Source organism: Streptomyces sp. NPDC005302 (assembly GCF_040607345.1).
In the GTDB taxonomy this organism is placed as follows: Bacteria; Actinomycetota; Actinomycetes; order Streptomycetales; family Streptomycetaceae; genus Streptomyces.
This window is the reverse complement of record NZ_JBEXGN010000010.1, coordinates 113,067-225,523: the sequence shown is the minus strand read 5'-3', so window position 1 is coordinate 225,523 and position 112,457 is coordinate 113,067. Positions and strand designations below refer to the sequence as shown.

Annotated in this window: 107 protein-coding genes, 1 tRNA gene and 4 riboswitches (1 of these 112 only partly in view); of the genes, 58 read left to right on the top strand and 50 right to left on the bottom strand. The window is 71.8% G+C overall.

Annotation, left to right across the window (positions count from 1 at the left end; genetic code table 11):
• Positions 1–217 precede the first annotated feature (217 nt).
• The 4 genes from ABZT74_RS17810 (at position 218) to ABZT74_RS17795 (ending at position 3,127) form a co-directional block, all read left to right on the top strand.
• Positions 218–919: an SDR family oxidoreductase gene (locus ABZT74_RS17810; RefSeq protein WP_356435972.1), complete on the top strand. Its 702-nt coding sequence runs from the start codon at positions 218–220 to the stop codon at positions 917–919.
• Between the two features lie 69 nt (positions 920–988).
• Entirely contained in the window at positions 989–1,717 is a 729-nt protein-coding gene (locus ABZT74_RS17805) for a DUF2071 domain-containing protein (RefSeq protein WP_356435969.1), read from the top strand.
• Between the two features lie 222 nt (positions 1,718–1,939).
• A complete protein-coding gene (locus ABZT74_RS17800; RefSeq protein ID WP_356171377.1) occupies positions 1,940–2,566 on the top strand; it encodes a sigma-70 family RNA polymerase sigma factor in 627 nt (208 codons plus the stop codon).
• A gap of 270 nt (positions 2,567–2,836) precedes the next feature.
• On the top strand, positions 2,837–3,127 hold the full coding sequence (locus ABZT74_RS17795; RefSeq protein ID WP_356435967.1) for a hypothetical protein: 291 nt from the start codon (positions 2,837–2,839) through the stop codon (positions 3,125–3,127).
• A 69-nt stretch (positions 3,128–3,196) separates the two neighbouring features.
• Here ABZT74_RS17795 and ABZT74_RS17790 read toward each other — a convergent pair whose 3' ends face one another.
• A complete protein-coding gene (locus ABZT74_RS17790; protein ID WP_356171382.1) occupies positions 3,197–4,147 on the bottom strand; it encodes an ornithine cyclodeaminase family protein in 951 nt (316 codons plus the stop codon).
• Positions 4,144–5,112, bottom strand: coding sequence for an IclR family transcriptional regulator (locus ABZT74_RS17785; RefSeq protein WP_356171384.1), 969 nt, complete (start codon positions 5,110–5,112; stop codon positions 4,144–4,146). The genes ABZT74_RS17790 and ABZT74_RS17785 overlap by 4 nt, the downstream gene beginning before the upstream one ends.
• Before the next feature lie 167 nt (positions 5,113–5,279).
• Here ABZT74_RS17785 and ABZT74_RS17780 point away from each other — a divergent pair, with 167 nt between their 5' ends.
• From ABZT74_RS17780 to ABZT74_RS17760, 5 genes are all read left to right on the top strand, one after another.
• Positions 5,280–6,671 carry an amidohydrolase family protein gene (locus tag ABZT74_RS17780; protein WP_356435964.1) on the top strand — a complete coding sequence of 464 codons (1,392 nt, stop codon included), beginning with the start codon at positions 5,280–5,282 and terminating at the stop codon, positions 6,669–6,671.
• Entirely contained in the window at positions 6,668–7,747 is a 1,080-nt protein-coding gene (locus ABZT74_RS17775) for a membrane dipeptidase (RefSeq protein WP_356435962.1), read from the top strand. The genes ABZT74_RS17780 and ABZT74_RS17775 overlap by 4 nt, the downstream gene beginning before the upstream one ends.
• An 80-nt stretch (positions 7,748–7,827) precedes the next feature.
• Entirely contained in the window at positions 7,828–8,811 is a 984-nt protein-coding gene (locus ABZT74_RS17770; RefSeq protein WP_356435959.1) for an LLM class F420-dependent oxidoreductase, read from the top strand.
• A 243-nt stretch (positions 8,812–9,054) separates the two neighbouring features.
• A complete protein-coding gene (locus tag ABZT74_RS17765) occupies positions 9,055–10,404 on the top strand; it encodes a transaminase (RefSeq protein ID WP_356171395.1) in 1,350 nt (449 codons plus the stop codon).
• Positions 10,405–10,448: 44 nt separating this feature from the next.
• Positions 10,449–10,889 carry an Lrp/AsnC family transcriptional regulator gene (locus ABZT74_RS17760; protein ID WP_356171398.1) on the top strand — a complete coding sequence of 147 codons (441 nt, stop codon included), beginning with the start codon at positions 10,449–10,451 and terminating at the stop codon, positions 10,887–10,889.
• An 18-nt stretch (positions 10,890–10,907) separates the two neighbouring features.
• On the opposite strand, the gene ABZT74_RS17755 is transcribed toward ABZT74_RS17760, so the two are convergent.
• Positions 10,908–13,106, bottom strand: a complete 2,199-nt coding sequence (locus ABZT74_RS17755) for an FUSC family protein (protein ID WP_356436117.1) — start codon at positions 13,104–13,106, stop codon at positions 10,908–10,910.
• Positions 13,107–13,395: 289 nt separating this feature from the next.
• The gene (locus tag ABZT74_RS17750; RefSeq protein WP_356435956.1) at positions 13,396–13,734 is read right to left on the bottom strand and encodes a UBP-type zinc finger domain-containing protein; all 339 of its coding nucleotides are present in this window, start codon (positions 13,732–13,734) and stop codon (positions 13,396–13,398) included.
• A 429-nt stretch (positions 13,735–14,163) separates the two neighbouring features.
• Between ABZT74_RS17750 and proP the strand changes: the two genes are divergently transcribed.
• Complete coding sequence (gene proP / locus ABZT74_RS17745) at positions 14,164–15,660, top strand: glycine betaine/L-proline transporter ProP (RefSeq protein ID WP_356435953.1); 1,497 nt, start codon at positions 14,164–14,166, stop codon at positions 15,658–15,660.
• 158 nt (positions 15,661–15,818) lie between these two features.
• Positions 15,819–16,442 carry a GNAT family N-acetyltransferase gene (locus tag ABZT74_RS17740; RefSeq protein WP_356435950.1) on the top strand — a complete coding sequence of 208 codons (624 nt, stop codon included), beginning with the start codon at positions 15,819–15,821 and terminating at the stop codon, positions 16,440–16,442.
• A 163-nt stretch (positions 16,443–16,605) separates the two neighbouring features.
• On the opposite strand, the gene ABZT74_RS17735 is transcribed toward ABZT74_RS17740, so the two are convergent.
• Positions 16,606–18,060, bottom strand: coding sequence for an MFS transporter (locus ABZT74_RS17735; protein WP_356435947.1), 1,455 nt, complete (start codon positions 18,058–18,060; stop codon positions 16,606–16,608).
• A 185-nt stretch (positions 18,061–18,245) separates the two neighbouring features.
• On the opposite strand from ABZT74_RS17735, the gene ABZT74_RS17730 reads away from it, so the two are divergent.
• The 5 genes from ABZT74_RS17730 (at position 18,246) to ABZT74_RS17710 (ending at position 21,813) form a co-directional block, all read left to right on the top strand.
• Complete coding sequence (locus tag ABZT74_RS17730) at positions 18,246–18,701, top strand: MarR family transcriptional regulator (RefSeq protein WP_356435944.1); 456 nt, start codon at positions 18,246–18,248, stop codon at positions 18,699–18,701.
• 75 nt (positions 18,702–18,776) lie between these two features.
• The gene (locus tag ABZT74_RS17725; RefSeq protein WP_356435941.1) at positions 18,777–19,343 is read left to right on the top strand and encodes a 3'-5' exonuclease; all 567 of its coding nucleotides are present in this window, start codon (positions 18,777–18,779) and stop codon (positions 19,341–19,343) included.
• A gap of 252 nt (positions 19,344–19,595) precedes the next feature.
• Complete coding sequence (locus tag ABZT74_RS17720; RefSeq protein WP_356435938.1) at positions 19,596–20,294, top strand: beta-glucanase; 699 nt, start codon at positions 19,596–19,598, stop codon at positions 20,292–20,294.
• Between the two features lie 147 nt (positions 20,295–20,441).
• Positions 20,442–20,615, top strand: coding sequence for a hypothetical protein (locus ABZT74_RS17715; RefSeq protein ID WP_355879459.1), 174 nt, complete (start codon positions 20,442–20,444; stop codon positions 20,613–20,615).
• A gap of 451 nt (positions 20,616–21,066) precedes the next feature.
• Entirely contained in the window at positions 21,067–21,813 is a 747-nt protein-coding gene (locus ABZT74_RS17710) for an alpha/beta fold hydrolase (protein WP_356171419.1), read from the top strand.
• Between the two features lie 44 nt (positions 21,814–21,857).
• Here ABZT74_RS17710 and ABZT74_RS17705 read toward each other — a convergent pair whose 3' ends face one another.
• Complete coding sequence (locus ABZT74_RS17705; protein ID WP_355879465.1) at positions 21,858–22,082, bottom strand: hypothetical protein; 225 nt, start codon at positions 22,080–22,082, stop codon at positions 21,858–21,860.
• Between the two features lie 463 nt (positions 22,083–22,545).
• Positions 22,546–22,717, top strand: a riboswitch (cyclic di-AMP (ydaO/yuaA leader).
• 8 nt (positions 22,718–22,725) lie between these two features.
• On the opposite strand from ABZT74_RS17705, the gene ABZT74_RS17700 reads away from it, so the two are divergent.
• Complete coding sequence (locus ABZT74_RS17700) at positions 22,726–24,147, top strand: NlpC/P60 family protein (protein ID WP_356435935.1); 1,422 nt, start codon at positions 22,726–22,728, stop codon at positions 24,145–24,147.
• Positions 24,148–24,213: 66 nt separating this feature from the next.
• Here the strand turns inward: ABZT74_RS17700 and ABZT74_RS17695 are convergent, their stop codons facing one another.
• On the bottom strand, positions 24,214–24,531 hold the full coding sequence (locus ABZT74_RS17695; RefSeq protein WP_356435932.1) for a hypothetical protein: 318 nt from the start codon (positions 24,529–24,531) through the stop codon (positions 24,214–24,216).
• Positions 24,532–24,698: 167 nt separating this feature from the next.
• Here ABZT74_RS17695 and ABZT74_RS17690 point away from each other — a divergent pair, with 167 nt between their 5' ends.
• The 4 genes from ABZT74_RS17690 to ABZT74_RS17675 all read left to right on the top strand — a co-directional run bounded on the left by ABZT74_RS17690 (position 24,699) and on the right by ABZT74_RS17675 (position 29,531).
• Positions 24,699–25,229: a PadR family transcriptional regulator gene (locus ABZT74_RS17690; RefSeq protein ID WP_356171427.1), complete on the top strand. Its 531-nt coding sequence runs from the start codon at positions 24,699–24,701 to the stop codon at positions 25,227–25,229.
• Between the two features lie 85 nt (positions 25,230–25,314).
• Positions 25,315–26,490 (top strand): DUF2306 domain-containing protein, encoded by a 1,176-nt coding sequence (locus ABZT74_RS17685; RefSeq protein ID WP_356435929.1) that lies wholly within the window; start codon positions 25,315–25,317, stop codon positions 26,488–26,490.
• Between the two features lie 132 nt (positions 26,491–26,622).
• Positions 26,623–27,660, top strand: coding sequence for a hypothetical protein (locus ABZT74_RS17680; RefSeq protein WP_356435926.1), 1,038 nt, complete (start codon positions 26,623–26,625; stop codon positions 27,658–27,660).
• 368 nt (positions 27,661–28,028) lie between these two features.
• Positions 28,029–29,531 carry a SulP family inorganic anion transporter gene (locus tag ABZT74_RS17675; RefSeq protein ID WP_356435924.1) on the top strand — a complete coding sequence of 501 codons (1,503 nt, stop codon included), beginning with the start codon at positions 28,029–28,031 and terminating at the stop codon, positions 29,529–29,531.
• An 18-nt stretch (positions 29,532–29,549) separates the two neighbouring features.
• Here ABZT74_RS17675 and ABZT74_RS17670 read toward each other — a convergent pair whose 3' ends face one another.
• Positions 29,550–30,779: a SpoIIE family protein phosphatase gene (locus ABZT74_RS17670; RefSeq protein ID WP_356436114.1), complete on the bottom strand. Its 1,230-nt coding sequence runs from the start codon at positions 30,777–30,779 to the stop codon at positions 29,550–29,552.
• 346 nt (positions 30,780–31,125) lie between these two features.
• On the opposite strand from ABZT74_RS17670, the gene ABZT74_RS17665 reads away from it, so the two are divergent.
• From ABZT74_RS17665 to ABZT74_RS17650, 4 genes are all read left to right on the top strand, one after another.
• Positions 31,126–33,198 (top strand): DUF1996 domain-containing protein, encoded by a 2,073-nt coding sequence (locus tag ABZT74_RS17665; RefSeq protein WP_356435922.1) that lies wholly within the window; start codon positions 31,126–31,128, stop codon positions 33,196–33,198.
• Between the two features lie 230 nt (positions 33,199–33,428).
• Positions 33,429–33,860 (top strand): hypothetical protein, encoded by a 432-nt coding sequence (locus tag ABZT74_RS17660; RefSeq protein ID WP_081222575.1) that lies wholly within the window; start codon positions 33,429–33,431, stop codon positions 33,858–33,860.
• A gap of 149 nt (positions 33,861–34,009) precedes the next feature.
• Complete coding sequence (locus ABZT74_RS17655) at positions 34,010–34,591, top strand: AAA family ATPase (RefSeq protein ID WP_356435920.1); 582 nt, start codon at positions 34,010–34,012, stop codon at positions 34,589–34,591.
• A gap of 35 nt (positions 34,592–34,626) precedes the next feature.
• Positions 34,627–34,700: transfer RNA gene (locus ABZT74_RS17650), tRNA-Met, on the top strand.
• Here the strand turns inward: ABZT74_RS17650 and ABZT74_RS17645 are convergent.
• Positions 34,698–35,219 carry a hypothetical protein gene (locus ABZT74_RS17645; protein WP_356435918.1) on the bottom strand — a complete coding sequence of 174 codons (522 nt, stop codon included), beginning with the start codon at positions 35,217–35,219 and terminating at the stop codon, positions 34,698–34,700. The two genes, ABZT74_RS17650 and ABZT74_RS17645, sit on opposite strands and share 3 nt — an antisense overlap.
• A gap of 316 nt (positions 35,220–35,535) precedes the next feature.
• Between ABZT74_RS17645 and ABZT74_RS17640 the strand changes: the two genes are divergently transcribed.
• Positions 35,536–35,988 carry a flavodoxin family protein gene (locus ABZT74_RS17640; protein ID WP_356435916.1) on the top strand — a complete coding sequence of 151 codons (453 nt, stop codon included), beginning with the start codon at positions 35,536–35,538 and terminating at the stop codon, positions 35,986–35,988.
• Between the two features lie 81 nt (positions 35,989–36,069).
• Here ABZT74_RS17640 and ABZT74_RS17635 read toward each other — a convergent pair whose 3' ends face one another.
• The 3 genes from ABZT74_RS17635 to ABZT74_RS17625 all read right to left on the bottom strand — a co-directional run bounded on the left by ABZT74_RS17635 (position 36,070) and on the right by ABZT74_RS17625 (position 39,631).
• Entirely contained in the window at positions 36,070–37,719 is a 1,650-nt protein-coding gene (locus tag ABZT74_RS17635) for an FAD-dependent monooxygenase (RefSeq protein ID WP_356435914.1), read from the bottom strand.
• A gap of 104 nt (positions 37,720–37,823) precedes the next feature.
• Positions 37,824–38,993, bottom strand: a complete 1,170-nt coding sequence (locus ABZT74_RS17630; RefSeq protein ID WP_356435912.1) for a PP2C family protein-serine/threonine phosphatase — start codon at positions 38,991–38,993, stop codon at positions 37,824–37,826.
• A 170-nt stretch (positions 38,994–39,163) separates the two neighbouring features.
• Positions 39,164–39,631 (bottom strand): hypothetical protein, encoded by a 468-nt coding sequence (locus ABZT74_RS17625; protein WP_356435910.1) that lies wholly within the window; start codon positions 39,629–39,631, stop codon positions 39,164–39,166.
• 218 nt (positions 39,632–39,849) lie between these two features.
• Here ABZT74_RS17625 and ABZT74_RS17620 point away from each other — a divergent pair, with 218 nt between their 5' ends.
• The gene (locus ABZT74_RS17620; RefSeq protein ID WP_356436111.1) at positions 39,850–40,497 is read left to right on the top strand and encodes a TetR family transcriptional regulator; all 648 of its coding nucleotides are present in this window, start codon (positions 39,850–39,852) and stop codon (positions 40,495–40,497) included.
• A 133-nt stretch (positions 40,498–40,630) separates the two neighbouring features.
• Here ABZT74_RS17620 and ABZT74_RS17615 read toward each other — a convergent pair whose 3' ends face one another.
• Together ABZT74_RS17615 and ABZT74_RS17610 are read right to left on the bottom strand one after the other, a co-directional pair.
• Complete coding sequence (locus ABZT74_RS17615; RefSeq protein WP_356435908.1) at positions 40,631–42,205, bottom strand: MFS transporter; 1,575 nt, start codon at positions 42,203–42,205, stop codon at positions 40,631–40,633.
• A gap of 341 nt (positions 42,206–42,546) precedes the next feature.
• Positions 42,547–43,164 (bottom strand): GNAT family N-acetyltransferase, encoded by a 618-nt coding sequence (locus tag ABZT74_RS17610; RefSeq protein ID WP_356435905.1) that lies wholly within the window; start codon positions 43,162–43,164, stop codon positions 42,547–42,549.
• 103 nt (positions 43,165–43,267) lie between these two features.
• Here ABZT74_RS17610 and ABZT74_RS17605 point away from each other — a divergent pair, with 103 nt between their 5' ends.
• Complete coding sequence (locus tag ABZT74_RS17605; protein WP_356435901.1) at positions 43,268–44,026, top strand: siderophore-interacting protein; 759 nt, start codon at positions 43,268–43,270, stop codon at positions 44,024–44,026.
• A 73-nt stretch (positions 44,027–44,099) separates the two neighbouring features.
• On the opposite strand, the gene ABZT74_RS17600 is transcribed toward ABZT74_RS17605, so the two are convergent.
• From ABZT74_RS17600 to katG, 4 genes are all read right to left on the bottom strand, one after another.
• A complete protein-coding gene (locus tag ABZT74_RS17600) occupies positions 44,100–44,819 on the bottom strand; it encodes an FAD binding domain-containing protein (protein WP_356435897.1) in 720 nt (239 codons plus the stop codon).
• Between the two features lie 254 nt (positions 44,820–45,073).
• Positions 45,074–45,907, bottom strand: coding sequence for an ATP-binding cassette domain-containing protein (locus ABZT74_RS17595; protein ID WP_356435894.1), 834 nt, complete (start codon positions 45,905–45,907; stop codon positions 45,074–45,076).
• A 147-nt stretch (positions 45,908–46,054) separates the two neighbouring features.
• Positions 46,055–47,455 (bottom strand): dihydrolipoyl dehydrogenase, encoded by a 1,401-nt coding sequence (gene lpdA, locus ABZT74_RS17590; RefSeq protein WP_355879520.1) that lies wholly within the window; start codon positions 47,453–47,455, stop codon positions 46,055–46,057.
• Between the two features lie 179 nt (positions 47,456–47,634).
• Positions 47,635–49,857 carry a catalase/peroxidase HPI gene (katG, locus tag ABZT74_RS17585; RefSeq protein WP_356435890.1) on the bottom strand — a complete coding sequence of 741 codons (2,223 nt, stop codon included), beginning with the start codon at positions 49,855–49,857 and terminating at the stop codon, positions 47,635–47,637.
• A 524-nt stretch (positions 49,858–50,381) separates the two neighbouring features.
• Here katG and ABZT74_RS17580 point away from each other — a divergent pair.
• Both ABZT74_RS17580 and ABZT74_RS17575 read left to right on the top strand, forming a co-directional pair.
• On the top strand, positions 50,382–50,792 hold the full coding sequence (locus tag ABZT74_RS17580; RefSeq protein ID WP_355879526.1) for a Fur family transcriptional regulator: 411 nt from the start codon (positions 50,382–50,384) through the stop codon (positions 50,790–50,792).
• 46 nt (positions 50,793–50,838) lie between these two features.
• Positions 50,839–51,372 (top strand): GNAT family N-acetyltransferase, encoded by a 534-nt coding sequence (locus tag ABZT74_RS17575; RefSeq protein ID WP_356435887.1) that lies wholly within the window; start codon positions 50,839–50,841, stop codon positions 51,370–51,372.
• Positions 51,373–51,447: 75 nt separating this feature from the next.
• On the opposite strand, the gene ligA is transcribed toward ABZT74_RS17575, so the two are convergent.
• Entirely contained in the window at positions 51,448–53,541 is a 2,094-nt protein-coding gene (gene ligA / locus ABZT74_RS17570) for an NAD-dependent DNA ligase LigA (protein ID WP_356435885.1), read from the bottom strand.
• Positions 53,542–53,688: 147 nt separating this feature from the next.
• Here ligA and ABZT74_RS17565 point away from each other — a divergent pair, with 147 nt between their 5' ends.
• Both ABZT74_RS17565 and ABZT74_RS17560 read left to right on the top strand, forming a co-directional pair.
• The gene (locus ABZT74_RS17565) at positions 53,689–53,925 is read left to right on the top strand and encodes a hypothetical protein (protein ID WP_355879535.1); all 237 of its coding nucleotides are present in this window, start codon (positions 53,689–53,691) and stop codon (positions 53,923–53,925) included.
• Entirely contained in the window at positions 53,925–54,302 is a 378-nt protein-coding gene (locus ABZT74_RS17560) for a toxin Doc (protein WP_164370109.1), read from the top strand. Before ABZT74_RS17565 ends, ABZT74_RS17560 begins: the two co-directional genes overlap by 1 nt.
• 45 nt (positions 54,303–54,347) lie before the next feature.
• On the opposite strand, the gene ABZT74_RS17555 is transcribed toward ABZT74_RS17560, so the two are convergent.
• Together ABZT74_RS17555 and ABZT74_RS17550 are read right to left on the bottom strand one after the other, a co-directional pair.
• Positions 54,348–54,770, bottom strand: a complete 423-nt coding sequence (locus ABZT74_RS17555) for a metalloregulator ArsR/SmtB family transcription factor (RefSeq protein WP_355879539.1) — start codon at positions 54,768–54,770, stop codon at positions 54,348–54,350.
• A gap of 200 nt (positions 54,771–54,970) precedes the next feature.
• A complete protein-coding gene (locus tag ABZT74_RS17550) occupies positions 54,971–55,345 on the bottom strand; it encodes a hypothetical protein (protein ID WP_355879542.1) in 375 nt (124 codons plus the stop codon).
• Positions 55,346–55,643: 298 nt separating this feature from the next.
• Between ABZT74_RS17550 and ABZT74_RS17545 the strand changes: the two genes are divergently transcribed.
• Together ABZT74_RS17545 and ABZT74_RS17540 are read left to right on the top strand one after the other, a co-directional pair.
• Positions 55,644–55,955: a helix-turn-helix transcriptional regulator gene (locus tag ABZT74_RS17545; RefSeq protein WP_355879544.1), complete on the top strand. Its 312-nt coding sequence runs from the start codon at positions 55,644–55,646 to the stop codon at positions 55,953–55,955.
• A complete protein-coding gene (locus ABZT74_RS17540) occupies positions 55,952–57,604 on the top strand; it encodes a helix-turn-helix transcriptional regulator (protein WP_356435881.1) in 1,653 nt (550 codons plus the stop codon). Before ABZT74_RS17545 ends, ABZT74_RS17540 begins: the two co-directional genes overlap by 4 nt.
• A 28-nt stretch (positions 57,605–57,632) precedes the next feature.
• Here the strand turns inward: ABZT74_RS17540 and ABZT74_RS17535 are convergent, their stop codons facing one another.
• From ABZT74_RS17535 to sigK, 8 genes are all read right to left on the bottom strand, one after another.
• Complete coding sequence (locus ABZT74_RS17535; protein ID WP_356435878.1) at positions 57,633–59,264, bottom strand: cation acetate symporter; 1,632 nt, start codon at positions 59,262–59,264, stop codon at positions 57,633–57,635.
• Positions 59,261–59,707, bottom strand: coding sequence for a DUF485 domain-containing protein (locus tag ABZT74_RS17530; RefSeq protein ID WP_355879552.1), 447 nt, complete (start codon positions 59,705–59,707; stop codon positions 59,261–59,263). Before ABZT74_RS17530 ends, ABZT74_RS17535 begins: the two co-directional genes overlap by 4 nt.
• Positions 59,708–59,995: 288 nt before the next feature.
• Complete coding sequence (locus tag ABZT74_RS17525; RefSeq protein ID WP_356436108.1) at positions 59,996–60,565, bottom strand: hypothetical protein; 570 nt, start codon at positions 60,563–60,565, stop codon at positions 59,996–59,998.
• 419 nt (positions 60,566–60,984) lie between these two features.
• On the bottom strand, positions 60,985–61,476 hold the full coding sequence (locus ABZT74_RS17520; RefSeq protein WP_355879555.1) for a peptidylprolyl isomerase: 492 nt from the start codon (positions 61,474–61,476) through the stop codon (positions 60,985–60,987).
• Positions 61,477–61,728: 252 nt separating this feature from the next.
• Entirely contained in the window at positions 61,729–63,246 is a 1,518-nt protein-coding gene (gene glpK / locus ABZT74_RS17515) for a glycerol kinase GlpK (protein WP_164370102.1), read from the bottom strand.
• A gap of 24 nt (positions 63,247–63,270) precedes the next feature.
• A complete protein-coding gene (locus ABZT74_RS17510) occupies positions 63,271–64,125 on the bottom strand; it encodes an MIP/aquaporin family protein (RefSeq protein ID WP_081222549.1) in 855 nt (284 codons plus the stop codon).
• A 204-nt stretch (positions 64,126–64,329) separates the two neighbouring features.
• The gene (locus ABZT74_RS17505) at positions 64,330–65,067 is read right to left on the bottom strand and encodes an anti-sigma factor (protein WP_356435875.1); all 738 of its coding nucleotides are present in this window, start codon (positions 65,065–65,067) and stop codon (positions 64,330–64,332) included.
• Entirely contained in the window at positions 65,064–65,660 is a 597-nt protein-coding gene (gene sigK, locus ABZT74_RS17500; RefSeq protein ID WP_356171501.1) for an ECF RNA polymerase sigma factor SigK, read from the bottom strand. The genes ABZT74_RS17505 and sigK overlap by 4 nt, the downstream gene beginning before the upstream one ends.
• 369 nt (positions 65,661–66,029) lie before the next feature.
• Here sigK and ABZT74_RS17495 point away from each other — a divergent pair, with 369 nt between their 5' ends.
• The 6 genes from ABZT74_RS17495 (at position 66,030) to ABZT74_RS17470 (ending at position 70,811) form a co-directional block, all read left to right on the top strand.
• Positions 66,030–66,413 carry a hypothetical protein gene (locus tag ABZT74_RS17495; RefSeq protein WP_356435872.1) on the top strand — a complete coding sequence of 128 codons (384 nt, stop codon included), beginning with the start codon at positions 66,030–66,032 and terminating at the stop codon, positions 66,411–66,413.
• A 113-nt stretch (positions 66,414–66,526) separates the two neighbouring features.
• The gene (locus tag ABZT74_RS17490) at positions 66,527–66,889 is read left to right on the top strand and encodes a DUF6204 family protein (RefSeq protein ID WP_356435869.1); all 363 of its coding nucleotides are present in this window, start codon (positions 66,527–66,529) and stop codon (positions 66,887–66,889) included.
• A gap of 61 nt (positions 66,890–66,950) precedes the next feature.
• Positions 66,951–67,409 (top strand): MarR family transcriptional regulator, encoded by a 459-nt coding sequence (locus tag ABZT74_RS17485; RefSeq protein ID WP_356435866.1) that lies wholly within the window; start codon positions 66,951–66,953, stop codon positions 67,407–67,409.
• A gap of 76 nt (positions 67,410–67,485) precedes the next feature.
• Positions 67,486–68,244: an IclR family transcriptional regulator gene (locus ABZT74_RS17480; RefSeq protein WP_355879577.1), complete on the top strand. Its 759-nt coding sequence runs from the start codon at positions 67,486–67,488 to the stop codon at positions 68,242–68,244.
• 90 nt (positions 68,245–68,334) lie between these two features.
• Positions 68,335–69,591, top strand: coding sequence for a PP2C family protein-serine/threonine phosphatase (locus tag ABZT74_RS17475; RefSeq protein ID WP_356435862.1), 1,257 nt, complete (start codon positions 68,335–68,337; stop codon positions 69,589–69,591).
• A gap of 56 nt (positions 69,592–69,647) precedes the next feature.
• Complete coding sequence (locus tag ABZT74_RS17470; RefSeq protein ID WP_356435859.1) at positions 69,648–70,811, top strand: MFS transporter; 1,164 nt, start codon at positions 69,648–69,650, stop codon at positions 70,809–70,811.
• 15 nt (positions 70,812–70,826) lie between these two features.
• Here ABZT74_RS17470 and ABZT74_RS17465 read toward each other — a convergent pair whose 3' ends face one another.
• Together ABZT74_RS17465 and ABZT74_RS17460 are read right to left on the bottom strand one after the other, a co-directional pair.
• Positions 70,827–71,663 carry a glutathione S-transferase C-terminal domain-containing protein gene (locus ABZT74_RS17465; RefSeq protein ID WP_356435856.1) on the bottom strand — a complete coding sequence of 279 codons (837 nt, stop codon included), beginning with the start codon at positions 71,661–71,663 and terminating at the stop codon, positions 70,827–70,829.
• Between the two features lie 119 nt (positions 71,664–71,782).
• Positions 71,783–71,848, bottom strand: coding sequence for a putative leader peptide (locus ABZT74_RS17460; protein WP_323178258.1), 66 nt, complete (start codon positions 71,846–71,848; stop codon positions 71,783–71,785).
• Positions 71,849–71,884: 36 nt separating this feature from the next.
• Positions 71,885–72,029: riboswitch (SAM riboswitch) on the bottom strand.
• 156 nt (positions 72,030–72,185) lie between these two features.
• Here ABZT74_RS17460 and ABZT74_RS17455 point away from each other — a divergent pair.
• The 10 genes from ABZT74_RS17455 to ABZT74_RS17410 all read left to right on the top strand — a co-directional run bounded on the left by ABZT74_RS17455 (position 72,186) and on the right by ABZT74_RS17410 (position 81,557).
• A complete protein-coding gene (locus ABZT74_RS17455; RefSeq protein WP_355879589.1) occupies positions 72,186–72,320 on the top strand; it encodes a hypothetical protein in 135 nt (44 codons plus the stop codon).
• Between the two features lie 168 nt (positions 72,321–72,488).
• Positions 72,489–73,493: an amino acid ABC transporter permease gene (locus ABZT74_RS17450; protein WP_356435853.1), complete on the top strand. Its 1,005-nt coding sequence runs from the start codon at positions 72,489–72,491 to the stop codon at positions 73,491–73,493.
• A complete protein-coding gene (locus ABZT74_RS17445; RefSeq protein WP_356435849.1) occupies positions 73,490–74,347 on the top strand; it encodes an amino acid ABC transporter ATP-binding protein in 858 nt (285 codons plus the stop codon). Before ABZT74_RS17450 ends, ABZT74_RS17445 begins: the two co-directional genes overlap by 4 nt.
• 158 nt (positions 74,348–74,505) lie before the next feature.
• Entirely contained in the window at positions 74,506–75,531 is a 1,026-nt protein-coding gene (locus ABZT74_RS17440) for an ABC transporter substrate-binding protein (RefSeq protein ID WP_356435846.1), read from the top strand.
• Between the two features lie 90 nt (positions 75,532–75,621).
• Positions 75,622–76,395: a GNAT family N-acetyltransferase gene (locus tag ABZT74_RS17435; protein WP_356435843.1), complete on the top strand. Its 774-nt coding sequence runs from the start codon at positions 75,622–75,624 to the stop codon at positions 76,393–76,395.
• Between the two features lie 2 nt (positions 76,396–76,397).
• Complete coding sequence (locus tag ABZT74_RS17430) at positions 76,398–76,622, top strand: putative leader peptide (protein ID WP_356269230.1); 225 nt, start codon at positions 76,398–76,400, stop codon at positions 76,620–76,622.
• Between the two features lie 73 nt (positions 76,623–76,695).
• Positions 76,696–77,937, top strand: coding sequence for an LLM class flavin-dependent oxidoreductase (locus ABZT74_RS17425; protein ID WP_356435840.1), 1,242 nt, complete (start codon positions 76,696–76,698; stop codon positions 77,935–77,937).
• A 17-nt stretch (positions 77,938–77,954) separates the two neighbouring features.
• Positions 77,955–79,331 (top strand): NtaA/DmoA family FMN-dependent monooxygenase, encoded by a 1,377-nt coding sequence (locus ABZT74_RS17420; RefSeq protein WP_356435837.1) that lies wholly within the window; start codon positions 77,955–77,957, stop codon positions 79,329–79,331.
• Positions 79,328–80,416: an LLM class flavin-dependent oxidoreductase gene (locus tag ABZT74_RS17415; protein ID WP_356435834.1), complete on the top strand. Its 1,089-nt coding sequence runs from the start codon at positions 79,328–79,330 to the stop codon at positions 80,414–80,416. The genes ABZT74_RS17420 and ABZT74_RS17415 overlap by 4 nt, the downstream gene beginning before the upstream one ends.
• 16 nt (positions 80,417–80,432) lie before the next feature.
• Positions 80,433–81,557: an MsnO8 family LLM class oxidoreductase gene (locus ABZT74_RS17410; RefSeq protein WP_356435831.1), complete on the top strand. Its 1,125-nt coding sequence runs from the start codon at positions 80,433–80,435 to the stop codon at positions 81,555–81,557.
• Positions 81,558–81,659: 102 nt separating this feature from the next.
• Here the strand turns inward: ABZT74_RS17410 and ABZT74_RS17405 are convergent, their stop codons facing one another.
• The 13 genes from ABZT74_RS17405 to ABZT74_RS17345 form a co-directional block, all read right to left on the bottom strand.
• Positions 81,660–82,811, bottom strand: coding sequence for a homoserine O-acetyltransferase (locus ABZT74_RS17405; protein ID WP_356436105.1), 1,152 nt, complete (start codon positions 82,809–82,811; stop codon positions 81,660–81,662).
• Positions 82,808–84,166 carry a bifunctional o-acetylhomoserine/o-acetylserine sulfhydrylase gene (locus ABZT74_RS17400; protein ID WP_356435828.1) on the bottom strand — a complete coding sequence of 453 codons (1,359 nt, stop codon included), beginning with the start codon at positions 84,164–84,166 and terminating at the stop codon, positions 82,808–82,810. Before ABZT74_RS17400 ends, ABZT74_RS17405 begins: the two co-directional genes overlap by 4 nt.
• Positions 84,167–84,623: 457 nt before the next feature.
• On the bottom strand, positions 84,624–85,181 hold the full coding sequence (ssuE, locus tag ABZT74_RS17395) for an NADPH-dependent FMN reductase (RefSeq protein ID WP_355879623.1): 558 nt from the start codon (positions 85,179–85,181) through the stop codon (positions 84,624–84,626).
• A 49-nt stretch (positions 85,182–85,230) separates the two neighbouring features.
• Positions 85,231–86,007 (bottom strand): alpha/beta hydrolase, encoded by a 777-nt coding sequence (locus tag ABZT74_RS17390; protein WP_356435825.1) that lies wholly within the window; start codon positions 86,005–86,007, stop codon positions 85,231–85,233.
• Between the two features lies 1 nt (position 86,008).
• Positions 86,009–87,043: an LLM class flavin-dependent oxidoreductase gene (locus ABZT74_RS17385; RefSeq protein ID WP_356435822.1), complete on the bottom strand. Its 1,035-nt coding sequence runs from the start codon at positions 87,041–87,043 to the stop codon at positions 86,009–86,011.
• 144 nt (positions 87,044–87,187) lie between these two features.
• Entirely contained in the window at positions 87,188–88,528 is a 1,341-nt protein-coding gene (locus tag ABZT74_RS17380) for an NtaA/DmoA family FMN-dependent monooxygenase (protein WP_356435819.1), read from the bottom strand.
• 53 nt (positions 88,529–88,581) lie between these two features.
• On the bottom strand, positions 88,582–89,466 hold the full coding sequence (locus tag ABZT74_RS17375) for an ABC transporter ATP-binding protein (RefSeq protein WP_356435816.1): 885 nt from the start codon (positions 89,464–89,466) through the stop codon (positions 88,582–88,584).
• Positions 89,463–90,356 (bottom strand): ABC transporter ATP-binding protein, encoded by an 894-nt coding sequence (locus tag ABZT74_RS17370; protein ID WP_356435812.1) that lies wholly within the window; start codon positions 90,354–90,356, stop codon positions 89,463–89,465. Before ABZT74_RS17370 ends, ABZT74_RS17375 begins: the two co-directional genes overlap by 4 nt.
• Positions 90,353–91,243: an ABC transporter permease gene (locus tag ABZT74_RS17365; protein WP_356435809.1), complete on the bottom strand. Its 891-nt coding sequence runs from the start codon at positions 91,241–91,243 to the stop codon at positions 90,353–90,355. Before ABZT74_RS17365 ends, ABZT74_RS17370 begins: the two co-directional genes overlap by 4 nt.
• 2 nt (positions 91,244–91,245) lie before the next feature.
• A complete protein-coding gene (locus tag ABZT74_RS17360; RefSeq protein ID WP_356435806.1) occupies positions 91,246–92,274 on the bottom strand; it encodes an ABC transporter permease in 1,029 nt (342 codons plus the stop codon).
• Positions 92,275–92,305: 31 nt separating this feature from the next.
• Positions 92,306–93,880 (bottom strand): ABC transporter substrate-binding protein, encoded by a 1,575-nt coding sequence (locus ABZT74_RS17355; protein ID WP_356435803.1) that lies wholly within the window; start codon positions 93,878–93,880, stop codon positions 92,306–92,308.
• A gap of 489 nt (positions 93,881–94,369) precedes the next feature.
• Positions 94,370–95,308 carry a DsbA family protein gene (locus ABZT74_RS17350; protein ID WP_356435800.1) on the bottom strand — a complete coding sequence of 313 codons (939 nt, stop codon included), beginning with the start codon at positions 95,306–95,308 and terminating at the stop codon, positions 94,370–94,372.
• Positions 95,305–95,739 carry an Rrf2 family transcriptional regulator gene (locus ABZT74_RS17345; RefSeq protein ID WP_356435797.1) on the bottom strand — a complete coding sequence of 145 codons (435 nt, stop codon included), beginning with the start codon at positions 95,737–95,739 and terminating at the stop codon, positions 95,305–95,307. Before ABZT74_RS17345 ends, ABZT74_RS17350 begins: the two co-directional genes overlap by 4 nt.
• Positions 95,740–95,878: 139 nt before the next feature.
• Between ABZT74_RS17345 and ABZT74_RS17340 the strand changes: the two genes are divergently transcribed.
• From ABZT74_RS17340 to ABZT74_RS17310, 7 genes are all read left to right on the top strand, one after another.
• Positions 95,879–96,388, top strand: coding sequence for a cupin domain-containing protein (locus ABZT74_RS17340; protein ID WP_356171570.1), 510 nt, complete (start codon positions 95,879–95,881; stop codon positions 96,386–96,388).
• 74 nt (positions 96,389–96,462) lie between these two features.
• Positions 96,463–96,609: riboswitch (cobalamin riboswitch) on the top strand.
• A 125-nt stretch (positions 96,610–96,734) separates the two neighbouring features.
• Positions 96,735–97,805, top strand: a complete 1,071-nt coding sequence (locus tag ABZT74_RS17335) for an iron ABC transporter permease (protein WP_356171774.1) — start codon at positions 96,735–96,737, stop codon at positions 97,803–97,805.
• Positions 97,805–98,572, top strand: coding sequence for an ABC transporter ATP-binding protein (locus tag ABZT74_RS17330; protein ID WP_356435794.1), 768 nt, complete (start codon positions 97,805–97,807; stop codon positions 98,570–98,572). Before ABZT74_RS17335 ends, ABZT74_RS17330 begins: the two co-directional genes overlap by 1 nt.
• A 9-nt stretch (positions 98,573–98,581) precedes the next feature.
• Positions 98,582–99,583: an ABC transporter substrate-binding protein gene (locus ABZT74_RS17325; RefSeq protein ID WP_356435791.1), complete on the top strand. Its 1,002-nt coding sequence runs from the start codon at positions 98,582–98,584 to the stop codon at positions 99,581–99,583.
• Between the two features lie 224 nt (positions 99,584–99,807).
• Entirely contained in the window at positions 99,808–100,908 is a 1,101-nt protein-coding gene (locus ABZT74_RS17320) for an enoyl-CoA hydratase/isomerase family protein (protein ID WP_356435788.1), read from the top strand.
• Between the two features lie 108 nt (positions 100,909–101,016).
• Positions 101,017–101,163: riboswitch (cobalamin riboswitch) on the top strand.
• Positions 101,164–101,203: 40 nt separating this feature from the next.
• Entirely contained in the window at positions 101,204–101,425 is a 222-nt protein-coding gene (locus ABZT74_RS17315; RefSeq protein WP_355879669.1) for a CbtB-domain containing protein, read from the top strand.
• Between the two features lie 21 nt (positions 101,426–101,446).
• Complete coding sequence (locus ABZT74_RS17310; protein ID WP_356435785.1) at positions 101,447–102,205, top strand: CbtA family protein; 759 nt, start codon at positions 101,447–101,449, stop codon at positions 102,203–102,205.
• A 503-nt stretch (positions 102,206–102,708) separates the two neighbouring features.
• Here ABZT74_RS17310 and ABZT74_RS17305 read toward each other — a convergent pair.
• Positions 102,709–103,371, bottom strand: a complete 663-nt coding sequence (locus ABZT74_RS17305) for a hypothetical protein (protein WP_356435782.1) — start codon at positions 103,369–103,371, stop codon at positions 102,709–102,711.
• Here ABZT74_RS17305 and ABZT74_RS17300 point away from each other — a divergent pair.
• On the top strand, positions 103,307–105,778 hold the full coding sequence (locus tag ABZT74_RS17300) for a PAS domain S-box protein (RefSeq protein WP_356436102.1): 2,472 nt from the start codon (positions 103,307–103,309) through the stop codon (positions 105,776–105,778). The genes ABZT74_RS17305 and ABZT74_RS17300 overlap by 65 nt on opposite strands.
• On the opposite strand, the gene meaB is transcribed toward ABZT74_RS17300, so the two are convergent.
• The 5 genes from meaB to ABZT74_RS17275 form a co-directional block, all read right to left on the bottom strand.
• Positions 105,775–106,758, bottom strand: a complete 984-nt coding sequence (gene meaB, locus ABZT74_RS17295) for a methylmalonyl Co-A mutase-associated GTPase MeaB (protein WP_355879678.1) — start codon at positions 106,756–106,758, stop codon at positions 105,775–105,777. The two genes, ABZT74_RS17300 and meaB, sit on opposite strands and share 4 nt — an antisense overlap.
• On the bottom strand, positions 106,755–108,926 hold the full coding sequence (gene scpA, locus ABZT74_RS17290) for a methylmalonyl-CoA mutase (protein WP_356435779.1): 2,172 nt from the start codon (positions 108,924–108,926) through the stop codon (positions 106,755–106,757). The genes meaB and scpA overlap by 4 nt, the downstream gene beginning before the upstream one ends.
• Positions 108,926–110,734, bottom strand: coding sequence for a methylmalonyl-CoA mutase family protein (locus tag ABZT74_RS17285; protein ID WP_356435776.1), 1,809 nt, complete (start codon positions 110,732–110,734; stop codon positions 108,926–108,928). Before ABZT74_RS17285 ends, scpA begins: the two co-directional genes overlap by 1 nt.
• 171 nt (positions 110,735–110,905) lie before the next feature.
• Positions 110,906–111,964, bottom strand: a complete 1,059-nt coding sequence (locus ABZT74_RS17280) for an iron-siderophore ABC transporter substrate-binding protein (protein WP_356435773.1) — start codon at positions 111,962–111,964, stop codon at positions 110,906–110,908.
• On the bottom strand, positions 111,964–112,457 hold the 3' end of the coding sequence (locus ABZT74_RS17275) for an ABC transporter ATP-binding protein (RefSeq protein WP_356435770.1). 1,357 nt of this gene lie beyond the right edge of the window; only the last 494 of its 1,851 coding nucleotides appear in the window; the start codon falls outside the window, past its right edge — the gene reads right to left on this strand; it ends in the stop codon at positions 111,964–111,966. The genes ABZT74_RS17280 and ABZT74_RS17275 overlap by 1 nt, the downstream gene beginning before the upstream one ends.

The following is a 112,457-nucleotide window of genomic DNA, read 5'->3' as shown; positions in this document are numbered from 1 at the left end:
CCCCGGGATCGCGTGGGCGTGACCGCTGGTGGCAACCGCCGGCGGTCACGGGTGGCAGAGGACGAGCCGTCGCCGTACGCACGTCCGCAACCGCAGAGCCCGCCGCCCGCAACCGCCTGGAGCGCAGCGCCTCGCCGCCGCATCCGGGCACCGATCACCCGCCGAATAGGCAGACGACCGTGGACTGCCCGCGGAACCGGGCCGTGGGAGGTACGGCATGCAGATCAGAGGTGCGCGGATGCTGGTGCCCGGCGCCACCGGAGTGCTCGGCTCCGCTCTGGCGTCGCGTCTGCACGAGCGGGGCGCCGCGGTGGCCGTCGCCGGCCGCGACCGCGTCGCACTGGCCCGGGTGTCGCGGGCCTGCGGTGACGCTCCCGCCCACGCGTTCGACGCGTACGACCTGGCGGAGTGCGCGCGCACGGTGACCTGGGCGGCCGACGAACTCGGCGGGCTGGACGCGGTCGTCGTCTGCGTCGGAAGCGTGGCCTTCGGACGGGCGGAGGACGTGAGTGACGCCGTGGCCGAGCACCTGGTCACCGTCGATTCGCTCGCCCCGACGGCGTTCCTGCGGGCCGCGCTCTCCCTCGTGCGGCCGGGCGGGGTGATCGCGGCGGTCACCGGTGTCGTCGTCGACCGGGCTCCCGCGGGCATGGCGGACTACGCCGCGGCGAAGGCGGCCCTCGCCGCGTGGCTCCAAGCCGTCCGGCGCGAACAACGGACTGCCGGGACCACGGTTCTGGAGATCCGGCTGCCGCACCTGGAGACGGGCTTCGCCCGGCGCGCCGTGTCCGGGACTCCTCCCGTCCTGCCGGCCGGGCTGCCCGTCGAGTACGCGGTGGACGCGATCGTCGAGGCGCTCACGAGCGGCGCCCGGCTGGTGCGGCCGGGTACCGGCGCGACCCTCGACGTGGTCCGGTAGCAGGGGCGGACGGGGAGTCACGTGCCCGGCAGCGGAGTGTCCCGACAGCGCCACAGGACCACGCGTCCCGTGGAGCCGGTCACGCTGCTCGCGCCGAGGCCGGTGCGCAGGACGCTGTTCCGGCAGAACTGGCGCGACCTGGTGTTCCTGCACTGGCCGGCGGACCCCTTCCAGGTGGCCGGGCTGCTTCCGCCCGGCACCGTGCCCGACCTCCTCAACGGTCGTACGTACGTGGGGCTGGTCTTCTTCCGGCTCCGCGACCTCACCTTCGGCGGCACCCCCGCCGTGCCGTATCTGGGCTCGTTCGACGAAGTCAACGTCCGGCTCTACAGCAGGGACGCCCAGGGGCGCCGAGGCGTGGTGTTCCGTTCGCTGGAGTGCGACCGGCTGCTGCCCGTGCTGGCGGCCGACGCGTCCTTCCGGCTTCCCTACCGGTGGTCGCGCATCCACAGCCAGTGGTTCGACACCCGCCTGCTGTACCGCACCAGCCGCCGCGGCGCGCCCGACGCGCGGGCCAGGGTGTGGCTCGACGTCGGGACCGACCCGGTGGCGCCCGACCCGGTCGAGGAGTTCCTGACCAACCGCTGGGGACTGCACGGACGGGCCTTCGGGAGGTCGTACTACCTGCCGAACACCCATCCGGCGTGGACGTTCCGCCGCTGCGTCCTGCTCGACTGGGACGACTCGCTCATCGCGGCCGCCGGTCTGCCCGAGCCGTCCGAGGCGCCGTTCAGCGTGTTGTACGCCCCCGGTGTGCCGGTGCGGTTCGGTACCCCGACGGCGCTTCCCGGCACCTGAGCGAGGCCGGTTCGAGGCCCGGAGCGCCGGGGCCGAAGCAATACGATGCAAAGTCGATGCAAGTTGCCGGGGTGCATCGATATTGCGGATGGTGGCAGGGCCGGAATCGCGGATTCGCACCGTGTGCCCGGCACGCCCGACGCCTTCGGGACGGTGCTGCCGTGAGGAACGGCCGCAGGACCGGAGGCGGGACGCAACCGCACGGTCCGAGGAGCAGTCGCCATGACCGCACAGCAGACCACCGAGCAGCCGCTGCACGGCGCTCCGTGGGCGGCTCCGGTACAGGAGTCGCTCGACGACGAGGAACTCGCCGCCGCGTTCGTCCGCGGCGACGAGCAGGCACTCGCCGCCGCCTACCACCGCTGGGGCCGGCTGGTGTACACCCTGGCCCGGCGGTCCCTGGGGGACGCCGCCGAGGCGGAGGACGTCACCCAGGTGGTGTTCCTGGCCGCCTGGCGGGGGAGGGCCGGCTACGCGCCCGAGCGCGGCGCCCTCGCGGCCTGGTTCGTGGGGATCACCCGACGCAAGATCGCCGACGCGCTGTCGGCCCGCACCCGCCGTGCCGACCTGGTGGCGGCCGCCGGCGCAGTGATGGCGCTGCGCACCCAGGACCGGGCCGGTGAGCCGGACGCGGTACTGGACCGGGTGCTGGTCGGCCACGAGTTGTCGAAGCTCCCCGCTGCCCAGCGTCGGGTGCTCAGCCTCGCCTTCTACGACGACCTCACACAGACCCAGATCGCCCAGGTCACCGGCCTGCCGCTGGGAACGGTCAAGAGCCACGCGCGCCGTGGGCTGCACGGCCTGAGCCGCTGTCTCCAGGACTCCCGTGAGGACGGACTGCGGGCGTGAGGTGACGGCGGCCGCCGTCGGAGGAGCCAGGCCGAGGGCGTCGCGCCGGAGTCCGGCACTCCCGTGATCCGGCGGCGCGGAGCGCGTCCATGGGCACGCGGCCAAAGGACATGACCCCGTCGGTGCATCCGGCGGAGGGGCGGGCCGCGAAGCAGGAGCGAAGGACGGACGTCACGGTCCGGGATCCCGTCGGCGAGCCGCTGCTCGCGCCACGGGGACCGAGGACCGGCGACATCCTCGCGGCGGCTCCGGCAGGTGAAGAGGTGACACATGAGCGGCGCCCCGCTGTCGGGCCATCTCCCGCCCGCAGACCTCGCCCAGCACGTTCTCGACGGGACGCGCACCCCTTGGCCGCCCGAGGAACTGGACCACCTCGGACACTGCGACCCCTGCCGGGACCGGGCCCGGGCCTTCGAGCGCGTAGAGGCGGCGGCCCGCGACAGCCTTCCCCACGAACCTCTCGTGAACCCGCCCCCGCGCGTGTGGGCGGCGATTCTCGCCGAAGTGCGCGCCGAACGGACCGAGCCCGCACCGGGCACCGGTCGCCGTCGTACATCATGAACTCCCGGTCACAGGCGGCCTGTTGAGGGTTCGCCTGTCGGTGGGTGCGGAACGTCGCCGTGTGAACGGCTAGAGGGTGAGCCGGGTGCCCCAGCCCTCCGCGACCGCGACCGCGTGCGCGACGTGGGCCGCCGCGACATCGAGCGCGGCGTGCCCGGTCGATTTGAACAGCGTGAGTTCGACGTCGTCGCGGCGACCGGACCGGTCCCCGGCGAGGACCGCGCCGAGCGGGGTCACCCGGCGCTCGGGCGGCAGACCCTGCAACTCGTGCGCGCCGGACGGTGGTCGGGTCGTGGCGGCGCCGGGCCATTCGGTGAAGAGGGTGGCGTCGCGGACGGTTGCCGCGTCCACTTCGGGACCGTGCGAACCGCCCACCGAGCTGACGTGCGCGCCGGGGGCGAGCCAGTCGCGGTCGATCACGGGCCGTACGGCTCCGGTGCAGCAGAACACAGTCCCGGCCCCGCGCACGGCGTCCTCGATGCCGGGCGCGGCCCGGCCCGCGGGGTGCAGTGCCGCAGCGCTCGCCACCCGCTCGGGGTCGCGGCCCGCGACACGGACGGGGGTCTTGGGGTCGAGCGCCGCGAGCAGTGTCAGCTGGGCCCGTGCCTGGGCGCCGGTTCCGACGACCGCCACCGGGCCCCCGTCCGCGCGGGCCAGGGCGCGGGCGCTGAGGGTCGCGCTCGCGGCGGTACGGATCTCGGTGAGGGGTTCGGCGTCCATCAGGGCGAGCGGGCGGCCGTCCACCGCGTCGAACAGCGCGACGATGCCGAGGTGACTGCTGCGCCCGGGCCGTTCGGGGTCGCCGAACACGGAGACGAGTTTGGCGGCGAGCCCGAGGCCGGGCACGTGACCGGGCATGGCGCCGAGCAGACCACCCGGAGCGTGCGCCGCGATCCGTGACGGCGCGGAGACCTCGTCCCGGCTGACGGCGATCAGGGCCGTCGCCACGGCGTCCATGACCCGCCGCGGATCGAGCGCGGCCCGTGTCTGCGCGCCGTCGAGAAAGCGGATCTCGCTCATGCCGGACCTTCCGAGGACGGAGACGGGGATGTGGCTGCGGTCGGATCGGCGGCGGCCGTCGAAGGTGTCCCGTGAGAGGGCGAAGTGCCCGTACCCGAAGCCGAGTCCGCGGACGTGGCGTCCCCGGGGACCGAGTCCGTCCGGTCGGAAGCAGGACGCGCGATGCCGATCGAGGGTGACGTGGACGCTGAAGCCGCAGACGGTGAAGCCGGAGCGGGCGATCCGGGACCGGAGAGGATCCGGGCGAGTTCGTCCGTCGCCTCGCGCAGCAACTCCTGGAGCAGGCCGAGCCGGTTCTCGTCGATCTCCGCGGCCAGACCGACCACGGTCACGGCACAGACCGGCGCACCCGGACGCGTGACGACCGCTCGGCCGAGCGAGGCGACGGGCTGTTCGTTGCGCCCGTACTCGACGGCGAACCCGGTGCGCGCGGCCCGGTCGATGTCGGCCAGCAGCCCGTCGGGTCCGTCCAGCGGGTGACCGTCCGCCTCGGCGGCCCGCACATAGGGGGCCCGGTCGGCCGGTTCGAGTGCGGCGACCAGGGCGAGCGGACCGGCGAACCGGTGAACGGGCAGGGCCTCGCCCATCAGCCGGCTGATCATCGCCAGGCGGTCGGGCCGTACGACGTCGATCACGCGGGAGCGGTCGACCTCCGGCACCTGGAGGTTGACCATCATGCCGGTGCGCTCGGACAACGTGTCGAGCACCGGCCGGGCGAGCGCTCCGAGCGAGTTCCTGGCGGCCGAGGACGACAACCGCAGGACCGCCGTGCCGGGCAGATAGCGATCGCCCGCGCGCAGCACCCAGCCGCGCCGGACCAGATCGACGAGCACCCGGTAGGCGGTCGCCCGGTGCAGGCCGACCTCCTCCGCCAGGTCGGTGAGGCGCGGCGGCCGGTCAGCGCGCGCCACGGCCTCGACGAGGTCGAGGGCCTTGTCCACCGCGGTCCGTGTCTCTGCGGGCAATTCCGGCCCCTCCTTGTGATGCCGTCGGATGCGAGCGTACGGTAGCGCATGTTTCGGGCGGCGATACGTTTGTTACGCACACCGTAACAAGATCCCGGACGGGCGTCGATCGGCCGGCCCGGAGTCCGGCCGCGACGGGGTTCAGGCAGAGCTATGACGAGGTGAAGATGACGGACGAGGTCTCGGGCGCACCCGCCCCGCACGCTCCCGCGGTGGAGGGAACCGTCGCGGTGTACCGCGGCGCGACGCTGTTCGACGGGACTGGGCGTCCCGCCCGGCCCGGCACGTCGATCGTGGTCGACGGCCAGGTCGTCCGCGCGGTCGGCGACGACGCCGCGATCGCCGCGGAACTGCCCGCCGGCGCAAAGGTCTTCGACCTGGACGGCAGCTTCGTCGTGCCGGGACTGATCGACGCGCACCAGCACATCGCGACGCCGCCGGACCGCCCCGCGGCCGAGGCCGTGCTCCGCCGTCTCGTGCACAGCGGCGTCACGGCCATCCGCGACATGGCCGACGACCTGCGACAGGTCGGAGATCTGGCGCGGGCCACGCTCGTCGGTGAGATCCCCGGCCCCGACATCCGGTACGCCGCGCTCATGGCGGGCCCCGGCTTCTTCGACGACCCGCGCACCCACCAGGTGTCGCAGGGCGAGACGCCGGGCGCCGTGCCGTGGATGCAGGCGATCACGAAGGACACCGATCTGCCGCTGGCGGTCGCGATGGCCCGCGGGACCCACGCCAGCGCGATCAAGGTGTACGCGGATCTCGACCGCACCACCGTCGCCGCGATCACCGCGGAGGCGCACCGGCAGGGCGTCCCCGTCTGGGCCCACGCGACCGTCTTCCCGGCCTCACCCGGCGAGATCGTCGACGCCGGCGCGGACAGCGTCTCCCATGTCACCCTGCTCGCCTTCGAGGGCACGGACGAACCCCTCACGAGCTACAAGCACAAACCTCGCGTCGCGTACGAGAGGTTCGCCGCCGGCGACGACCTGCGCATCGAGGAACTGTTCGCCCTGATGCGTCGGCGCGGGACCGTCCTCGACGCCACCGCGGGCATGTGGGCGAGCGAGGCCCTCGCGGGCGACGGACCCGAGGACGCGGAGCGGGCGGCGGCCAACACTGAACTCGCCGCCGTACTCACCGCGCAGGCCCACCGGGCGGGCGTGGACATCGCGACCGGCACGGACTACGAGACCGACCCCGAGGCACCCTTCCCGGCGTTGTTCGACGAGCTGTCCTTCCTCGTGCGCCGCTGCGGGATGTCCCCCGAACAGGTGCTGCGCTCGGCCACGCTGATCGGGGCCCGCAGCGCCGGAGCCGAGGACGTCATGGGCAGCGTCGAAGCCGGCAAGCTCGCCAACTTCGTCGTCCTGGCGGACGATCCGCTGCGGGACATCGAGAACCTGCGGAGCGTCACGCTGACCGTGAAGCGGGGCCACCGCTTCGAGCGCCGAGCGTTCGACGGAACCGCCGCCGGCGCTGAGCGATCCGCCCCCGTCCCGTCCCCCGAGGCCGAAGAGCCCGGACCGAACCGCCGTGCCGAGGAGACCCGATGACCGACCTCCCCCTGATCGTCAACGCGCTCGGGCAGCTCGACAACCCGAACGCTCCCCGGTCGGCCGAGGCCGCCGCCGAGCTGAACCCCTCGAGCGAGCAACTGACCATCGACGCACGCACCCTGGCCGACGCCCACGCCTCGGGCCTCACCGCCGTCAACATCACGCTCGGCTACACCATGGGGGACCTGCCCCCGTACGAGCACACGCTGCACGAGATCGACGTCTGGGACGGGATCATCCGCGACAACGCGGCCGACCTCCTCAAGGTCCGTACGGTCGCCGACGTCCACCGCGCCAGGCAGGAAGGGCGGATCGGTGTCATCTACGGCTTCCAGAACGCGGTAGCCGTGGGGGACGACACGAGCCGCGTCGCCACCTTCGCCGAGCGGGGCGTGCGGGTCGTCCAGCTCACGTACAACCAGGCCAACCACATCGGCGACGGCTCGATGGCTCCCGAGAACCGGGGCCTGACCGAGTTCGGCCGTAGCGTCGTCGAGGCCCTCGACGAGCACCACCTCATGGTCGACCTCTCCCACAGCGGTGAACGCACCTGCCTGGAGGCGGCCAAGGCCGCCCGGCTCCCCGTGTCGATCAACCACACCGGCTGCCGGGCCGTCGCCGACCTGCCCCGCAACAAGACGGACGAGGAACTGCGCCTGGTGGCCTCGCGCGGCGGGTTCGTGGGCATCTACTTCATGCCGTTCCTGAACCCGTCCGGTCACGCGAGCGCCGCCGATGTCGTCGAGCACATCGTCCACGCGGTGAACGTGTGCGGCGAGGACCACGTCGGCATCGGCACCGACGGCACCGTCACCTCCATCGACGACCTCGACACCTATCGCGCGCACCTCGCCGAGCACGTGGCCCTGCGGCGCGAGGCCGGCGTCGGCGCGGCGGGAGAACGGGACGACACGCTGCCGTTCGTGCTCGACCTCCGCGGAGTCGACCAGTTCCGCGACCTGATCCGCCTGCTGGAGCAGCGGGGTTACAGCTCCAGGCGTATCGAGAAGATCCTCGGCACGAACTTCCTCGACTACGCGGACCGGGTGTGGGCACCGGAGGCCTCGCGGTAGCCCACCCGCGTCCCGTCCGGACAAGTCGGCTCCCAGGGGCCCCTGTTGTCCCCGCGCCGGGCGTGACTACGGTGGCAGGCATGAAGATCAGCGTGGTCGCCGCAGCGCGAGAGGACGACAGCCCGGTAGAGGAACCCCTGAGGGTCGCGACGGTCGCCGACCGGCTCGGGTACGACGAGGTGTGGGCGGGGGAGGGGCCCACCTGGGACTCGTTCGTACTCGCCACCGCCATCGGACAGGTCACGGAGCGCGTCTCCGTGACGGCCGGACCGGTGCCGGTCTCGGTCCGTGACCCACTGACCATCGCCAGAGGCGCCGCGTCGGCCGCCGCCGTGATCGGCCGTCCGGTCGGTGTCGCCCTCGGGACCTCCAGCAAGCGGGTCGTCGAGGGCGTGCACGGCCGCCCCCGCACCCGGCCCGCCGCGGAACTCGCCCGCTCCGCCGAGGCCGTCCGCGCCCTCCTGCACGGTGCGCCCGGCGAGCCGATCGTGCCCGGCAGCTCGTTCCGCCGCAGGCAACGGCCGCCGGGCGGCCCGCTCACCGTCGCGGCCTTCGGTGACCGGGCGATCGCGGCGGCCGCCGAACACGCGGACCGGATGCTCCTCGACGTCGTCTCCCCCGAGCAGGTCGCCGAGCTGCGCGCCAAACTCGTCGCCGCCGCCGAGCGCGTCGGCCGGACACCACCACGGCTCGCCGCCTGGCTGCCCGCGGCCGTCGACCCCGAGCCGGAATCGGTCCGCCAGATCCTGGGCAGTGTCGTCGGCTATCTGACGGTGCCGGGCTACAGCGACATGTTCACCACGGCGGGCTTCGGCGACTCGGTCGAACAGGCGCGGACCGGCACCGACCGGGAGACCCTCCTCGCGAAGCTCCCGCAGGAGGCCGCGACCACGGTCGGCCTGGTGGGCGACCTCGCCACCGTCGAGGCCAGGATCGCGGCCTACGCCGCCGCGGGGCTCGACGAGATCGCCCTCGTCCCCGCCACCGACGGTGACCCGGGAGGCGAACGCACCCTCACCGCACTGGCGGGCGCACGGAACGCCCCACGACCGAACGGCAACTGAAGGAACAGGCCCCTGGCAACAGGTGTGGGTGACCGGCCGTCGCGGGCAGCGCCTGCCCGCGACAGCCGGTCACCCACACCCCTTCGGCGTGTCCGAGAACGAACGCTCGGACGGATGGGTGCCGGCACCCGGTGCGCGCGATTCACGTGTCGAGGCGATCGAATCCATCGCCAGGTCTTGCTGTGGCGGCGCATCCGTTCGTAGCATCGCCGTATTCGTTCACCGGACCGGAGGAGCCCCTCGATGGACCGCACCCGCCTGCAGCAGCTCCTGGCCCGCGAGAGTGCCGAGGCCGAGCGCCGCAACCCGCGGTCCAGGGCCGCCTACGAGCGGGCCGACCATCTCTTCGGCAGGGTCCCGATGACCTGGATGAACAAGACGGCGGGCGCCTTCCCGCGCTATCTGGACACCGCTCGCGGCGCCCGTGTCACGGACATCGACGGGCACGAGTACGTCGACTTCTGCCTCGGTGACACCGGCGCGATGGCCGGACACTCCCCGGCGGTGGTGGCCGAGGCCGTGCAGGCCCGGTTCGCCGAGAGCGGGGGCGCGACCGCGATGCTGCCCACCGAGGAAGCGGAGTGGGTCGGCGCCGAACTGACCCGCCGCTTCGGACTCGCCCGCTGGAGTTTCGCGCTCACCGCGACCGACGCCAACCGCTGGTCCATCCGGCTCGCACGGGCGGTCACCGGACGCCCCAAGATCCTCGTCAACAGTTACAGCTACCACGGCAGTGTCGACGAATCGCTGATCGTGGTCGGCCCCGACGGCGAGGGCGCCGCCCGCCCCGGAAACGTCGGAGCCCCCTGCGACGTCACCCTCACGAGCCGCGTCGCGGAGTTCAACGATCTCGCCCAGCTGGAGCGCGAACTCGCCCACCAAGACGTCGCCGCCGTCCTCATGGAGCCCGCGCTCACCAACATCGGCATCGTCCTGCCCGAACCGGGCTACCTGGAGGGAGTCCGCGAGCTCACCCGCCGGTACGGCACCCTCCTGATCAACGACGAGACGCACACCTTCTCCGCCGGACCGGGCGGCTGCACCGCCGCCTGGAACCTGGAGCCGGACATGCTCACCATCGGGAAAGCGATCGGCGGGGGCATCCCGGCCGGTGCCTACGGGCTCTCGGCCGACCTGGCCGAACGACTGCTGGGCCGCGCGGACCTCGACCTGATCGACATGGGCGGTGTCGGCGGCACCCTCGCCGGGAACGCGCTCTCCGTCGCCGCGATGCGGGCGACCCTCGAACACGTCCTCACCGACGGGGCGTTCACCGCCATGGCGAAGCTGTCCGAGCGGTTCGAGACCGGGGTGCGCGCGAGTATCGAGAAGTGGCGGCTGCCGTGGTCGGTCAGCCGGCTCGGCGCCCGTACCGAATACCGCTTCGCCGATCCCGCGCCGCGCACCGGCACCGCGTCGGCAGCCGCCGCGGACACGGAACTCGAGGACTTCCTCCACCTCTACCTCGCCAACCGGGGCATCCTCCTCACCCCCTTCCACAACATGGCGCTCATGTGCCCCGACACCACCGAGCGGGACGTCGACCTGCACACCGAGGTCTTCGCCGGCGCCCTGGCCGAACTGGTCGGCTGAGCAGCGCCGTTCGACCCGCCGAGAGCCGGACGGAAAGGAACCGCGTGGACGAGATCGACAAGGCCATCCTGCGTGAGCTGCAGATCGACGGCCGTATCGCGTACGCCGAACTCGGCCCGAAGGTCGGCCTGTCGGCGTCGGCCGCCCGCCAGCGCCTGCAACGCCTGCTCGACTCCCAGGCGGTGCAGGTCGTCGGCGTCACCGACCCGATGGGCATGGGAGGTCAGGCGATGGCCCTGCTCGGCATCGGCGTCGACGGGGACCCACGAGCCGTCGCCGACATGCTCGCCGAACGGACCGAGGTCGTCTACTCCGTGCTGACCTCGGGCGGCTTCGACCTGTTCGCCGAGGTCGTCTGCCCGGGACCGCGCGAGCTGCTGGACTTCGTCAACGACGTCGTGCGGCCGGTCGAAGGGGTCCGGCAGGTGCAGTCGTTCCCCTACTTCGGGATCCACACGCACCGGTTCCTCTGGAACGTCGGCTGAACGATCGCCCCGCGGGAGTTACGGCGCCGCACTCCCCGGCGACGTCTTCCCGGGCGTGGCGACCTGAACGCCGAGCGGGCGGGCCAGACCGATCACGCCCTCGTCCAGGCGCTGGAGATGACGCAGGACCCGGCCCGTGACGCGGTCGTGGCGCGGGTGACCCGGGGCGTCCGGCTCCAGCATCGAGGCGAGACTCGCGCCCGTCTCCGCGACCCCGTCGGCGGTCTCGTCCTCGACCCGCGCGACGAGGACGTCGATGTTGTGGCTGATGCGCCGGCCCGCGAGCTTGAGCCGCGGGTCGGCCGCCACCGTCCGGCTGTAGGGCAGGAGTTCGGCCGTCGCCGCCAGCGACCGGGCGTGGTACGCGCAGGTCTCCAGCAGGGCGACGAGGTAACGGGCGGTCTGGCGGCGGGCCCTGAGCGGCGTGATCGGGTGCGTCAACGGCTGCGTGGAGGACCGCAGATCCTCCAGCGCCGTGTCGAGATCACGCGCCTTGTCCAGCAGGTCGAGCGCCACCCCGCCGCTCAACTGGTCGACCGCCGCGCTGCTGACGTCCCCGAGCCGGGCCAGCACGGTGGCGAGGAGCTCGTCGGTACGCCGGTCCGTGGGCACCGGCAGCACCAGGGCCGCCGCGACCACCCCGCAGGCCGCGCCCAGCGCCGTCTCCTCGATCCGCAGGAAGAGCACCGAGGCGCTGTAGGTGTTGAGCAGCGTGTACAGCAGGCCCAGCATCGCCGTCACGAAGAACGACATCAGGGCGTACGACAGCGGGGCGGTGAAGAACATCGCGAAGATGAACAGCAGCACCAGCGTGAACGCGATCCAGGTGTGGTTTCCGACCATGCCGGCGAGTCCGACACCCGCGATCACGCCGAGCACGGTACCGAGCAGCCGTCGATAGCCCTTGACCAGGATCTCCCCGGTCGAGGACGTGTTGAGGAAGACGACCCAGCAGGTCAGCACCGCCCAGTACCAGCGCTGGCTGGACAGGAACTCCCCGCCGACGATGGCGAGGGCCGAACCGACCGAGACCTGTACCGCGGCCCGGGTCGTCGGCCGCTGCAGCCCCTTGCGCGCCGACTCGTCCTCCTCGGCCTCCTCGGCGCCCGCGATGGCCACGTCCTCGGCGTCCAGCTCCTCGCGGGAACGCGTCGTCTCCGGCGAGTCGTCCGACTCGTCCTGGGGCCCGTCGAGCGCCAGCCGCAGACCGAGGACGGAACGCGCCGCCTCGCCGATACCGCGGAAGACGTCCTGCACGGCGGCCGAGGCACGCGGCAGGTTCTCCTCGTCCCGGTAGCCGAGCAGGCGGTTGCGGACCTGCGCGACACCGGTGCCCCGCTCACCGGAGGCCGGGCGGGCGACGAGTAGCCGCAGCGCCTCGAGGTCGCGCCGCAGGACAGCGGTGGTGTCGTCCTGCGCCCGCAGCCGGTCGCCCGGGGCGGGCAGCGGCGCGTCCGGCAGATGCAGGGTGAGCGTGTCGGCCCGCTCGGCGCTGCGGGCGGTGAGGATGAGGACACCGAGCCGCTCCGCGGAGATCTCGGCGTCGGCCACACGGCGCTGGACCAGTGAGGCGACCGTACTGTCGCTCGTGCCCTCCTCCAGGCGGCCCTGGATCATCATCGCGCTCTCGTGCAGCCGCGCGGTGTTCTGCCGAACGTCCTCCAGCGCCTTCTCGGCCCGGTCGGGAGTGGCGTCGAGGAGGTCGATCTGCGCGGACACCAGCTGGGCCAGCCGCGCGCGGAACGCCTCGCGCAGCCGCAGCAGGACGCGTTCGGGTGTCTCGACGACGAGGCCGAAGCGGACGACGGCACTGCAGACGAAGGCCACGGCGAGCGTCGCGACCAGGCCGGGGAGCGTGGAGAAGGTGACGCCGACGAACAGCGAGACGAAGTAGATCTGGAAGCCGATGAGTCCGAGCGCCCACCCGCGGTCCCCGAACCGGCGGCTGTAGACCGCCGTGAAGATGAGCGCGACGAAGAACAGGTCGCCCGCGACGACATGGTGGTTCAGCCATGCGCCCAGCGTCATCGCCACGATGGCCACGGGCAGGCCGAGCAGGAGGGTGCGGGCCTGATCGCCGCGCTGCTTCTCCTTGATCGCGAACGTGCCGACCATCGCGGTCATCGCACCGGCCACCATGTGAGTGACATCGGCACCGAGCAGGCTCAGGACGGCGAGCGCGAGCGCGATGGCGCCGACGGTCCGGAGGCCGGCCATGAGCCGCAGCAACCCCGGGTCGGAGGCCGCGTACCGGTCCCAGATCCCTGCGTACCGGTCCCAGATCCCCGCCCGACTCGGCCTGGTCACTGTCCTCACGCTGCGCTTTTCCCCGCTCCCGCGTCATGATCCGGAACTCCAGCATGGCATGCGGGGGTCACACGGTCCGCGCTGCCCCACCGTCCGGCACCCTCGGCCGCGGAACGCGGACCACCGCGTTCCGGCAGGGGGCGAGCCGCCGCGCGCCGACGGGGAGCCGGGGCGGACACGGCCGGCAGCGGACGGGGACTCAGCACGGCTCGGGCCGGAGGAAGACCTCGTCCTCGTAGCACCACGCCCAGGTCTCGCCCGGCTCGGCCGAGCGGACGAGCGGGTGGCCGGACCGCTCGTGATGGGCGGTGGCGTGCTGCCCGCGCGAACTGTCGCAGCAGCCGATATGGCCACAGGTCAGACAGGCGCGCAGATGCACCCAGGTGCTGCCCCGGGCGAGGCACTCCGCGCAGCCTCCCGCGCCGGAGAAGCCGATCCCGGGCACGGCCTGCTCCAGGTGGGAGCAGCTCCGTCCCTCCGGTCGTCCGCCGTCCGCGGCGACCACCCAGCCATGTGCCGTTGCCTCGTCGGGTGCCATACGTCGAGTCTCCCCGCCCGGCGCGGGCCACGCAGTCCGTCCTGGTCGCCGGCCGCGGCCGTTCAGAAGATCACGGTGCACCAGCGGTTGACGAAGGCGGACCGGTCCGGTGCGGGCGGCCCCGCGGACTGCCGCGCGGCCGGTACGGCCGGGGATTCGGGGCGACGTGCGGCCCGATCGGCCGACGCCTCCGTGTGCTGGGGACCGACGGCACTCGGCCCGTTGATCGGATCAGCTGGTGACATGGCCGGTGAACGAGCGAGCGCCTCGCGAGGACACGGCGCCGGAGACTGCGCGGGCCCGCGCGGCGCGTGACGAAGATCATCGTTGCCGCGAATCTGTTTGCATCTGCCACGAACGAGTAAACGAGTCTCTGGACCACTCCCGGGCTCAGAGCAGCGAAGACACAGAAGGCGGAGAGGACGCTTCATGGCAGTCACCGAGACCAACCCTGTCGATCCGGAGGCGGTCAAGCGTCATCGCACGCTGTTCAGAGCCGTACGGAGGCGCAGGAATCCGCCGCTGCGACGGACCGACATCACGGTCACGGACGAGGCGGCCGTCAAGCGCGCGGTGAAGGCGGCGTCGCTCGGCAACGCCATGGAGTGGTTCGACTTCGGCATCTACAGCTACCTCGCCGTCACCATCGGACACGTCTTCTTCCCGTCCGGGAACGGCACCGTCCAGCTCCTGTCGTCGTTCGCGACCTTCGCCGTGTCCTTCCTGGTGCGCCCGCTCGGCGGCATGGTCTTCGGGCCCATGGGTGACCGGGTCGGCCGCAAGAAGGTGCTCGCCATCACCATGATCATGATGGCGGTCGGCACCTTCGCCATCGGGTTGATCCCCTCCTACGCCACCATCGGCTTCTGGGCCCCGGCCCTGCTGATCCTGTTCCGTCTCGTTCAGGGCTTCTCCACGGGCGGCGAGTACGGCGGCGCCTCCACCTTCATCGCCGAGTACGCGCCGGACCGGCGCCGCGGGTTCTTCGGCAGCTTCCTGGAGCTCGGCACGCTCGCCGGGTACGTGGGCGCGGCCGGCCTGGTCACGGTGCTGACCTCCGCGCTGGGCAGCGACGGCATGGAGTCCTGGGGGTGGCGCGTGCCGTTCCTGGTGGCGGGGCCGATCGGACTCGTCGGTCTGTATCTGCGGCTGCGGCTGGACGAGACGCCGGCGTTCCAGAAGCTGGAGGACGAGTCCGCGCACAAGGCGTCCGACGCCGCCTCCGCGGTGGAGACGACCGCCAAGGGCGACCTCGCGAAGATCTTCCGTGACTACTGGCCGACGCTCATCCTGTGCGTCTGCCTGGTCGGCGCCTACAACATCACCGACTACATGCTGCTGTCGTACATGCCGACGTACCTGTCCGACGAGATGGGCTACAGCGAGACGCACGGGCTGATCATCCTGATCGCCACGATGGTGGTGCTCATGCTGATCATCAGTCAGGTCGGCAAGCTCTCCGACCGCTTCGGCCGCAAGCCGCTGCTGATGGCCGGCATGCTCGGCTTCCTGTTCCTGTCCGTCCCCGCCTTCCTGCTGGTCCAGCAGGGCAGCCCGGTGGCGGTGTCGGCGGGCATGCTGATGCTGGGTCTCTCGCTGGTCTGCATGCTGGGCACGATGTCGGCCGCCCTGCCCGCGCTGTTCCCGACCCAGGTCCGCTACGGCTCCCTCTCCGTCGGCTACAACCTCTCCGCCTCCCTCTTCGGCGGTACGACCCCGCTGGTGATCACCGCGCTGATCTCGGTGACCGGAAGCGAACTGATGCCCGCGTACTACGCGATGGCGGCGGCCCTCGTCGGCGTCATCGCGGTGGCCTGCATGAAGGAGACCGCGCGGCAGCCGCTGGCCGGATCGCCGCCCGCCGTCGGCACTCCGGAGGAGGCCGCCGAACTGGTGGAGCGTCAGGCGCCGGTCCCGCGGTTCTGAGTTCCGGGGCTCGTCTCCGGTCGGAGGCGACCGGGTGTGTGTGGTGCGCGGCAGCCGCCCCGTACGGCTGCCGCGCCCGCGGAAGCTCGCCGCCGTACGTCCCGGCCGGGCAGTCCCGGCTCTTGTGGGAGCGCTCCCAAGGCGTCAGGATCACGTCCATGAGCGCATCGCCGAGCATTCGCCCCTACCGGGCCGCCGACCGTTCCGCCGTCGCCGACGTCTGCGTGAGCACCGCGGACGAGGGAGGGGACTCGCGTGCCCGATACCCCGACGAGGGGCTGATGCCGGCGATCTTCGCCGAGCCCTACTGCCGGCTGGAGCCCGAGCTGGCCTTCGTCCTCGACGACGGGAGCGGTCGGGCGGTCGGCTACGTCGTCGGCACGGGTGACACCGAGGCGTTCGCGGCGCGCTTCCGGGAGTCGTGGATCCCGCGTGTCGCGCACCGCTACCCGGTCCCCACGGGCGCGCCGCGCTCGCCCACCGAGGAGATGATCGGGCTGCTGCACACCCCCGAGCGCATGATCCTGCCCGAACTGGCCGGCTATCCGGCGCACCTGCACATCGACCTGCTGCCGCAACATCAACGCCGCGGTCATGGAAGGGCGTTGATGCACACCTTCCTGACCGCACTGCACGACCGCGGGGTGCCCGCCGTCCATCTCGGCATGGTCACCGCGAACAAGGCGGCCCGGGCGTTCTACGACCGTCTCGGCTTCCACGAGATCCCCGTGGAGGACCCCGGGCCGCTCACGTATCTCGGCAGGGCCACGACGATCTCGTAGAACGAGCGCACTGAAAGGGAGTTGACGCGCGGCGGCACCGCACGGCCTTCCGTCGACATCCGGAAGGCCGTGCGGCGCTCGGGACCGTGCCTGGCGGTTCCAGCGGGCGGAGGACGGCCACCCGCCGGGACCGCCGTGAACGAGCGACCCGTCGGTCCGTGGTTCAGCGTGCGGCCGCGGTCACCTCGGTCGCGGCCGTGGGGCCCGCCTTGTCGGTGCCGGCCGCGGCACGGACCGCCGGGATGACGGCCGCGATCGCCGCGGCCACCAGGGCGACGCAGCCGCCGACGACCAGCCCGGTGCGGAAGCCGCTCTCGGAGGTGAAGGTGTAGCCGGCCGCCGAGGTCGTCATCTGCGCGAGGATGACGCCGACGACCGCCGAGCCGACCGAGGTGCCGAGCGAGCGCATGAGGGTGTTGAAGCCGTTGGCCGCGGCGGTCTCGGAGAGCGGCACGGAACTCATGATGAGCGCGGGCATCGCACCGTAGGCGAGGCCGACGCCACTGTTGATCACCATGCCGACCAGCATGAGGCCCCAGGCCGAGCCCATGAGGGCCAGCGACAGACCGTAGCCGAGGGCGATGACCAGGACGCCGCAGATCAGCGTGAACTTCGGGCCCCGGGCGTCGGTGAGCTTCCCGCCGTACGGGGAGACGATCATCATCATGATGCCGCCGGGAGCCATCCACAGGCCGGAGGCGAGCATCGACTGCCCCAGACCGTAGCCGGTGGCCTCGGGGAACTGGAGCAGCTGGGGGATGATCAGCATGCTGGCGTACATGCCGAAGCCGACGAAGATCGAGGCCACGTTGGTCAGCAGGACGCGGGGGCGGCCCGTCGTGCGCAGGTCGATCAGCGGGTCCTTGGTGCGCAGTTCCCAGGCGCCCCAGGCGAGCAGGACCACGACGGCGCCGATGAGCAGCCCGAGCGTCGTGGCGGAACCCCAGCCCCAGTCCGCGCCCTTGGAGACGCCGAGGAGCAGGAACACCAGGCCGAGGCCGAGCCCGAGCGCTCCGAGGGCGTCGAAGCGCTGACCCTTGGCGCTGGCCGGCACGTCGGGGATGAGGAACCAGATCAGCGTTCCGATGACGACGGCGAGGACCGCGGAGCCCCAGAAGAGGACCCGCCAGTTCGCGTACTGCGCGACCGCCGCGGAGATGGGCAGGCCGAGGCCGCCGCCGATGCCCATGGAGGCGCTGACCAGCGCGATCGACGAACTCAGCTTCTCCGTGGGCACCACGTCGCGCAGCAGGGCGATGCCCAGCGGCACCATGCCCATGCCCATGCCCTGCAGGCCGCGCCCGACGATCATCGGCGTGACGGACGAGGACAGCGCGCAGACGACGGAGCCGACCACGAGGGGGACGGAACAGGCGAGCAGCATCCGCCGCTTGCCCACCAGGTCGCCCAGCCGGCCGGAGACCGGGACGCAGACCGCGGCGACGAGCAGCGTCACGGTGATGACCCACGCGCTGTTCGCGGGGGTGGTGTGCAGGATCTCCGGCAGCTCGGCGATGAGCGGAGTGACCAGCGTCTGCATGATCGCCGCCACGGTGCCGGCGACGGCGAGTGTGGCGACCACACCGCCCGCTCGGGCGGTGGGCTGGGGGGCGTCCATGAGGGACTCCTCGGGTGTCTCGGTGTGTCTCTGGGTGACTGCCTGCGGGGCAAGGGATGTGCATCGTACACGTCGTATGTATCGCGCATGTGATGTGGCTCATGCATGCCTGTGTGGGAGCATGGTGGGGGCCGCGCCCATCCGTGCGACGCGCGGCCCGTGCGAGAGCGGAGGCGACAGGCGCGATGGTCAGGCCCACACATGAGGTCGAGTACGAGCAGATGCTGCTGAGCCGCCACGGCCTGATGCACCAGAAGGGCGGCCGGACCAAGGACGGCGTCCTGGAGCGCAGCGCGTACATCCTGCTCAGCCGCATCCGCGTCCAGGGGCCGATGTCGATCGGTGAACTGAGTGACGCCTTCGGGCTCGACGCCTCCACCCTCAACCGGCAGACCGCGGCCGCCATGCGTGCCGGTCTCGTCGACCGCATCCCCGACCCCGGCGGCGGCATGGCCCGCAAGTTCCGTATCACGGAGGAGGGTTCACGCCTCCTGGACCAGGAGCGGCAGGGTCTCATCAGCTCCCTGGACCGGGTCATGGCCGAATGGTCGGAGCCGGACATCGCCGCGTTCGCGTCGTACCTGCGGCGCTTCAACGCCGACATCGAGCGCATCGGCGGTCGTCGCTGGCCGCGTCCCTGACCGGACCGCCGGCCGGGGGACGGCCACCGGAAAATCCGGTGACCCGCCGGCCCGGCACCCCCTAGCCTCACCCGCATGGACAGGACCGGGGGACTGCTGAACGTCGTCGATGTCGAGGCGACGTGCTGGGAAGGAACGCCGCCGCCCGGTGCCGTGAGCGAGATCATCGAGATCGGCCTGACGGTCGTCGACCTGGAGCGGGGCGTACGACGGGCGAGGCACCGGCTGCTGGTGCGGCCCGCCCGGTCCACCGTGAGCGCCTTCTGCACGGAGCTGACGGGGCTGACCCAGGACGAGGTCGACCAGGGGGCCGATTTCGCCGACGCCTGCCGTGAGTTGGCCGCGCGACACCACGCGGGGGAGCGGCCGTGGGCGAGTTGGGGCGACTACGACCGCCACCAGTTCACCCGCCAGTGCGCCGCCGCCGACACGCGCTACCCGTTCGGTCACCGGCACACGAACGCCAAGGCCGTCTTCGCCGCCGCGCACGGTCTGCGCAAGCGGCCCGGCATGGCGCAGGCCCTTCGGATCGCCGGACTGCCCCTGGAGGGAAGGCATCACCGGGGCGAGGACGACGCCTGGAACATCGCCGCGCTGGTTCTCCGCCTCGCCGAGCGGGGCGCCTGGCCGGACGTTCCCTAGGCCCGCGACACCACGGCGAGGACCCTTGCCGTACCGGCTCGCCGCCCGCCGGTCCGGCGCCGACGATCGCGGTTCCGGCGCCCGCGCGGCGACGGGGCGGCCCGCCCGCGACGCGACCCCGCCGGGGCAGGGCGTCCGGCCCGTTCACTCCCAAGGGTTGTTTCCCGGCAGGTCCACGTGAACGGCGTGTGAGGCGGGTCTGCCGGGGGAGAACCTGGCCCGTACGTGAACGCCGTCGCCGAGGAGCCCCGCGTGTCCGATGTCGTCTTCACCGCGGATTTCGCCTCCACCCGTCAATGGGTCGCGGGCCGTTCGTGGGCCTATCCCGACGGCGGCCCGGTCAACCCGGGCGATGACAAGCTCGACCACCTGGTGGCCGACCCCGCCTACTGCCGAACGGGGGTCTTCCGTGCCACCCGCCGCTCCGACGGGGCGTGGGACGCGGGGCTCCTCACCACCGAGGGCAGCGAGGACGCGTTCATGGTCCGCACGGGGGACGTGCTGGAGGCCCGGGTCAGACTGCCCACGGCCCTCGGCGCGTGGCCGGCCATCTGGACGTGGCGGGACGGCGGCCAGGAGATCGACGTCTTCGAGTACCACCCCGACAACCCCGACCTGCTCGAACTCTCCAACCACGTCCGGGAAACCCATCACTACTACCGTGATGAGGCGGTTCGGCCCGGGGCGTGGGTGGATCTCGTCGTCGAGTTCGGCGCGCACCACGTCGTGTGGTGGGTGAACGGCGTCCGGGCCTTCGCCGACCGGCGCGGCGTGGGCAGGCACTGGGAGGCGTATCTCATCGTCAACCTGTCGGTGTGCGGCGGGCGTTACCACCCGCCGCCCGCTCCCGACGTCTCCGAGATGGACTTCGCGGTGGACGGCCTGATCGTCCGCAGGCCCGGGTCCGACGAGCCGGACGGGGTGGCGGTGGACGTCCGCCTGCTCGACTGACCCAGCGGGGCCGCCGTGGACGAAGTCGGTTGACCCAGAACGACATTGGGCCCGGGCGAGTGCATCCGGCGGGCGGTGTGGCGCGGAAGTACGGCATCAGTAGCGACGTCGCGTTCGTGCGCGTCGCACCGACAGGTGCCGAGGGCCATGACGAATCCGCAACCGGGGCGAGAGTCTCCCGAGGCCGCGTACATCGGTCACGTGGGCAGTTGCCGCACGTGTCGGCGGGAGTCGGGCCGCTGCCCGAACGCCGAGCGTCTGTGGCGGCTCTACCAGGAGTGGCGCGGCGGCTACGGCACCCGTCCCGGGGGAGCCGAGTGAGACCGTGTGAACGGCCCGCCTCGAACGCCCGCACTCGTCCCGCTCTCGCGACCGCACACGGCCCGGACGACGTGGGGGAGCGGTAGTTCCCCCTGCCACCCGCCTCCGGTCGAGCTGGACAGGGACGACCGGAGGCGGGTCCACCCGGGGTCGATCCGCGGCGGGCCGCGTGCGTATCCGGCACCCGGCTCCTCGCGCGCGACGGGACGGCTCCGGCACGGCGGCTCCGCCGGAGTCGTGCCGCCGTCCGTGACGCTCGCGCTATCCTCGGCGACCGCTCGTGACGTCGCGACGGCCGGGCCCGCACGGGTGCCTGCGTGTCCCTGCTCCGACGGGCGGAGGCCGCACCAAACCGTCGTCGCCTCGGCTACGGATATCCAGTGACCGGCGGCACAATCGCTCGTCGGCCTAGGGTGAGGCGTCGAGAACGCTCTGACGGTGAAGAGGTGTCATGCGAGGCTCTGCGCGGATGTCCGCCCGTGACGGACAGCGTCCCGGGGCGGCCCGGGCACTGACGGCGCTGGTGCCGCACCGGCTCACCGGCGAGAACGCGGGACCGACGCGGGCCGCGGTGCTGATCCTGCACGGGGGCAGGGCGGACAGCCTGGCTCCCTCCCGGCCCTGGCATGTCTCCGGGCTGCGTATGCGGCCCTTCGTGGGCTCCGTCACGCGGGCCGTGCCGGACGAGGACGTCTTCGTCGGGCAGGTGCGCTACCGCGTACGGGGCTGGAACGGAGCCGCCGCCGATCCGGTCACCGACGTACACCGGGCGCTCACCGAGCTCACGGAGCTGGTGGGAGACGTGCCGGTGGTACTGGTCGGCCACTCGATGGGCGGCCGTGCCGCGCTGCGCGCCGCGGCCGCGCCCCAGGTCCGGGCCGTGGTCGCCCTCGCGCCCTGGTGCCCGCAGGGCGAGCCGGTGGCGCATCTGCGGGACAAGCGGGTGATCGTGCTGCACGGCGACCGGGACCGGATCACCGAGCCCGCGGCGTCCTTCGCCCTGGTGCGCCGGGCCGCGAAGGAGGGCTCCTCCGCGAGCGCCGTACGGGTCGCGGGCGGCGACCACGCGATGCTGCGGCGCGCGCGGACCTGGCACGAGGCCACGGGCTCGGCGGTCGCCGCTCTGGTGTCCCGGGCCGACGGCCCGGACGGACGGCTTCCCGCCGAGGGGCCGAACGGCGAACCCGGCGTCCTCTAGGACCGCGTCCCGCCCCGCACGAGGCGGCCCCCGCCGGCCAGCCTCTAGACGGAGTCCAGCCGGTCCGCGGGATCGGGGCCGGGGGCGAAGGAACGACGCGAGCCGGCCGTCACGCGCGGGGCGGACCCGGGAAGCGGACCGCCCGTGGACGGATCCCAGCTGAGGATCCACTCGAAGTCGCGCTGCAGCCGCCTGGCTTCGCTCCGGACGAGTGTCGGTATGTCGCCGCGTTCGGAGATCAGTTGGGCGTAGATCGGTGCATCGTGCACGTGGGGACCTCGACTCGCTCTCAGGGCCTTCCGCGGGCCTTCCTTGCCTCGACGTTAGGGCCGCGAAGCCGACGCGGTGGTCATCCGGCCGGGTCGGCCAGAACCGGTCACGGCGTGACCATCGACAGCCGCCGATGTCGAACGAGCCGTCAGGGAACGCCAGTTCTGTTCGCACCCCGAATGGCCCGTTCCGGGCCCACCCGAAGCCCCGGTCCGCTGTGGAGACTTGGTGAACGGACCTGGGCGAAGGCGGACTCGCGGACGGGGCCCGCAGTCGAACGCGGTTGTCCCGACGGCCGATTCGCGCACGGGGTGTGCTCCCGTCGTCGCAGAGCGGGGCGATGCGATGAAGGTCACGAAAATGTATCGGACATCTGGGACGTGGATCTTCACACGGGGGTCACAACATGGCTAAGTTGACGACCAGGCCGCCCGACTCCCTCCGGCGAAAGCTCGCCGGGCGGTGCGGCCTCCGCCGAGTCCGGCCCGCCCTCGTGGCAGCCGGAGCCGGGGACCCACCGAACCTGGGGTGAATCGGCCAACCGCCTTACGAGGCACAGGCCGTAGGGCATACCTTCCGGAACCGTCCGCCCGAACCCGACAGCTAACCCGGTAGGCGGACGACGGAAGGAGTGCCATCCCCATGGCGCCGGAACGCACCCAGCCCAGTGGCGACGAAGTCCGCCGACGGCTCGCATCCCTCTACGACCGGGCCGAGGACGACACCGGCAACTTCAACGCCACCCGCGCTCTGGCGGGCCTCTCCTCACGCCAGGGCGACCGGCGCGCCGTGGCCCGGAGGCTCATCGACCAGCGCCCGGCCGGGGACGAGCGCGGAGGGATCGACACCGCCCAGAGCGACCTGATGCGCCAGTGGTTCGACGGGGCGCGCTCCCGGCTCGGACCCACGGTCGCGGCCGTCCTGCCCGTCGACCGGCAGCCCGACCGCGGGCGTGAGGCAGGCCGGCCCGGTGGAGCTGCGGGACGCCCCGAACTCCCCGCCCAAGGCGCGCGCGCCGTCGCCGAGTTGACGGCGGCGCCCGTACGGGAACTGGCGGCGGGCCCGGTCGCGGAACTCACCGCGGCACCCGTCGCGGAACTCACCGCGCGCCCCGTTCTCGAACTGACCGCGGGCCCGGCGTCCGAGCCGACGACCGGGCGCGCCCTCGCCGTGCCGGACAGCGGCTCCAGGGCCACCGGACCCCTCCCCGTGGTGTCGGCACCCGCGCCCGCCTCGGATGCGTCCTCCCCGCGTTTCCGCAAGGACCGAGCCCGGCGCAAACTGGCCGCCGCGCAGGACCTGCTGACCCGGCACAACGCGCTGCGGAGCGTCGAGGCGCCGGTCCCGTACCCGTCCGTGGAACCGCCCGCCGTGGAGACGGCCGTCCCGGCGGCCCCGTACTGGCCGGCGGAGAACGTGCCCGTGCCGGCCGCCACGTACGCGTACGCGTCGGTGGCGAGTGCCGCCTGGCCGGCCGTGGAGGCCGGGCACCCGCAGGTGGCGAGCGCCCCGCTTCCGGTCGCGGCGGTCGAGTACCCGCCGGTGCGGGAGCCGTGGTCCGCCCCGGCCGTCGACGACAGCCGGCGCCCGTGGCCGGCGCCCGTGAACGAGCCCGCGCCCGGGGCTCCCTGGTCCGCCGGCCCGAACCCCGGCTTCGACACCGGAAGCATCGCCGCCGTCGTGGCGCCGCCGGTCACCGGGTACGACACCCGGGCCGCCGAGGCCGTGGCGTTCGCCCGCGCGCAGGTCGGCAGGCCGTGCGTGTGGGGAGCGTCCGGGCCTGGTTCGTACGACCCCTCCGGCCTGACCCAGGCCGCCTGGCGCAGCGCCGGTGTGCTGCTTCCGCGGTCGACGTCCGACCAGGCGCGGATCGGACCGGCGATCGCCCTGGCGGGTGTCCAGCCGGGCGACCTGGTCTTCTTCCACGGGGACCTGAGCCACGTGGGCCTCTACGTCGGCGACGGCATGATGGTCCACGCGCCCAGCCCCGGGGGGCGGATCACCGAGGAGTCCGTCCAGCACGCCGGGCAGGCGGCGATCCACAGCGTCGTACGGCCGGTCTGAGCGGCGGGGTCGGCCGCGGGCATCCCGCGGCCGACCGGACCCTCGGACTCCCCGGCCTCGCCGGAATCAGAACTCGCTGTCGATTCCCGTGACGGCGGCCGGTCCCAGTGGAGCGTCGTTCTCGGACAGGCCGCTCTCGCGCAGCGCGCCGGAGACGAGCCGAACGGCCTCCGCCTCGGCGGTCCGCCGGTCCGCCGCCTCGACCTCCAGCCGGACCGAGAACGTGTGGTTCTCGTCCACGGTGAGCAGGCTCAGCTCCTCGGTCTCGCCCAGGTCCGTGTTCTGCGGGTCCTGAGGGCGCAGCCTGCGTTCCACGTCTGCGCGGGAGGCGTCCGAGACGCCGTGGACGAACGTCCCGGGAACGGTGATGACGTAGGTGGTCACAGGAACTCCTCGCGTGCGTGCCCCGCGGGCCTGGGTGCGGTCGGCAATGTGATCGCCCGTATACCCCGCATTGTGACGGCCACCCGCGGCTTCTTCGCGTCGGGCGCCCTTCGCGGCGTGGTCACGTGTGTGCCGTGCGGTGTTCGGGTGGCGATACGGTCGGACTCATGGCTGATGCTCGGTTGACCACCGCCTCGTTCCTCGTGCTCGGCGTCATCGACAAGCTCGGCGAGGCCAGCGCGTACGACGTCAAGGGCGAGGCGGCGCGCACGGTGGCGCCCTTCTGGTCCGTTCCGCACGCCCAGGTCTACGCGCAGTGCGACCGCCTCCTGGAGGCCGGCCTGTTGTCGCAGGTGCGCCAGGAGAGCGGACGCAACCGCCGGGTGCTCACGCTGACCGACGAGGGCAGGGCCGCGCTGCGCGACTGGCTGGACGACACCGCCTTCGTCCCGGTCGAGGCGCGCGAACGCGGCATCCTCAAGCTCTGGTTCGGCGGACGGCCCGATCTCCTCGGTCCCGTACAGCTCGGCGAGCACCGGCGGACCCTCGGCGACTACGAGGAGCTCGCGGAGAGCGTGGGGGAACTGCTGACCCGTGGACAGCGCGACGCCCTGGAGTTCGGCATCCGGTACGAGCGGATGATGGTCGACTTCTGGACATGGGTGCAGCGGCGGGACGAGGACGCGACGGACCGTTGACCCCGGCGCCCGGGCGGCCCTACCGTCTCGATAGTCCAAACGAGACTATTGATGGTCGGGTCGCGACCACGAACAGGGAGCCGCCGTGCGTCGTCCGACGGGCACCACATGGCGCCGGATAGCCGTCATCGCCGTCTCGGCCGTGTGCGTGGGATACGCGCCCGTCGCGATGACCGAGCTGTGGCCGTACGCGCGCCCCGGCGCCCCGGCGTTCGGCGAATGGATCCTCGGGCGGGTGGTCTCGCCCCGCTATGTCGCGGACGCCCTGGCCACCCGGATCGAGCCGTACCGCCACAGCCTCGTCCCGCTGATCGTGCACTCTGTCCTCGGCGGCCTGCTCATGCTCCTCGGTCCCGCGCAGGTGCTCACCGCCGTGCGTCGGCGGACCCGCCTGCACCGCGCCCTCGGGGTGGTCTTCGCGGTCACCGTCTACGCGTCGATGGCCGGCGCCGCGCTGTACCTGGCGCGGACCGCGCCCGCGGACGCGTTCAGCGGGGCCGCCTTCTGGATCGTGCTCGCCACCATCCTGGTGGGCACCGTCCTGAGCGTGACGTTGGGCGTGCTCGCCGCCGTCGCCGGCCACCCGGACCTGCACCAGCGCTGGATGCTCCTCTGCTACGGGTTCCTCCTGACGGCACCCCTGCTGCGGTTCGAGTGGGGCGGCCTGCCCATGATCATGCCCGGCCTCTCCATGGCGGAGATCAACCGCGCGGCCACCATGCACCTCGGCTCGGTGGTGGCCTTCGGCGCCCTGATCGCCTCGCGTTCCCTGGACCGGCGCCGCAAGATCGCCGGCATGTCCCGGTCGTGGGCCCCGCTGCCGGTCCTGGCCGTCGCCCATCTCGCCGGAGCTGCCGCCCTCGCCTGGATCGTCCGCTCCTCCCTGGATTTCGGCGCCCCAGGACGCCGGCTGCTGCTCGCGTATCTCCTGCCGTACGCCGTCACCTACGCGGTCATGGCCTCCTGCGCCCTGCGCACCGGTCGTGAAGGCCGCCTCTGGGCCCGGGAGGAGTGGCGCCTGCACTGGACGGCCCTGTGTCTGGCGCCGGTGCTGTCGGCCGCCGCCGCTCCGCTCTTCGAGCGGACGCTGGGCCTCGACCGGCTCACGGCGGTCTCCGCGGGAGCGGCGATCGGCTGCGGCGCGCTGGCGACCACGGCGACCCTGGTGGTCAGCCTGCGCGTCATGTACGCCCGGGAGGTCCTCAAGCGGGCCGCACCCGCTCGCGTCACGGCCACCCCCCTCACCTCACCCGTCTCCTAGCGGCACACCGCACACCGCCCGCCGTACGCACCGGAACGGGACCCGCGTGTCCGCCGGGCCCGGCCCTGAGCCGTCCCCGACGCCCGTCCGGCCCGACCACTTCGTCATCGACCCCGTCCGGAACGGAATCCCATGGCCGACGCATCCGACCTGCCCCCGCACGACGACACCGAGGAAGACCCGCGGACCGCGCGATCCCCTGCGGATCCGACCGGCGCGGCCGGCGACACGGCGGCGGCGGAACCGCCCGCCGTGGCGGAGCCGGCCCCGGCGGCCGCAGTGCGCGAGGCTCCGGGCAACGACGCGGAACGTGCCGCCGCGCCTCCGGCCGGGGGCGGACGGCCGCTCACCGCGGGTGTGGCGATGCTGGCCACCGCCGTGGCCGTGGTGAGCGTCATCGTCGGCGGGCTCCTGATGGCCGTCGGTCTCACCGGACACGTCTTCGGCGCCTGGCGCTCGCCGGAGTCGCTCACGCCGGGGCTGATCGGCGCGGGGATGCTCGGTACCGCGCCGGGGCTCTTCGCCGTGAGCCGCGCCCGGGCCTGGCACGAGGTCCGTTCCCTGGTCCTCCCGCTGGCGGTCGTCCTCGTCGGCCTCTTCGCGGTGAGCCTGCTCAACGCCGGGCACCTCTACATCGCCCGCGGCGGCTCCGTCGTCCCCGTCCTGTTCAGCCTCGGCTGGCTGTTCGTCCTCGGCGTGCTCTGCGTGTTCGCCCTCGTCGCCCTGGCATGGCAGTACTTCGCCCCCGCCCAGCCGTCCGGTCCGCGCACCGCGCCCCTCCCCGGCTGGTCGAAACCGGCCCTGGCGGTGCTCGGTTCGGCCTGGCTCGGCATCGGCGCGGGCCTGCTGACCCGGCCGGGATTCTGGGCCGCCTTCGTGCCCTGGAGCACCAGTCGTGCGGACGCCCAGGCGCTCGGCGTGTGGGCGCTCGCCCTCGGCGTCGGTGTCCTCGGTGCCCTCGCCGAGGACGACCTCACCCGCACCGGCGCGGCACTGATCGCCCTTCCGTGCACCGCTGTCACCGTGGCCGTCGTCCTCGCCTGCCGCGCCGCCGCCGTCCACTGGCACTCCGGCCCGGCTCTCTCCCTGGTCTGCATGGTGGGGGGTCTGCTGTTCGCCGGCGCGAGCGGGCGCGTGCTCCTCACCAGGACCTCACCGGCACGGTCGTAGCGGCACCCGCCCGCGTGTGCCGCCGGTCCACGGAGCCGGCGCCGGTCCGTCGGTACGGGGGCTTCGGGCCCGCCCGAGCCGTGGCACGCCGATCCCCGCGCCAGGCTAGAGTCCTCGCGTGCCGCACGCGCTCTCGGCGTGCACGGCGGTCCGGCGGTCCACGTACCCCGGCCGGCCGCGGCACGGATTTCGGGCAACGACGCCCGACCGGCGTTCCGTCGCCCCACACCCCCGGCACCGTACTGCCGCGGCGAGGGATGCACCGAGGACGCCTCGTCCCCCCGGAGACCGAGCGTGACGGGACGAACGAGCACGACGCGCGGTGTGTCCAGGGTCTGGACGCGGGCGCCCGACACGGAAACGGTTGCATGTTCTCATCGTTGTCCGCGGCCTCCCGGCTGCGTCCGCACGCCCCCGCCTGGCTCTCCGACCCGAAGGTCTGGCGCACCGAGGTGCTGGCGGGACTGGTCGTCGGGCTCGCGCTGATCCCCGAGGCGATCTCGTTCTCCGTCATCGCCGGGGTCGACCCGGCCGTCGGACTGTTCGCCTCGTTCACCATGGCCGTGACGATCGCCGTCGTCGGCGGACGCCGGGCGATGATCTCCGCCGCGACGGGTGCGGTCGCCCTGGTCATCGCTCCGCTCAACCGCGAGCACGGCTTCGGGTACCTCGTCGCCGCCGTGATCCTCGCCGGTGTCCTCCAGATCGTGCTGGGCGCGCTCGGGATCGCCAGGCTGATGCGGTTCGTACCGCGCAGCGTGATGGTCGGCTTCGTCAACTCCCTCGCGATCCTCATCTTCCTGGCGCAGGTGCCGGAGCTGACGGACGTGCCCTGGGCGGTCTACCCGCTGGCCGCCGCCGGGCTCGCGCTGATGGTCTTCTTCCCGAGGATCACGAAGGTGGTTCCGGCGCCGCTGGTCTCCATCGTCGTCCTCACGGTGATCACGCTCGCGGCCGGCATCGCGGTGCCCACCGTCGGCGACCGCGGTGACCTGCCCTCCGCGCTTCCCGTCCCCGGTCTGCCGGACGTGCCCTTCACGCTCGACACCCTCACGACGATCGCGCCCTACGCTCTCGCCATGGCGCTGGTCGGCCTGATGGAGTCGCTCATGACGGCCCAGCTCGTCGACGAGATCACCGACACGCGGTCCGACAAGACGCGGGAGTCCGTGGGCCAGGGCATCGCCAACATCGTCACCGGCTTCTTCGGCGGCATGGGCGGCTGCGCGATGATCGGCCAGACGATGATCAACGTGAAGGTCTCCGGCGCCCGCACCCGCCTGTCCACCTTCCTGGCCGGAACGTTCCTGATGGTGCTCTGCGTCGTCTTCGGGCCCGTCGTCTCCGACATCCCGATGGCCGCGCTGGTCGCCGTCATGGTCATGGTGTCGGTCGCCACCTTCGACTGGCACTCCGTCGCCCCGAGGACGCTGAAGCGGATGCCGGCGGGGGAGATCACCGTCATGGCCGTCACGGTCGCCTGCGTGGTGGCCACCCACAACCTGGCCATCGGCGTGGTCGTCGGTTCCGTCACCGCCGTGGTGATCTTCGCCAAGCGGGTCGCCCACGTCGCCGACGTCACCTCGGTCACCGACCCCGACGGGACGAGCGTCGTCTACCGGGTCACCGGCGAGCTCTTCTTCGCCTCCGCCAACGAGCTCGTCACCCGCTTCGACTACGCGAACGATCCCGGTCAGGTCGTCATCGACCTGTCCGCCACCCACGTATGGGACGCCTCGTCCGTGGCCGCCCTGGACACGATCGAGGCCAAGTACGCCCAGCGCGGCAAGAACGTCGAGATCACCGGCCTGAACGAGCACAGCGCCCGCATCCACGGCACCCTGAGCGGCGAACTCACCGGCAGCCACTGAGCGCTCGTGCGGACCCGCTCAGAGGCGCAGGATCACCAGGGCGGTGTCGTCCGTGGCGCCGCCGGGCGGAAGCAGCTCCGACAGCAGGGCGTCGGCGAGTGCCTCGGGTTCGTCTGCCCGGTGGTCGGACAGGGAGGCGGCGAGACGCCCGAGCCCCACGTCGATGTCCTCCCCGCGACGCTCGATCAGACCGTCGGTGTACAGGACCAGTGTGTCGCCGTCGGTGAAGCCGGTGCCGGCCTCGGGGCGGGGCACATGGAACGGCCGGGCGCCGAGCGGTGGGTCGGTGGCCCGGTCCAGGAACTCCACCCGTCCGTCGACGCGCAGCAGGAGCGGCGGGAGATGTCCGGCGCTGCTGTAGGTGAGGGAGTGGTTCTCCCAGTCGGCGCGGACGGTCACCGCCGTGGTGGACTCGGCGCCCTGGACGGAACGCGCGTACAGGCCGAGCACCTCAAGTGCCCGGGCGGGGCTGCTCGAAGCCCGTGACGCGGCACTGAGGGCACTGCGCAACTGGCCCATGACGCAGGCCGCGGCCAGCCCGTGGCCGACCACGTCCCCCACCGCGATCGACATCCGGCCGTCGGTCAGGTCCACCAGGTCGTACCAGTCGCCGCACACGTTGAGAGCGCTGGTGGCCGGCCGGTAGCGTACGGCGGCCCGGTGCGGGCCCATGTAGTGCGCGGCCGGCAGCAGCGCGTCCTGGAGGGCGAGCGCGACCTCCCGCTCGCGGGCGTGGGCCCGCCGCAGACGTTCGTTGACAGCCTGGAGTTCACGGGCGCGCGTGAACAGCTCGGCCTCCAGGAAGCGTCCCCGGTCGACGTCGGTCCGCCTGCCGCGGGCCCGGATCAGTTCGGTGACCTCCTCCACCCGGTGGACCAGCAGCTTCACGTTGCCGTCCTCGTCGAGGAGAGGAGCGTTGACGGGACTCCAGTACCGCTCCTGCCAGACACCCGGCCGGTCCAGGGACTCCACGTCGTAGCGCTGAAGGGCCATCGCGTCGCGCTGCCCGGTCTCCACCACCCGGCGCAGCGACGCCTCGAGGTTGCGTACCCCGTCGGACGCCGGATCGTCCGGCCGGGCGGGAAAGACGTCGAACAGATAGCGCCCCACCAACTGCTCACGGGAACGGCCGGAACCGGTCAGATAGTCGTCGTTGGCGTCGACGTAGACCAGCTCGGGGGTGAGCAGGGCGACCATGCCGGGCAGCCCGTGGAACACGCTCGCGTAGTCGAACGCGAATCCCGCCACCTGCTTCACCCGCCTCCCGCCGTGGCCCTGGTCGTGCCCACGGTGGAAACGGCGGAGCATCCGACCCTGTCCCACCGGCTCGGCCACGGCCCAGGGGTGGTGCAGTGTTCCCATCAGGCCACCGGTCGGCGGCCGGTGCAAGCGCGGAGCCTTCACGGGAGGCCGCGCGGTGATCCGGTACGCCCGGTACGCGACGGCGCGGGGGACGGTCGTGAAGATGCCCCGGACCGTTGCTCCATACGGGGTTGCTGTGAATTCGGGGGACGGCTGAACACACCGCCGCCCTCTCGCGTATAGGGCTGGGGGATTTCAGGCGGGGCCGACCACGACGCGTAGGAGCACTTCCTTGGGACGCAACAGGCGCAGACGCCCCACGGGCGCACGACGCGCAACCTCTGCAGCAGTCGCGCTGATTCTGGGCGGAGGCGGCCTCGTCGCCGTCAACGTCTACGCGTCGGCGACCGAGAGCGGTGCGGGCGGAGGTGCGCAGGGAGCGGGCAATCACGTCCTGTCCGCCGGAGCGGCCACCATCGACTGCCCCGACGTCGGCGACAAGTTGACGACCGTTCCGGACGCGGCGAAGGGCGATGTCGACAAGGAACTCGCCGCCCTGGACCAGCAGATCGCCGAGGCCTATCAGCAACTCCGTTCCGACGGTCCGCAGATGGAGCAGAACGGCGACAGCGGCGCCGACGCGGTCATGAAGCCGCTGAAGGAGAAGCGGGCCGAGTCGATCGGCCGCATCGTCACCGCCGTCGACGGCGCGGGCGAGCGTCCCGAGGGACTCGACGACCTGGCGGCCTGCACCCTTCGTTCCAGCGGCGACCAGAGCGGCGCGGACGAGAACGGTGACCAAGGTCAGGGCGACCAAGGTCAGGGAGACCAGGGCCAGGCACAGCAGGGCCAGGGCGCTCAGGGCCAGGGCGGTCAGCAGGGTGGCGGCGAGGCGCCGGCCGGCAACGGCCCCGTGGTCGCGGACTTCGCGGACATCACCTCCGTCCAGCCCGCCGCGCAGACCCCGCGGCCCCAGAACGGCGCCTCCACCGGCGAGTTCGTCACGAGCTGCGGTGTGAACGCCAACGGCCTGTTCAACTCCGACAACGTGATCGTGGCTCCCGGCGTCACCAACGGCGCCCATCACTTCCACGACTACATCGGCAACCAGTCGAACAACGCCTTCGCCAGTGACACCGACCTCGCGAACGCCGACACCTCGTGCAAGGACGACGGCGACAAGTCCACGTACTACTGGCCGGTGTTGCGCCTGCAGAACGGCACCCGCGAACGCGACGCCGACGCGGCGGGCGGCGGCACCGAGGGCAACGCCGGCAAGATCGTCACGCCCAAGCAGGTCACGCTGACCTTCGTGGGCAACGCGCGCGGCAAGGTCACCGCCATGCCGCGTCTGCTGCGCATCATCACCGGTGACGCCAAGGCCTTCGTCAACGGCACCGCGAACGCGAACGCCTCCTGGAGCTGCACCGGTTTCGAGGACCGGCAGTTGAAGGACAAGTACCCGGTCTGTCCTCAGGGCAGCGACGTGGTCCGCACGTTCAGGTTCCAGAGCTGCTGGGACGGCGCGAACATCGACAGCGCCAACCACCGCACCCACGTGGCGTTCCAGGACGCCGAGGGCAACTGCCCGGGCGGATTCAAGGCCATTCCGCAACTGGTGCAGCGCATCGTCTACGGCGTCGACGCGCCGAGCCTGAAGGACGGCGGCCGTACGTCACCGCTGTTCGCGGTGGACTCCTTCCCGGAGCAGCTGCACAAGCCGGTCACCGACCACGGCGACTTCATCAACGTCTTCGACGAAGGCCTCATGAAGGACGCGGTCGACTGCATCAACCAGGGCCGCAAGTGCGGGGTCGGCGCCGGGGACGACAACTCCCAGGACCCCGAGGAGACGGGCAAGCCGCAGGAGCCGTCGAAGAGCGCCGAGCCTCCGAACCCCTCGGAGAGCGCGGAGCCCCCGAACCCCTCCGAGGAGCCCACGGAGCAGCCGGCACCCACCGCCGACGACCCGTCCGACGACAACGGAGGACAGGCCCCCGGTGACGACGACGGCGGTCAGACCGCGGAGCCCACGGCCGATACGCCGGGCACCGAGCCGGCCGGCGACGACGCACCGCCCGTCGATGTCGAGCCCAAGGCCGACGTCTCCTCGTCGGGCCAGGCCGCCGGGTCCGGTGACTCGCACGACGGCTCGCACGAGGGCTCGGGCGACGTGGGGACCGCCGCGTCGACCGCACCGGTGGCCGGATCCGTTCCGTCGGCCGCCTCGCAGACCGAACCGCAGGCCGTGGCGGGCGGCGGGCTCGCCGACACCGGTGCGCAGCTGTGGCCGGCCGCGCTCGGCGGGATCTTCGTCATCGCCGGATTCGTCCTCCTCCGCAGGATCAGGCGGGGCGCTCTGTGACACCGCCGCCCGGCGAGTACGAGGGACGACTCCTGACGGAAGCGTCCTGAGGAGTGCCGGACGCCCGGTCGTACGAATGAGTCCTGAGGGGGCTTGTGCCCGGTCCACGCTGGGCACAAGCCCCCTCAGGAGTGTCCCGGGCGGCGATCTCGACCGGCGGTGTGCGCCGATTCACAGCATCCTGGGGTGAGACGCGATCATGTCGTCCACATTGGGGAAGGCGAAGCTCCATGGACGCATCAGAGCAGGCACCGGATGACCGGCCCCTCGACCTGTACCTCGAAATGCTCCGCCTGCGCATGGCTCCGGCGGACTACGCGCTCTTGCTGCGCATGGTCGAGCCCGTACTCGAAGCGATCAGGGAGGAGAGGGCTGGAGCGATCGAACTGAATCTGGACGGCGAAGACGCCGACGACGTCCCGCAGGAGGTTCGTGACGAGGCCTCCCTCGTGGTCGCGGTCGCGGTGACGGGCCGCCTGGACAACCGGATCGTCGAGCTGGAGACCGAGGAGATCGGTGTCGTCCGGGTCGTGACGGACTCGGGGACGGCGGACGATCCCGAGCGGTGCAAGGAGATCGCCGACTTCATCGGCGAGCGGCACCGCCAGGACGAGGAACTGCGGGGCATCGCCGAGGTGAGCGGTCTGCCCACCGATGTGTGAGAGGTACCGGGGTACACCGGCCTGTGCCGGCCCGCCGTGGAGACGGCCGGGCGGCGCGGGCCGGAGTTCTGTCGACGTGCTCCCTCTCCGGCAGCCCCCTGTCACCTGAGGATCTTGCCCGGCAGCACCGTGTGCGGTGAAGATCGGGTATGCGAAGAATCCTGGTCGCGGGAAGCACCGGCGCAGGCAAGACGACCTTGGCGAGGGCTGTCTCCGGCCGTCTGGGGATTCCCTTCCACGAAATGGACGCCCTGGCCATCACGGGGCCGGGCTGGCAGGAGAACCCCGGCCTGGTCGACGACGTGGAGCGTCTCAGTGAAGGTCCCGGCTGGGTGATCGACTCCTTCGGCCACGCGAGCGTGCGCGACCTGCTGTGGAAACGCGCCGACACGGTCGTCTGGCTCGACTATCCCCGTTCGGTCGTCATGCGCCGGGTGCTGCGCAGGTCGGCGGCCCGCACACTGCTCCGACGCCGGGTCTTCGGCGGGAACGTGGAGACGTTCGGCTTGTGGTTCAGTGCCGATCACCCGGTGTGGTGGGCCTGGTCGCAGTACGAGACCCGGAGAACCGCCATCGCCACCCGCTGCGCCGCCCCCCGCCCGGCCCCTCTGAACGTGATCCACCTCCGCACCCCCCGGGCCACGGATACCTGGCTGGCCCACCTGACCGAGGTTCCCGCCGGCCACCGCCCGGGACCCCTCCCGGAGCCCGCCGACGGATCATGGTCGTGAGCCCGCGAAACATGGCGTAGGGTTGTGTTCAACGACGCGGGGTGGAGCAGCTCGGTAGCTCGCTGGGCTCATAACCCAGAGGTCGCAGGTTCAAATCCTGTCCCCGCTACTCGAAGACAGAGGGTCCGGCACCATTGGTGCCGGACCCTCTGTCGTGCGTGACCACGCACGACAACCGCGTCCTCGCCGCGGCACGCACCCGGCGTGTCCGTCCTCGCGCGGCCAGCAGCCGCAGGGCCTCGGGTGGCACCACAGCCGTCGTGTTCACGATGGAGCGCTGCAACCAGTCGGAGGCTGTGGTCAGTTCCTCGGCGGCCCATGCCTGGTCGAGCACGACAGTCCTGAGCCGGGCCCAGTCGTCCAGCCGGAGTTGGAGGAACGGGTGCTCGGATGTGAGGCCGGCCATGACACGCACCCAGTCGACGAACCGCTCCCCGGTCAGCAACGCGGCGGCGCGGCGGTCCAGATGACGGACCACCGCGCTGGTGGCCATCCGGGTATCCGTGTCGCGCAGCACCTTGGTGACCAGGTGGGCTTCCTCGTCCTCCGCGACAGTCTCAAGTGCTGTGACATACCTGGCGAAGCGCAGATGCTCGGGTGGTTCCCCGGAGGAGTGGGCAGCGGTCACGCCGTCATGGTCGCCGAGGCACCCGTCGCACGGGAACCGACTTTCCGGGCTCCGTCCGCCCTGAAGTGATGGCGCACGCAAAACACCGCCCCCGGACGACCGGAGGCGGTGCATGTGGAGCGCTGGGCAGGCCTTGCACCTGCATTTCCCCGCAGGAAGCGGGGCGTCTTTCCTTGGACGACCAACGCGGGGCCCGGCACCAGGTGTCCGGTGTGGGCTCGGGGTCCAGCGTAGCAGCGGGACTTAGTGGGTACGACGGGGCCGGGTGTCGGGGCGGTGCTTGCGGTGGGCGGGGGCGGGGCGGCAAGGTGCGGGGGTGGCTACCTTGTTGATCGTCCATCACACGCCCTCACCCAACTGCCAGGCCCTGTTCGAAGCCGTGGTCTCCGGGGCGACCGCTCCCGAGATCGAGGGCGTACGGGTGGTGCGGCGAGCCGCGTTGAGTGCGACCGCCTCGGATGTGCTCGACGCCGACGGCTACCTGCTGGGCACGCCGGCGAACCTCGGTTACATGGCGGGTGCGTTGAAGCACTTCTTCGACCAGGTCTACTACCCGTGCCTGGACGCGACGGGCGGGCGGCCCTTCGGCTACTACGTGCACGGCGGCAACGACGTCACGGGCGCGGTGCGCGGCATCGAGGCGATCACGACGGGCCTCGGCTGGCGGCGGGCCGCCGACGCGGTGACGGTGACCGGCGAACCGGGCAAGGCCGACATCGAGGCGTGCTGGGAACTCGGAGCGACCCTCGCCGCAGGGTTGATGGACTGACCGGGCCTTGTTCGTGCCCGCAGGCTCAACCCGCCTTCCGATTGCCCTTGCTGATGGCCTTGCAGGCGATCCGCGTCCGCGCTACGCGTAGCCCGGCGGGGCGAAGGGGCGGGCCAGGGCCGCTGTCAGGCCGGACACGGTGGGCGGCGAGAGGCGGGCGGCGAGATAGCCGTCCGGGCGGATCAGGAACGCCGTCGCCCGGTCCGACACCGCGTACAGGCGGGCGAACTGGCCCAGGGTGTCGACGTAGACCGGCGGGCCCCCGACGTCGGGCTCGGCCTCGGACGGAAGGACGACGCAGACGTCGACGCGGTCCCGCGTGAGATCGCGGGCGAGGTCGACGAGTTGACCGACGCCGTCGCCGTCCCGGTCCGTGTCGCCGTACAGGATCAGCACGTGCTCGCGGTCGCGCAGTACGTCGAACAGACGCAGCGGATGGGCCGCGATGGATGCGGCGAGGCCGGCGCAGTCGGGTGCGCGGTCACCCGGCTGGGGTGCCGGGCCCAGGGACTCGGGGTCGACGATCGGACTGCCGCGGTAGCCGACGAGGAGCTGGGCCTCGCGCAGCATCAGGGTCGCCGGGTCGCTGGCGTCGGCCTGGATGCCCTGGCCCGCGTGCCGGACCGTGCGCTCCACGACCTCCTCACCGACAGGTCGCCGCTCGGCGTCGTAACTCGCCGCGAGCAGGCTGGAATGCGTGCCCCCCTCGATCGCGAGGGCGAGCTTCCAGGCGAGGTTCCAGGCGTCCTGGATGCCGGTGTTCATGCCCTGGGCGCCGGTCGGCGGGTGGATGTGCGCCGCGTCGCCGGCCACGAAGACGCGCCCGTCGCCGTACCGGTCGACGATCCGGTGGCTGATGCGGAACACGGAGGACCAGCGCAGGGTGGACGCCGTGGCGGGCCGGGGGGAGAGCCGGTCCAGGACGGCCTGTATGTCGGAGAGCGCGGGAGCCGTGCCGCCCTCCAGGCCGTGGGCGATGCCGTCGGGCGGCCCCGACTCCCGTGCGGCGGCGGAGAGTTCGGGCGGAACCATCATCGACATCCGGTAACGGCCCCGGCCCGGCAAGGGGATGCAGACCAGCAGATCGTCCGTCTCGCCGTCGGCGTTCCGGTGCATGGCCCGAACGCCGTACCCCTGGGGGAGATCCCAGTCGACCTCCACGTCGCCGAGCATGTACTCCTCCGGAAAGGCGCTGCCCTCGAAGGTGAGCCCCAGCTGCTTGCGGACCGTGCTGTGCGCGCCGTCGCACCCCACCAGGTACCGCGCCCGGACCTCCTCCTCGGCGCCGGACGCCGACCGCAGCGCGACCGTCACCCCGTCGAGGTCCTGGTCGAAGGAGACCAGCCCGGTGCCGCGTTCGACCGTCGTCCCGAACCGCTGGAGGAACTCGTCGAGGATCCGCTCCGTCTCGTACTGCGGCATCGCGGCGAATCCGTACGGCACTTCGGGCGGGAGCGCGAGGTCGATCCGGGGCTGTTCGACGCCGTTGACCCACGCCAGTTGCCCGTACATCGGCACGGCCGCTTCCAGTGCCGTGCGGGCGAGTCCGATGTGGTCCCAGATCTCCAGGGTGCGCGGCTGGATGCCGACGGCCTTCGCGTACGGGAGGCGGGCCGGGAGGGGATCGACGATCCGGCACCGTACGCCGCGTCGGCGCAGCTCCAGCGCCGCGGTGAGGCCCACGGGGCCCGCGCCCGCGACGAGCACGTCGGTTCCGAAGATGTGCGCCACGGGCGCCTCCCTGCGTTGGCCCCCGCCGCCGAGCAGCTGTTCCTCCATCGTCGCCCCGCGGAGCCCGGCCCCGCCACTCGACCGGACGTGGGCGGCCGGCCAGGTCAGGACGCCTTCGTGTCGGGCCGGGTCGGTGGTTCCTCGGCCTGGTGTCCGCGATGGGGGATCCGCAGGTGGTGGGCGGTGGTGCGTTCGATGACGAGGAGGGCGGCGTCGTCGGCCGGTTCGTCGCCGATGTGACGGACCAGGTCGTCGTGGATGTGGCGCAGCAGGGTGTCGGGACCGGAGGCCGGGAAGGACGCGAGCCGCTCGGCCAGGGGGTAGAAGGCACCGCTCGGTGACCGGGCCTCGATCACGCCGTCGGTGTAGAGGAGCAGGAAGTCACCGGCCTCGAAGGTGAACGGATCGGTGTGATGGCTCGCGGCGGGCAGCTCGCACATGCCCAGGGGCGGGACGGAGTGCCGGGCGTGCAGCACCGTGACCTCGCGGTCGCGCAGGAGCAGCGGCGGGGGATGGCCGCAGTTGATCATCCCGGCCTCGGCGTCGGCGTCGGGGATGTCGAGGACGAGGGCGGTGATGAAGTGCTCGCCGGGGTCGTGCCGGGTGTCGGCGACCTCGTCCAGGTCGCGGCACACGCTCACCTCGAGGGCGGCCGTCAGCTCGGGCAGGGTCGCGTACCGGTGGGCCCCCTCGCGGAATGCACCCAGGACGACCGAGGCCTCGCCGATGGCGGCCAGCCCCTTGCCGCGTACGTCGCCGATGATCACGCGGGTGGACGCGCCGGCGGCGCGGGTGACGGCGAACAGGTCGCCGCCGATCTGTGTGTCGTCCTCGGCCGCCAGATACAGCCAGGCCGTGCGCAGCGGGCCGATCCGTCGCGGTGGCGGCCGCAGCAGCACGCGCTGTGCCGTCTCGGCCACCGACCGGGCCCGCACGAGCTCGCGCGCCCGCCGCTCCCGCACGTGGCACACGAACACCACCAGGGCGGAGAGCACGATCAGGGCGACGATCTGCGCCATGTGGTTGGTGGTGGTCAGGCCGCCGTGGAGCACGGCGATGACGACCTGGGCGATCACGGCCAGGAGCCCGACCAGCGCCGTCAGCAGGGGACCCGCGAACGACGCCGTGAGCGTGGGCGCGATGACCAGCAGCGGGCCGAGGTGCACATCGGTGGGGGAGCGGATGTCCACGACGGCGATCACGACGATCAACGCCAGCGGGATCGCCACCAGGCCGCGGCCCGACGGTTGCTCCACGAGGCTGCCCACTGACATGCGCCGGTTGCCCACGTGTACCAGTTTGCCCTGATTTACGAGGTGGCGTTTCTCGGGTGGGCCGGGACCGCCGGCGGGTCCGGCGTGACGGCCGTCCCGGGAGGTGGTCCCGGCGGGTCCACGGTCCCGCCGTCAGTGCGCCGCGCGGGTGGTCCGGCGGCGAACCGACGTCAGTTCCACAGCGGATAGCCGACCGTGCGGTCGAATCCCGCGGGGCGGTCGTGGGTGTACACCAGCGTCATCTGTGTGAAGTGCCGCTGGTGCGGCTTCTTCTTCCACGACTGCGGGTGGTCCAGCTTCACGACCACCGGGTACGAGTGGAACTTGCCCGCCGCGCAGTACGGCTTGCAGTCGTTCACCATGTTGACGCCGCGGGCCACCGCCGAGTTCTGGTTCCAGTGCGACCAGTGCAGGGAGACGAGCCGGCTGTTCCCGTCCCCGCAGGCCAGGATGAAGTCGGTGGGGCGCACGTCCGGCTTCCAGAGGCAGTCGACGAGGACGGGCGTCGACTGGATCGGCCGCGGAGCCTGTGCAGCCTCCGGGGTGGTCTGCGGAGCTGCCGAGGCGGTACCCATGACCGCGGCGAGCGAGGCGGCCGCGCAGAGGGTGATTGCTGTTCTCGCTGTGCTGCTGCGCATATGTGTGCTCCGAGCGGGACGACTGTCGTTCGGTCGCCGGCAGGTGATCACCGGCTTCCGTCTCTGCGACGACGGTACGGCCCCAATGTGTGATGCACCACTCATATGGATGAACGACATCATTTCGTGAGAATCGTTCCGGAGGGCTTCACAGTGGACGAATCCGCTCCTTGCCCGCCGTATCCGGGCAGAGCCGAGGACCCTAGAATTCATCCGTGATGAAAAAATCCGGGTCCACGCGTGGACGCAGGCCAGGCAGCCCGGACACCCGGGCGGCGATCCTGGACGTCGCACGGCGCCGTTTCCTGGAGGACGGCTACCACGCGGTGACGCTGCGCTCGATCGCCTCCGAGGCCGAGGTCGATCTCGCCCTGATCAGCTACTACTTCGGCTCCAAGAAGGGCCTGTTCGGTGCCGCCCTGGCACTCGGCGCGAACCCGGCCGAGATCCTCGCGCAGGTCGCGGAGGACGGAGACCTGAACACGTTCCCCGAACGGGTCCTCCGCCAGGTCCTCGCCGTCTGGGACGACCCGGTGTCGGGGCCGCCCCTGCTCGCCATGCTGAAGAGCGCGATCGACGACGACGGCTTCGGCGAACTGGTCAAGGAAGCGGTCGAGCGGGAGATCGTGGAACGGATCGCCGGTCTCATGCCCGGCCGGGACGCCCGGCAGCGCGCCGCGTCGTTCACCACGGTGATCGGCGGGCTCATCGCCACGCGGTACCTGCTGCGTCTGGAGCCCATCGGGTCCATGACCGTCGAAGAGGTGGTCCGTTTCGTGAGCCCGCAACTGCGGCAGGCGCTCCGAGGCCCCGGTCGCCGGACGCCCGGCACCCGTCCGGTGCGGCCCCCGGCGGGCCGCCCCTGACCAGCGGGCGGGGAAGCCGCGTCCGCACCGCGCCGACGCGCGCACGACGGAACCGGCGCCCCGCTCGATGCGAGGCGCCGGTGCGGGCGTGGTCCGGAAGTTCGGAGGCATCTCGGGCCCCGCCCCCCGGGGTTCACCGGTACGCGGGCTGCTCCTGCTCCTCGGTGTCGGCGGGACCCGTCACGTCGGTCGCCTCGTCGTCCTCGAACTGCTTCGGACGCGGGGCGGAACGGAGCAGCAGCGCGACGGTCACCGCGGCGAGCACCGCCGCGCCCGCGGCGCCCACGAGCGCGACGTGCATGCCGTCGACGAAGGCGGTCGTCGCGTGGTCCGAGACCGGGCCGCCGATGGCGTGGGCGGCGGCGAGGGAGGAGCGGGCCGCCTCCGCCACGTGGCCCGGCAGGCCAGGCAGGCTCAGGTGGTCGCGGTAGGTGGCGCTCAGCAGGCTGCCGAGGACGGCGATCCCGAGGGCCCCGCCCAGCTCACGCGCCAGGTCGTTCATCGCGGACCCGACGTTCTGCAGGGAGCGCGGCAGGGCGTCCGTGATGGAGGTCGTGGCCGGCGTCATGGCCAGCCCCATGCCGGCGCCCAGCGGTACGAGACCCGTGGCGATGAGCCAGTACGGGCTGGACGCGTCGAGCACCGAGAGGACGCCCATGCCCGCGGCGACACCCACCAGACCCGCCACCCACGGACCCCGGTAGCCGAACCGGGCCACCAGGCGCGGCGTCGCACGCGAGACCGGGACCATCGTCACGGCCATCGGAAGCATGGAGGTCGCGGCCATCAACGCGCTGTCCCCGCGGACCAGTTGCAGGTACTGCATCATCACGAAGATGAAGCCGAAGAAGACGAAGAACTGAAGCATGATCGACAGCGAACCGGCGGCGAAGTGCTGGTTGCGGAACAGCCGGGGGTCCAGCAGCGGGTTGGCGCGGCGCAGCTCGAAGAGCACGAAACCGGCCAGCACCACCAGGCCGAGCCCGATGCCGCCGAGCGTGACCGGGTCGGCCCAGCCGCGGGTCGGGGCCTCGATCACCGAGTAGGCGAGCGCGACCAGACCGGCCACGGCGAGGAGGGCGCCCCCGACGTCGAGCCGGGGTTGCTGCGGCTCCGCGGACTCGGGCACGAAGAGCAGCGTCCCGATCAGCGCGACCAGGGCCAGCGCCACGTTCAGCAGGAACACCGAGCGCCACGACCAGCCCTCCAGCAGGGCGCCGGTGGCGAACAGTCCGACGAGCGCGCCGGCGCCGGCGACCGCGGCCCAGACGCTGACCGCCCGCGCCCGCTGGGCTCGCGGGAACGTGCTGGTGATGGTGGACAGCGTGGCCGGCATGACCAGGGCCGCCCCCACGCCCAGCACCCCGCGCAGGGCGATCAGGGTCGAGGGGTCGGTCGTGAGGGACGCCGCGGCGGATCCGGCTCCGAAGATGGACAGGCCCGCGAGGAGCGCCCGCCTGCGGCCGAAACGGTCTCCGAGCGCACCGGCCGGAAGCAGCAGCGAGGCGAAGACCAGGCTGTAGGAGTCGATGATCCAGGACAACTGCGTCTGGCTGGCGTGGGTCTCGCGAGCGAGGTCGGGCAGGGCCACGTTCAGCGAGGCCATGGCGGCGACCACCGTGCCCAGGGCCAGGCACGTGACCACCAGGATCAGATTGTGACGTGCGGCCGGCGCGGAGCCGGCGGTTTGGGCGCGCGTGGAGGGCATGGCCTCTGTCCTTCGTCCGAGCGGTCCGGGTGGATCCCGGTGCCTGGAACCAGCCTCGGCAGCCGGCGCGACGATTTCCACGTCGATGAATTCTGTCGGATCGTGGCGGACGACGAGGTGACGGCGTCCCCGGGAGGCGGATCTGAGCGACATGCCAGGTGTATGCGCAGGTCAGGTCGTTGTTCAGGATCCGGCCCGGATCCCTCTCGTGCGGGTCCGCCGATGCCCACGTTCCTCGATCCGGAGGAGACGGCGGGCCTTGTTGAATTTCCCGCGCGGGCGGTACGGCATACCGGGATGAGCTGTCCGCCGACTCGGGGGCCGGCGCGTCGGCCGGTGCCTCAGGAGCCGTCGGGGAAGACCGCCTCGCGCGGCAGGAAGGCCAACTGGGCTTTCTTCTCCGGGAGATGGACCTCCGGCAGGTCGACCTCGGGCAGGACGACCACGGGACCGGCCACGAATCCCTGTCTGAGCAGTCTGCTGATCGCCTTCTGGTTGCGGACGTCGGGATCGGTGACGACTCTCTGCCGGTCGAGCCCGCGCAGCACGTACGCGGCGATCACGGCGGACAGTGACGCCGTCCAGCCCGCTTGGCTCCCCTCCGGGCCCGCGGGAGCGAGCAGCAGGTGGATGCCGATGTCCCCGGGGCGGACCTCGTAGCACTCGCTGACGCGGTCGGCCTCCGGCTCGTAGGTCTGGAGCAGGGCGACGGGCTCGTCGTCCTTCTCGACCATGAAGGCGTGGTGGGTCGTCAGCCGCCCCAACTCGCGGTAGACCTCGGTGATCTGGTCAAGCGTCAGGTCGTTCATGCCCCAGAAGGCGGCGCGCTCCTGGCCGGCCCACGCGTGGATCGTCGCGCAGTCGACGGCCGGGTCGAGGGCCCGGACGCGGAAGGTGCCGGAACCGGGGATGTGCTCTTCGTGCGCGAACGGCCGGGCGGGGGTGCATATTTCGGACATGGATCTCCTTGTGTCGGCCGGTCCGTCGTGACCGGAGGCGGATCATATTAGGTTAGGCTTGCCTAATATTGCCAAGAGATCGTTTTCGGAGGGGAGAAGGTAGATGGGGCAGCGACGTGGTTGGGAGGGTGCGGTCCTCAAACTGCTGAGGGCCAGGGACTTCGTCCTCACCGTGACGGCCGTGGAGGACGTGGCACCGCTCTACCGGCGCCTACGGGTCAGCGACGGGGGTCTGCTCGCCGCGACCGGAGTCCACCCGACCATGTGGGTCCGGCTGTGGTTCTCCGACGGGGGCCGGCCCCATCAGCGGGCGTACACGCTGGTCGACCCGGACCCGGAGACGGGCACCTTCGCCCTGGAGTTCGCGCTGCACGAAGGGTGCGCCAGCGACTGGGCGCGCGGTGCCCGGCCCGGCGACACGATCGAGGCCACGGTTCAGGGCACGGACTTCGAGGAGCCCGCGCCCGCGCCGTCGCATGTCTTCGCCGTCGTCGACCCGGCCGCGCTGCCCGCCCTCAACTCCCTGATCGGCGCGCTGGGTTCGGCACCCGCGACCATCTGGTTCGAGGGCGACCCCGAGGGGCTCCCGTGCGCCCTCGACCCGGCCCGGCACGAGCTGCGTCCCCTGCCCCGCCGCGACGACGGCGCCCACCTCGTCGAGCGGGTGAGGGCCGAGCTTCCCGAGCTGCTGCGCGACGAACCCGACCCGTACGTCTGGATCACCTGCGACACCGCGACCACGCGGACCCTGTCCGGCTACGTCCGCAAGGAGCTGAACGTCCCCCGCCGGCGGGTGCACGCTCTCGGCTACTGGCGCGCGGCCCCGGTTCCCGCCACGGTCGGCGGCCCGGCGGGGGAGTAGCCCGCGGACCCGAAGGCCCGGCCGGAACGCCGTCCTCGGGCGCGATGCCCGCCGGGTCTTCCGCGTGGTCCTGTCACCCCGCGGTGCGGGCCAGCATGTCGGTGGTCCGACGGCTTACGATGTCCCAGGCGGCGGACGGCAGTTGGCCCAGGTCGCCGTTGCGCAGCGTGCCGAGGACGGAGTCCGTGTCCGTGTCGCACACGATGGTGTCGCCGAGTACCTCGTACCCGTCGCGCACGGCGACGCGCAGGAGGTCCCGCCCGTCGGCGGCGGGATGCAGGGCGGCGGCCACGACGAGGGGCGGTGCCCCGCCCGCCTCGGCCTGCGACTTGTGGTAACTGCTGGCCGTGGGGGCACTCCAGCGCAGGCCGAGGAGCAGGTGGCGCTTGGCGATGACCTCCGCCAGGTCGGTCTCGCGGACCCCGTCCTGTTCCAGGACGACCGCGCGCGCGTCCAGGACCAGGGCCCCGGGCAGCAGACAGCGCAACGAGCTGCCGACGAGATTGCCGCCGACGGTGGCCGTCCGGCGTACCGCCCCGGTCCCCACGGTGGCCGCGGCCCGACGCAGCACCTCCGGTACGCGGTCGTCGATCTGGTGCAGCACCACGGCCGCGCCCAGCGTCTCGCCCCCGATCGTGTTGGCCTCCGGGAGGTGGCGCAGCGACATCGCCAGCTCCGGGAAACCGTCCCGTTGCCAGCCGGCCCACACCAGCGTCGCACCGCCTATCGGCACCGCTCCCTCGGCCATGCACTCCTGTGCTTCGGACACGGACGTGGGCAGACGCAACAGCACGGCGGCCGACCTGCTTTCCTGGTGACGTGGCGGCGGGGTACGCGATGTCGCGGCCCAATGACCCTCGACAGGCGCATTTTCGCCGCACAGCAGGGGGCGCGTACAGGGCTCACTCCGTCCTTTGATGCGCCCCCGTTCGCACACACGCGCACGGACGAGCCCTCGTCGGATCATGCCCAGCATCGCGGTCGGCACACACCGAGGGGGCGGTCCGCCGTGCCGCCCCTCGCGGGCCGCGCGTTCCCGACAGCCCGTCAGCGACCGCTGGAGCGGCCGGAGTAGGCCGCCCACCGGCCGTCGTGCCGGGCCACGGTGATGGGGCGGCCGAAGCAGCTGGTCAGCCACATGTCGGTCAGGGTGTCGCCCACCGGGCCCCGGACGAGTACACGCCCCTCCCGCAGCAGCAGCGTGTGGCTGACGGCCGGAGAGAGCTCCTCGAGATGGTGCGTCACCGTCACCGTCGCGAGGCCCGGACGGCTCTCGGCCAGCCGCTGCATCGCGTCCACGAGATCCTCGCGGGAGGGCAGGTCCAGTGCGTTGAACGGCTCGTCGAGAAGCAGCAGGGACGGGTCGGCCATCAGTGCCCTGGCGATCAGGACACGGGCCCGCTGCCCTCCCGAGCAGACGCCGTACGGCCGTTCGGCCAGTTCCTTGATGTCCAGCTCGGCCAGCAGCTCGTCGGCCCGTCGGCGCACCGCGTCGTCGTACTTCCGCCACAGCGGCTGCACGGTGCCGGTGTGCCCCGTCAAGACGACCGTGTGAGCGGTGATGTCCGGCGGCACCCGCTGCGCGGTGCTCACATGGCCGATGCGGGCGCGCAGTTCCCGCACGTCGACGCGGCCCAGCCGGAACCCGAGCACCTCGACGGTCCCGGTCGTCGGGTGCATCAGCGCGCCCAGGAGTCGCAGCAGCGTCGTCTTGCCCGCGCCGTTGGCTCCGAGCAGTGCCCAGTGCTCACCGGAGCGGACCGTCCAGTCGATCTCCGAGAGGATCGCCTGACCCGTCGTATGGCGGTGCACGCTCACCTCGCGGAGCGCGACGACCGCCTCTCGGAGATCGACTGATTCCTCGGTCGGCACCTCACCCATCCCGGGCTCCTCACTGCGGTCGGCGTACCCGCACACTAGGTGCACCCGACACCTTGTTGTTCGCTCGGTCCGCCCCGTGGACAGCGGCGGGGCGGACGAGCGAGGGACCGGGGCGGAGAGGACGGGCCGGGGGAGAGTCGGCCGCACTCACATGTTGATCATGTGTCCGGCGAGCCCGTGCACGGCCTCCTTGACCGCCTCGCCGAGCGTCGGATGCCCGTGCACGTTGCGGGCCACCTCGTGGACCGTGAGGTCCCACTGCTGGGCGAGCGTCAACTCCGGCAGCAGCTCGGTGACTTCGGGCCCGATCAGATGGGCGCCGAGGAGTTCCCCGTGCCGCGCGTCGGAGAGGATCTTGACGAAGCCCGCGGTCTCGCCGAGGCCGTGCGCCTTGCCGTTCGCCGTGAACGGGAACTTCGCCACCTGGACGTCGAAACCCTGCTCACGGGCCTGCGCCTCGGTCCAGCCGAAGCTGGCGATCTGCGGCTGGCAGTAGGTCGCCCGCGGGATCATCACGTAGTCGAGTTCCATCGTCTCGGCGTCGGCGATCGTCTCCGCCGCCACGATGCCCATCGACTCGGCCGCGTGCGCGAGCATCAGCTTCGCCGTCACGTCCCCGATGGCGAAGATGTGCGGCACGTTCGTACGGCCCCGGCCGTCGATGTCGATCGCGCCGCGCTCGGTGAGCTTCACCCCGGTGTTCTCCAGGCCGTAGCCCTCCACCCGCGGCTGGAACCCGATCGCCTGGAGCACCTTGCCCGCCTCCAGCGTCTGCCGCTGGCCGCCCGTGGTCACCATGACCTTGACCGCGTCACCGGAGTCGTCGATCGCCTCGACCCGGGTGGACGTCAGCACGTTGATCCCGAGCCGCTTGTAGCGACGGGCCAGCTCGGCGGACACCTCCTCGTCCTCCAGCGGGACGATCCGGTCGAGGAACTCGACGAGGGTGACCTCGACACCGTAGTTGTGGAGCACGTACGCGAACTCGACGCCGATGGCGCCCGCCCCGGCGATGATGATGCTCTCCGGGAGCGTGTCCGACAGGATCTGCTCCTCGTACGTCACCACGCGCTCGCTCAGTGACGTTCCCGGGAGCAGCCGGGTGGTGGCGCCCGCCGCGATCACGCAGTGGTCGAACGTGACCGTCTCCGTGCCGCCGTCGGTGAGGGCGACCTGGAGGGTGTGGTCGTCCGAGAAGGTGCCGCGCCCGTCGAACTGGGTGATCTTGTTCTTCTTCATCAGGTAGTGGACGCCCTTGACGCGGCCGTCCGCCACCTTGCGGCTCCGGGTGAAGGCCGGGCCGTAGTCGAAGGTCACCTCACCGTCCACGCGGATGCCGAACGTCTTGGCCTCCTGGGTGAAGATGTGGGCCAGCTCCGCGTTGCGCAGCAGCGCCTTCGACGGGATGCACCCCACGTTCAGGCACACACCGCCCCAGTACTTCTCCTCGACGACCGCCGTACGGAGTCCGAGCTGGGACGCCCGGATCGCCGCGACATAACCACCCGGGCCGGCGCCCAGGACCACCACGTCAAAGTGTGCGCTCATGACTGCCAGCCTATGGGGTGTCCCGCGGCTCACGCCTGAGCGGCGGCTCCCCGACCCGGCGGCTCCCGGGTCCGGCGCCGGACACGCGTCAGGGCCGGCCCCCGAAGGAGGCCGGCCCTGACGGCGGTCGTCGGTCCTCAGTCGTCAGACAGCGGACGGAAGACGTTCCACGGCGGCTGTCAGACCAGGTCGAACCGGTCGAGGTTCATGACCTTGTCCCACGCGGAGACGAAGTCCTTCACGAACTTCGCCTTCGCGTCGTCGCTCGCGTAGACCTCGGCGATCGCGCGCAGCTCCGAGTTCGAGCCGAAGACCAGGTCGGCCCGCGTTCCGGTCCACCGGACCTTGCCCGAGGAGTCGCGGGCCTCGAAGGTGGTCGCGTCCTCGGACGTCGCCGTCCACGTCGTGCCCAGGTCGAGCAGGTTGACGAAGAAGTCGTTCGTCAGCCTGCCCGGAGTCTCGGTGAGGACGCCGTGCGCCGACTGTCCCTGGGTGGCACCCAGCGCGCGCAGGCCGCCGACGAGCACCGTCAGCTCCGGGGCGCTCAGCGTCAGCAGGTTCGCGCGGTCGAGCAGCAGGTACTCCGCCGGCAGGCGGTTGCCCTTGCCGAGGTAGTTGCGGAAACCGTCGGCGGCCGGCTCCAGCGCGGCGAACGACTCCGCGTCGGTGTGCTCGTCCGTCGCGTCGACCCGGCCCGGGGTGAAGGGCACCTGGACGTCGTGACCGGCGTCCTTGGCGGCCTTCTCGACGGCCGCGACGCCGCCGAGGACGATCAGGTCGGCGAGCGAGACGTGCTTGCCGCCGGCGTTGAACTCACGCTGGACGCTCTCCAGCGTGCGCAGCACCGAGGCCAGCCGGTCGGGGTCGTTGGCCGCCCAGCCGCGCTGCGGCTCCAGACGGATACGGGCACCGTTGGCGCCGCCGCGCTTGTCGCTGCCGCGGAACGTCGAGGCCGACGCCCACGCGGTGGAGACCAGCTCCGACACGGACAGGCCGGAGTCGAGGAGCTTCGCCTTGAGGGCGGTGACGTCCTCGGCGCCGATGGCCGGGCCCTCGGCCTCGGGCAGCGGGTCCTGCCACACCAGCGTCTCCTGCGGCACCTCGGCGCCGAGGTAGAGGGACTTCGGGCCCATGTCGCGGTGGGTCAGCTTGTACCAGGCGCGGGCGAAGGCGTCCGCGAACTCCGCGGGGTTCTCGTGGAAGCGGCGTGAGATCGGCTCGTAGATCGGGTCGAAGCGCAGCGACAGGTCCGTCGTGAGCATCGACGGGGCGATCTTCTTCGACGCGTCGTGGGCGTCCGGGACGGTGCCCTCGCCCGCGCCGTCCTTCGGCTTCCACTGGTTGGCGCCGGCGGGGCTCTGGGTCAGCTCCCACTCGTAGCCGAAGAGGTTGTCGAAGAAGCCGTTGCTCCACTGCGTGGGCGTGGTGGTCCAGGTGACCTCCAGGCCGGAGGTGATCGCGTCCGCGCCCTTACCGGTGCGGTACGTGCTCTTCCAGCCGAGGCCCTGCGCCTCGATCGGGGCGGCCTCGGGGTCGTCGCCGACGTTGTCCGCCGGGCCCGCGCCGTGGGTCTTGCCGAAGGTGTGACCGCCCGCGATCAGGGCGACCGTCTCCTCGTCGTTCATCGCCATACGGCGGAACGTCTCACGGATGTCGCGGGCCGCGGCCAGCGGGTCCGGGTTGCCGTTGGGGCCCTCGGGGTTGACGTAGATGAGGCCCATCTGGACGGCACCGAGCGGGCTCTCCAGCTCGCGGTCGCCCGTGTAGCGCTCGTCGCCCAGCCAGGTGGTCTCCGGGCCCCAGTACACGTCCTCCTCGGACTCCCACACGTCCGCGCGGCCGCCGGCGAAGCCGAAGGTGTCGAAGCCCATCTGCTCCAGGGCGACGTTGCCGGTGAGGATCATGAGGTCGGCCCAGGAGAGGCTCTGGCCGTACTTCTTCTTCACGGGCCACAGCAGACGGCGGGCCTTGTCGAGGTTGCCGTTGTCCGGCCAGCTGTTGAGCGGGGCGAAGCGCTGCTGGCCGGCACCCGCGCCGCCACGGCCGTCGCTGATGCGGTAGGTGCCCGCGCTGTGCCACGCCATACGGATCATGAAGGGGCCGTAGTGGCCGAAGTCCGCGGGCCACCAGTCCTGGGAGGTGGTGAGCACCTCCGCGATGTCCTGCTTCACGGCAGCGAGGTCGAGACCCTGGAACGCGGCGGCGTAGTCGAACTGCTCACCGAGCGGGTTGGCCACGGCCGGGTTCTTCGCCAGGATCTTCAGGTTGAGGCGCTCCGGCCACCACTGACGGTTGCCGCCGCCCTGGGTCGGGTGCGCGGCGCGGCCGTGCGCGACGGGGCAGCCACCTCCGGCCTCTTCCGATTTCGGGTCTGTGACGATCGCATCGTGGTTCTCAGACATGGGAATCCTTCCGGACGGGGCGGATCTCGGTACTCAGGAACTGAGGGGGGTGAAGCTTCGGGGGCGGTGGCCAGGGGAGGCGGCCTCGGAACCGTCGATGGGGCCGACGGCTGGGCCGCGATGCCGGGAGAGACACGGGCAGGGGGCCTCGCCGCCCGCACAGGCGGCGGTCAGGACGCGGCACGCCCCGCGCGGCGGTCCGGTGGACCCGGTCCGGCGCGGGGTACGCGTCCTGCCACGGCGGGCGGACGGAGGGCCGTGTGCGACGTGAGTCGGAACGCGGTTTCGCGCCCTGGGAGGTCGTCACGTGCAGACCGGCGCCGCGCAGTCCCGCGACGGTGGTCCCGACATGTCTGTCTCTCCTGCCCGTACTGAAGTCATCCTGTCCCTTGGCTAGCGCCGAAACCGATCCTACGATGGACAGAGTCCAAGTCAAGAAGGACGCCAATCCCATATCCGATCGGATCCCGGATCTGCACCGATAAACTGCGGGCATCCCACCGAACCCGAAAAGGTGAACGAACATGAGTGACCTGCTGGAGCGACTGCGCGGGCGTGGCTGGCGGATGACCTCGCAGCGGCGTGTCGTTGCCGAGGTCCTCGACGGCGATCATGTGCATCTCACGGCCGACGAGGTGCACGCCCGCGCGGCGGAGCGCCTGCCCGAGATCTCCCGCGCGACCGTCTACAACGCCCTGGGGGAGCTGGTCTCCCTGGGCGAGGTCATCGAGGTCGCCACGGACGGCCGCGCCAAGCGCTACGACCCGAACGCGCACCACCCGCACCACCACCTGGTGTGCTCCGGCTGCGGCACGGTCCGTGACGTCCACCCGACCGGGAACCCGCTGTCCGACCTTCCGGCGGCGGAACGCTTCGGCTTCACGGTGGCCGCCGTCGAGGTCACCTACCGGGGGCTGTGCCCTTCGTGCGCCTGAGGGCAGCCCCTCGTGCCCGAGCCCGCTGGTGCCTAGGCTTCCGCCCGTGAACGACAGCACGCACGACCTCCGGATCCGGCCGGGCGGCCCGGCCGACGCGCCGGCCGTCCTGGACATGCTCGACGCGGCGGTCGCCTGGATGAACAGCCGCGGCAACACCGAGCAGTGGGGCACCGTCCCGTACTCGCGCACGTCGGGCGGGGTGGAGAGGGTGCGGCGGTACACCACCGAGTACGCCCCCTACATCGCGGAGCTGGACGGCACCCCGGTCGGAACCCTGGTGCTGGACTCCGGGCCCAGCCCGCAGATGCCGATGATCAAGCCGGCTGAGCAACCCGAGCGGTATGTGCGCCTGCTGGTCTCCGACCGCCGGTACGCGGGCCGGGGCATCGGGGCGGCGCTGCTGGCCCATGCCGCCGACGAGACCCGGCGGGCAGGCGTCTCCCTGCTCCGGGTCGACTGCTGGGCGGGCGGCGGCGGTGACCTGGTCGCCTACTACGAGCGCAACGGGTTCACCCCCACCGACAGCTTCCTCGCCGGGGCCTGGCCGGGACAGGTGCTGGAGCGACGGATCGGCTGACGGGCGGGGCGAGGCCGACTTCCGGAGCCATTCGGCCGCGCCCCGCCCACCGCCTCGGAGCGGACACCCGTCGCGTCAGACCAGGTAGTCGGCGACCAGCGTCGCGAACTCCTCAGGCGCCGCGAGTCTGATCCCGAGCGTCTCGGCCTTGGCGCGCTTGGAGCCGGCGCCCTCCCCGGCGACCACCAGACTCGTCTTCTTCGAGACGCTGGAGGAGGAACGCCCGCCCGCGCGCTCGACGAGTTCGTTCATCTGGTTGCGGCTGAGCTTCTCCAGCGCCCCGGTCATCGCACCCGTGACCACCACCGTCATCCCCGCCAGCGGTCCTCCGGCCGTCTCGTCGCCCTCCACGCCCGGTTCCGAGGCGTCCGCCGCGACGGGCGGGGTGGCGCCGGGCTCGATCATGTTGACCCCGGCGGCGGCGAGCTTGTCGATGAGCGGCGCCAGCTCGGCGAGTTCGGCGACGATGGACGGCGCCTTCTCCGTGCCGATGCCGTCGACCCGCTGCATCGCCTCCGCGTCCGCGGCGCGGACGTGGTCCATGGTGGCGAAGTACCGGGCGATCCGGCGGGACATGGACCGGCCCGTACCGCGGACCCCGAGCGCGCACAGCACCCGCGACAAGGGCCTGCCCTTGGCCGTCCCGATCGCCGCGAGGAGGTTGTCCGTGCTGGTCTCGCCCATGCGCTCCAGGCCGAGGAGCTGCTCGCGGGTCAGCGTGAACAGGTCCGCCAGATCGGCGACCAGACCCGCGTCGACGAGTTGGACGACCCGGGTGTGGCCGAGGCCCTCGATGTCGAGCTGGTCGCGTCCCGCGGCGTACGAGAGCGCGGCGACCAGATGGCACATGCGGCCCTGCTCGCAACGCCAGCGCTGCTCACTGGTGTCGATGGCGGAGCCGCAGCGCGGGCAGGCCTCGGGGAAGACGATGGGCTGCTCCTCGCCGGTGCGCAGGTGGGCGACGGGCGCCTCGATGCGCGGGATGACGTCGCCCGCGCGGTGCACCATCACGTGGTCACCCAGCCGCAGGTCGCGGCGGGTGATGTCCGCCGGGTTGTGCAGCGTGGCGTAGGTGATGGTCGAGCCGTCGATCTCGACCGGCTCCAGGACGGCACGAGGGGCGATGATGCCGGTCCGGCCCACGTTCCACTCCACCTCCAGCAGGCGGGTGATCTTCTCGACGGCCGGCAGTTTGTAGGCGATCGCCCAGCGCGGTGCGCGGGAGCCCGATCCGGCGGCCCGCTGGTCCGCGGCCAGGTCCGCCTTGATGACGATCCCGTCGATCCCGAACGGCAGCTCCGGGCGCAGCGCCGCGATCTCCTGGACGCGGGCCAGAACCTCCTCGGCCGTCGAGGCGGTGATGCCCGGAACGGCCGTGCCCGCCGTGGTGTTGACGCCGAGCCCGGCGGCCCGCCGCATCAGGTCGCTGTGCGCGAGTTCCTCCAGCTCTGCGGCCACCGCGGCCCGCGTCGCCGCCGTCGGGAGCAGGCCGTACCCGAAGAACGTCATCGGGACGGTGTAGGCGCGGTCCTTGGCGCGCAGGGTGCCCGCCGCGGCGTTGCGCGGGTTCGCGAACGGCTGGCCGCCGTGTGCGGTGCGCACCTCGTTGGCGTGCTCGAACTGGGCCGTGGTCATGAGGACTTCGCCCCGCACCTCCACCGTGACCGGTTCGGAGAGTTCGTCCGGCAGGCCCTCGACGGTGCCGATCGCGTGCGAGACGTCCTCCCCGGCCGTCCCGTCCCCGCGGGTGATCAACCGTGTGAGCCGGCCCTGCTCGTAGCGCGCGGCGATCGCCAGACCGTCCAGCTTGGGCTCGACGCTGAACGCCTCCACCTCGTGACCGGTCCGTCGGGTCAGCGACGCGGTCCAGGCGGTGAACTCCTCCGGTGAGAACACGTTGTCCAGGCTCAGCATCGCGACGGTGTGCGGGACGTCCCCCTCGACGGCCCCGCCCGCCACCTTTCCGGTCGGCGAGTCCGGGAGCACCTCGTCGGGATGCTCCGCCTCCCATGCGGCGATCCCCCGCACCAGCCGGTCGTAGGCGTCGTCGTCCAGCACCGACGTGCCGCCCTCGTAGTAGGCGGTCGAGGCCTTGGTCGCGTCCTCGACCGCCTGCGCGTAGGCGACGGCGTCCACGATCACTGCAACAGGAGTTGTCATGCAGGTCATCCTGCCTGCCGCCACTGACAACGCCCCCTCGTCGAACCCCCGTCCCCGGCTCGCGTCCCTTCGTCCGCGCCACGCCCCGCGTGCCTGTCCGGCCTCCCCGAGGTACCGGCCCTCGCCCTCCAGGCACCTACTAGGTACCATCGGGTCATGCCGTCACTGAATGTGTCCTTCACCGAGGCCGAGCTCGAAGGCGTGCGGGCGGCCGCCGCGGCCGAGGGCAAGAGCCTCAAGCAGTACCTGCACGACCTCGGGGTGCGCGAGATGCAGCGCCGCCAGTTCGTCTCCGGTGCCGCCGCATGGGCCGACCGGCTGCGCGAGGAGTTCGACGAGGCGTTCCCCGACGAGGTGCCACCGTCCGAGCGCGACGGGGCCGCGGCCGCCTGATGCATCTCTACGTCGACGTCGCGTGGCTGCTCGACGTCCAGGAGGCCGCCCTCGACGACGAGGACATGTCCGTCTCGGACTACTCGGCGCTCGTCGCGGCCGTGGCCCGTCACCGGACCAAGCTGCCGACCCTCGCCTCGGCCGACCCCGACGCCGCGTGGCGCGCGGCCGCGCTGATGCACACCGTCGTCCGGCTGGAGCCGCTGCCGCACCGCAACAGCCTGTTCGCGGCGTTCGTCGCCGCCCAGTACATGGACCAGTCGGGGGAGGGCATCGACCCGCCGTACGGCGCGCTGTCCGACCTCGTGCGCAAGATCCGCGACACGCGCCTGTCCATCGGCACGGTCGCCGACCAGCTGCGGTCCTGGAAGGTCTGAGGTCCGCACCGGGCGCTGTCGGCCCGCGGATCGGACGGGTCCCCGTCAGTGTCCCCCGACCGCGGGAGCGGGCCGGGGCGACGACGTGGTGACCAGCGCCGCCGGGTGCGGCCCGGCCGACAGTCCGGGGTCGCGGTCGGCCTGACGCAGCTCGGCCAGCAACTCGGTCTGCCCGGAGAGCAGTTCGGTGAGGATGCGACGGGCGGCGCGGAGCAGCTCGGCGACATCTCCGCCGGCCAGCGCGTAACTGACGGTCGACCCCTCACGGATGGACACCACGATCCCCGAGCGGCGCAGCACGGCCAACTGCTGGGAGAGGTTGGACGGTTCGATCTCTATCTCGCTCAGCAGGTCGCGCACCGAGACGGGACCACTCTGCAGCAGTTCCAGGACCCGGATGCGCACGGGGTGTCCGAGCATGCGGAAGAACTCGGCCTTGGCCTGGTAGAGGGGAACCTGTCTGGTCAATCGCTCGCTCCCTGCCGCCTGGGACGGGTTGCTTCTCCCGCCGGCGCGGCGGCTGTTCAGACGCCGCCACGCACGGTGACGTACGGACCGATCCTCGCGGCTCCGCCTCCGCACACCCAGGGGATTGACCCGATCTGGATGTACCCAATTGAAGAAGTCTTCAAGTCGTGGGCGTGCGGAGGCGCGGAGAGGTCCGCCGTCTAGACCTCCAGATCCGCCTCGATGCGCGCGAGCTTGTGGCGGGCCATGGCCAGGTTGGACGTCGCCTTGTTGAGCACCAGGTACAGGAACAGGCCGTTACCCTCACGGCCCTTGACCGGCCGGATCACGTGGTACTGACTCTCCAGGGTGATCAGCACGTCCTCGATCTCGCTCTTGAGCCCGAGGTGCTCCATCGTCCGCATCTTCGCCCGGATGACGTCGGTGTTGCCCGCCGCCGCGATGTTCAGGTCGAGGTCGCCGCCGCCCCCCAGCGTGCCCAGCGCCATGCCGCTCGTGTAATCGACGAGAGCCGCGCCCAGCGCGCCGTCGATCGACGTCATCGTCTCCTTGAGGGAGACCTCCACATTCGCCATCCCGATGTCCCCTCCTGGTCACCGCGCGGCCGGGGGATTTCCGGCCCCGTCGATGTTCCGGACCCTACGGACCGTCCCCGGCGGCCAGCCGAGTTCTTTCGGGACTGGCGGAAGGAGTACTGAAACGACCTTCCGCACCCTCTTCGTTGATCGTTGTTGTCCGACTGTTGAGCGCTGATGGCCGGATGGAGGGGTGGCCTGTGAGTGGCCGAGGAGCCGGCAGGAGTCCTCCCGCTCCCTTGGCCCAGGCATGCTCCATACGTATAGAGCATGGGATGTGAGTGTTAGATTCCACGGTATGCGGATGACCTCGGCGGAGCGGGTCCGGTCGGCGGTGGCCTCGCTCCTGCACGCGACCGGTGAGTCGCAGACCGACCTCGCCACGGCCCTGGGCGTGAGCCAGGCCCAGGTGAGCCGCCGTCAGTCCGGCGCGGCCGCGTGGAGCCTGGACGACTGCGACGCCGTGGCCGCTCACTTCGGAATCGACGTGCTGGACCTGCTGTCCGGACCGACGCGGGCCTCCGAGTCGCTGCCCGAGGGCCGACGCCGGTCCCCGGGCCGGCGTCCCACCGTGGTCCGCCCCCTGGCGCGGGAGGAATCGGCGCGATGACGGATTTCGAGACGATCGACGCCCTGCTCGCCGCGGCCCGGCAGGAGGTTCCGCTGCCCCCCGCCGAGGAGCGCAGGGCCCTACGCGAGGGCGTGAACCTCTCGCGTGCCCAGGTGGCCAGGGCACTCGGGGTCGGCCCGTCCACCGTCGGCGGCTGGGAGTCCGGACGGGATCCGAGCGGCGAGATCCGCGAGAAGTACGCGTACTTCCTCGACGGCGCGCGCACCAAACTGCGGGACCGGGCGGTGCGGACCGAGGAAGCCGGCAACGCGGCGGCCGAGGACACCGACACCGGCACCGGCACCGGGACCGGGACCGGGACCGACACCGCCACCGGGACCGGCCCCGGTGACCCGGTGCTCGACCGTGACGGCGGTGGCGGCGGAGACGACGGGGGCACGGACACAGCGGCGGGGGCCGGCGACGAGTCCGCCGACGACGTCGAGGCCCTCGCGCGGCCCCGGCCCTGCGTGCTCTGCGGGCAGCCGGCCCGGCACCAGGTCGCCGGATTCCCCCAGCACCTCGACCCCGACGAGTGCGGGGCGCCCGGACCATCGCCGCAGCCGAGTCCCGCCACCGCGGAGCAGTCGGCCGCGCCGACGCGCGAGGAGCCGGCCGGCCGGAGTGTTCCCGGGCGTCCGGCGCAGCCGACCAAGGTGGTGCCCGTCGGCCGACGTGCGCAGGCCGCCGATACCCCCGACCTGATCGGCCGGGCCGTGGCGGCCGAACTCGCCGCCGCGACGGGCGATGTGGAGGCAGCCACGGCCGCGTTGGTGAAGCGGGCCATCCCGGACGCGATGGTGCTGCTCGACGAGACGCGCCGGGGCGGCCGCTACGACGTGGTGGCGCACCCCTGGATCCCCGACGTCCTGCGCAAGCAGAGCGCTCGCGGCGCGGACCGGATCTGGGAGGCCCGGCCCAAGTGGACCCGGGGCGAACTGCCGCCCGGGGCGCACGAGGTCACCGCGCTCGACGTCAACGGCGCCTATCTGTCGGCTCTCAAGACCCATCTCCCGATCGGGCAGTTGGAGCACTCGACGTCACCTGAGCACGACCGTCGCCGTTCCGGCGTGCACCTCGTGACGCCTTCCGCGTGGGACCACGACGCGGTGCTGCCCAACCCCCTGGGCGACCGCGACGAGCCGGGCCCGCTGTGGGTCACCGAACCCACGCTGCGGCTGCTGCTGCGCCTTTCGGGACCGACGTACGGCCTGTGCGACCCTCCCCGGATCCACGAGTCGTTCACCTCCGGCGCGACCGAGGGCCTGCTGGAGAAGTTCCGCGTCGCGCTCAAGGACGCCCGGGACCGGGCGATCGCCGAGGACGACGAGGTGACACTGGAGTACGTGAAGGCGATGTACTCCAAGTTCGTCTCCACGATGGGGGAGTCGAACTACAACCGAGAGCTCTACCGGCCCGACTGGATGCACCTCATCCGCTCGCAGGCCTTCGCGAACCTCTGGATGAAGGCGTATCGGGCCTACGACCAGGGCCTCATGGTGGTCCGCGCGATGGGCACCGACGAACTGCACGTGATCGGCGACTGGCGCGCGGTGTTCCCCGAGGGCCGCGGCGTCGCGGAGGTGAAGGTCAAGGACACCTACGCGATCGGCGCGAACCTGCCCGGGCCGCCGGACCAGGAGGTCTGAGGCCCCCGGTCCGCGCCGGCCGTCCCGGTCACCCCCGGTCCGCCCTCGTGGGCGCCGCCTTCCGCCGCGGGCCCGCGAGGATCAGACTCTCGACCCCCTCGTACACCTGGCGTTCCCGGTCGGCTGCGCGGCGGCCGGAGAGCATGCTGCCCAGCCAGCCGAAGGCGAAGCCCAGCGGGATCGAGACCAGGCCGGTCGTGGTGAACGGGAACCAGTTGAAGTCGGCCGTGGGAAAGGCCGATGTGGGGGAGCCCGACACCAGGCTCGTGCCCGGCATCAGGACCAGGACGGCGAGCGTGCCGCCGATGAGCGTGCTCAGCAGGCCGGCGCGGGTGAAGCGGCGCCAGAAGAGGCTGTAGACGAGGGCGGGGGCGATGGCCGAGGCGCCCACGCAGAACGACATGGTGGCGAGCGGCTGCAGACTCCGGTGCTGCACGAGGACCGCGAGGGCGATCACCGGGGCGCCGACGACCAGAGCGGAGCCGCGGGCGAACGCCGTCTCGCGCTGCGGGGACAGCGGGGCCTTCCGGCCCGCGAAGACGTCGTGGGCCAGCGAGTTGGCGCAGGCGAGTGTCATCCCGGCGACCGACGCGAGCAGGGTGAGGAAGATCGCCGTCGTGACCGTCGTGAACACCAGGGTCTCGGCACGGGAGACCACCGGACCGAACGCGGCGCGGGAGCCGAGCAGATACGCCGTGTGCCCCCGCGGATCGGCGGCGGCGATGTGGGACCGGCCGATCAGAGCCGTCGCCCCGATGCCGATGACACTGGCGACCATGACGAAAAGGGCGACCGACGACACCGCCCAGGACATCGAACGCCGCACCTGCCGGGCGCTGTTCGCGGTGAACATCCGCATGGTCACATGCGGCAGACAGGCCCCGCCCATCACGATCGCGAACTGGGTGCTGACCATGTCGAGCCGGGGATGGGGGCCACCGGCGAACTGGAGCCCGCCGTGCAGGAACTGGTGCGGCGCACCGCTGCGCTTCGCCGCCGCGTCGAACAACGCGGCGGGATTCCAATGGAACTGACCGAGCATCAGGACGGCGACGACGATCCCGGAACCGAGGAGCACCACCATCTTCAGGAGCTGTATCAGCGCCGTGCCGCGCATCCCGCCGATCGCGGCGTAGGTGATCATCAGGGTGCCGACGCCCACGATGCAGCCGGTCTTCATGGAGCTGTCGGAGAAGCCGAGGATGAAGGCGAGCAACTGTCCCGTGCTGGCGAGCTGGACGAGCATCATCGGGACGAGAGCGGCGATCGTGACACCGCACGCCGTGATGCGCACGGCCCGCCCGGGCATGCGTCGCGCGAGGACGTCACCCATCGTGAACTTGCCCGTGTTCCGCAGGGGTTCGGCGAGCAGGAACATCAGCACCAGCAGGGACAGCAGCGTGCTCAGGGCGAGGACCACGCCGTCGTACCCGCACAGGGCGATCACGCCGCCGACCGTCAGCACGGTCGCCGCCGAGATGTAGTCGCCGGCGATGGCGAGCCCGTTGCGCAACGGGGACAGCGAGCGGTACCCGGTGTAGAACTCGGCGAGGTCGTCGCTGTCGGGGCCGGTGAGCACGCACAGCAGCAGGGTCACCGTGACGGCGATGCTGAAGGCGACGAGGGACCAGGACTGGGTGGCGCCCGTGAAGGGACTCACCGCTCCCGCCCCTGCTCGCCGCCGGCCCAGGGGACGCTGCGGTTCACCCGGCGTGCGAGCGGATCGACGTAGCGGCGCGCGGTGCCCTCGTAGAGCAGTACGGCGAGCCAGGTGGCGGGTATCTGGGAGAGGGCGAGGAGCAGTCCCACGGAGAGGCCGCCGACGGCGGGCCGGTCCATGAGGTCGGGGGCGCCCGCGGAGAGTCCGAGGAAGAGGGTGAAGTAGCCGAGCACCGCGAAGGTGGTCACCCGCCGCTGTCGGCGGTAGGCGCGCCGCAGGATGCGCAGATCGCGATGGTGTCCCGTCCAGGCGCGCGGTAACGCGGCGTCGCGCAGGGGCTGTTCGCCGGTGTCCGGGACGAGGCGGACGGGGAGGGTGGCGTCGTCGTCGTGCTGTCCGTGGAGCTGTCGCGCGGAACGGGCGGCGGAACTGTCGTACGACATGCCGGTCTCCTCGTGGGGTGCGGGCCCGGCGTACATGGACCGCGGGACGGGTGGGGCGCGGCTCGGGTCCTCGCACGCTATTCGGCCCGTCGGCCGGTGCGAAGGGCTTTCCTTCAAGTACCTGGTCGGACGGCGTCCATGCCGCTGACCTCGGATGTCGTCGATGAAACCGCTGTTGTCCGAGGGCTGTGAGTGAGCGTTGTGGCGTCCCGGCGGATGCCTTCCGCGGCGGCGGGGAGTGCGCCGGGGGAGGGCCGCGCGGGCGCCCGTGGTGACGGAGGCGCGCGCTCACGGGAACTCGTTCAGTTCGTGCAGCGGTGTGCCGTGCGCCCACCGCGCCAGACAGGAACCGTCGATGAGGCGGACACCGCCCTGCCGGTGCGCCCACTGGACGTCGCGGCGGCTGAAGGCACCCCGGTGCACCACGAGACGGACAGGGGCGCCCGCGGAGTCCGCGCGGCCGGGACGTGTGGGCGCGGGCGGGTCCTCGTCCGGCAGCGGCTCTGCCACGGGCCGGAACGCCACCTCCAGACGCTGCCCGAGGCCGTCCCGCGCGCGGACACGGGGACGGTCCTGGACCCGCGGTGCGGGGAGCACCCGCCAGCCGTCGCGCCGCAGCATCCGCGACACGGCCAGGGCCAGTCCCTGGGCGTCGAGCTCCGCGAGTTCCCCGGCGGTGTAGAAACCGAGCCTGCGCCGGGCCAGCGGCCGGTGCCGGCGGACCAGGGCCGGGCCGAGAACGACGAGGAGGACCAACGCGCCGAGAGGCACGGCGAGGCCGGCCACGCGGTATCCCACGGCCAGTCCGGCCACGAGCGCGCAGAGGACGACGACGACCCCGGCGAGCGCGGGCAGCACCTCGCGCAACCCGGGACCGTACCGCCCCTGCGCGCGCAGCCGTCGGACCGTCGAGCGTCGCAGGGCCCGTCCCGACAGGCTCTTCCCGGGTGTTCTCCCCCTCGATGTCACTCGGGCCAGCTCCCCCCAACCCTCGCGCGCCTCGGCGTCTGGCTAGGGCTACCCATCGGAGAGGGTCCGACCGTGCGGAGGGCGAGATCCGGCCACCAATCAGGCCGAACTCTTTCCTGTCGGGGCGCTCAGGGGGCAGGGCCCGTCACCTGAGGCACGCGGTGGAAGGTGAGGTGTGGGGCGGCGGACGGGGGGAGTGACGCCGTCGGCCGCCGAGGTCGCCGGACGAGGACGCCCGACGGGGGCGGCGGTCGCACCGCCGCCCCCGTCGGCACTCGTCCGTGGGTGACCCCAGGTCGCCGGACCGCTCAGACGGTGCCGGAGTCGGAGATGACGATCTTCTTCTTCGTGTCTCCGGAACGGCTGCCGAGCGCCTCGATCGCCTTCACGACGTCCATGCCCTCGACGACCTCGCCGAAGACGACGTGCTTGTTGTCCAGCCAGTCGGTGACGATCGTGGTGATGAAGAACTGCGAGCCGTTGGTGTTCGGACCCGCGTTGGCCATCGAGAGCTGACCCGGCCGGGTGTGCTTCAGCGTGAAGTTCTCGTCGGCGAACTTCTCACCGTAGATGCTCTTGCCGCCCGTGCCGTTCTGCCGGGTGAAGTCGCCGCCCTGGAGCATGAAGTCCGGGATGACCCGGTGGAACGGCGAGCCCTTGTAGCCGTAGCCGTGCACGCCGGTGGCCAGCTCACGGAAGTTCTGGGCCGTCTTCGGGACGACGTCGTCGAAGAGTTTGAACTCGATGCGGCCCATCGGCTCGCCGTCGGCCGTGACCTCGAAAAAGACGTTCTCGCTCATTGCTCTGCTCCTCTGAATTCAAATGGTCGTCCCCGAGCATAGAGAGCCCAGGGCGGTGGGGGCGTGACCGGGGGTGATCATTCGGTACGTGGCCCGTCCCCGCCGAGTACCCCGCCGCGGGCAGGCCGGGCTCCGGAAGGCACCAAGAATTCTTACTGCGGGAGGCCCGGTGCAGCGTTCAGCCCCTGACGTGAAACGCGTCAGGGGCTGAACCTCGCGACCCTGCATCAGGTGCGGGAACGACCGGCCGGTCTATTCGACCTTGGCCCAGTCGAGTGTGCGTTCCACCGCCTTCTTCCAGCCCGCGTAGCCCTCCTGCCGCTGGTCCTCCGACCACTGGGGCTCCCAGCGCTTGGACTCCTGCCAGTGGGTGCGCAGTTCGTCCGTGTCGGACCAGAACCCGGTGGCCAGGCCCGCCGCGTAGGCGGCGCCGAGCGCGGTGGTCTCGGCGACCACGGGCCGGCTGACCGGTACGCCGAGGACGTCGGCCTGGATCTGCATGCACAGGTCGTTGGCTGTCACGCCGCCGTCGACCTTCAGCACGTCGAGGTGGACTCCGGAGTCCTGCTCCATGGCCTCGACCACGTCGCGGCTCTGGTAGCAGATGGCCTCCAGGGTCGCCCGGGCCAGGTGCCCGCTGTCGTTGTAGCGGGCGAGCCCCACGATCGCTCCCCGGGCGTCGGAGCGCCAGTAGGGGGCGAACAGGCCCGAGAACGCCGGGACGAAGTACATCCCGCCGTTGTCCTCGACGGTGCGGGCCAGCGTCTCGCTCTCGGCCGCGTCGCTGATGATCTTCATCTGGTCGCGCAGCCACTGGACCGCCGAGCCGGTGACGGCGATCGACCCCTCCAGGGCGTAGACCGCGGGACTGTCGCCGAACTGGTACGCCACGGTGGTCAGCAGACCGTGTTCCGAACGGACCAGTTCCGTACCGGTGTTGAGGACCAGGAAGTTGCCCGTGCCGTAGGTGTTCTTGGCCTCGCCGGGGGCGTAGCAGACCTGTCCGACGGTGGCCGCCTGCTGGTCACCGAGCACTCCGGCGATGGGGATGGAGGCCCGCAGCGGACGGGAGGTCCGCGTCGTGCCGTACGCCTCGGCGGAGGAGGACGGGTTGATGCTGGGCAGCATGGCCCGCGGGATCCCGAAGAAGCCCAGCAACTCGTCGTCCCAGTCGAGCGTTTCCAGGTCCATCAGCATGGTGCGGCTGGCGTTGGTCACGTCGGTGGCGTGGATGCCGCCGTCGGGACCGCCCGTCAGGTTCCACAGGACCCAGGCGTCGGTGTTGCCGAAGATGGCATTGCCCTGCTCCGCCGCCTCGCGGACGCCGTCGACGTTCTCCAGGATCCACTGGATCTTGCCCCCGGAGAAGTACGTCGCCGGTGGCAGGCCCGCCTTGCGCCGGATGACGTCACCCTTGCCGGAGCGGTCGAGGGCGGCGGCTATGGAGTCGGTGCGGGTGTCCTGCCAGACGATGGCGTTGTAGTACGGGCGTCCGTTGCGCGGGTCCCACACGACGGTGGTCTCGCGCTGGTTGGTGATGCCGATCGCCGCCAGGTCCTCCGCGGACAGGCCGCCGTGGCGCAGGGCGTTCTGGATCACCGAGTTGGTGCGTTCCCAGATCTCCACCGGGTCGTGCTCGACCCAGCCGGAGCGCGGGAGGATCTGTGCGTGTTCCAGCTGATGCTTCGCCACCTCGTTGCCGGCGTGGTCGAAGATCATGAATCGGGTGCTGGTGGTGCCTTGGTCCACCGCGCCCACGAAGTCAGCCATGAAGTGCCGCCTCAGTTGTGGGTGTCAGGGCTTGGGCTGCTCGGAGACCGGGATGCGTCCCGCGGGCTCGGGCTCCGCCGTCGGCAGGAACCTGCCGATGAAGAGCTTGTACATGCCTGCGCCGACCAGTCCACCGATCAGGGGGCCGATGATCGGCACCCAGAAGTAGATGTTCCCGTACTGATCTCGCCAGGCTCCTCCGTATCCCGTGATGAAGCTCGCGAGCCGGGGGCCGAAGTCACGGGCCGGGTTGATCGCGTAGCCCGCGAGGGTTCCCCAGGCCATACCGATGCCCACCACGAGCAGACCGGTGATGAACGGGCCCAGGTTCGCCCCGGGAGGCGTGTTGAGCAGGTCTGTGATGGCCAGGATCACCAGCAGCAGAATGGCCGTGCCGATGATCTGGTCACGGAACGCGCCCCATTCGTGGACCGGCAGGTTCGGGTTGCCGTTGGCCGGCAGGGTGGAGAACACGCCCTGGGTCTTGATGGTGTGTCCGGGGTCCGCCTTCGCCAGCGCGTCCGTGTAGTTCCAGCGCACGATGAGGGCCGCCACGAAGGCGCCGATCGTCTGCGCCACCATGTAGGGCGCCACCTTCTTCCAGGGGAACCCCTTGAAGGTGGCCAGCGCGAGAGTCACCGCGGGGTTGAGGTGCGCGCCACTGATGCGTGCCGCGACGTAGACACCCATGGTGACGCCGATACCCCAGGCCCAGGCGATGCTGTCGTGGTCGCCCAGACCGCCCGGTGGCGTGGTGAGTGCTCCGCCGGCGACCACTTGGGCCACCACGCCGCACCCGAAGAGGATGAGAATCATCGTGCCGAGGAACTCGGCGGACATCTCGCCGATTATCCCCAGCCTTTTAAACCGCTCAGCCATGGAAGCCCGCTTCCCGCCGGTTCAGGACCGGCCGACTACTGCCACCAGAGCCCTCCCTGACATCAGCATAGGATGATCAAGAGCTAACCGCATCAAAAGGGAAATATCGCGTTCTGATGCTCCGTGTGATCCGTGAAGTGCGCCCAGGTGGGGGCGTCGAGCGGCCTCGTGGGCCGGTGTCGGTGGCGCGGTGGAAGGGGAGGGTCAGGCGGGCACCGTGACGATGCCGAGCGGCTCGGTGGTCGGCTGCTCCGACCCCCCTGCGGGCTCGGCCGTGATGCCCACGGCGGCGACGTCCTCCAGCGAGCCCCGGAGCACCTCCGCGTAGCCGCCGCCCGAACCGGGGAGCAGGCCGGCCGGACGCAGGTCGCCGGTCTTCGCCGCGTACCAGAGTTCGTAGACCTTGTCCTTGCCGAGGTGCGGGAGATCCGCGGCGACGACCGCCGCGCGGCCCTGCGCCCGGGAGGCCACCACGCTGATGTCGCCGCCGTCGTCCAGTTTCTGTGTCGTGATCGTGGCGTCCTGGGCGGTGATGATGTCGGTGACGGCCGCCGCCTTCGTCCGCTCGCGCGACACCTCCGCGCGGGCCTCGTCCGCCTGCTGGTGCTGCCACACGCTGACGCCGCCGAGCACGGCGGCGAGGGCGAGGCACGCGGCGAGCGCCACCCGCAGGACCCGGCTGCGACGGCGGACCGGGACGGGGGGCGCGGTGTGCTCCTGCCGGGTGCGGGTGATCTGGTCGAGAACGCGCCCGCGCAGCCCGGGGGACGGGTCCGCCTCGTGGCCGGAGGCGAGTTCGAGGGTGACGGCGGACAGTTCCGCCACTTCCTGCCGGCAGGCCGCGCACTCGGCCAGGTGGTTGTCGAACGCCGCTTCCTCGGCCGGCGGCAGTGCGTGCAGGACGTACGCGCCGGCGAGCTGGTGCTGGTCCTCGGCGTTCATGACCTGGCCTCCAGACACTTGCGGAGCTGCCGCAGCCCGGAACGCATCCGGGACTTCACGGTGCCGGCCGGAGTGGCCAGACACGCGGCCACCTCCAGGTAGGTCATGCCCTGGTAGTAGGCGAGCATCAGGGGTACGCGCTGGTGCCGTTCCAGGGCGGCCAGGCAGTGCCGGACGTGCCGCCGGTCCTCGTGGCGCTCGACCGTCTCGGCGACCTCGTCGAAGGGTCGGTCCTCGGCCAGCAGTGCGCTGCGCTGCTCGCGGGCCGTGCTGGCCTGGGCGTGCCGGACCCGGTCCACGGCCCGCCGGTGGGCCAGGGCGAGCACCCAGGCGCGGGCGGCGCCGAGTTCGGGGCGATAGCGGTCCGCGGTCCGCCAGATCTCCACCATCACGTCCTGTGTCACCTCCTCCGCCTGTGCCTCGTCCCGCAGCACACGGCAGATCAGGCCCTTGACCGGGCGCGCGAGCGTGTCATAGACGTCCGCGAAGGCGTCGTGGTCACCCGTCGCGGCCCGCTTGAGCCGGGAGTCGAGCCATGCCTCCGACGGGGATCGCCGTGGCGAACCCTTTCCGTCCTGCCCGCTCTTGGACATCGCTCCCAGAATCCGTCCGTAGCCCGCTTCCCGTCCGTCCGACTCTCCTGCCCGGGGGCCGTTTCCGCAGCCTGAGGGCTCTTCGGCCGGGGCTCGCCGTCACTCTGTATTCGTAGCCACCCCGCTCCGCGTATGTCCGTCGGACCCTCCGGTGTGGGGGCGCGGCACCGGCGGCCGCTCCGGGGCCGCGGCCCCGATGCCTCCCGGAAACTCATACGGGTCTATCCTCATACATACCTTTTACGGCTCCGAATACCTTGTGTCCCGCACATCGTGAGCCTCGGGGCGTACCAGTGCCCAGGGTGCGAACTCCCGTCACGTCGGCTCTCTTTGTGCACGCCGATGACGCTTTCTAGGGAGGTGAGTCCGATGACCACACGCATCAGTACCCGGCGCCTGCTGGCCGGTGCCGCCGCGACAGGCCTGCTGGCCGGTGGTGCCGCGCTCGGTATGTCCGGTGTCGCCGCCGCAGCTCCGACGCCGACGTCCGCGCCTTCCGTGGTGACCGCTGACCACCACGGCCATCACGACCGCTGCGAGTGGAAGAAGGGCCACTGGGAGAAGAAGTGGGTTCCCGGCCACTGGGTCAAGAAGTGGGTCAACCACGACACCTGGCACCAGGGCTACCGTGACAGCCATGGCAGCTGGCACAAGGGCCATCACAGTCACGACTGGAAGAACCAGTGGGTCTACGTCCCCGGCCACTGGGACCATCAGTGGGTCAAGGGCCACTGGGACTGCCGCCAGCACTGAGCACTCCTGACCGCGGGCAGGACCGGAGCGGCGTCTCCGGTCCCGCCTGTGCGCGGCGGTCCGCGTCGCAAACCCGGTGGAGCGGTCCGGACCTCGCTCGTTAGGCTGCGCGGATGACCACACGCACCTTCCGGATCACCGTCCGCGGAGTCTTCGACGGACTCAGCACCGAGCAACGCTCCGAACTCCTCGCCGGGGCGGCGGAGCACGACGTCCTGCAAGCGGCCTTCACGGCCGAGGGGCACCTCAGCTACGACTTGGCCGCCCGCCCGGCCTTCACCTTCCGCTTCCTGGACGAGGGGGAGGCCGAGGAGGACATCCTGGAGGCGATCGAACGGGCCGAGGCCGCCGCGACGGCCTGGCTCTCCGTCCGCGGCTACGGCTTCAAGCGCCTCAGGGCCCAGGGCGAGGACCTCTCGCAGGCTCCCCTGGGCAAGCGGCAACGGCGGGCGATCGCCCAGAACACGACCCCCTGATCCCGTACACCTTCTGGGCGCTCTCGTCTGCGGCTATGCTTGAGCAGTCAAGGAGGTGTCAATGAGTTCCGGACTGGACGCGGTCCTGCGCCTGATGCGGGCGCAGGCCGCCCTGGTGAAGCGGTTCGACGCGAGTCTGGGTGGGCTGCACGGGGTGAGCCTGGCCGATTTCACGCTCCTGCTGCGACTGTCCCAGGCGCCGGGCGACCGGATGCGCCGGGTGGATCTGGCCGAGTCGCTGGGGCTGACCGCCTCCGGTGTCACCCGGGGGCTGGTGCCCCTGGAGCGCATCGGGCTCGTACGGCGCGACACCGACGCACGGGACGCCCGGGTCGCCTACGCGGCGCTGACCGGGACCGGCCGGGAACGGCTGGCGGAGATGCGCGTCACCGCCGATCACGTGGCCCGCGAGGTGTTCGCCGAGCCGGCCTGGACCGAGGACGAGACGGGGCGGCTCGCCGACCTGCTCACCCGGCTCGGCGGCACCGGCCTGACGCCCGGAGGGGCGTCCCGCCTCTGAGCCTGCGGGGCACGCCGGGACGGCCCTGCGTCCCGTGCGCGTTGCCGGTCCCGTGACCTCGGCGCACCCTGGTCATATGGGAGCTCGCGACGGGCCGACGCTCATCACCTCCGTACAGCGGGCATTCCGCCTGATGGAGGCGGTGAGTGCGCACGAGAACGGCGCGCCCGCGAAGCAGCTGGCGCGCGAGACCGACCTGCCGCTGGCCACCGCCTATCACCTGCTGCGGACACTGGTCCACGACGGATACGTCCGCAAGCTCGACGACGGCGGCTTCATCCTCGGCGACAAGGTGCGCACGCTGCACACCCGGGGCCGCGGGCAGGAGCTGCTCGGCCGGGTCCGGCCCACGCTCGCCGCGCTGCGCGACGAACTCGCGGGAGCCGCCTACCTCACCTTCTACGAGGAGGGCGAGATCCGGGTCGCGGAGATCGTCGACGGTCCCCGGGCGCCCCGGGTCGACCTCTGGGTCGGCTTCGAGGACGCGGGGCACGCCACCGCGCTCGGCAAGTGCGTCCTGCGCGAGATGGACGAGGAGTCCCGCAACGACTACCTCGCACGGCATGCCCTCGCCGACCTCACGCCCCGGACCATCACCAGCCGGCCGGAGCTGCTGCGCCGGCTCGCCTCGTCGCCCGTGGCGCCTGCGGTCACGGATCTGGAGGAGTACGCCCTCGGTACCGTCTGCGTCGCCGTGCCCGTGTACAGCGGGGACACCCTCGGCTCGCTCGGTGTCTCGCTGCCCGCCGACCGGCTGCCCCGGATCCGGGAGGTCCTGACGCGGCTCGTCCCGACGGCGAACCGAGTGACCCGGGGGCTGTCGCTCACTATCTGAAATCCCGCTCCTTGCGATCCTTACCTCGAACGTATTTCCTAGATGAAACGGACATTTCAGGAAGAATCTAGGTGAGGACTGCGCCCGGATATGAGCCAGGACCGAGAGTACGTCGGCGAACACGGACGGAAACGGGCGGGCAGGAACCGGATCCTCGGTACCGGAGCGGCGGCGGGCGGTAAGCGCGCCGCCGCACACGTCGCCCTCGGCACCCCGGCGCTCCCCCTGCTCGTCGTCGTCGCCGTCGTCCTCGTGGACCTGACCGCCGGAACAGCCGTGGTGTGGCTGTCGCTGCTGGCTGCGGCTCCCGCGCTGGCCGCCGCCACGAGCCGGCCGCGCGAGGTCGTCTGCGTCGGCCTCCTCGCCGGGCTCCTCGGCGCGCTGCTCGGCATCCAGGGCGGTGTCCACGGCGCCGAGCAGGCCGCCGTCCTCTCCGTCCTCGCCGCCGTCACGCTCGCGAGCGCTCTGACCAGCGCGCTCAGGTGGCGCCGTGAGCGGGTGCTCGCGGCGGTCCGATCGGTCGCCGAAGCCGCGCAGCACGCGGTCCTCGCACCCATCCCGTCGAGCGTCGGACCCTTCCAGGTGGCGGTCCGCTACAGCGCCGCCGCGGCCGAGGCCCGTATCGGCGGAGACCTGTACGCGCTCGTACCCACGCCCTACGGTGTCCGGATGATCATCGGCGACGTCCGGGGCAAGGGACTTCCCGCCGTGGGCACCGCCGCGCTCGTGCTCGGCATCTTCCGCGAGGCCGCCTACGACGAACCCGACCTCCTCGCCGTGGTCGGCCGGATCGAGCGGAGCCTGGCACGCAACCTCGGCTTCGACGACTTCGTCACCGCCGTGGTCGCCGGATACCCGGAGCCGGGCCGGCTGGAGGTCGTCAACTGCGGACACGCGCCGCCGCTGCACGTCCGGGCCGACGGACACGTTTCGTCGGTCGAGCCCGCCCAGCCGGCACCGCCGCTCGGACTGCGAGGGCTGACGGGCGAGACGCCCAGCCTGCAGGTGCTCCCGCTGGCCGACGGCGACCAGCTCCTCCTCTACACCGACGGAGTCACCGAAGCCCGTGACCACGGCAGGGCGTTCTATCCCCTCGCCGAGGGCCTGGCCCGGCACGTCTCCGACGAGCCGGCGGCCACCCTCGACGCCCTCGACGCCGAACTGCAGGCGCATGTCGGGGGACGGCTGCACGACGACGCGGCGCTGCTGCTGCTCCGCATGCCGACGGTTCAGAGCCGGGCGGAGCAGGCGCCCGCCGTCCTCACGGGCGCGGGCTCTCTGACGACCGTCGCCCGGAGCGGCCCGACGGCGGGGTCCGGAGTGGGCTGCGGCGTCGGCGCGGAGTAGCCGCGCCTGGCTGGATCACATCGTGCGCCGGCCGGGGACCTCTAGGGTGCCTGGCCGTGACGGTCTCCCTGAGTGAATCGACGTTGTGGCGCGACCGGCGGTTCGTCCTGCTCGCCACCGCACGGGTGGTCTCCGTGCTCGGCAACGGCTTCGCGCGCGTGGCGCTCGCGTTCGCCGTGCTCGCCCTCCCGGGAGCGAGCGCGGGCCGGCTGTCGCTGGTCCTCGCGTGCCAGGCCGTGCCCCAACTGGCGTTCGTCCTCGTGGGCGGAGTGATCGCGGACCGGATGTCGCGCTCGCGGCTGATGGTCCTCGCGGACGTCCTTGGCGCGGGGGCCTACGCCGGACTCGCGGCGATGGTGCTCACCGGGCACGCCCCCTTGGCGGCCATGTGTCTGCTCGCGGTGGCCGCCGGAACCGCGTCGGCGCTGTTCGGGCCGGCGATGGACGGCATGGTGCCGCTCGTCGTGCCCCGGGACCGGCTGCAACGGGCCAACGGGCTCCTGCGGATGGCCACCAACAGCTCCCTGCTGCTGGGTCTCGCCCTGTCGGGAGTGACGGTCGCGCTGGTCGGCCCGGGGTGGGCACTCGCGCTCAACTCCACGTCGTTCGTCGTCAGCGCGCTGCTGGCCTCCCGGCTGCGGGTGACCGCGAGGCCGCCCCGCCGGACGTCGCGTTGGGCCGATCTGCGCGAGGGCCGGCGGGAGTTCACCTCCCGCCAGTGGCTGTGGGCCGTCGTGGCGCAGTATGCGGTGGTCGTCGCGGCACTCAACGCCAACGTCGGGGTCCTCGGTCCGTTGACGGCCGAGCAGCACTTCGGCGGAGCGAGGGCCTGGTCGGTCATCGTGGCGGCGCAGGCCGTCGGCACGGTCGCCGGCGCCATGTTCGGCGCCGGCGTCGCGTCGGACGTCTTCGGCGTGCTGTGGGCCACCACCATCCAGCGGGAGATCCCGGAGCAGGTTCTCTCCCGCGTCAGTTCCTACGACTGGTTCGGATCCCTGGCTCTCGCACCGCTCGGACTGCTCGTCGCCGGGCCCGTCGCCGCCGCCGTGGGGACGGACAGGGCCCTGGCGGGGTGCGCCGCCCTGATCGTCCTGGCCACGGCGGCCGCCCTGTTGTCGCCCCAGGTGCGCACCCTGCGCGCCACCGTCGACGAGGCCCCGGCACCGGTGCCCGCGCCCAGGGCCGTCCAGTGCGAGACCGGCGAGGAAGCGGCCGGCTGACCCGGGGCGGCTCGCTCACGCCGCGGCGCGCACTCCGTCGTTCCCGGTCCGGAAGGCGGGGAGCTCGCCGAGGCGGCGGACGTAGTCGCGCAGGCGAGGGTGTGCGCCCAGGGCGTCGGTCGGGGCGAGGTGGGAGAGGGCCACCCACGCGTCCACATCCGCCGCCGTCAGGCTGTCTCCCAACATGTAGACAGAGCAGAGGAGTTGGCAGTCCAGCAGGTCCAGGGCCGCCGTGCGGTCCGAGGCGTGTGCCGACGGGGTGACGTCGCGGTCCAGGAGATCCCGGAGCGCCTCGATGTCGGCTGTCTGCGACGCCGGCATCAGCGTGGGCGCGGGGCGCGCCCCGCGCCCGGACGGCAGGCTCGTGAGGTCGCGGAGGATGTCGGAGATGTCGTTGCTGACGATGCGTCCGGTCCATCGGTCGCAGAGCGCGGGCGCCGTGAACGGCCCGTCGTAGTGGTGCTCGGTGGCCTCGTAGGCGCGGCGCAGCGAGGCGAAGGCGTCGGGAGTTCCGGCCGGGTGGGTGAGCAGGGTCGTGGCGACCGAGTTCGTCAGACCCAGCAGGCCGAGGGTGATCGAGATCCGCAGCGAGCGCGGACAACTCGCCGCCAGATACACCTCGTAGCGGTGTGGCGCCGGGTAGAAGCCGCCGGCCAGACCGACACCGATGCGGCTGTGGGCGGTACGGGGGAGCAGGGGCGGTGCGGACGTCCTGGAGGCGGCCGCAGGGGACGGACTCGGGCCACCGGCACGGGTGAACGGGCCTTCCTCACCGCCGGTGTGGGTGGTCGAACTCTGGCCGCAGGGACGGGATCCGGCCGTGCTGGAACCGCGCGAAGCTGTCTCGGGCATGACTCTCCCTAGGGGGAACGAGGAAGCCATCGCCGCCTTGAGGGCATGAGCGATGAGCGGCGGAATGCGAAGCGACCGCGCCGGACGCGCGGGCCAGGACCGAACGGGCCGGCAGGGGATCAGTAGGCGCTGGAGACGCGCAACAGATCGATGTGCAAGCGCCTCGTCAAGTCGTTCCGCGGCATTCTCACCGGTCCCACCTCCTGGGCTCGCGGGACGCGAGACCACGCTTGCCCCACCGCACCGGCGGGACCCGGTCGTCACCCGGGGCACCCCGTCGCGGTGGAAGGGTTGCCTGTCAGCGAGCCGGGGCCGATGACCACAGGAGCGGGCGAACCCGCGCCGTGGGCGCTGACAATCGTGACCGTCCATGCCAGTCTCGGCGCGCCCCCGAGCTCCGTCAAGAAGGCCGACGACACGGTCTCACCTGGTGGGCACGCGCATTGACATTCTTTTCGGACCGGGCCTAACGTGCGGCCCACAACAAGACGCCCCAGGGCCGGAGAAGTGATGGTGACGGCGATGTACGCAGCTGACGGGACGGCCGCATGGCGGCGCCTCGGCCGCGACGTGCTGTGCGCGGACCGCTCCGTCGACCTGCTGCGCGTCAACAGCGCACTGTGTACGGGCACGTGTCGCACCCTCCGCCAAGGCTGACGGGTCTCCTTCCGCGTCTCTGACGATCACCGCTGTCGCGGTGTGTCCCTCTCCGTCCAGCCCTCGTTCCCCGTGCGCTCCCGTCTCGTCGTGTGCTGAGCCGCTCCGGCTCCACATCACGCTGCCGTTCGCCGTGGTCCGGGGTGTCCGAATCCGCTGGAGCTCTCCATGAGTGAATCTCCGGGCACAGCTGTGTCCTCCGGATCAGCACCGCCCGCCGAGGTGATCCCCCGTCCCGACGTCCCCGCAGCGCCGAAGCCCCTGACGGCACAGCGAGTCCTGCCGCTCCGGCGCCCCGGCCGCTGGATCATCACGGCCGTCGTGCTCGTGCTGGTCGCCCAGATCGCCCACGGACTGGTGACCAACCCCTTCTACCAATGGGACCGTTTCCAGTACTGGTTCCTGCGTCCGACGATCCTCGACGGTCTGCTCATCACCCTCGAAGTCGCCGTGTACAGCGCGGTGTTGGGTCTGCTGGGCGGCATCCTCCTGGCGCTGGCCCGGCTCTCGCCGAGCCCGGTGCTCCGTGCCGTGAGCTGGGTCTACACCTGGCTGTTCCGCTCGGTTCCGCTCATCGTCGTCCTGCTCTTCCTCTACAACTTCAGCGCTCTGTACAAGACGTTGAGTGTCGGAGTGCCGTTCGGGCCGGCCTTCTTCTCCTTCGACGAGTCCCGCCTCGCCACCGACATGGCCGTCGCCGTCATCGGACTCGGCCTCAACGAGGCGGCGTACGCCTCCGAAGTGGTGCGCGGCGGCCTCCTCTCGGTCGACCAGGGCCAGCACGAGGCGGCCTGCGCACTGGGCCTGCCGAAGCGGTACCAGTTCGCGAGGATCGTCTTCCCGCAGGCGCTGCGCTCCATCACCCCCAACTACGTCAACCAGCTCATCGGCCTGATCAAGGGCACTTCCCTGGTCTTCTACGTCTCCCTGCTGGACCTGTTCGGCTCCGTGCAGAGCATGGGCAGCACCTATCCGGGCGACATCGTGCCGCTGCTGCTGGTCGCCACCGCCTGGTATCTGATCCTGACTAGCGTGGTGTCCGTCATCCAGTTCTACGTCGAGCGGTACTACTCGCGGGGCGCGCTGCGCACCCTGCCGCCGACCCCGTTGCAGAAGGTACGGATCGGTCTGCGTGACGCGCGGGCCCGACTCCGCAGGGAGACGGCGATATGAGCGGCGAGACGCGTCAGGCTACGGTGACGAGCGGGACGTCTCCCGGCGCGCAGGTGAGAGACGCGGCCGAGGCCGCCGGAGTGCCGGAGGTCCAGCCCGCCGCGGTCGAGGTCCACGACGTGCACAAGTGGTACGGCTCCCACCAGGTGCTGAACGGCGTGGAGTTGACCGTACGGCCCGGCGAGGTCACGGTGATCCTCGGACCCTCCGGGTCGGGCAAGTCGACCCTCCTGCGGGTGATCAACCATCTGGAGAAGCCCGAGGTCGGCCATGTCAGCCTGAACGGCGAGCTCATCGGGGTCCGCAGGCACAAAGAGCGGCTCAAGGAACTGAGCGAGCGCGTCATCCTCGGTCAGCGCAGCCGCATCGGGTTCGTCTTCCAGAACTTCAACCTCTTCCCGCACCTGACCGTGCTGGACAACGTGGCCGCGGCGCCGGTGGCGACCGGAAAACTGTCCAGGCCCGAGGCCCAGCGGCTGGCCCGCGATCTGCTCGCCCGCGTGGGTCTGGCGGACAAGTCCGGTGCCTACCCACGGCAGTTGTCGGGCGGACAGCAGCAGCGGGTCGCCATCGCCCGCGCCCTCGCCCTGCGGCCCGGCGTCATCCTCTTCGACGAGCCGACGTCAGCGCTCGATCCGGAACTGGTCGGTGAGGTGCTCGCCGTCATCAAGAACCTGGCCAGAAGCGGCACCACCCTGATCATCGTCACCCACGAGATCGGCTTCGCCCGCGAGATCGCCGACCGGGTCGTCTTCATGGACGGCGGCCGCATCGTCGAACAGGGGCCGCCCACGCAGGTGTTGGACCACCCGTGGCAGGAGCGCACCAAGGACTTCCTGAGCAAGGTCCTCTGACCGACCCCGACCCGACCTCGAAGCCGGCGCCGGCCGGCCACCTTTCGCCGCGGACCTCCGCACCGTCCGCCGGCGCGCACCACCACGACCACCCGATGTCGCGGCCCGCCGGGACCGCGCCCCCACACCCTCACCGAACACACCCGACAAGGACAGTCATGCGCACCCTCCCCTGGAACAGCAGGATTCTTCGCGGCGTCACCGCCACAGCGGCCGTCGCCTCCCTCGCCGCCGGGCTCGCCGCGTGCGGGGGTGACAGTGACGCGGCAACCCGGACCCAGGACGTCTCGGACGGATCGGTCACCGTCGGCGCGCTCTCCAACGGGGCCGCCAAGGAGACCGAGCTGAAGGTGTCCGAGGTGAAGTCGATCAGCGCGGAACTGCCCAAGTCCGTCGCGAAGAGCGGCACGTTGAGGATCGGTGTCGGCGCGCTGCCCGCCGGATTCGCGCCGCTCGCGTACGTGGGCGGCGACCAGAAGACGCTCACCGGCGCCGAACCCGACCTCGGCCGGCTGGTCGCCGCGGTCCTCGGGCTCAAGCCGGAGGTGAAGAACTCGACCTGGGAGAACCTCTTCGTCGGCATCGACAGCGGCAAGGTCGACGTCGCCTTCTCCAACGTCACGGACACCGAGGAGCGCAAGAAGAAGTACGAGTTCGCCTCCTACCGGCAGGACAACCTCGGCTTCGAGGTGCGGAAGAAGAGCACGTGGAACTTCGACGACGACTACCGGAACCTGGCGGGCAAGACCGTCGCGGTGAGCGCCGGCACCAACCAGGAGAAGATCCTCCTGGAGTGGAAGGCGAAGCTCGCCAAGGAGGGCAAGAAGCTCGCCGTCAAGTACTACCAGGACAACAACGCCACCGCCCTGGCCCTGTCCAGCGGAAAGATCGACGTCTCCTTCGGCCCCAACCCCGGCATCGCGTACCACGTCACCCAGACCGCGAAGACGCCCAACCCGACGCGCAACGCGGGCACGTTCTCCGGCGCGGGGGCAACTCTCCAGGGTCTGATCGCGGCCACCGCGAAGAAGGACAGCGGGCTCGCCAAGCCGCTCGCCGACGCGATCAACCACCTCGTCAAGAACGGCCAGTACGCCAAGTGGCTGGCCGCCTGGAACCTCTCCAACGAGGCCGTGGACACCTCCCAGGTCAACCCGCCCGGCCTGCCGCTCACCAACTCCTGACCCACCGCCCACCTCAGGGGACCCCGCCGCCACCCGGCGGGGTCCCGGGGCGCGTCCGGCCGCATTCCCGATACGGAGACCCGCACCGCCATGTCCACCAGCGTCCACCCCGCCCCTTCCCCGAGCCCGACCGCACCGCACGTCCTGGACAACGCGGCGTGGGCCGCGCTGACCGGTCCGCACGCCCACCTCGCCGAACGCCTGGGCCGCGCCGCCCGCTATCCCGCCGACGTGTCCCCCTTCACCGCCCTCGCCGACCCCGCCGACCTCCGCTCCTGGGACGACCTCGCCGCCCTTGTCGGACCCGGCGCGGTCACCCCGGTCACCGCGGTGCAGACCGTGCCCGACGGCTGGACGACCGAACAGAGCGGCTACGGCGTCCAGTTGATCGCGACCGCGCTGGACACGGTGCCCGCTCCCGAAGCGGTACGGCTGGGACCCGCCGACGTGCCCGAGATGCTCGACCTGGTCGCCCTCACCCGGCCCGGCCCCTTCCTGCCCCGCACCGTCGAACTCGGCAGCTACCTGGGCATCCGGAAGGACGGACGCCTGATCGCCCTGGCCGGCGAACGTCTGCGCCCACCGGGCTGGACCGAGATCAGCGCGGTGTGCACCCGCCCCGACCACCGCGGACGGGGCCTGGCGACCCGCCTGGTCCGCGCGGTCGCGGCCGGCATCAGGGAACGCGGAGACACCCCCTTCCTGCACGCCGCCGCCGACAACACGAACGCGATCCGGCTCTACGAGTCGATCGGCTTCACCCTGCGCCGCCGCACGCGGTTCGTGCTCGTCCGCACCCCCGACGGAGAGCAGAAGACCCGGAGCGGGCAAGAAGAATCCGGGCAGCCGGAAGAAAAGGCATAGCCGTGCCGTTGTGCTTGTCCAGGACCGCGTGGCGCCCCGCCGGGGACCCGCGAGGGCCGGGCGGACCAGGGACCCCGGAACACCGGGCCGGGAGGGCGGAGGTGCGGGCCGTGCGTCACCTGCCCCATCACCGCGCACCGAGGCCGCTCACGCCCCGCCGCCTGCACCTGTACGGCCGGCCGCACATCGATCTGCTGCGGGTCGCCGGCGCGCTCTGTCGCCCCTGACCCGTTCCCACGCAGCCGCGCCCCGCTCGCCGGGGCGGGCTTCCTCGTACGGTCGATCAGGAAGGCACCTCCCGTGTCCTCGTCACCCACACCTCTGCACCTCGCCGTCGCGCTGGACGGCGCGGGCTGGCATCCGGCCGCATGGCGGGAGCCGGTCGCCCGCCCCCGCGAACTGCTCACCGCCGCCTACTGGACCGAACTGGTCACCGAGGCCGAGCACGGACTCCTCGACTTCGTGACCATCGAGGACGGCCTCGGCCTCCAGTCCTCCTCGCCCACCGAACCCGACGGCCGCACCGACCAGGTCCGCGGCCGCCTCGACGCCGTCCTCATCGCATCGCGGATCGCGCCCCTCACCCACCACATCGGCGTGGTGCCGACCGTGATCGCCACGCACACGGAGCCCTTCCACATCTCCAAGGCGATCGCCACCCTCGACTACGTGAGCGCCGGCCGCGCCGGCCTGCGCGTCCAGGTCAGCGCCCGCCAGAACGAGGCCGCGCACTTCGGACGCCGCACGTTTCCGGCGTTCCGCCCCGAGGAGTACGACACCCCCGCCGTGCAGGAGGTGGTGAACGACCTCTTCGACGAGGCCGCCGACCACGTCGAGGCCGTCCGCAGGCTCTGGGACAGCTGGGAGGACGACGCCGAGATCCGCGACGTCGCCACCGGCCGCTTCATCGACCGCGACAAGCTGCACTACATCGACTTCGAGGGACGGCACTTCAGCGTCAAGGGCCCCTCGATCACACCCCGCCCGCCCCAGGGCCAGCCGGTCGTCACCGCCCTGGCCCACGCGACGATCCCGTACTGGCTGGTCGCCAGGGCCGCGGACATCGGCTACGTCACCCCGCACGACGCCGGCCAGGCCCACGCCATCGTCCAGGAGATCCGCGCCGAACAGGACGCGGCCGGCCGAGCCGACGACACCGTGCACGTCTTCGGCGATCTGGTGGTCTTCCTCGACGACGCCCCGGGAGCCGCCGAGGCCCGCCGGGAACGACTGGACGCGGTGGCGGGCGAGCCGTACACGAGCGACGCCCGGATCTTCGCCGGGACACCCGCCCAGCTCGCCGACCTCCTCCAGGAGCTGGCAGCCGCGGGGCTCTCCGGATTCCGGCTGCGCCCCGCCGTCCTGGGACACGACCTCCCCGCGATCACCCGCGGCCTCGTACCCGAACTCCAGCGCCGGGGCGTCTTCCGGACCGCCTACGAGGCCGACACCCTGCGCGGACTGCTCGGGCTCGCCCGACCCGCGAACCGCTTCGCCCCCGAGCTCTCCGAGCAGGCGGCACCCGCAGCCACGACCGCCTGAGCCAAAGGACCCCGACCATGAGCAAGCCGCTCAAGCAGATCCACCTCGCGGCGCACTTCCCCGGTGTCAACAACACCACCGTGTGGAGCGACCCCGAGGCCGGCAGCCACATCGAGTTCAGCTCGTTCGCGCAGTTCGCGCGGACCGCGGAGCGCGCCAAGTTCGACTTCCTGTTCCTCGCCGAAGGACTGCGCCTGCGCGAACAGGGCGGCAAGATCTACGACTTGGACGTCGTGGGACGGCCCGACACCTTCGCCATCCTGACCGCGCTCGCCGCCGTCACCGACCACCTCGGCCTGACCGGCACCATCAACTCCACCTTCAACGAGCCCTACGAGGTGGCCCGCCAGTTCGCCAGCCTCGACCACCTCTCCGACGGCCGGGCCGCCTGGAACGTCGTGACCTCCTGGGACGCCTTCACCGGTGAGAACTTCCGCCGCGGCGGCTTCCTGCCGAAGGACGAGCGGTACTCGCGCGCCAAGGAGTTCCTGGCCACGGCGAACGAACTCTTCGACTCCTGGCGCGGGGACGAGATCGTCGCCGACCAGAAGAGCGGCACCTTCCTCGCCGACGCCAAGGCCGGGGCCTTCGTCCACCAGGGCGGGCACTTCGACATCGAGGGCCGGTTCAACGTCCCGCGCTCACCACAGGGCCGCCCGGTGATCTTCCAGGCCGGGGACTCCGAAGAAGGTCGTGAGTTCGCCGCCGAGGGCGCCGACGCCATCTTCAGCCGCTACGCCACCCTCCAGGAGGGCCAGGCCTTCTACACCGACGTCAAGGGGCGCCTCGCCCGCTACGGCCGACGCCACGACGAGCTGCTGATCCTGCCCGCCGCGACGTTCGTCCTCGGGGACACCGACGCCGAGGCCGAGGAGCACGCCCGTGAGATACGGCGGGCCCAGGTCAGCGGCGCCACCGCCATCAAGCACCTGGAGTTCGTCTGGAACCGTGACCTGTCCGCGTACGACCCGGACGGTCCGCTGCCCGACATCGATCCGGACCTCGGCGAACACACCATCGCCCGGGGCCGCGCCCAGGTCCGGATGTACCGCGACCCCCTGGCCACCGCCCGCGAGTGGCGGGAGCGGGCAGCCGCCAACAACTGGTCCATCCGCGACCTCGTCATCGAGACCGGAAACCGCCAGGCGTTCGTCGGCACCCCGGCCAGGGTCGCCGAGACCATCAACGACTTCGTCCAGGCCGACGCCTCCGACGGGTTCATCCTCGTCCCGCACATCACACCGGGCGGCCTGGACTCCTTCGCGGACAGCGTCGTACCGCTCCTCCAGGAACGCGGCGTCTACCGCACCGCGTACGAGGGCCGCACCCTGCGCGACCACCTCGGCCTGACCCACCCCGACGCCGAGACGCGCACCGACCGGGCCGCGTCATGAAGTTCCTGGCGATCACCCTGATCGTGCACGCTCCCCACCCGGTGACCGGCGTCCGGAAGCCGACCAACGACCGCTTCCGCGAGGTGATCGACAACGCCCTGCTCGCCGAGGAGCTGGGATTCGACGGCTTCGGCGTGGGGGAGCGCCACGAACGTCCTTTCATCTCCTCCTCGCCGCCCGTGGTCCTCAGCCACATCGCCGCGCTCACCTCCCGGATCCGGCTGTTCACGGCGGTCACCACCCTCAGCGTTCTCGACCCGGTCCGCGCGTACGAGGACTACGCGACCCTGGACCACCTGTCCGGCGGACGCCTGGAGCTCATCGTCGGGAAGGGGAACGGCGCCGCCCAGCGAGAGCTGTTCAAGATCACGACCGACGACCAGTGGGACCGCAACGCCGAGAGCTACGAGGTGTTCCGACGCATCTGGCGGCAGGACAAGGTCACCGCGGCGACCCGTTTCCGCCCGGAACTCCAGGACGCGGAGGTGTGGCCGCGACCTCTGCAGCAGCCCGTCCGCGTCTGGCACGGCAGCGCCACCAGCAAGGAGTCGGTCGACCTGGCCGCCCGCTACGGCGATCCGCTCTTCTCCGCCAACGTCACCAACCCCATTGAGCCCTACGCCGAGTTGATCCGCCACTACCGCGAACGCTGGGTGCACTACGGCCACGATCCGGCCGCCATCGCCGTCGGCGCCGGCACCGCGGGCTTCTACGCGGCCCGGACCTCCCAGGAGGCCCTCGCCGTGTACCGGCCCGTGTTCGAAGGCAACCTGGCGTTCCAGCGCAGCCTGGGCCTCGAGCCGGTGTTCCCGACCCTGGAGGACTACGTGGAACGCAGCTCGGCGCTCATCGGCAGCCCCCAGCAGATCATCGAGAAGGTGCACCGCTACCACGAGCAGTTCGGGCACAGCGTGCTGCATCTGCACGCCGACGCGGGCGGACTGACGGACCGTCAACACCGGGCGGCACTCGAACTCTTCCAGTCGGACGTGGCACCGGTGCTGCGCCGCGAGATCCCCGACCCGCCGTTCCCCTGGGGTCCGGTCCTCGCACCGTCCCGCGAACCCGTGCCCGCCGACCACTGAGGAGCCTCGAACCGTCATGTCCGACATCCCTCTCGGCGTCCTCGACCTCGTTCCGATCTCGTCCGGCTCCACCGCCGCCGACGCGCTGCGCAACTCCGTCGACCTGGCCCGGCGGGCCGAGCGCCTCGGTTACGCCCGCTACTGGTTCGCCGAACACCATCTCAACCCGGGCGTCGCCGGCACCTCGCCCGCGGTCGTCCTCGCCCTGACCGCGTCGGCGACCTCGACGATCAGGCTCGGCTCGGGTGCCGTCCAACTCGGCCACCGCACGGCCCTGTCCACGGTCGAGGAATTCGGCCTGATCGACGCGCTGCACCCCGGGCGCCTCGACCTGGGCCTTGGCCGCTCCGGCGGAGCCCCACCGGGCGGCCCCGCCGCCCGGCCGACCACCACGCCCGTCGTCGACGGGCGTACTCCCAACGGGCTGCGCATTCCGCCCCGCTTCTCGTTCGCGCACCTGCTCGGATCACCGCGGGTCGCCCTGCAACGCACCCTGCTTCAGCAGCCGAACGCGGCCTCGCAGGACTACGGCGAGCAGATCGACGACATCCTCGCCCTTCTCGCGGGCACCTACCGCTCGGCCGACGGCGTCGAGGCGCACGCCGTCCCGGGGGAGGGGGCGGACCTGGAGCTGTGGATCCTGGGCAGCAGCGGCGGCGTGAGCGCCGAGGTCGCCGGCCGCAACGGCCTGCGGTTCGCGGCCAATTACCACGTCAGTCCGGCCACCGTGCTGGAGGCGGCCGAGGGATACCGCGCCGCGTTCCAGCCGTCCGACGTTCTCGACAAGCCCTACGTCAGCGTCTCCGCGGACGTCGTGGTCGCCGACGACGACGAGACCGCCCGAGAACTCGTCACCGGCTACGGCCTCTGGGTCCGCAGCATCCGCAACGCCGAGGGAGCCGTCCCGTTCCCCACCCCGGACGAGGCGCGCGCCCACGTCTGGTCCGACGCCGACCGCGCGCTCGTCCAGGACCGCCTCGACACCCAGTTCGTCGGATCCCCGGGCCGGGTGGCCGATCAGCTGGCGCAGCTCCAGGAGGCCACGGGGGCCGATGAGTTGCTGATCACCACGATCACCCACGACCACGCGGACCGGGTGCGGTCGTACGAGCTGCTGGCGGAGGAGTGGCGTACGCGGTGAACCGCTGCCGGCCGGCCGCCGGGCAGCCGCGGGACGACGCTTTCGCGGCAGTGCGGTCCGGGCGTCCAGTGGCGCGTGCCGGGCGGACCTCCCGCCCGGCCGTCAGCCCGCCAGCTCGTGGACGAGTGCGGCGACCTGCTCCACCTCGATGAGGAAGCCGTCGTGCCCGTAGGGGGACTCGATCACCCGGGGCCGGTCGGCCGTGGGGATGCCCGCGGCCAACTCGGCCTGCTGGGTGGGCGGATAGAGGCGGTCGGAGTCGACTCCGGCGATCAGCGTCCTCGCCGTGACCCGGCTGAGCGCCGCACGCGTGCCCCCACGACCGCGCCCGATGTCGTGACTGTTCATGGCCTCCGACAGCGTCACATAGCTGCCCGCGTCGAACCGGCGCACCAGCTTGGCGGCATGGTGGTCGAGATAGGACTGCACCTGGTACCGGCCGCCGTCCAACGGGTCCTCGGTGCCCTGCGGCGAACGGCCGAAGCGGACCGCCAGTTCGGGCTCGCTGCGGTACGTGACGTGGGCGAGCCTGCGGGCCAGGCCGAGCCCCGCGTGCGGTCCCCGGCCGGGTCCTGCGCCGTGGTAGTCGCCGCCGCGCCAGTTCGGGTCGCTCCGGATCGCCCGCGTCTGGATGTCGGCCCAGGCGATCTGCTCCGCGCTCGCCGCCGCCGTGGTGGCCAGCAGGAGGAGCGCGTCCGTGCGTTCCGGGTACGACACCGCCCATTCCAGAGCGCGCATGCCGCCCATGGAACCGCCGATGACGAGCGCCCAGCGGCCGACACCGAGCGCGTCGGCCAGGCCGGCCTCCGCCGCCACCTGGTCACGCTGGGTCAGGAACGGGAACCTGCCGCCCCACGGGAGTCCGTCCGGGCCGGCCGAGGACGGGCCGGTGCTCCCCTGGCAGCCGCCGAGCACGTTCGGCGCCACGACGAACCAGCGGTCCGGGTCCAGGGCGAGACCGGGCCCGACCAGCCCTTCCCACCAACCGGGCGTCGGGTGACCGGGCCCGGCCGGTCCGGCGACGTGGCTGTCGCCGGTGAGCGCGTGCAGCACCAGCACGGCGTTGGACCCGTCCGGCGCCGGCCGTCCCCATGACTCGAACGCCAGCCGTACGACCGGCAGTTCACCCCCAGCCTCCAGGGATAGCGCCTTGTCGCGCAGGTGCCACTGCCGGCGTCCGGGCGGGTCGCCCTCCCGCCAGCCCCCGGAGGCCGACGGGAGGGCGACCGCGGACGGAGCGGACCCGGCGTTCAGGACGCACCCTTCGCCGCGCGGAAACCTGCCTCCAGATCGGCCTTGAGATCGGCCAGGTTCTCGATGCCGACCGACAGCCGCACCAGGCCGGGCGAGGTACCGGTCGCCGCCAACTGCGCCTCGTCCAGCTGACTGTGGGTGGTCGAGGCCGGGTGGATGATCAGGCTGCGTACGTCTCCGATGTTGGCCAGGTGACTGAACAGCTCGACGGCGTCCACGAACCGCTTCCCGGCCTCGACGCCGTCCCGCAGCTCGAACGCGAGGACCGCGCCCGCTCCGCGCGGAAGGTAGCGCCGCCCCGCTTCGTACCACTGGTTGGACGGCAGCCCGGGGTAGTGCACGGCTGCCACCTCGTCGCGCCGCTCCAGCCACTCGGCCAGCGCCTGGGCGTTCGAGGAGTGCCGCTCGATGCGCAGGCTGAGTGTCTCCACGCCCTGGAGGAGCAGGAACGCGGAGTGCGGCGAGAGCGCCGGACCGATGTCCCGCAGCAACTGCACCCGCAGCTTGACCGCGAAGGCGCCCGGGCCGAGCGCGGGCCAGTACTGGAGCCCGTGGTAGCTGGGGTCGGGTTCGGTGAAGTCCGGGAAGCGGCCGGCGTGCGACCCGAAGTCGAAGGTGCCGCCGTCGACGACGACGCCGGCGATGGTGGTGCCGTGTCCGCCGAGGAACTTGGTCGCCGAGTGGACGACGATGTCGGCGCCGTGCTCGATGGGCCGCAGCAGATAGGGCGTCGGCACGGTGTTGTCGACGATCAGCGGGACGCCCGCCGCGTGCGCGACGTCCGCGACGGCCCGTACGTCGAGGACGTTGCCGCGCGGGTTGCCGAGCGTCTCCGCGAAGAGGGCCTTGGTGTTCGGCCTGATCGCGGCACGCCAGGCCTCCGTGTCGTCCGGGTCGTCGACGAACGACACCTCGATGCCGAACCGGGGGAGCGTGTGGCGGAAGAGGTTGTACGTGCCGCCGTACAGGGACGAACTGGAGACGATGTGATCCCCGGCGGACGCCAGCGTCAGGATCGCGAGGGTCTCCGCCGCCTGCCCGGACGCGAGCGCCACGGCCGCGACCCCGCCCTCCAGGGCCGCGACGCGCTGCTCGAAGACGTCCTGCGTGGGGTTGTGGATGCGGGTGTAGATGTTGCCCGGCTCGGCCAGCGAGAACAGGTCCGCCGCGTGCTGCGTGTCGCGGAAGACGAACGAGCTGGTCTGGTAGATGGGCACCGCCCGCGCCCCCGTCGTCGGATCGGGCGCCGCGCCGGCGTGGATCTGCTTGGTCTCGAACGACCAGGCGGAGGTGTCGGGACCGGGCTCTTCGTCAGGGGTGTGCCCCGCGGTCACGGAGTCGATGGGCTGGCTCATGGTTCTCCCTTGTGCGGTGTGCGGTACGGAGGCGCACGCCTGCGCGGGTGTGCGCGAGCGGAGGTGGGGGCGGACGCACCGCGGCGCTGCGCGCGCTGTCCCGCCGGGAACGCGGGCAAGGCGAAGTGCGGTGCCGGTAAAGGGGAGGTGAAGGTGATCGGGCGCGGAGCGGAGGGTCAGCTCACGGCGCGACACGCCGTGGTGGTGACACGCACGTAGTCGACGTGGCGGCGGGTCACGAGCACGGTCATGCGGCCAGGTAACCACAGATGGTCACGGCGCACCAGCGACCCGACATCCCCGCGTGGCCGGGCGAAGGGCGCCCCCCTCGCCGGGAGTTGGCGACTTCGCGCGCCGACCGGATGAGCCGTCGCACGGACCGGACGAGGCGTCGCGGTGACCGGCCGCGCCGCCGCCCGTCGCCGCTGTCCGGGCGGCGCGCCGGGCGGGACCGCCGTCAGCCGGTCGACGCCAGTACCGTCGTCCGTCCTCCCAGCGCGGCGGAGAAGTGGTCCGTGACCTGCTCCAGGGCCTGGGCCGCGGCGAGTGCGACGGCCGGGGCGCCGTCCTCGCCGACGACGATGTCCTTGTCGAGGGTGAACCAGCCGGGGACGATGTGCGACGCGCCCATGGAACTCAGCACGGGACGCAACGCGTAGTCGATGGCGAGGACATGGGCGGTACTGCCTCCGGTGGCCAGGGGCAGCACCGTCTTGCCGGTCAGCGCGTACTGAGGGAGCAGGTCGAGGAGCGACTTCAGCAGGCCCGAGTAGGCGGCCTTGTAGACGGGTGTTCCGATGACCACGCCGTCCGCGCGCTCGAACTGTGCCGTCGCCTCGATGATCGCCGGGTGCCGGAAGTCGGCTCCGAGCAGCGCCTGGGCGGGCAGGGTCCGCACCTCCAGCGGGATCACCTCGTGACCCTGGAGGCGTAGCCGCTCGTCGAGATGACGCAGCAGGCGTGTGGTGCGGGACGTGGGGGAGGGGCTTCCGGAGACGGACAGAATCACAGCCATGGCGGGCCTTCCGGGTCGGGGTTCGGATGCGTCGAGGGGCGGCGGAACGTCACCAGGCGCTCGACCGCACGGTGACCAGCGGGCGCAGGTCGTTGCGCAGCGCTTCGAGGAACGTGACGACCTCGGCGGCGACCGAACGGTGCTGGAGGTCGTTGAGGACGTCGTGGTGCGCCCCGTGGACGACCGAGAGGCGGGCACGGGGCAGCGACTTCGCGGCATGGGCGAGCGCCTCGTGGTCGGCCAGCGGGTCGGCGTCACCGGCGAGAAGCAGGGTGGGCACGCCGGTCCCGCTCTTGTGGGCCGCGGTGAGCACGGTGTCCGGAACCGCGTCGCCCAGCGACCCGCGCCGTACGCCGGCGTCCTGGGTGAGGATCCCCCGGTGGGTCGGGCACGAGGTGCGGATGTCGAGCTCGTCCTCCCAGGTGTCGACCCCGGTGGCGGACTCGGTCGAGGGGCCGGGGAGCCCGGCGAGGACCAGAGCGTCCGGCTCCGGGGCCGGCACCGTCCCGGTCCGGCGGAGCAGCGCGGCGAGCGCGGCGGCCCCCGTGTCCGCCCCGACGAGCACGACCGGCAGGGCGACGCCGTCCTCGGATGCGGTGCCTTCGATCGCGTCCGTGAGCCGTTCGGCGAGGCCGGTCAGGGAGCCGTCCGGGTCACCTGCGTCGAGGACCGGCGCGTCGATCACCCGGACGCGGTAGGCGTCCGAGGCCAGCCGCCGGGCGAAGCGCGTGTAGGTGTCCCGGGTCTCACCGCGGCCGGGCACCACGATGATCGTGCCGCGGATCAGCAGGCCTTCGGGGCCGTGGTGGTCGCTGTACTGGGTCATCTCAGACTCCTGCGGATGCGGGTTCGGCCGTGCGCGCCGGCTGCCAGCCGAGAGCGGGAGCCACCTCGGTCGCGATGAGTTCGAGGGCGCGTACGGCGGCGTCGTGGTCGGGCACTGCGGGGTTGAACTGTGTGATCAGGTCGGTCGCCACGGGCAGGACCTTCTCCTGGCGCAGGCTCTCGACGATCTCGTCGGGATGGCCGTAGAACGTGTGGAAGCGGCGCAGCGCCTCGTCCGCGCCGAGGCCCTTGGGGAAGGCGCCGGCCTCGGCCATGCGCAGCGCCGCCCGGTGGACGTCGTCGCCGATCGCGCGGAGCGCCGTGCGCCGGTCCTTGGCCGGGAAGACGAAGCGGGACAGGCCGATACGCGGCCGGTGCGGCCGGTCCCAGGCGGCGAGGTAGGCGTCGGCCCAGGGACGCTGCACCTCGTCGGTGGGGGCGTCGTATCCGTAGGCGGCCCGGTTGAGCAGGAGATGGGAGCCGCGGCTCGCGGCGTACTCCGCGCCCTGGGCGCTGAACACGCCCTGCCACACGCGGTCGGTGAAGTCGCCGGGCCGCGGCTGGATGCGGAAGCCGGGCGTTCCCACGTCGTCCCGGGACAGGGCCTGGCGCAGGACGTCGAGGTTCTCGCTGGTCAGCTCCCGCTTGCGGCTGACGTCCTTGCCGAAGGCGGCGTACTCCAGGCCGCTCGTCCCGCTGCCGACGCCGATCTCGACACGGCCGCCGCTGAGCGCGTCGACGGTGGCGACGTCCTCGGCGAGCCGGACCGGATCCTCCAGCGGGAGCACGGTGATGGCGGTGCCGAGGCGGATCCGGGTGGTGCGTGCGGCGGCGTGCGCGAGGAAGGTCCAGGGCGAGGACAGGCCGCCGCCTCCGAGGGCGACGTGGTGCTGGGCGACCCAGCCGACGTCGAAGCCCAGCTCGTCCGCCACGACGAAGAGTTCCTGGGCGTTGCGGTAGGTGCGGGCGATGTCCTGGTCGTGTCCCTGGACGTGGGTGAGGAATCCGAGCCGGAAGCGTGGTCGCTCGCTCGTCATGAGGTGATGCCTTTCGGTGTGGGGCACCGCCGGCCGGTGGCGGCGAGAGCCGGCCGGCCGACGGGACCGCAGGAGGAGAAGGCGGAGAAGCGGGAGAAGGCGGACAAGGCGGAGAGGGCGCCGCGGGACGACAGCCACCGCTCGCTAGTCGTTCACGAGCTGCGGCTCGCGCGTGTTGCGGTTGGCCGGGACGGGCAGGCCGAGGTTGCCGCGCAGGGTGTCGGCCGCGTACTCGGTGCGGAACAGTCCGCGCTTCTGGAGGATCGGGACGACGCCGTCGACGAAGAGGTTCAGTTCCTCCTCGGTGCGGAAGGCGAGGTTGATGCCGTCGAAGGTGCCGGCGTCGAACCACTCCTCGATGGTGTCGGCGACGGTCTGCGGGGCCCCGACGAAGGGTGAGCTGCGGAACTGGTTGACCGACTCCGCTACTTGACGCAGCGTCAGGTTCTGTTCGTGGGCCCGCTCGATGAGCTTGGCGGCGCCTGCGCGCCCGCCCTTCTCGGCGAGGTGGGCGACGTCGGGGAACGGCGCGTCCAGGTCGTGCACGCTGAAGTCGTAGGCGCCGAAGGAGCGGCCGAGCAGGGCGAGGTTGCGCCCGAAGTCGTTGTCCTCCTCGAAGATCTCCCGCTCGCGTCGCCGGGCGGCCTCGTCCGTGGTGGCGACGACCGGACCTCCGTGGATGAAGATCTTGATGTGCTCGGGGTCGCGGCCGTAGGAGGCGGTGCGCTTCTTGATGTCCGCGTAGTACTCCTGTGCCTGCTGGAGGGTGCCGCCCGGTGCGTAGATGCCCTCGGCGACCTGCGCGGCCAGGTCGCGGCCCTCCTCGGAGACGCCGGCCTGGAAGATCACGGGCTGGCCCTGCGGGGAGCGGGAGAGGTTCAGCGGGCCGGCCACCTTGAAGTGCTCGCCCACGTGGTCGAGCGCGTGCAGCTTGGCCGGGTCGAGGAAGACGCCCTGGTCCACGTCGGCGGGGAACGCGTCCTCCTCGTAGGAGTCCCACAGTCCCCGGGCGACGCGCACGAACTCCAGGGCGCGGCCGTACCGCGTGCTGTAGTCGAGGTGTTCGTCGAGCCCGAAGTTCCGGGAGGTGCCGGTGTCGAAGCTCGTCACGACGTTCCAGCCGGCCCGGCCGCCGCTGATGTGGTCGAGGGAGGCGAACCGACGGGCCAGGTTGAAGGGCGAGTTGTACGTCGAACTCGCCGTGCCCACCAGGCCGATGTGCCGGGTGTGGGTGGCCACCGCGGACAACAGGGTCAGCGGTTCCAGACGGTTGAGGTAGTGCGCCGGGTAGGTGGAGTTGATGAACTGGCTGTCGACGATGAACAGGGCGTCGAAGAGGGCGTGTTCGGCCGCCTTCGCCAGCCGGATGTAGTAGTCGATGTCGATGCTGGAGTTCTTCGCGACGCGCGGGTCCTTCCACAGGCCGTGCTGGCCGGGGCCGCCGACGCCGTAGGGGTGCAGGGCGAGATGGATCGTGCGGGGCATGGTGTCGGGTTCCTGTCTGTCGGGGCGGGGGCGGGGGCGGGGGCGGGGGCGGATCAGGAGTGCAGGAGGGCGCGCAGGGCTTCGCGTTCGGCCCGGTCGGCCGGCGCGGAGTGCAGGGTGGGCGCCGAGCGGACGAGCAGGCGGGTGTAGGGGTGCCGGGGCCGGGTGATGACGTCGCGGACCGGGCCGACCTCGACCAGTTCGCCCTGGTACAGCACCGCGACGCGGTCGGCGACGCCGGCGACGGAGCCGAGGTCGTGGGAGATGAAGACGAGGGCCACGCCGTCGTCGCGCAGTTCCTTGAGGATCTGCAGGATCTGCACGCGGTTCGCGGAGTCCAGTGCGCTGACCGGCTCGTCGAGGATGACGAGCCGCGGCTCGGTGACCAACGCCCGTGCCACCGCCACGCGTTGACGCTGGCCGCCGGACAGCTCGCCGGGGAGGCGGTCGAGCAGGTCCTCGGAGAGGCGGACCCGGGAGAGGAACGCGCGCACCCGGCGCGCGGCCTCGTCACGGGACACGCCCGCGACGAGCAGCGGTTCGGCGAGCGAGGTCTCGACCGTGAGGTCCGGGTCGAGGCTGCGCAGGGGGTCCTGGAAGACGTACTGGACGACACCGCGGCGGCGCAGGGCGCGCCACTGGCGGGGGCTGTGGGAGGTGACGTCCTCGCCGTCGACGCTGACGGTCCCGCCGGAGGCGCGCACCAGGCCCAGTACCGTCCGCGCCAGGGTGGACTTGCCCGAGCCCGTCTCTCCGATGATGCCGACGGTCTCACCCGGTGTGACGTCGAGGGTGACGCCGTGCAGGGCGCGGCGGCGCCGCCTGCGCAGCCCGTAGTGGACCTCCAGGTCCCTGACCGAGAGGACGGGGTTCGTGGTCGCCCCGGAGGCGGCGGCCGCGACGGACGGCTCGGTGGTGAGGGCGTCGGTGGTGCTCATGCGTCCTCCCCGGGCGCGAGGAACGTGTCGAGCCCGTACTGCTCGTGTTCGGCGATCAGCAGCCGGGTGTAGGGGTGCCGCGGGTGGTGGAGAACGTCGTGGGTCGGACCCTGCTCGACCACCTCGCCCTGGCGCATGACGAGGACCTCGTCGCACAACTGGGCCACCACGGCGAGGTCGTGGGAGACCACGACGAGGGCCAGTCCGGTCCGTTCGCGCAGGTCGGCCAGCAGGTCGAGGATCTCGGCCTGGACCGTCACGTCGAGCGCGGTGGTCGCCTCGTCGGCGATGAGGATCCTCGGTCCCGCGGCGATCGCCGCCGCGATGAGGACCCGCTGGAGCATGCCGCCGGACAACTCGTGCGGGTACTGGCCGTGCACCAGCTCCGGGTCGCGCAGGTGGACCGTGCGCAGCAGTTCCACGGCCCGGCGGTGCGCGGCCCGCCGCTTCAGCCCGTTCTTGACCCGGACGACCTCGGCGATCTGCGCGCCCACCCGGATCGACGGGTTGAGGTACGACGCGGGGTCCTGGAAGACCGCGCTGATCGTCGCACCGCGCAGCTTCGTCCACCGGGCCGCGGAGAGACCGGCGATGTCGGCGCCGTCGATCTCCACCGACCCGCCGGTGATCTCGAAGTGGGTGGGCAGGATGCCCAGGGCGGCACGGCAGGTGAGGGTCTTTCCGCTGCCGGACTCGCCGACGATGCCGACGGCCCTGCCGGGGGTGAGCGTGAAGCTCACGCCGTGCACGATCTCCCGGTCGCCGGCCAGGTCGCCGATGTGGACGTCGCGCACGGACAGTACGGGAGCGGGCAGTTCGGCCGGGTGGGCCGGACCGGGGCCGGCGATCTCCTCGGCCACGGGCAGGAGCTTCTCGGACAGGGCGGTCATCGCACACCTCCTACGGGGGCGGGTTCGGCCTCGCGGCGGCGGTTCGCGCGGGCCTTGCGGTTGTTGACCAGCGCGCGGCCCGCTTCGCCGGAGACATCGCGGATCGCGTCGGCGAGGAGGTTGCAGGCCCAGACGGTGACCATGATCAGCAGAGCCGGTACGACCGGCGCCCACGGCTGGTGACTGAGGTAGCCGAGGTCCGAGGCGAGCAGCCCGCCCCAGGTGGGCGCTGGCGGCTGGACGCCGATGCCGAGGAAGGTCAGGCTCGACACGATGACGAACCCGACCCCGATGGTCTGGGCGAGGGCGACCGCGATGGGCGGCAGGACCTTGGCCCAGACGTGACGCCGTACCACCCAGCCGACGGAGGCACCGGAGATGAGCGCCGCCTCGACGTACGGGGAGCGGGCGACGGAGAGGGTCGCGGCGCGGGCCACCCGGTAGAACAGCGGGGAGACCAGCGCGCCGGTGACCAGCATCGCCTGGGTGAGGCCGTTGCCGAGCAGCGCGATCACGGCGACGGCGAACAGGAGGAACGGCAGGGCGACGAGGGTGTCGGCGAGCCGGAGGGTGATCCACTCGAAGGCCCGGCCGAGGTAGACCGAGAGGATGCCCGGGACGGCGCCGATGGTGAGTGCCGTGAGGGCGACCTCCAGGGCGCCGAGGACGCTGACGCGTGATCCGTCGAGGAGCCGGCTGAGTACGTCGCGGCCGAGGTAGTCGGTCCCCAGCCAGTGGGCACCCGAGGCGGCGGCGAGGGTGTGGTCGCTGGTCGCCAGGGGGTTCTGCGGGGCCAGCAGCGGCCCGAGCAGAGCCAGCAGGGCGACCGCCACGAGAACGGCCACGGCGATCCGGCCGGAGGCGAGGGCGAGGACGCGGCGCACCATGGTCACACCCCCCGCTGCGAGGCCGGCGTGACGCGCGCCAGCACCAGGTTGACGATGAGGTTGAAGGCGACGACCAGGACGATCGACACCACGAGGACGCCCTGCACGGCCGGTACGTCGCCGGCCTGCGCGGAGTCGTTGGCGAACCGTCCGAAGCCCTGCAGTCCGAAGATCCACTCCGTCACGACGGAGGCACCGACGAGGGCGGGGAACTTCAGGCCGAGCGTGGCGAGCGCCGGCCCGAGACCGTTGCGCAGCACATGGCCGAAGAAGATCCGGCGCGGACTCAGGCCCCGGACCACGGCCCCCGTCACGTAGTTCTCGCGGTAGGCGGCGATGAGACTGGTGCGCAGCTGGCGGGCGACGTCGGCGACGACGTCGAAACTGAGCGCGATCGCGGGCAGGGTGATGTGGGCGAGCCACGGCCCGAACCCCTGCTCCTCCGGCACGTATCCGGCGGACGGGAGCAGGTGCAGTCCCACCGCGAAGACCGCGACCAGCACGATCCCGACGACGAAGGCCGGCATCACCGAGATGACGGTGACGAATCCGGTGATCGCCCGGTCCACCCACGTGGTGCGGCGCAGCGCCGCGAGTGTGCCGAGGGCGAATCCGGCGACCACGCCGATGAGCAGGGCGAAGGTCGCCACCGACAGGCTCACGCCCAGGCCGAGTCCGATGAGGGTCGAGATGTCGGCGCCGTTGGTCCAGCTCGTTCCGAGCTGTCCGTGCAGGACGCCGCCGAACCAGTCCGCGTACTGGACCAGGAACGGCCGGTCGAGGCCCCACTGGGCCTCGACCCGGGCGACCGCCTCGGGCGTCGCCTCCTCGCCGAGCTGGATGCGCGCCGGGCTGAGGCCGCTCAGCGACCGCAGCGCGAACGTCACGAACGTCGCGACGAGGAAGACGGGCACGAAGATCGCGATCGACCGGGCGAGGGTGGCCAGGACCCGGAACAGGGTGTGCCGTGTCCTGGCCGCGGCGGCGGGAAGACGGACGTCGGGCGGGGCCGGTGCCTCCGTCGTCGTCATGGGGTGCCTCCTCTCTGTGGTGGACGGAGGGTCAGTTGCCGGAGATGGTCACGCCGGTCCAGTCGATGTGGGCCGGGTTCTTCGGCAGGCCCGAGATGGACTTGCTCTTGGCGATGAGGTTGGGCGAGGAGTACGTGAAGACGAGCGCCTTGCTCTCGAGCCCCGCCCGGGTCGCCGCCTGGAGGACCTTCGTGTAGTCGGGCGAGTCGAGCGGCGTCTGCCGCACCTTGGCGATGGCAGCCTCGAACCCGGCGGGCTCGTAGGGGGTGCTGAGGTTGAGCGGGCCGTCCGGGCCGAAGTGCGCGGTGAGGGTCTGCGCGGCGGAGTCACGTCCTGTCGTTCCGTACAGCGAGAACGTCAGGTCCTTCGCGAAGAACGGGGTGGCCCAGTTCTTGTCGATCTTGATGGTGACCTTGATGCCGACCTTCGCCAACTGCGCCTGGACGATCTCGGCCTGCGGGTCCTCCGCCGGGATGACCAGGTTCAGCTTGATGTCCCCGGCCTGGTAACCGGCCTCGGCCAGAAGCTTCTTCGACTTCGCCGGGTCGTACGCGTAGGCGTTCTCGGACTGGGGGTCGAAGGCCACGTACCCCTTGGGGAAGGGCTGGTTGGTCACCGAGCCGTAGCCGAACGTCAGCTTGTCGACGAACTCCTGACGGTTGACCGCGTACCGCACCGCGTCGACGACCTTGTCGTTGTCGAACGGGGCCTTGTTCACGTTGAGGCTGATGTTGGACGCGTTGAAGCCGGGCTGCACGAACACGTCGAGGCCGGCCTTCTTGGCCGCGTCGGCCTGACTGGGCGTGATGTCGGCGAAGTTGTAGACGCCGGTCTGGAGTCCGGAGACGACGGTGGAGGCGTCGGGCGCTGAGGTCAGCTCGACGTTGTCGATGTGGATGTTCTTGGCATCCCAGTAATCGGGGTTCTTCTTCAGGACCGCTTTCGTGCCCGGGACGAGCTGACTGACGATGAACGGACCCGCGCCGACCGGGTTCTGGTCCAGTTTGCCGGGTGAGGCGGACGCCTTGGGGCTGGCGATCTGCAGGACGCGCTCACCGAGCAGCTGGGGTATCTGGTAGTCGACCTGGCTGAGCCGGATCACCGCGTCCAGCCCCTTGGCCTCCACGGACTTGATGGAGGTCAGGTCGCCGAAGAGGGCCGAGTTCTTCTGCTTCTTGGCCCGTTCGATCGCCGCCTTCACCGCGGCACCGTCGACCGGCGTGCCGTCGCTGAACTTCAGCCCGGGGCGCAGGTGGAAGGTGATCACATCACCCTCGGCGTTGTACTCCCAGCTCTTGGCGAGATCCGGGACGGCCTTCCCGTTCTTGTCGGTGCGGGTCAACGAGGCGTAGACGAGAGCGAGTTCGCGGAACTGCGCACCGCTGCCGCCGACGACCGGGTCCCAGTGGGCGGGAAAGTAGGAGGAGGTCCACTTCAGCGCGGCCGAGCCGCCGCCGGCCGATGCCGCCTCGCCGCCGCAGGCGCTGAGCGCCGGGACGAGCACGGCGGCGAGGGCGGTCCCCAGGGCCGCGGCACGGAGCCGGCCGGGCCGCCGGGCGGAGCGGAGGCCGGTCGCGGGGCTTTCGGGCGTGAGTCGTCCGGACATCTGTTTGTTCTTTCTGCGAGGGCTCCCGTCGGTGCCGGGCACCGGAGCGGGAGCGAGGACGGCGCGCCCCTCGCGGGCACCGCGCGGCCCGGACGGGCATGCCGGCGTGGCTTCGGTGCGCACGCTGGCATGCCGCGCTCAGGGCGTGAGGCGACGGCGGATCGCGAAAGGGGCGGCCGGAAGGCCGAGGGAGGGAGAACGACGAGGCGCTGCGGGGGCGGCGCGCGATGACGGGCGTCGGGCGGCGAACCGGTGGAAGACCGGTGCCGGTGCCGAGGAGAGCGGCGTCAGGCGCCTGGGGGCCGCGGTGGGCGGGCGGTCAGCGACAGAGAGCGCTGCAGGTGCGCCGCAGGTCCACGTAGCGGCACTCCACGCCGGGATGCGTCGTGAGCATGGGCACATCCTGGGGGCCGCGCTCGGCGGCTGTCAATGGACACCAATTGGTGTCTCATTGGGCGGGACGGCCTCTGACCGCTGATCAGAAGCCTGTCAGGACGCCGAGGGAGGGCCCGCAACGAGGGCGGGGTGCACCGCGGCCTCGTCCGGATGCAGCCACAGGGGGCCGTTGCCGGTGTCGACGCGGACCGCCTGAGCCGGGGGCCACGGCCCGTCGGCCAGCAGGTTGCCCTCCGGGCCGGTCAGACTCCGGTACCGGGCGAGCGCCTCCTCGGGAGTCCGCGGTACGGAGTCCGTCGACGATTCCGGGCTCAACTCGTGGACGGCGGCGGCGTATTGCTCGTACGGCCGCCAGCCCGGTACGACGCGGAACGCCGCCGGCGTACGGATCAGCAGGGTCGGCAGCGCATACCGGTGACCCCCGTCCGCGGTCTCCTTCGCGGCGCCGGGGTGCGGCGATCCGCCGGGCACGGACAGCGCCTCGCGCACCGGACGGCGTGCCTCGGCGTGGTCGGCGCGCACCGCGTCCAGCACCTCGGCCGAGGCGGCGTCGGCGGCCAGCCGCTCCTGGTCCAGGCCCGGCACGCCTCGTACCGCCGACAGCGCGAGCGGCGCGGTGTCCGCCGGTTCGCCGAGGACGAAGACGCTCTCCCGCAGCCGCCGCAGCACCCGGTCGGCCACCTCGGTGCCTTGTCGCTCGGCGGCCTTGGCGACCAGCGAGGACGGCCACGAACTCGCCGCGACCCGGCTCAGCCGAGCGGGCCCCGGGGCTCCCGTGTGCGCGCCGACCTCCTCGACGTAGCGCGCGTACCAGGCGGTCTCCGCCGCCGGATCGGGCGCCGGGTCGTCGTCGTGGTCGAAGAGCAGGCAGTACACGCGGCGCCAGCGGACGTGGCCCGCGAGCCCGGCGCGCAGCCGGCGGAACACCGGCTCCGAACCCCAGGCCCACGGACACAGCGGGTCCGTGTACTCGACCACCTCGACCCCGGGGTGCCGGACGGCCTCTGCCCCGGCGGCGGGCGCGGCCGTCACGCGGCTCCCTTGTGGCTGAGCCGTTCGGCCGGCCGGGCGGGCAGCAGCGCGGACAGGGTCGTCCCGCCGAGCACCGCCGCGGCGTCCGCCTCGATCTGCCGCCACACGCCGGGCAGCCCGGCGGCGGGACCGGGGTAGTCCAGTCCGGCCAGCGGCTCGCCCCGCAGGGTGATCAGCTCGCCGTCCACGGCGCGTACGACGTCCAGCAGGGTGACTTCGCCGGCCGGCCGGCCGAGCCAGTAGCCGCCCTCGCAGCCACGCTGACTGCGCACCAGCCCCGCCCTGCGCAGCTCGCCGACGACGGACTTCAGGAACCGGAACGGGATCTGCTGCGAGGAGGCGATGGCCTCGCAGGTGAGCGGTCTGGCGGGTTCGCGGGCGAGCTCCAGCAGCGCCCGGGTGGCGTAGTCCGCCTTCGCGGAGATATGCATGCGGCCATGATGCCCGACAGGGCGCCCGGCACGGGCGCTTCCACCGCTTCCACACCTACATTGCGGGAACATTGCCGCAGGTGAAGGACAATGGACACCTCTTGACATCCTTTTCCGGACGGCTCTAGCGTCGCCCCACATGAGCCAGCCGCTGACGACCCCCGGTGAAGGTTTCCACCCCCATCTCACGGATCGTGCGGGGCCGTCGCCGTCCCCCCTGCGCACCCGCCTGCACCACATCCGCGCCGACGCGCTCGACGGCGACACGGCGCAGAGCGGCGGCATGCGCCGCTTCGCGGCCGTCAGCGGCACCACGGTGGGATCCGAGAAGCTGTGGATGGGCCAGACCCACGTCGCCCCCTCGACCTCGTCCTCCGACCATCACCACGGCGCCTCCGAGACGGCCATCTACGTCGTGAGCGGACACCCGGAGTTCGTGTTCCTCGACGACGCGGGCCCGCAGCCCGAGGAGATCCGGCTGCGCACCTCGCCCGGTGACTACATCTTCGTGCCCCCGTTCGTGCCGCACCGCGAGGAGAACCCGGACCCGGCGGACGAGGCCGTCGTCGTCATCGCCCGCAGCACGCAGGAGGCGATCGTGGTCAACCTGCCGGAGCTGTACGTGCTGCGCACCGAGGAAGAGGCCTGACAGAAGGCGTCCGTCACACCGGACCGTCCGTCCGCGCGCCCCCGCGCGGTCCGGTCCGGCACCGACGGCGCTGAAGCGCGGAGAGTCCCGCCTGTTACGCTCGCCGAGCCTCCCGTGGGGGAAGTCCGGTGAGAGTCCGGCGCTGACCCGCAACGGTGTGCGTGCAGACCTGATGGTCCGTCACGCGAGTCCGATCGCCCACGGGGAGCACGCGACCCGTTGACTGCTCGCCGTGGAATGCGACAGGGGACCGCACGGCCGGCGCGCCGTACGGGCTGTTCACCTGTTTCGGTTCACCAGGCGGCCCCAGGCGAAGGACCGCCCCGTGCGCACCACCACGACTCCGATACCCCGACCCGGCCGGACCCGGGGCGAAGTCCGCGGCCGGCTGCCCCTGACGCCGCTCCTCGGCTGCCTCGCGGTCGTGCTCCTGCTGTCCCTCGCCTGCGGCGTCGCCCTGGGCGCGACCGGGATCGGGACGACCACCGTCCTGCGCCTCCTGTGGGCCGGTGCCACCGGCGGGACGGTGCACGCCTCAGACGCCGCCGCCTACACCATCGTCTCGGAGATCCGGCTCCCACGGGTCGTGCTCGGCGCGGTCGTCGGAGCGGGGCTCGCGACAGTCGGTGTGGCCGTGCAGGCCATGGTCCGCAACGCCCTGGCCGACCCCTTCGTCCTGGGCATCTCCTCCGGCGCGGCGGTGGGCGCCAACGCCGTCATCCTGCTCGGCGCGTTCGCCGGGCTGGGCGTGTGGGCACTGTCGGTGTCGGCGTTCGCCTCCGCCCTCGCGGCCATGGTCCTGGTCTACGCGGTGGCACGGTCTCCGCACGGCCTCACCCCGCTGCGGCTGATCCTCACCGGGACCGCGCTGGCCTACGGCTTCGAGGCGCTCACCACGCTCATGGTGTTCGGGGCCGCACGCGGCGAGGCGGCACGGTCGGCGATGATGTGGCTGCTCGGCAGCCTGGGCGGTGCGACCTGGGCCCAACTACCCGTCGCCGCGGTGACCGTGGCGGTCGGCTGGGCATGGCTCAGGCTCCGGGCCGAGTCGCTCAACGCCCTCGCCATGGGAGACGAGACGTCCGCCGCTCTCGGCGTCCGACCGGCCCGGCTGCGCGGGGAGTTGTTCCTCGTCACGGCCGCGGTGACCGGCACCGTGGTCGCCGTCAGCGGCGCCGTCGGGTTCGTCGGACTGATGGTGCCGCACGTCGTACGGATGCTGGTGGGCGCGGACCACCGGCGGGTGCTCGCCGTCGCACCGTTGGCCGGCGCGGTGCTGCTCGTGTGGGCCGACGTGCTCTCCCGCCTGCTCCTCGCCCCCGCCGAGCTGCCGGTCGGTGTGATCACCGCCGTGGTCGGCGTGCCCGCCTTCCTGCTGCTCATGCGGCGCGGCGGCTACGCGTTCGGTGGGCACTGATGCGCCTCGACATCGAGGGACTCTCCGCCGACGCGGGCACGGAACGGCTCCTCCACGACATCCGGCTCGTCGCGGACAGCGGGGCGTTCGTCGGACTCGTCGGCCCCAACGGCAGCGGGAAGTCGACCCTGTTGAGGTGCGTCTACCGCGCGCTGCGGCCCGCCGGGGGAGTGGTCCGGCTGAACGGCGAGGACCTGCACGCCATGGATGCGCGGGCAGCCGCCCGAGTGTTGGCGGCTCTCCCCCAGGAGTCCTCGGCCGAGTTCGACTTCACGGTCGCCGAGGTGGTCGGGATGGGCCGGCTCCCGCACCGGAACCGTACGGCAGCCGACGACCGGGCGATCTGCGCCGGCGCCATGGACCGCACGGGCGTCGCCCATCTCGCCGACCGCGGATTCCTCGCCCTGTCCGGCGGTGAGAAGCAGCGCGTCCTCCTCGCCCGCGCACTCGCCCAGCGCCCCCGGGTCCTCGTCCTGGACGAACCCACCAACCACCTGGACATAGCCCACCAGTTGGACGTCCTCGCACTGGTCCGCGACAGCGGCCCGACGGTGCTGGCGGCGCTCCACGACCTGAACCTCGCCGCCGCGCACTGCGACGTCCTGTACGTCATCGCGGACGGCCGGATCGTCGCGTCGGGGCGGCCGCTGGACGTCCTGCGACCCGAGCTGCTGGCCGAGGTGTTCGGCGTCCGCGCCCATCCCGTACGGCATCCGGTCACCGGCGCCGTGCAGCTCCTCTTCGACCTCCTTCCGACCACCTCCTGAGGAACACCCATGCGCCGACCGTTCACCGCCGCCCTCTGTCTCGCCGCCACCGTCGCGGCATCCGGCTGCGGCGCGCACGTCGAGACCTCCGACGACGCCGGGTCCTCGGCCGTCACCCTCACCAACTGCGGCCGCAAGATCACCTACGACCGGGTTCCGCGTCGCGTGGTCACCAACGACGTCGGCATCACCGAGATCATGTTCGCGCTCGGCCTGGAGAACCGCATGGCCGGGTTCGCCATGCCCGACGACAAGGGCGACCTGACCGGTGTGCCCTGGAAGGAGGGCTACGAGAAGGTGAAGTGGCTCTCCAAGGACCAGCTCACCCAGGAGAACGTCCTCGCCGCCCGCGCCGACCTGGTGTTCGCCGGCTGGAACTACGGCTTCCGTGAGGACGACGGCTTCACCCCCGGCGCCCTGAAGAAGCTAGGCATCCCCTCCTACGTCCTCACCGAGTCCTGCCACAACGGCCGTTCGGGTTCCGCCCGCGGCATCATGCCGCCCCTCGACGCGCTCTACGCCGACCTCACCAACCTCGGGAAGCTGTTCGGTGTGGAGGACCGGGCCGCCGCGCTGGTCGCCGGCTTCAAGAAGCGGATCGCCGACGTACGGGCGAAGGCACCCCGGGGTGCGGACCGGCCGAAGGTCTTCCTGTACGACAGCGGCCAGGACACCCCCTTCACCGCCGGCCGGTACGCCGCGCCGGAACAGATCATCAGCGAGGCCGGCGGGGTCAGCATCACGCACGACGTCCAGGACTCCTGGACCACCGTCGGCTGGGAGACCGTCGTGGAGCGGGATCCGGACGTGATCGTGATCTGCGACTACGGGGACACGAGCGCCGAGCAGAAGAGGACGTTCCTGCTGAACCACCCGCCGCTGCGCGACGTCTCGGCCGTGAAGAACCGGCGCGTCTTCGTCCTCGACTACGCCGACCTCGTCGAGAGCCCCCGCAACCCCTCGGCCGTCGCACGGCTGGGCGCGTACCTGCGGACGGTGCGGACACGCTGAACTCCCGGCGTCCGGCCGCCGCCCGCGGAAGGTTCCGCCCCCCCGCGACCACCCGGGGTACCCGGTCCCCGACCGCGCCCCGCACCCGCTCGGCGGGACCGGCTCCGCCGGCCGTCGCGGGCGCTGAGAAGATCGTCACCGAGCTGCGCTCTCCACCCGGCCCCGGAAGGAACGAACGAGATCATGCACGACATCGTGGCCAACGTCCCGACGGAGGTCCCCGGATGAACGGCACCGCGGAACACGCCGCCGAACCCTCCGTCCTGGTGCGCACCGAGGGACGGGCCGCCCACATCACCCTCAACCGGCCGAGGGCGCTGAACGCCCTGAACCACGAGATGGTGCACCTCGTCGACCGGGCCCTCACCGCCTGGGAACACGATCCGGCGGTCGAGACCGTCGTCATCACCGGAGCCGGAGAGCGGGGCCTGTGCGCGGGCGGGGACATCCGCGTCGTCCACGACGACGCGCGTGACGGGGACGGCAGCGCGTCCGCCGCGTTCTGGCGCGACGAGTACCACCTCAACGCCCGCATCGCCCGCTACCCCAAGCCGTACGTGGCCGTCATGGACGGCATCGTCATGGGCGGCGGCGTCGGCATCTCCGCGCACGGCAGCGTCCGGATCGTCACCGAGCGCTCGCGGATCGCCATGCCGGAGACCGGTATCGGTTTCGTGCCCGACGTCGGAGGCACTCACCTGCTGGCCCACGCCCCGGGCGAGCTGGGCACCCATCTCGCACTGACCGGCGCCTCGGGCACCGCCGGCGACGCTCTGCTGTGCGGCCTCGCCGACCACTTCGTCCCCTCCGCCGGCCTGCCCGCGTTCCTCGCCGAACTGGCGGACCGGCCCGTGCGGGAGGTCCTGGCCGGTCACACGCGGCAACCGCCCCACGCCGCGCTGACGGACTGCCGGGAATGGATCGACACCTGCTACGCGGCCGACACCGTGGAGGAGATCCTCCGACGCCTGGAGGCCTTCGGGGATCCCGCTGCCAAGGAGGCGGCGGAGACCCTGCTCAGCCGATCGCCCACCGCGCTGAAGGTCACCCTGGCCTCCCTGCGCCGTGCCCGTCGAGCGGGTCCGCTGGAAAGCGTCCTGAACCAGGAGTACCGCGTCTCGTGCGCGTTCCTGGCCGCTCCCGACCTGGTGGAAGGCGTCCGTGCGCAGATCATCGACAAGGACCGCGACCCGCACTGGACTCCGGCCACGCTCGCCGAGGTGACCGACGAGGACGTCGAGCGCTTCTTCGCCCCGCTCGGCGAACACGAACTCGGGCTCGCGGTGACCGGCATCGCCACGGAGGCGGGCGGAGCGGGCATGTGACGGCTCCGGCCGGACCGCGAGGCCGGGCGCGCCGTTGACACACCGTCACCGCGCACGGGTCACCTGGTGCGAGAGGAAGATCACGCCAGGTGGCGCGGTCTTGGCCATGTACTCGCCACGCGGTACGGTCGGTCCGATAACGATGACGTCAGGACGGAAGCCGGTGGGAAATCCGGCACGGTCGCGCCACTGTGAACGAGACGCTCCAGCACGCTGGACGCCTCGCAAGTCAGACCCGTAGACGTCATCCAGTGCACCACCGAGATGGGACGCGAACTCCCGAGGAGGTCCTGCCATGGCGCAGACCGTCGCCCAGCCGACAGCCACCACCCCCGTCGTACCCGCCAAGCTGCCGCTGAAGGCGATTGCTCCCTGGGCGGTCTTCTTCGGCATCCTGATGCTGGTCCTGCTCTACTTCGTCGGCGCGGAACAGGGCGCCACCGCCGTCGTCTCCGGCGAGAACGTCCATGAATGGGTGCACGACGCCCGCCACCTGCTCGGCTTCCCCTGCCACTGACGCGAGGGACAGAGCACACTCATGAACTCCGCAACGGTAAGAAACCTGCTCGTACGCGGCATGCTCGCCGGCCTCGCGGCCGGCGTGCTCGCGCTGGTGGTCGCCTACTTCCTCGGTGAACCGAGCGTCGACAGCGCCATCGGCTTCGAGGAGGCGCACGCACACGCCCACGAGCACGAGGTCGAACTCGTCTCCCGCAGCCTGCAGTCCACCGCCGGCCTGGCCACCGGTGTCCTGCTCTACGGCATCGCCTTCGGCGGCATCGCCGCGCTCGCCTACTGCTTCGCCCTCGGCCGCGTGGGCCGTTTCAGCGCGCGGGCGACCGCGTTGCTGCTGTCGGGCACCGCGCTGCTGGCGGTCTACGTCGTGCCGTTCCTGAAGTACCCGGCCAATCCGCCGTCGGTCGGCGACGCCGACACCATCGGCAAGCGGACCACCCTGTACTTCCTGATGATGGTCCTCAGCGTGCTGCTGGCCGTCGCCGCCACCCTCGTCGGCAAGCGGCTCGCCCCGAGGATCGGCACCTGGTACGCGACCGTCGCGGCGGTCGCCGCCTTCGCCGTCGTGATCGGCTTGGCCTACGAGTTCCTGCCCGTGATCAACGAGGTGCCCGCGGACTTCCCGGCCACCCTGTTGTGGCGGTTCCGGCTCTCGGCCCTAGCGATCCAGGCGGCTCTGTGGGGCGGATTCGGCCTGGTCTTCGGTGAGTTGGCCGAGCGCCTGCTGAACCCGAAGCCCGCAGCCGTCGGTTCGGGGCGGTCGGTGCCGGCCGCGAGCTGAGACCCCGGCAACGCCAAGGGCTCCCACACACGTGTGTGGGAGCCCTTCGCTTTGCGCGGGGCCTCGTTCGTCCGTCACAGCCGGTCGGCGCGAGGCGATCCGTATCGGTCAAAAGTGGACCACTGGTTCCTATTGAGTGGAATTTGGCATCTTCCCAGGTGAAGACCGGCAATGCTGGCTAGCGTTTCTCCCCTGGCTCGGCCGATGGCTTGTCGGCCCGTGATCCGTACGCCTGCCGTCGGAAGGAGCGGCCGCGAGACGGGTGGGCCCGCGAGGAACACCGGGGGTCGCGTCCCGTACCGACAGGCCAGGAGAACGGCGCATTGGAAAGTTCTGGACAGCGGATCGTCGACAGTCCGCGGGCGCGTTGGACCGTACCCGCCTCACCCGCGGTGGCTGTCGCTCGAAGAACTGCCGTGGCGGCGGCAGCCGGCGCCCTTGCAGTATCGATTCTGGGACTTGCCGGCTGGGTGTTCGAGGTGGGGGCCTTCAAGAGCTTCGTCTCACAACAGGCGGTCATGAAGCCCAACAGCGCGGTGTGCCTGCTGCTGTTGTCCCTCGGCCTCCACGGACTGGCCCACCCGCAGCCTGGGCCCCGGCTGCGGGCCGCCGTCGGCGTCTGCGCCGCGACGGCCGCCGTCATCGCGGGGACGACGCTTCTGGAATACGGACTCGGCCTCGACCTCGGAGTCGACCAACTGCTGTTCCTCGACCGGGGCGGCGCGCCCGTCGTGGTGCCTCCCGGGCGGATGGCCCTGAACACGGCCACGGGCATCGCCCTGGAGTCCCTGGCCCAGCTGGTCCTCCTCGCGAGCCGTCGTCGGGCGTCCGGCATCGCGCAGATCGTCTCGTTCGTGGTCGCGCTCATCGGCCTGCTGCGCCTCTACGGTTTCGTCAACGAGGTGTCCGAGCTCGAGCGCTTCGGTCAGTACACGGGAATGGCGCTGCCCACCGCGATCGCGTTGACGCTGCTCGGAATCGGCAGCTTCCTGGCGCGGCCCGGGGGCGGCCCGGCCCGGCTGGTCACACAGGACAGCACCACGGCGGTGCTGGGGCAACGCATGCTCGTGGTCACCCTGATGGTGGCCGGCACTCGGCTGGCTGGGGCTGAGAGGGCACGATCTCGGCTGGTACGGCACCCGGCTCGGCTTCACGCTGCTGGTCACCGGGAACATCGTCGTCACCGGGACCCTGGTCTTCCTGGCGCTGGCCACGGCGGACCGGCTGGAGCAGGGCCGCTCCCGCGCCGAGCGGGCCGTTCGGGCGTACGCGCAGCTGCGCACCGTCATGGACCACACCCCCGCGATCGTGTTCCTCCGAGATCTCCGCGGCCGCCACCTGGCCGCCAACAGCCAGTTCGAGCGGGTCTTCGGCAGCGGAGCCGGTCCGACGGCGGACCCCACGGAGTCCGGTCCGTTGCCCGGCCCCGTCGGCCACAGGGACCAGTTGGCCAGCGCGTCCCGGCGGGCCATCCAGTTCGAATCCACCTGGACGTCGGAGGAGGGAACCGCCCGCCGCTTTCTGACCAGCCTCTTTCCGGTGGCCGACGAAACGGGCGAGACCTACGCGGTGGGAGGCGTCTCCACCGACATCACCGAGCGTGCCGAGGCACAGCGCGAACAGGAACGCCTTCAGCAGCGGTTCCGAGCCCTGCTGGAAGCCGCACCCGACGCCGTCGTCATCGTCGACCGGTCGGGCAGCATCGTGCTGGTGAACGCTCAGACCGAGACGATGTTCGGCTACAGCCGCGACGAACTGCTCGGCCGGACCGTCGAGTTGCTCGTGCCGGAGCATCGGCATCGCGCCCACGTCGCCCACCGGACGGCCTTCGTCGACTCGCCCGTCGCCTCACCGCTGTGCGGAGGACCGAGGCTCCACGGACGGCGCAAGAACGGTGAGGAATTCCCCGTCGAGACGGCGCTGAACCCGCTGCGGACCGACGAGGGCGTGGTGGTGATCGCCTCCATCCGCGACGTCACGGCCCGCCGCCGCGCGGAGAGCCAGCTGATCGAACTCGCGGCCATGGTGGAGTCCTGCGAGGACGCCATGGTGTCGGTCGCGTCCGACCGGACCTTCACCTTCTGGAACGCGGCGGACCAGCGCATCTTCGGCTACCGGCCGGACGAGGCGATCGGCCGGAGTGCGGACATTCTGTTGCCCGTGGGCCGGGAGGACGAGACGGCCCAGCTCCTCCTACGGCTGCGTGACGGCGACAGGATCGACCACTTCGAGAGCGTCCGCAGGACGAAGGACGGCCGGTTGATCGATGTGGAACTCACGGTCTGGCCGACCGTGGACCACACCGGCACCGTGGTGGGCACCTCGGCCAGTATCCGGGACATCAGTGACCGCAAGCGACAGGAGGCGCGCCGCCGTCAGCAGTACGAACGGCAGCGCACGATCGCGTCCACGCTCCAGCGGGGTCTGATGACCCTGCCGCCCCAGCTCCCGGCGATTCCCACATCCGTCCGCTACCTTCCCTCGGTGCAGGGGGCGGGGATGGGAGGCGACTGGTTCGACCTGATTCCGCTGGCCCCGGGAAGGGTCGGCATCCTCGTCGGCGACGTCATGGGCCGAGGCCTCGAAGCGGCCGCGGTCATGGGCCAGTTGCGGCCCGCCGCGCACGCACTCGCCAAGGCCCGGCTGTCGCCCCAGGAGGTGATGCAGGCGCTGGACACGGTCGTCCAGGACCTGGCCGACCAGATCGTGACGTGCTGCTATCTCGTCGTCGACCTGGTGCGCAACGAGATCACGCTCTGTTCGGCGGGCCATCTCCCCCTTCTGCTGGTCACTCCCGACACGCAGGTGCGCCAGGTTCAGGCGCCCATCAGCGTTCCCCTCGGCGTCGGCGGTGTCCCCCACCGGCAGACCACGGTCGAGGTGCCGGCCGGCTCGGCGCTGGTCCTCTACACGGACGGTCTGGTCGAGTCGCACCACCACGACCTCGAGACCGGACTCAAGACGCTCGAGACCGAGCTGCAGGCCGGGTTCGCCGACAACCGCACCACCGAGGACATCGCCGACCATCTGGTGAGCACCTTCATCCCCGATCCGGCCGACCACGACGACGACGACGACGTCACGCTCCTCATCACGCGGCTGCCCGCGGCGACCGCCACCGTGGAACTCCCTCTCGACGCACGCGCGGCGGCCATCGGGCGGGACTTCCTCAGCAGTACCTGGCGCACGTGGCAGTGGGACCACCCCGACGAGACCGCCCGCCTCCTCGTGTCCGAACTCGTCACCAACGCCGTCCAGCACGGCCGGAGTCCGGTCAGCCTGCACATCCACCGGTCGGCGTGGGAACTCACGGTCGAAGTCACGGACGCGGGCGTTCTGCCGCCGAGGCTGCGCGCGCCGGCCGACGACGACGAGTCCGGCCGTGGCCTGCTCCTCGTCGACGCGCTAGCCGACCACTGGGGGACCCGGTCCGAGACGCACGGGAAGACCATCTGGTTCACTCTCCGGCTGCCCGCGCCGCCGTCCGCCGCGAAAGGGGTGTCGGCCGAGCCGCGGACCGAGTGCCCGGTGGAGGAGGAACGGACTCGCGCCGGTCACCGACCGGAGCGTTAGCGGTCCTCGCCGCGGAAGGTCCTGAGGATCCGCTCGGCGGCGAGGGTCGCCGTCAACGACCCCTCGCGCACCTGCCGTTCGAGGTCGGGGGCCAGCGCGCGGACCTCCGGGTCGGCGTGCAGCCGGCCGAGGAGCTCGTCGCGGACCATCGTCCAGGTCCAGTCGACCTGCTGGTCCCGGCGCTTGGCGGCGAGCCGCCCGGAGGACTCGAGCAGCGTGCGGTGCTGTTCCAGCCGGTCCCAGACGGTGTCCAGGCCCGCTCCCTCGCGGGCGCTGCAACTGAGGACGGGCGGCGTCCAGGCCGCGTCCCTGCCGTGCATCAGCCGCAGGGCGCCGGTCAGTTCACGTGCCGCCGACTGCGCGTCGCGGGTGTGCGGGCCGTCCGCCTTGTTGACGGCGATCACGTCGGCCAGTTCCAGGACACCCTTCTTGATGCCCTGCAACTGGTCCCCGGTGCGGGCCAGCGTCAGCAGCAGGAAGGAGTCGACCATGTTCGCGACGGCGGTCTCCGACTGGCCGACCCCGACCGTCTCCACGAGCACGATGTCGTACCCCGCCGCCTCCATCACCACGATCGACTCCCGGGTCGCCTTGGCGACCCCGCCGAGCGTTCCGGCCGTGGGGGAGGGGCGGATGAACGCGTCCGGATCCACCGCCAGCCGTTCCATCCGCGTCTTGTCGCCGAGGATCGAGCCGCCGGTACGGCTGGACGACGGGTCGACGGCGAGCACCGCGACCCGGTGTCCCAGCGAGGTCAGCATGGTGCCGAACGCGTCGATGAACGTCGACTTGCCGACCCCCGGAACCCCGCTGATCCCGATCCGCCGGGCCGTGCCGCTGTGCGGGAGCAGTTCGGTCAGCAACTCCTGTGCCAGCGCCCGGTGCTGGGGGCGGGTGGACTCCACGAGGGTGATGGCGCGGGCGATGAGCGCCCGCCGCCCCTCGAGCACGCCCTTGACATAGGTGTCGAGTCCGATCACAGCTCGTGCCCGAGGTCCGTCCCCAGCCGCCGGACGAGGTCGTGGGCCGCGTCCGGGATGACGGTCCCCGGCGGGAACACGGCCGCCGCGCCCATCTCCAGCAGCGTCGGAACGTCCTGCGGCGGGATCACCCCGCCGACCACGATCATGATGTCCTCGCGGCCCTCCGCAGCCAGCTCCTCGCGCAGCGCCGGAACCAGCGTGAGGTGCCCGGCGGCCAGTGACGAGACGCCCACGATGTGCACGTCCGCCTCCACCGCCTGGCGCGCCACCTCGGCGGGCGTCTGGAACAGCGGGCCGACGTCGACGTCGAAGCCGAGGTCGGCGAACGCGGTGGCGATGACCTTCTGGCCGCGGTCGTGACCGTCCTGGCCCATCTTGGCCACCAGTATGCGCGGACGGCGGCCCTCGGCCTCCTCGAACGCGTCCACCAGCGTGCGGGTGCGGTCCACGGACGGGGACTCCCCTGCTTCGTTGCGGTACACCCCGGAGATCGTACGGATCTGGCCCGCGTGCCGCCCGTACACCTTCTCCAGCGCGTCGGAGATCTCACCGACCGTCGCCTTGGCGCGTGCGGCGCTCACCGCCAGCTCCAGCAGGTTGCCCTCGCCACCGGCCGCGCGTGTCAGCGCGTCGAGCGCGTCCTGGCACGCGCCCTCGTCGCGCTCGGCCCGCAGCCGCCGCAGCTTCTCGATCTGCTGCGTGCGCACGGAGGAGTTGTCGACCTTGAGGACGTCGATCTTCTCGTCGGTCTCCACCCGGTACTTGTTGACGCCGATGACCGGCTGGCGGCCGGAGTCGATACGGGCCTGGGTACGGGCCGCCGCCTCCTCGATCCGGAGCTTGGGGATGCCGGCGTCGATGGCCTGCGCCATGCCGCCCGCTGCCTCGACCTCCTCGATGTGCTGCCAGGCCCGGCGCGCGAGGTCGTACGTCAGCTTCTCGATGTACGAGCTGCCGCCCCACGGGTCGATGACCCGGGTCGTGCCGGACTCCTGCTGGAGCAGCAACTGCGTGTTGCGGGCGATCCGCGCCGAGAAGTCGGTGGGCAGGGCCAGCGCCTCGTCCAGGGCGTTGGTGTGCAGCGACTGGGTGTGGCCCTGGGTGGCGGCCATGGCCTCCACGCACGTACGCGTCACGTTGTTGAACACGTCCTGCGCGGTCAGCGACCAGCCGGAGGTCTGCGAATGGGTGCGCAGGGAAAGGGACTTGGCGTTGTGCGGGTCGAACTGCCGCACCAGCTTCGCCCACAGCAGGCGCGCCGCCCGCAGCTTGGCGACCTCCATGAAGAAGTTCATGCCGATCGCCCAGAAGAAGGACAGCCGCGGCGCGAACGCGTCGACGTCGAGACCGGCCTCGCGGCCGGCCCGGATGTACTCCACACCGTCCGCGAGCGTGTACGCCAGTTCCAGGTCGGCCGTCGCGCCCGCCTCCTGGATGTGATACCCGGAGATCGAGATGGAGTTGTAGCGCGGCATCCGCTGCGAGGTGTAGGCGAAGATGTCGGAGATGATCCGCATCGACGGCTTCGGCGGATAGATGTAGGTGTTGCGGACCATGAACTCCTTGAGGATGTCGTTCTGGATGGTCCCGGCCAGCTTCTCGGGCGGTACGCCCTGTTCCTCGGCCGCCACGATGTACAGCGCGAGAACGGGCAGCACGGCGCCGTTCATCGTCATCGACACGGTCATCTTGTCCAGCGGGATGCCGTCGAAGAGCTGCCGCATGTCGTAGATGGAGTCGATGGCCACGCCCGCCATGCCGACGTCGCCCGTCACGCGCGGGTGGTCGCTGTCGTAGCCGCGGTGCGTGGGCAGGTCGAAGGCGATCGACAGGCCCTTCTGGCCGGCCGCGAGGTTGCGGCGGTAGAAGGCGTTGGACTCCTCGGCGGTGGAGAATCCCGCGTACTGGCGGATCGTCCAGGGCTGGTTGACGTACATCGTCGGGTACGGACCGCGCAGGTACGGCGCGACGCCCGGGTAGGTGTCGAGGAAGTCCAGGCCCTCGGTGTCCCGCCCGGTGTACAGCGGCTTGACCGCGATGCCCTCCGGGGTCTCCCAGAGCGCCTCGCCGCCCGTGGCCTTCGCCGCGGCGGCGCTCCACTCCTCGGCGGTGCCGTCGGCGACGGGTGTCCCCAGTTCGATCCCGGAGAAGTCGGGGATTCCCATCAGGACACTCCCATGCGGTCGAGCGTGGCGGAGAGGACGGCGACGGCGTCGCAGCCCGCGAAGACGTAGGAGTCGACACCCGGGTACTGCCCGGGACGGCCGGCGAGGAACACGTGCCGGGCTCCCGCCGCCGCGAGGGCCTCGGCCGTGCTCGCGGCCTGCTCCTCGTAGAGCGCGTCGCTGGAGCAGATGCAGGCCTCGGTGGCTCCGCTGTCCTCGAAGGCGCCGTCCGTGACCGGCTCGATGCCGCCGGCCTGGAAGAGGTTCGAGACGAAGGTGGACCGCGCGGAGTGAGCGGCGGCGGGGCCGATCGTGGCCAGGTAGACGCGGGGCCGGGAGCCGGTGGCGGCGAGGTGCGCGTCGGAGCGGGCCCGCAGTGTCTCGTACGCCTCGTCGCGCCTGACCCGGGGCAGGCCGCCGGACGGCGGGGCCGGGGCCGGTTCGCGTTCCAGCGGGCGCTCGGCGAGGTGAGGGAACTCGCTGACGCCGGTGATGGGTTCGCGCCGCTTGGTGAGCTTCGCCGAGCGCGCCGCCCAGGTCTCCGCCAGTTCGTCACCGAGCCGGCCCGAGCGCAACGCGGCCGCCTGGCCGCCGTCCTGCTCGATCGAACGGAAGAACTCCCAGGCGGCGCCCGCGAGTTCGTCGGTCAGCCGTTCCACGTACCAGGAGCCGCCCGCGGGGTCGATGACCCGGGAGAGGTGGGACTCCTCGATGAGGATCGTCGAGGTGTTGCGCGCGATGCGGCGCGCGAACGCGTCGGGCAGGCCGAGGGCGTGGTCGAAGGGAAGGACGGTGACGGCGTCCGCGCCGCCGACACCCGCGGCCAGCGTGGCGATGGTCGTCCGCAGCATGTTCACCCACGGATCGCGGCGGGACATCATCACCGGCGAGGTCACGGCGTGCTGCACCTGAGCGCCCGCGGCCGGCGCACCGCACGCCTCGGCGACCCGCGCCCACAGCCGGCGCGCCGCCCGGAGCTTGGCGATGGTCAGGAACTGGTCGGCGGTCGCGGCGTAGCGGAACTCCAGCTGCGCGCAGGCCTGCTCGACGGTCAGTCCGGACCCGGTCAGTTCCCGCAGGTAGGCGACGCCGGTCGCCAGGGAGGCGCCCAGTTCCTGCGCGGCCGATCCACCGGCCTCGTGGTACGGCAGCGCGTCCACGGTCAGCGCGCGCAGTCCCGGGTAGTCCTCGGTGCACCGACGGGCGAGCGGGGCGACGGGGACGAAGTCCATCGGGTCGCCCGTGCGGGCCTCGTGGCCGAGCGGGTCGGCGCCGAGGTTGCCCCGGACGGCACCCGGCGCGACACCGCGCTCTTCGTACAGTCGCAGCAGTTCCGCCGCCGCTGCCTCGGTGTCCTGGCCGGCGTCGAGGGCGACCGGCGCGAGGTCCAGGTAGACGCCGTCGAGCACGCGGGCGAGCGATCCGAGCGCAATCCCGCCCTCGCCGACGGTCAGCCACAGGGAGGTGACGCCGTTCTCCAGGTCGCCGAGCACCAGCGCGTTGTCGCCTGCGGTGTGCCGCTGGCGTACGTCCCAGCCGCCGGCGGTGCTGCCCTCGGGGCGGGCCGCCCGCACGAAGGGGGCGAATCCGGGGAGGCCGGGATCGGGTGCCGTGTCGCGCGCGGTGTACAGGGGCTTGGTGCGGAGCCCGTCCTCCAAGGAGGTCGACAGCGCGTCCTCGGCAGACGCGCCCGAGACCTCCTTGCCCGACTTGCGCAGCACGCCCTCCACCAGGAGCTGCCACTGGTCATGGGTCGCGGACGGGAACTCGGCGGCCAGCGCGAGCCCGTCATTGGGCAGGACTGTCATGCTCGGATGCTAGGCCAGAGTTCTTGAGCGGCAGCAGAGGCGGCGCCTGTGACCTTGGCCTCTTGGCTTCGGTGATCCAGATCTCAGGGCCCCCGGCGGGGGTGCGGAGCGGGGCCGGGAGCGCGGCCGGCGGTGCTCCCGGCCCCGGTGGGACGCCCGGGTCGGGAGGTGTCACGCGGAGGGGGCGGGCACCTTCGTCGCCGGGTCGCCGTCGACGGCGGCGGCCAGCTGGGGCACCAGCCGGTCGAGCATGTACGGCAGGCTGAGCACCGTCACGAAGGAGACGGAGTTGCCGTAGTCGCTGCTCTCCTTGATGTAGACCTCACGCTGCTGCCGCGCCACCTTCAGGTCGCCGTACAGGGCGTCCTTGTGCAGCTTCGCCTCGTCCTTGGCAGGGTCCCCGGCGATCCAGACGATCGCGTCGGTGTCCAGCAGGTCGGTGCGCTCCTTGCTGATGTTGGCGCCGAACTCGTCCCCGATGACCTTGTCCAGATCGGCAGGGAGGGTGAAGCCGAGGTCGGTGAGGACGCGCGAACGGGGGTCCTGGCTGCCGAACACGAAGGTGCCCTCGTACGGCGTGGCCACGACACCCTTGGACCGGCCGAACGCCGGGTTCTTCGCGGCGGCGGCCTTGAAGGCGGCCTCGACCCCGTCCACCACCGATGCGGCCTTCGCCTCCTGGCCGAGCGCCTTTCCGATGATCTCGGTCTGCTTCTGCCACGGCACGCCGAAGTCGTTGTACTCCTTGGGCTGGGCCACCACCGGGGCGAACTTCGACAGGGTCGTGTACTGCGCCTTCGTGAGGCCGCCGTACACCGCGAGGATCAGGTCGGGGTGCAGGGCCGCGATCTTCTCGGTCTGCGGGCCGGTGCCGGTGTCCTTCAGGACGGTGGGGGTCTTGCCGTCCCCGAGCTTGTCGGTGGCCCAGGGGCCGATGGCGCCCTGGTAACCGCCGAGCCACTCCGTGGTGCCGACGGGCACCTTGCCGAGGGCGAGCACGGAGTCCTGGTCGGTCAGGCCGACCGTGACGATCCGCTGTGGCTCGGCCTTGACGGTGGTGCTGCCGTACTTGTGGGCGATGGTGACGGGAAAGGCATTGTCCGAGGCGGCGGGCTTCTCGGAACCGGCCTCGGAGCCGTCCGAGGAGCCGCAGGCCGCGACGGTGCCGAAGAGCAGGAGTGCCGAGGCGAGCGCCGCGGCGAGCCGTGTGCCTCTCAGAGAGCCGAGCATCAGTGGTCCTTCGGGTTCGGAGCGGTGATGGTGTGCGGGGGGTGTTCGGGCGTCGCGCGCGTGCCGGACCAGGCCTGCCAGAGCGAGGCGTAGGTGCCGTCCGCCGCGCACAGCTCGTCGTGGGGGCCGCTCTCGACGATCCGGCCGTCCTCCATGACGACGATCCGGTCCGCTGTGGCGGCCTGGGTGAGGCGGTGGGCGACGACGAGGGCCGTACGGCCCTCGACGGCCCGGGCGGCGGCCTTTTCCAGGAGGCGGGCGCCGGTACTGCCCGCCTCGGCCGTCGCCTCGTCGAGCACGGCCACCGGCGGATCTGCCAGGACCAGTCGGGCCAGGGCGAGTTGCTGCACCTGGGCGGGGGTGAGGCGGTGCCCGCCCTCGCCGACGATCGTGCCGAGGCGCTCGGGCAGTGCCTCGACCCAGCCGAGCGCGTCGACCAGGGCCAGCGCGGTGCGCAGCTCCTCGTCGGTGGCCGCGGCCCGGGCCAGCCGCA

Bases quoted from the DNA above. Each gene is read 5' to 3' on its own strand.
- ABZT74_RS17455 (WP_355879589.1), top strand. From the start codon at position 72,186: ATGTACGCAGCTGACGGGACGGCCGCATGGCGGCGCCTCGGCCGCGAC.
- ABZT74_RS17465 (WP_356435856.1), bottom strand. From the start codon at position 71,663: ATGCCCGAGACAGCTTCGCGCGGTTCCAGCACGGCCGGATCCCGTCCC.
- ABZT74_RS17765 (WP_356171395.1), top strand. From the start codon at position 9,055: ATGGACCGCACCCGCCTGCAGCAGCTCCTGGCCCGCGAGAGTGCCGAG.
- ABZT74_RS17795 (WP_356435967.1), top strand. From the start codon at position 2,837: ATGAGCGGCGCCCCGCTGTCGGGCCATCTCCCGCCCGCAGACCTCGCC.
- ABZT74_RS17410 (WP_356435831.1), top strand. From the start codon at position 80,433: ATGTCCGACATCCCTCTCGGCGTCCTCGACCTCGTTCCGATCTCGTCC.
- ABZT74_RS17400 (WP_356435828.1), bottom strand. From the start codon at position 84,166: ATGAGCCAGCCCATCGACTCCGTGACCGCGGGGCACACCCCTGACGAA.
- ABZT74_RS17660 (WP_081222575.1), top strand. From the start codon at position 33,429: ATGGACGCATCAGAGCAGGCACCGGATGACCGGCCCCTCGACCTGTAC.
- ligA (WP_356435885.1), bottom strand. From the start codon at position 53,541: ATGACCTGCATGACAACTCCTGTTGCAGTGATCGTGGACGCCGTCGCC.
- ABZT74_RS17310 (WP_356435785.1), top strand. From the start codon at position 101,447: ATGAACTCCGCAACGGTAAGAAACCTGCTCGTACGCGGCATGCTCGCC.
- ABZT74_RS17750 (WP_356435956.1), bottom strand. From the start codon at position 13,734: ATGGCACCCGACGAGGCAACGGCACATGGCTGGGTGGTCGCCGCGGAC.
- ABZT74_RS17545 (WP_355879544.1), top strand. From the start codon at position 55,644: ATGCGGATGACCTCGGCGGAGCGGGTCCGGTCGGCGGTGGCCTCGCTC.
- proP (WP_356435953.1), top strand. From the start codon at position 14,164: ATGGCAGTCACCGAGACCAACCCTGTCGATCCGGAGGCGGTCAAGCGT.
- lpdA (WP_355879520.1), bottom strand. From the start codon at position 47,455: ATGAGCGCACACTTTGACGTGGTGGTCCTGGGCGCCGGCCCGGGTGGT.
- ABZT74_RS17450 (WP_356435853.1), top strand. From the start codon at position 72,489: ATGAGTGAATCTCCGGGCACAGCTGTGTCCTCCGGATCAGCACCGCCC.
- ABZT74_RS17740 (WP_356435950.1), top strand. From the start codon at position 15,819: ATGAGCGCATCGCCGAGCATTCGCCCCTACCGGGCCGCCGACCGTTCC.
- ABZT74_RS17540 (WP_356435881.1), top strand. From the start codon at position 55,952: ATGACGGATTTCGAGACGATCGACGCCCTGCTCGCCGCGGCCCGGCAG.
- scpA (WP_356435779.1), bottom strand. From the start codon at position 108,926: ATGGGAATCCCCGACTTCTCCGGGATCGAACTGGGGACACCCGTCGCC.
- ABZT74_RS17715 (WP_355879459.1), top strand. From the start codon at position 20,442: ATGACGAATCCGCAACCGGGGCGAGAGTCTCCCGAGGCCGCGTACATC.
- ABZT74_RS17445 (WP_356435849.1), top strand. From the start codon at position 73,490: ATGAGCGGCGAGACGCGTCAGGCTACGGTGACGAGCGGGACGTCTCCC.
- ABZT74_RS17485 (WP_356435866.1), top strand. From the start codon at position 66,951: ATGAGTTCCGGACTGGACGCGGTCCTGCGCCTGATGCGGGCGCAGGCC.
- glpK (WP_164370102.1), bottom strand. From the start codon at position 63,246: ATGGCTGACTTCGTGGGCGCGGTGGACCAAGGCACCACCAGCACCCGA.
- ABZT74_RS17775 (WP_356435962.1), top strand. From the start codon at position 6,668: ATGACCGACCTCCCCCTGATCGTCAACGCGCTCGGGCAGCTCGACAAC.
- ABZT74_RS17565 (WP_355879535.1), top strand. From the start codon at position 53,689: ATGCCGTCACTGAATGTGTCCTTCACCGAGGCCGAGCTCGAAGGCGTG.
- ABZT74_RS17810 (WP_356435972.1), top strand. From the start codon at position 218: ATGCAGATCAGAGGTGCGCGGATGCTGGTGCCCGGCGCCACCGGAGTG.
- ABZT74_RS17655 (WP_356435920.1), top strand. From the start codon at position 34,010: ATGCGAAGAATCCTGGTCGCGGGAAGCACCGGCGCAGGCAAGACGACC.
- ABZT74_RS17595 (WP_356435894.1), bottom strand. From the start codon at position 45,907: ATGGGTGAGGTGCCGACCGAGGAATCAGTCGATCTCCGAGAGGCGGTC.
- ABZT74_RS17320 (WP_356435788.1), top strand. From the start codon at position 99,808: ATGAACGGCACCGCGGAACACGCCGCCGAACCCTCCGTCCTGGTGCGC.
- ABZT74_RS17680 (WP_356435926.1), top strand. From the start codon at position 26,623: ATGGCCGACGCATCCGACCTGCCCCCGCACGACGACACCGAGGAAGAC.
- ABZT74_RS17505 (WP_356435875.1), bottom strand. From the start codon at position 65,067: ATGAACGCCGAGGACCAGCACCAGCTCGCCGGCGCGTACGTCCTGCAC.
- ABZT74_RS17610 (WP_356435905.1), bottom strand. From the start codon at position 43,164: ATGTCCGAAATATGCACCCCCGCCCGGCCGTTCGCGCACGAAGAGCAC.
- ABZT74_RS17495 (WP_356435872.1), top strand. From the start codon at position 66,030: ATGACCACACGCATCAGTACCCGGCGCCTGCTGGCCGGTGCCGCCGCG.
- ABZT74_RS17605 (WP_356435901.1), top strand. From the start codon at position 43,268: ATGGGGCAGCGACGTGGTTGGGAGGGTGCGGTCCTCAAACTGCTGAGG.
- ABZT74_RS17480 (WP_355879577.1), top strand. From the start codon at position 67,486: ATGGGAGCTCGCGACGGGCCGACGCTCATCACCTCCGTACAGCGGGCA.
- ABZT74_RS17375 (WP_356435816.1), bottom strand. From the start codon at position 89,466: ATGAGCACCACCGACGCCCTCACCACCGAGCCGTCCGTCGCGGCCGCC.
- ABZT74_RS17615 (WP_356435908.1), bottom strand. From the start codon at position 42,205: ATGCCCTCCACGCGCGCCCAAACCGCCGGCTCCGCGCCGGCCGCACGT.
- ABZT74_RS17630 (WP_356435912.1), bottom strand. From the start codon at position 38,993: ATGTCAGTGGGCAGCCTCGTGGAGCAACCGTCGGGCCGCGGCCTGGTG.
- ABZT74_RS17475 (WP_356435862.1), top strand. From the start codon at position 68,335: ATGAGCCAGGACCGAGAGTACGTCGGCGAACACGGACGGAAACGGGCG.
- ABZT74_RS17385 (WP_356435822.1), bottom strand. From the start codon at position 87,043: ATGACGAGCGAGCGACCACGCTTCCGGCTCGGATTCCTCACCCACGTC.
- ABZT74_RS17340 (WP_356171570.1), top strand. From the start codon at position 95,879: ATGAGCCAGCCGCTGACGACCCCCGGTGAAGGTTTCCACCCCCATCTC.
- ABZT74_RS17360 (WP_356435806.1), bottom strand. From the start codon at position 92,274: ATGACGACGACGGAGGCACCGGCCCCGCCCGACGTCCGTCTTCCCGCC.
- ABZT74_RS17675 (WP_356435924.1), top strand. From the start codon at position 28,029: ATGTTCTCATCGTTGTCCGCGGCCTCCCGGCTGCGTCCGCACGCCCCC.
- ABZT74_RS17690 (WP_356171427.1), top strand. From the start codon at position 24,699: ATGGCTGATGCTCGGTTGACCACCGCCTCGTTCCTCGTGCTCGGCGTC.
- ssuE (WP_355879623.1), bottom strand. From the start codon at position 85,181: ATGGCTGTGATTCTGTCCGTCTCCGGAAGCCCCTCCCCCACGTCCCGC.
- ABZT74_RS17435 (WP_356435843.1), top strand. From the start codon at position 75,622: ATGTCCACCAGCGTCCACCCCGCCCCTTCCCCGAGCCCGACCGCACCG.
- ABZT74_RS17710 (WP_356171419.1), top strand. From the start codon at position 21,067: ATGCGAGGCTCTGCGCGGATGTCCGCCCGTGACGGACAGCGTCCCGGG.
- sigK (WP_356171501.1), bottom strand. From the start codon at position 65,660: ATGTCCAAGAGCGGGCAGGACGGAAAGGGTTCGCCACGGCGATCCCCG.
- katG (WP_356435890.1), bottom strand. From the start codon at position 49,857: ATGTCTGAGAACCACGATGCGATCGTCACAGACCCGAAATCGGAAGAG.
- ABZT74_RS17520 (WP_355879555.1), bottom strand. From the start codon at position 61,476: ATGAGCGAGAACGTCTTTTTCGAGGTCACGGCCGACGGCGAGCCGATG.
- ABZT74_RS17380 (WP_356435819.1), bottom strand. From the start codon at position 88,528: ATGCCCCGCACGATCCATCTCGCCCTGCACCCCTACGGCGTCGGCGGC.
- ABZT74_RS17780 (WP_356435964.1), top strand. From the start codon at position 5,280: ATGACGGACGAGGTCTCGGGCGCACCCGCCCCGCACGCTCCCGCGGTG.
- ABZT74_RS17315 (WP_355879669.1), top strand. From the start codon at position 101,204: ATGGCGCAGACCGTCGCCCAGCCGACAGCCACCACCCCCGTCGTACCC.
- ABZT74_RS17790 (WP_356171382.1), bottom strand. From the start codon at position 4,147: ATGAGCGAGATCCGCTTTCTCGACGGCGCGCAGACACGGGCCGCGCTC.
- ABZT74_RS17560 (WP_164370109.1), top strand. From the start codon at position 53,925: ATGCATCTCTACGTCGACGTCGCGTGGCTGCTCGACGTCCAGGAGGCC.
- ABZT74_RS17755 (WP_356436117.1), bottom strand. From the start codon at position 13,106: ATGGCCGGCCTCCGGACCGTCGGCGCCATCGCGCTCGCGCTCGCCGTC.
- ABZT74_RS17370 (WP_356435812.1), bottom strand. From the start codon at position 90,356: ATGACCGCCCTGTCCGAGAAGCTCCTGCCCGTGGCCGAGGAGATCGCC.
- ABZT74_RS17530 (WP_355879552.1), bottom strand. From the start codon at position 59,707: ATGTCGTACGACAGTTCCGCCGCCCGTTCCGCGCGACAGCTCCACGGA.
- ABZT74_RS17490 (WP_356435869.1), top strand. From the start codon at position 66,527: ATGACCACACGCACCTTCCGGATCACCGTCCGCGGAGTCTTCGACGGA.
- ABZT74_RS17580 (WP_355879526.1), top strand. From the start codon at position 50,382: ATGAGTGACCTGCTGGAGCGACTGCGCGGGCGTGGCTGGCGGATGACC.
- ABZT74_RS17620 (WP_356436111.1), top strand. From the start codon at position 39,850: ATGAAAAAATCCGGGTCCACGCGTGGACGCAGGCCAGGCAGCCCGGAC.
- ABZT74_RS17325 (WP_356435791.1), top strand. From the start codon at position 98,582: ATGCGCCGACCGTTCACCGCCGCCCTCTGTCTCGCCGCCACCGTCGCG.
- ABZT74_RS17700 (WP_356435935.1), top strand. From the start codon at position 22,726: ATGGCGCCGGAACGCACCCAGCCCAGTGGCGACGAAGTCCGCCGACGG.
- ABZT74_RS17725 (WP_356435941.1), top strand. From the start codon at position 18,777: ATGGACAGGACCGGGGGACTGCTGAACGTCGTCGATGTCGAGGCGACG.
- ABZT74_RS17365 (WP_356435809.1), bottom strand. From the start codon at position 91,243: ATGGTGCGCCGCGTCCTCGCCCTCGCCTCCGGCCGGATCGCCGTGGCC.
- ABZT74_RS17730 (WP_356435944.1), top strand. From the start codon at position 18,246: ATGGTCAGGCCCACACATGAGGTCGAGTACGAGCAGATGCTGCTGAGC.
- ABZT74_RS17330 (WP_356435794.1), top strand. From the start codon at position 97,805: ATGCGCCTCGACATCGAGGGACTCTCCGCCGACGCGGGCACGGAACGG.
- ABZT74_RS17415 (WP_356435834.1), top strand. From the start codon at position 79,328: ATGAAGTTCCTGGCGATCACCCTGATCGTGCACGCTCCCCACCCGGTG.
- ABZT74_RS17390 (WP_356435825.1), bottom strand. From the start codon at position 86,007: ATGACCCAGTACAGCGACCACCACGGCCCCGAAGGCCTGCTGATCCGC.
- ABZT74_RS17345 (WP_356435797.1), bottom strand. From the start codon at position 95,739: ATGCATATCTCCGCGAAGGCGGACTACGCCACCCGGGCGCTGCTGGAG.
- ABZT74_RS17285 (WP_356435776.1), bottom strand. From the start codon at position 110,734: ATGACAGTCCTGCCCAATGACGGGCTCGCGCTGGCCGCCGAGTTCCCG.
- ABZT74_RS17770 (WP_356435959.1), top strand. From the start codon at position 7,828: ATGAAGATCAGCGTGGTCGCCGCAGCGCGAGAGGACGACAGCCCGGTA.
- ABZT74_RS17550 (WP_355879542.1), bottom strand. From the start codon at position 55,345: ATGGCGAATGTGGAGGTCTCCCTCAAGGAGACGATGACGTCGATCGAC.
- ABZT74_RS17625 (WP_356435910.1), bottom strand. From the start codon at position 39,631: ATGCGCAGCAGCACAGCGAGAACAGCAATCACCCTCTGCGCGGCCGCC.
- ABZT74_RS17355 (WP_356435803.1), bottom strand. From the start codon at position 93,880: ATGTCCGGACGACTCACGCCCGAAAGCCCCGCGACCGGCCTCCGCTCC.
- ABZT74_RS17420 (WP_356435837.1), top strand. From the start codon at position 77,955: ATGAGCAAGCCGCTCAAGCAGATCCACCTCGCGGCGCACTTCCCCGGT.
- ABZT74_RS17735 (WP_356435947.1), bottom strand. From the start codon at position 18,060: ATGGACGCCCCCCAGCCCACCGCCCGAGCGGGCGGTGTGGTCGCCACA.
- ABZT74_RS17440 (WP_356435846.1), top strand. From the start codon at position 74,506: ATGCGCACCCTCCCCTGGAACAGCAGGATTCTTCGCGGCGTCACCGCC.
- ABZT74_RS17800 (WP_356171377.1), top strand. From the start codon at position 1,940: ATGACCGCACAGCAGACCACCGAGCAGCCGCTGCACGGCGCTCCGTGG.
- ABZT74_RS17510 (WP_081222549.1), bottom strand. From the start codon at position 64,125: ATGGCTGAGCGGTTTAAAAGGCTGGGGATAATCGGCGAGATGTCCGCC.
- ABZT74_RS17280 (WP_356435773.1), bottom strand. From the start codon at position 111,964: ATGCTCGGCTCTCTGAGAGGCACACGGCTCGCCGCGGCGCTCGCCTCG.